The organism is Ruminococcus difficilis (assembly GCF_016680995.1).
The window spans coordinates 57672-173014 of the sequence record NZ_JAEQMG010000040.1; the positions used below are offsets into that span (position 1 = coordinate 57672).

At 40.8% G+C, this 115343-nt stretch carries 84 protein-coding genes and 1 pseudogene; 70 read left to right on the forward strand and 15 right to left on the reverse strand.

All coding sequences use genetic code 11. The annotated features are described in order from the left end of the window. Positions 1 to 336 precede the first annotated feature (336 nt). The 8 genes from JKK62_RS02775 (at position 337) to JKK62_RS17725 (ending at position 15001) form a co-directional block, all read left to right on the forward strand. Positions 337 to 3654, forward strand: a complete 3318-nt coding sequence (locus JKK62_RS02775) for a dockerin type I repeat-containing protein (RefSeq protein WP_201426883.1) — start codon at positions 337 to 339, stop codon at positions 3652 to 3654. Between the two features lie 342 nt (positions 3655 to 3996). Continuing rightward, complete coding sequence (locus tag JKK62_RS02780) at positions 3997 to 7011, forward strand: dockerin type I repeat-containing protein (RefSeq protein ID WP_201426884.1); 3015 nt, start codon at positions 3997 to 3999, stop codon at positions 7009 to 7011. Positions 7012 to 7231: 220 nt separating this feature from the next. Next, complete coding sequence (locus tag JKK62_RS02785) at positions 7232 to 8383, forward strand: nucleotidyltransferase domain-containing protein (protein WP_201426885.1); 1152 nt, start codon at positions 7232 to 7234, stop codon at positions 8381 to 8383. A gap of 14 nt (positions 8384 to 8397) precedes the next feature. Beyond that, the gene (locus JKK62_RS02790) at positions 8398 to 8940 is read left to right on the forward strand and encodes a VanZ family protein (RefSeq protein WP_201426886.1); all 543 of its coding nucleotides are present in this window, start codon (positions 8398 to 8400) and stop codon (positions 8938 to 8940) included. Continuing rightward, entirely contained in the window at positions 8940 to 10175 is a 1236-nt protein-coding gene (locus tag JKK62_RS02795) for a nucleotidyltransferase family protein (protein WP_201426887.1), read from the forward strand. The genes JKK62_RS02790 and JKK62_RS02795 overlap by 1 nt, the downstream gene beginning before the upstream one ends. Before the next feature lie 116 nt (positions 10176 to 10291). Next, positions 10292 to 11392 (forward strand): stage V sporulation protein AD, encoded by a 1101-nt coding sequence (locus JKK62_RS02800; RefSeq protein WP_201426888.1) that lies wholly within the window; start codon positions 10292 to 10294, stop codon positions 11390 to 11392. Between the two features lie 218 nt (positions 11393 to 11610). Continuing rightward, entirely contained in the window at positions 11611 to 14874 is a 3264-nt protein-coding gene (gene cas9 / locus JKK62_RS02805; RefSeq protein ID WP_201426889.1) for a type II CRISPR RNA-guided endonuclease Cas9, read from the forward strand. A 1-nt stretch (position 14875) separates the two neighbouring features. After that, complete coding sequence (locus tag JKK62_RS17725; protein ID WP_279380593.1) at positions 14876 to 15001, forward strand: hypothetical protein; 126 nt, start codon at positions 14876 to 14878, stop codon at positions 14999 to 15001. Between the two features lie 716 nt (positions 15002 to 15717). Here the strand turns inward: JKK62_RS17725 and JKK62_RS02810 are convergent. Continuing rightward, positions 15718 to 16542: a deoxyribonuclease IV gene (locus JKK62_RS02810; RefSeq protein WP_201426890.1), complete on the reverse strand. Its 825-nt coding sequence runs from the start codon at positions 16540 to 16542 to the stop codon at positions 15718 to 15720. Positions 16543 to 16857: 315 nt separating this feature from the next. Beyond that, positions 16858 to 19023, reverse strand: a complete 2166-nt coding sequence (locus tag JKK62_RS02815; protein ID WP_201426891.1) for a stage V sporulation T C-terminal domain-containing protein — start codon at positions 19021 to 19023, stop codon at positions 16858 to 16860. A 245-nt stretch (positions 19024 to 19268) separates the two neighbouring features. Between JKK62_RS02815 and JKK62_RS02820 the strand changes: the two genes are divergently transcribed. The 42 genes from JKK62_RS02820 to JKK62_RS03020 all read left to right on the forward strand — a co-directional run bounded on the left by JKK62_RS02820 (position 19269) and on the right by JKK62_RS03020 (position 62843). After that, positions 19269 to 21029, forward strand: a complete 1761-nt coding sequence (locus JKK62_RS02820; protein WP_201426892.1) for a phosphotransferase — start codon at positions 19269 to 19271, stop codon at positions 21027 to 21029. Positions 21030 to 21031: 2 nt separating this feature from the next. Beyond that, positions 21032 to 21784, forward strand: a complete 753-nt coding sequence (locus JKK62_RS02825) for an NTP transferase domain-containing protein (protein WP_201426893.1) — start codon at positions 21032 to 21034, stop codon at positions 21782 to 21784. Continuing rightward, positions 21777 to 23315 (forward strand): BCCT family transporter, encoded by a 1539-nt coding sequence (locus JKK62_RS02830; RefSeq protein WP_201426894.1) that lies wholly within the window; start codon positions 21777 to 21779, stop codon positions 23313 to 23315. The genes JKK62_RS02825 and JKK62_RS02830 overlap by 8 nt, the downstream gene beginning before the upstream one ends. A 112-nt stretch (positions 23316 to 23427) precedes the next feature. Next, entirely contained in the window at positions 23428 to 23961 is a 534-nt protein-coding gene (locus JKK62_RS02835; RefSeq protein WP_201426895.1) for a VanZ family protein, read from the forward strand. A gap of 18 nt (positions 23962 to 23979) precedes the next feature. After that, the gene (locus JKK62_RS02840; protein WP_243411741.1) at positions 23980 to 24171 is read left to right on the forward strand and encodes an acyltransferase family protein; all 192 of its coding nucleotides are present in this window, start codon (positions 23980 to 23982) and stop codon (positions 24169 to 24171) included. Continuing rightward, positions 24131 to 25024, forward strand: coding sequence for an acyltransferase family protein (locus JKK62_RS17930; protein ID WP_366502903.1), 894 nt, complete (start codon positions 24131 to 24133; stop codon positions 25022 to 25024). The genes JKK62_RS02840 and JKK62_RS17930 overlap by 41 nt, the downstream gene beginning before the upstream one ends. A 385-nt stretch (positions 25025 to 25409) precedes the next feature. Beyond that, on the forward strand, positions 25410 to 26057 hold the full coding sequence (locus JKK62_RS02845) for a sugar transferase (protein WP_366502905.1): 648 nt from the start codon (positions 25410 to 25412) through the stop codon (positions 26055 to 26057). A gap of 19 nt (positions 26058 to 26076) precedes the next feature. After that, the gene (locus JKK62_RS02850) at positions 26077 to 27015 is read left to right on the forward strand and encodes an aldo/keto reductase (RefSeq protein ID WP_243411735.1); all 939 of its coding nucleotides are present in this window, start codon (positions 26077 to 26079) and stop codon (positions 27013 to 27015) included. 21 nt (positions 27016 to 27036) lie between these two features. Then, the gene (locus JKK62_RS02855; protein ID WP_201426898.1) at positions 27037 to 27972 is read left to right on the forward strand and encodes a transketolase; all 936 of its coding nucleotides are present in this window, start codon (positions 27037 to 27039) and stop codon (positions 27970 to 27972) included. Further along, positions 27969 to 28901, forward strand: coding sequence for a transketolase family protein (locus tag JKK62_RS02860; RefSeq protein WP_201426899.1), 933 nt, complete (start codon positions 27969 to 27971; stop codon positions 28899 to 28901). Before JKK62_RS02855 ends, JKK62_RS02860 begins: the two co-directional genes overlap by 4 nt. A gap of 58 nt (positions 28902 to 28959) precedes the next feature. Beyond that, positions 28960 to 30015, forward strand: coding sequence for a glycosyltransferase (locus tag JKK62_RS02865; protein WP_201426900.1), 1056 nt, complete (start codon positions 28960 to 28962; stop codon positions 30013 to 30015). A gap of 11 nt (positions 30016 to 30026) precedes the next feature. Further along, positions 30027 to 31127 (forward strand): EpsG family protein, encoded by a 1101-nt coding sequence (locus JKK62_RS02870; RefSeq protein WP_201426901.1) that lies wholly within the window; start codon positions 30027 to 30029, stop codon positions 31125 to 31127. 41 nt (positions 31128 to 31168) lie between these two features. Next, positions 31169 to 32026, forward strand: coding sequence for a LicD family protein (locus JKK62_RS02875; RefSeq protein WP_201426902.1), 858 nt, complete (start codon positions 31169 to 31171; stop codon positions 32024 to 32026). Between the two features lie 14 nt (positions 32027 to 32040). Further along, entirely contained in the window at positions 32041 to 33021 is a 981-nt protein-coding gene (locus JKK62_RS02880; protein ID WP_201426903.1) for a polysaccharide deacetylase family protein, read from the forward strand. 16 nt (positions 33022 to 33037) lie between these two features. After that, positions 33038 to 34807: an HAD-IIIC family phosphatase gene (locus JKK62_RS02885; protein ID WP_201426904.1), complete on the forward strand. Its 1770-nt coding sequence runs from the start codon at positions 33038 to 33040 to the stop codon at positions 34805 to 34807. Then, positions 34804 to 35772 (forward strand): glycosyltransferase family 2 protein, encoded by a 969-nt coding sequence (locus tag JKK62_RS02890; protein WP_201426905.1) that lies wholly within the window; start codon positions 34804 to 34806, stop codon positions 35770 to 35772. Before JKK62_RS02885 ends, JKK62_RS02890 begins: the two co-directional genes overlap by 4 nt. Next, positions 35772 to 36656, forward strand: a complete 885-nt coding sequence (locus JKK62_RS02895) for a glycosyltransferase family 2 protein (protein WP_201426906.1) — start codon at positions 35772 to 35774, stop codon at positions 36654 to 36656. Before JKK62_RS02890 ends, JKK62_RS02895 begins: the two co-directional genes overlap by 1 nt. Before the next feature lie 19 nt (positions 36657 to 36675). Then, positions 36676 to 37599: a polysaccharide pyruvyl transferase family protein gene (locus tag JKK62_RS02900; protein WP_201426907.1), complete on the forward strand. Its 924-nt coding sequence runs from the start codon at positions 36676 to 36678 to the stop codon at positions 37597 to 37599. 7 nt (positions 37600 to 37606) lie between these two features. Next, positions 37607 to 38719, forward strand: coding sequence for a glycosyltransferase (locus JKK62_RS02905; protein WP_201426908.1), 1113 nt, complete (start codon positions 37607 to 37609; stop codon positions 38717 to 38719). A gap of 47 nt (positions 38720 to 38766) precedes the next feature. Next, on the forward strand, positions 38767 to 39309 hold the full coding sequence (locus tag JKK62_RS02910) for a DapH/DapD/GlmU-related protein (protein ID WP_201426909.1): 543 nt from the start codon (positions 38767 to 38769) through the stop codon (positions 39307 to 39309). Positions 39310 to 39325: 16 nt separating this feature from the next. Continuing rightward, complete coding sequence (locus JKK62_RS02915; RefSeq protein WP_201426910.1) at positions 39326 to 40549, forward strand: hypothetical protein; 1224 nt, start codon at positions 39326 to 39328, stop codon at positions 40547 to 40549. Then, positions 40549 to 41520, forward strand: a complete 972-nt coding sequence (locus JKK62_RS02920; RefSeq protein ID WP_201426911.1) for a glycosyltransferase — start codon at positions 40549 to 40551, stop codon at positions 41518 to 41520. Before JKK62_RS02915 ends, JKK62_RS02920 begins: the two co-directional genes overlap by 1 nt. Then, positions 41521 to 42612 carry a non-hydrolyzing UDP-N-acetylglucosamine 2-epimerase gene (gene wecB, locus JKK62_RS02925; protein WP_201426912.1) on the forward strand — a complete coding sequence of 364 codons (1092 nt, stop codon included), beginning with the start codon at positions 41521 to 41523 and terminating at the stop codon, positions 42610 to 42612. A 20-nt stretch (positions 42613 to 42632) separates the two neighbouring features. Continuing rightward, entirely contained in the window at positions 42633 to 43838 is a 1206-nt protein-coding gene (locus JKK62_RS02930) for a nucleotide sugar dehydrogenase (RefSeq protein ID WP_201426913.1), read from the forward strand. Positions 43839 to 43862: 24 nt separating this feature from the next. Next, complete coding sequence (locus JKK62_RS02935) at positions 43863 to 44783, forward strand: glycosyltransferase family 2 protein (protein WP_201426914.1); 921 nt, start codon at positions 43863 to 43865, stop codon at positions 44781 to 44783. A gap of 9 nt (positions 44784 to 44792) precedes the next feature. Next, positions 44793 to 45980 carry a polysaccharide pyruvyl transferase family protein gene (locus JKK62_RS02940; RefSeq protein ID WP_201426915.1) on the forward strand — a complete coding sequence of 396 codons (1188 nt, stop codon included), beginning with the start codon at positions 44793 to 44795 and terminating at the stop codon, positions 45978 to 45980. Between the two features lie 8 nt (positions 45981 to 45988). Continuing rightward, positions 45989 to 47512 carry an oligosaccharide flippase family protein gene (locus JKK62_RS02945; protein WP_201426916.1) on the forward strand — a complete coding sequence of 508 codons (1524 nt, stop codon included), beginning with the start codon at positions 45989 to 45991 and terminating at the stop codon, positions 47510 to 47512. A gap of 11 nt (positions 47513 to 47523) precedes the next feature. Beyond that, positions 47524 to 48819 carry a Coenzyme F420 hydrogenase/dehydrogenase, beta subunit C-terminal domain gene (locus JKK62_RS02950; protein WP_201426917.1) on the forward strand — a complete coding sequence of 432 codons (1296 nt, stop codon included), beginning with the start codon at positions 47524 to 47526 and terminating at the stop codon, positions 48817 to 48819. 22 nt (positions 48820 to 48841) lie between these two features. After that, positions 48842 to 49144: an aminotransferase class I/II-fold pyridoxal phosphate-dependent enzyme gene (locus JKK62_RS17935; protein WP_366502907.1), complete on the forward strand. Its 303-nt coding sequence runs from the start codon at positions 48842 to 48844 to the stop codon at positions 49142 to 49144. Between the two features lie 365 nt (positions 49145 to 49509). After that, complete coding sequence (locus tag JKK62_RS02960) at positions 49510 to 51099, forward strand: glycosyltransferase family 39 protein (protein ID WP_201426918.1); 1590 nt, start codon at positions 49510 to 49512, stop codon at positions 51097 to 51099. A gap of 98 nt (positions 51100 to 51197) precedes the next feature. Beyond that, a complete protein-coding gene (locus JKK62_RS02965; RefSeq protein WP_207752123.1) occupies positions 51198 to 53051 on the forward strand; it encodes a hypothetical protein in 1854 nt (617 codons plus the stop codon). Positions 53052 to 53207: 156 nt separating this feature from the next. After that, positions 53208 to 54164, forward strand: coding sequence for a glycosyltransferase (locus tag JKK62_RS02970; RefSeq protein WP_201426920.1), 957 nt, complete (start codon positions 53208 to 53210; stop codon positions 54162 to 54164). After that, complete coding sequence (locus JKK62_RS02975) at positions 54157 to 54813, forward strand: acetyltransferase (RefSeq protein ID WP_201426921.1); 657 nt, start codon at positions 54157 to 54159, stop codon at positions 54811 to 54813. The genes JKK62_RS02970 and JKK62_RS02975 overlap by 8 nt, the downstream gene beginning before the upstream one ends. Further along, the gene (locus JKK62_RS02980; RefSeq protein WP_201426922.1) at positions 54810 to 55163 is read left to right on the forward strand and encodes a transporter; all 354 of its coding nucleotides are present in this window, start codon (positions 54810 to 54812) and stop codon (positions 55161 to 55163) included. Before JKK62_RS02975 ends, JKK62_RS02980 begins: the two co-directional genes overlap by 4 nt. Next, positions 55156 to 55500: an EamA family transporter gene (locus tag JKK62_RS02985; protein WP_201426923.1), complete on the forward strand. Its 345-nt coding sequence runs from the start codon at positions 55156 to 55158 to the stop codon at positions 55498 to 55500. The genes JKK62_RS02980 and JKK62_RS02985 overlap by 8 nt, the downstream gene beginning before the upstream one ends. 10 nt (positions 55501 to 55510) lie before the next feature. Beyond that, positions 55511 to 56389 carry a glucose-1-phosphate thymidylyltransferase RfbA gene (rfbA, locus tag JKK62_RS02990; RefSeq protein WP_201426924.1) on the forward strand — a complete coding sequence of 293 codons (879 nt, stop codon included), beginning with the start codon at positions 55511 to 55513 and terminating at the stop codon, positions 56387 to 56389. After that, complete coding sequence (gene rfbB, locus JKK62_RS02995; protein ID WP_201426925.1) at positions 56386 to 57405, forward strand: dTDP-glucose 4,6-dehydratase; 1020 nt, start codon at positions 56386 to 56388, stop codon at positions 57403 to 57405. Before rfbA ends, rfbB begins: the two co-directional genes overlap by 4 nt. Next, positions 57392 to 58762 (forward strand): NDP-hexose 2,3-dehydratase family protein, encoded by a 1371-nt coding sequence (locus tag JKK62_RS03000; RefSeq protein WP_201426926.1) that lies wholly within the window; start codon positions 57392 to 57394, stop codon positions 58760 to 58762. The genes rfbB and JKK62_RS03000 overlap by 14 nt, the downstream gene beginning before the upstream one ends. Positions 58763 to 58777: 15 nt before the next feature. Beyond that, the gene (locus JKK62_RS03005; protein ID WP_201426927.1) at positions 58778 to 59794 is read left to right on the forward strand and encodes a Gfo/Idh/MocA family protein; all 1017 of its coding nucleotides are present in this window, start codon (positions 58778 to 58780) and stop codon (positions 59792 to 59794) included. Continuing rightward, positions 59791 to 60921: a dTDP-4-amino-4,6-dideoxygalactose transaminase gene (gene rffA / locus JKK62_RS03010; RefSeq protein WP_201426928.1), complete on the forward strand. Its 1131-nt coding sequence runs from the start codon at positions 59791 to 59793 to the stop codon at positions 60919 to 60921. Before JKK62_RS03005 ends, rffA begins: the two co-directional genes overlap by 4 nt. 298 nt (positions 60922 to 61219) lie before the next feature. Further along, positions 61220 to 62677 carry an anti-phage dCTP deaminase gene (locus tag JKK62_RS03015; RefSeq protein ID WP_201426929.1) on the forward strand — a complete coding sequence of 486 codons (1458 nt, stop codon included), beginning with the start codon at positions 61220 to 61222 and terminating at the stop codon, positions 62675 to 62677. Beyond that, positions 62670 to 62843 (forward strand): hypothetical protein, encoded by a 174-nt coding sequence (locus JKK62_RS03020; RefSeq protein WP_201426930.1) that lies wholly within the window; start codon positions 62670 to 62672, stop codon positions 62841 to 62843. The genes JKK62_RS03015 and JKK62_RS03020 overlap by 8 nt, the downstream gene beginning before the upstream one ends. A gap of 302 nt (positions 62844 to 63145) precedes the next feature. Here the strand turns inward: JKK62_RS03020 and JKK62_RS03025 are convergent, their stop codons facing one another. Then, positions 63146 to 63640, reverse strand: coding sequence for a helix-turn-helix domain-containing protein (locus JKK62_RS03025; protein ID WP_201426931.1), 495 nt, complete (start codon positions 63638 to 63640; stop codon positions 63146 to 63148). Positions 63641 to 64191: 551 nt separating this feature from the next. Here JKK62_RS03025 and JKK62_RS03030 point away from each other — a divergent pair. Continuing rightward, positions 64192 to 64359, forward strand: coding sequence for a hypothetical protein (locus tag JKK62_RS03030; protein ID WP_201426932.1), 168 nt, complete (start codon positions 64192 to 64194; stop codon positions 64357 to 64359). A 154-nt stretch (positions 64360 to 64513) separates the two neighbouring features. Further along, positions 64514 to 64783: a hypothetical protein gene (locus JKK62_RS03035; protein WP_201426933.1), complete on the forward strand. Its 270-nt coding sequence runs from the start codon at positions 64514 to 64516 to the stop codon at positions 64781 to 64783. Between the two features lie 436 nt (positions 64784 to 65219). On the opposite strand, the gene JKK62_RS03040 is transcribed toward JKK62_RS03035, so the two are convergent. Beyond that, a complete protein-coding gene (locus JKK62_RS03040; RefSeq protein ID WP_201426934.1) occupies positions 65220 to 67019 on the reverse strand; it encodes a leucine-rich repeat protein in 1800 nt (599 codons plus the stop codon). A gap of 919 nt (positions 67020 to 67938) precedes the next feature. On the opposite strand from JKK62_RS03040, the gene JKK62_RS03045 reads away from it, so the two are divergent. Next, positions 67939 to 68463, forward strand: a complete 525-nt coding sequence (locus tag JKK62_RS03045; protein WP_201426935.1) for a DUF4231 domain-containing protein — start codon at positions 67939 to 67941, stop codon at positions 68461 to 68463. Positions 68464 to 68510: 47 nt separating this feature from the next. Continuing rightward, complete coding sequence (locus JKK62_RS03050) at positions 68511 to 75848, forward strand: metallophosphoesterase (RefSeq protein WP_201426936.1); 7338 nt, start codon at positions 68511 to 68513, stop codon at positions 75846 to 75848. A 945-nt stretch (positions 75849 to 76793) separates the two neighbouring features. Here JKK62_RS03050 and JKK62_RS03055 read toward each other — a convergent pair. Then, the gene (locus JKK62_RS03055; RefSeq protein ID WP_201426937.1) at positions 76794 to 77162 is read right to left on the reverse strand and encodes a helix-turn-helix domain-containing protein; all 369 of its coding nucleotides are present in this window, start codon (positions 77160 to 77162) and stop codon (positions 76794 to 76796) included. A 144-nt stretch (positions 77163 to 77306) separates the two neighbouring features. Here JKK62_RS03055 and JKK62_RS03060 point away from each other — a divergent pair, with 144 nt between their 5' ends. From JKK62_RS03060 to JKK62_RS03070, 3 genes are all read left to right on the forward strand, one after another. Further along, positions 77307 to 78110: a sporulation initiation factor Spo0A C-terminal domain-containing protein gene (locus JKK62_RS03060; RefSeq protein ID WP_201426938.1), complete on the forward strand. Its 804-nt coding sequence runs from the start codon at positions 77307 to 77309 to the stop codon at positions 78108 to 78110. Positions 78111 to 78457: 347 nt separating this feature from the next. Next, positions 78458 to 79915, forward strand: coding sequence for a HAMP domain-containing histidine kinase (locus JKK62_RS03065; RefSeq protein ID WP_201426939.1), 1458 nt, complete (start codon positions 78458 to 78460; stop codon positions 79913 to 79915). Positions 79916 to 80217: 302 nt separating this feature from the next. Beyond that, positions 80218 to 82128: a DNA cytosine methyltransferase gene (locus JKK62_RS03070; RefSeq protein WP_201426940.1), complete on the forward strand. Its 1911-nt coding sequence runs from the start codon at positions 80218 to 80220 to the stop codon at positions 82126 to 82128. Between the two features lie 219 nt (positions 82129 to 82347). Here the strand turns inward: JKK62_RS03070 and JKK62_RS03075 are convergent, their stop codons facing one another. The 4 genes from JKK62_RS03075 to JKK62_RS03090 are packed head-to-tail and all read right to left on the reverse strand — an operon-like array spanning position 82348 to position 85093. Continuing rightward, positions 82348 to 83646, reverse strand: a complete 1299-nt coding sequence (locus tag JKK62_RS03075; protein ID WP_201426941.1) for an FAD-dependent oxidoreductase — start codon at positions 83644 to 83646, stop codon at positions 82348 to 82350. Next, on the reverse strand, positions 83643 to 84335 hold the full coding sequence (locus JKK62_RS03080) for a DUF421 domain-containing protein (protein WP_201426942.1): 693 nt from the start codon (positions 84333 to 84335) through the stop codon (positions 83643 to 83645). Before JKK62_RS03080 ends, JKK62_RS03075 begins: the two co-directional genes overlap by 4 nt. Continuing rightward, complete coding sequence (locus JKK62_RS03085) at positions 84335 to 84610, reverse strand: hypothetical protein (RefSeq protein WP_201426943.1); 276 nt, start codon at positions 84608 to 84610, stop codon at positions 84335 to 84337. The genes JKK62_RS03080 and JKK62_RS03085 overlap by 1 nt, the downstream gene beginning before the upstream one ends. A gap of 39 nt (positions 84611 to 84649) precedes the next feature. Then, positions 84650 to 85093 (reverse strand): superoxide dismutase family protein, encoded by a 444-nt coding sequence (locus JKK62_RS03090; protein WP_201426944.1) that lies wholly within the window; start codon positions 85091 to 85093, stop codon positions 84650 to 84652. Between the two features lie 201 nt (positions 85094 to 85294). Between JKK62_RS03090 and recQ (JKK62_RS03095) the strand changes: the two genes are divergently transcribed. From recQ (JKK62_RS03095) to JKK62_RS03110, 4 genes are all read left to right on the forward strand, one after another. Next, complete coding sequence (gene recQ, locus JKK62_RS03095) at positions 85295 to 87514, forward strand: DNA helicase RecQ (protein ID WP_243411736.1); 2220 nt, start codon at positions 85295 to 85297, stop codon at positions 87512 to 87514. 254 nt (positions 87515 to 87768) lie between these two features. Then, the gene (locus JKK62_RS03100) at positions 87769 to 89631 is read left to right on the forward strand and encodes an AAA family ATPase (RefSeq protein WP_201426945.1); all 1863 of its coding nucleotides are present in this window, start codon (positions 87769 to 87771) and stop codon (positions 89629 to 89631) included. A gap of 26 nt (positions 89632 to 89657) precedes the next feature. Further along, positions 89658 to 90119 carry an HD domain-containing protein gene (locus JKK62_RS03105; protein WP_207752124.1) on the forward strand — a complete coding sequence of 154 codons (462 nt, stop codon included), beginning with the start codon at positions 89658 to 89660 and terminating at the stop codon, positions 90117 to 90119. 2 nt (positions 90120 to 90121) lie between these two features. Further along, entirely contained in the window at positions 90122 to 92881 is a 2760-nt protein-coding gene (locus JKK62_RS03110; RefSeq protein ID WP_201426947.1) for an HD domain-containing protein, read from the forward strand. Positions 92882 to 93044: 163 nt separating this feature from the next. On the opposite strand, the gene JKK62_RS03115 is transcribed toward JKK62_RS03110, so the two are convergent. After that, a complete protein-coding gene (locus JKK62_RS03115) occupies positions 93045 to 93971 on the reverse strand; it encodes a tyrosine-type recombinase/integrase (protein WP_243411737.1) in 927 nt (308 codons plus the stop codon). Positions 93972 to 94250: 279 nt separating this feature from the next. Between JKK62_RS03115 and JKK62_RS17940 the strand changes: the two are divergent. Beyond that, positions 94251 to 94961, forward strand: a pseudogene (locus JKK62_RS17940) (2-C-methyl-D-erythritol 4-phosphate cytidylyltransferase). Then, positions 94958 to 96637 (forward strand): carbamoyltransferase family protein, encoded by a 1680-nt coding sequence (locus tag JKK62_RS03130; RefSeq protein WP_201426949.1) that lies wholly within the window; start codon positions 94958 to 94960, stop codon positions 96635 to 96637. The pseudogene JKK62_RS17940 and the gene JKK62_RS03130 overlap by 4 nt, the downstream one beginning before the upstream one ends. Here the strand turns inward: JKK62_RS03130 and JKK62_RS03135 are convergent. Then, positions 96621 to 99881 carry an ATP-binding protein gene (locus JKK62_RS03135; RefSeq protein WP_201426950.1) on the reverse strand — a complete coding sequence of 1087 codons (3261 nt, stop codon included), beginning with the start codon at positions 99879 to 99881 and terminating at the stop codon, positions 96621 to 96623. The genes JKK62_RS03130 and JKK62_RS03135 overlap by 17 nt on opposite strands. Positions 99882 to 99975: 94 nt before the next feature. On the opposite strand from JKK62_RS03135, the gene JKK62_RS03140 reads away from it, so the two are divergent. Then, positions 99976 to 101004, forward strand: coding sequence for a hypothetical protein (locus JKK62_RS03140; RefSeq protein ID WP_201426951.1), 1029 nt, complete (start codon positions 99976 to 99978; stop codon positions 101002 to 101004). 21 nt (positions 101005 to 101025) lie between these two features. Further along, a complete protein-coding gene (locus JKK62_RS03145) occupies positions 101026 to 102507 on the forward strand; it encodes a hypothetical protein (RefSeq protein WP_201426952.1) in 1482 nt (493 codons plus the stop codon). A gap of 445 nt (positions 102508 to 102952) precedes the next feature. Here the strand turns inward: JKK62_RS03145 and JKK62_RS03150 are convergent, their stop codons facing one another. Together JKK62_RS03150 and JKK62_RS03155 are read right to left on the reverse strand one after the other, a co-directional pair. Further along, the gene (locus JKK62_RS03150) at positions 102953 to 104152 is read right to left on the reverse strand and encodes a nucleotidyltransferase family protein (RefSeq protein ID WP_201426953.1); all 1200 of its coding nucleotides are present in this window, start codon (positions 104150 to 104152) and stop codon (positions 102953 to 102955) included. Further along, complete coding sequence (locus JKK62_RS03155; protein WP_201426954.1) at positions 104145 to 104483, reverse strand: VanZ family protein; 339 nt, start codon at positions 104481 to 104483, stop codon at positions 104145 to 104147. Before JKK62_RS03155 ends, JKK62_RS03150 begins: the two co-directional genes overlap by 8 nt. A 1096-nt stretch (positions 104484 to 105579) precedes the next feature. On the opposite strand from JKK62_RS03155, the gene JKK62_RS03160 reads away from it, so the two are divergent. The 5 genes from JKK62_RS03160 to JKK62_RS03180 all read left to right on the forward strand — a co-directional run bounded on the left by JKK62_RS03160 (position 105580) and on the right by JKK62_RS03180 (position 112882). Continuing rightward, positions 105580 to 107664, forward strand: coding sequence for a DUF262 domain-containing protein (locus tag JKK62_RS03160; protein WP_201426955.1), 2085 nt, complete (start codon positions 105580 to 105582; stop codon positions 107662 to 107664). A gap of 448 nt (positions 107665 to 108112) precedes the next feature. After that, positions 108113 to 109270: a hypothetical protein gene (locus tag JKK62_RS03165; protein WP_201426956.1), complete on the forward strand. Its 1158-nt coding sequence runs from the start codon at positions 108113 to 108115 to the stop codon at positions 109268 to 109270. A 325-nt stretch (positions 109271 to 109595) separates the two neighbouring features. Beyond that, a complete protein-coding gene (recQ, locus tag JKK62_RS03170; protein ID WP_243411738.1) occupies positions 109596 to 111830 on the forward strand; it encodes a DNA helicase RecQ in 2235 nt (744 codons plus the stop codon). 174 nt (positions 111831 to 112004) lie between these two features. After that, positions 112005 to 112298 carry a type II toxin-antitoxin system RelB/DinJ family antitoxin gene (locus tag JKK62_RS03175; RefSeq protein WP_201426957.1) on the forward strand — a complete coding sequence of 98 codons (294 nt, stop codon included), beginning with the start codon at positions 112005 to 112007 and terminating at the stop codon, positions 112296 to 112298. A 14-nt stretch (positions 112299 to 112312) separates the two neighbouring features. After that, positions 112313 to 112882 carry an ATPase gene (locus JKK62_RS03180; protein WP_201426958.1) on the forward strand — a complete coding sequence of 190 codons (570 nt, stop codon included), beginning with the start codon at positions 112313 to 112315 and terminating at the stop codon, positions 112880 to 112882. Positions 112883 to 113336: 454 nt separating this feature from the next. On the opposite strand, the gene JKK62_RS03185 is transcribed toward JKK62_RS03180, so the two are convergent. After that, a complete protein-coding gene (locus JKK62_RS03185) occupies positions 113337 to 114362 on the reverse strand; it encodes a hypothetical protein (RefSeq protein WP_201426959.1) in 1026 nt (341 codons plus the stop codon). A 45-nt stretch (positions 114363 to 114407) separates the two neighbouring features. Continuing rightward, positions 114408 to 115232, reverse strand: coding sequence for a DUF2971 domain-containing protein (locus JKK62_RS03190; RefSeq protein ID WP_201426960.1), 825 nt, complete (start codon positions 115230 to 115232; stop codon positions 114408 to 114410). Positions 115233 to 115343 lie beyond the last annotated feature (111 nt).

Here is a 115343-nt window from a genome sequence, read left to right on the forward strand (position 1 = left end):
CATTGATCACGCGTTTTGATCATCGAAAGCGTGAGATATAACAACAAAGCACCTGTCATAGCGGACAATGCTATCGTCCGCTCGGGAGGGTCAAGACCCTCCCCTACATGAGAAACCGGTAATTCTGTAACCCTTTTGTCATAATATACAAAACTGAGCCCAAAATCTCTATACTCAAAATCAGATAATCCGTTGAAGTTGAAAAGGATCTATGCTAAAATGATATTACTAATATCATACCCTTGAGGAGGATCGACCGAAGGATCGGATAGGCGAGCCTTTGAAAGCCGTATGATACGTACACCTGCACAAAAATCTTTTTAGGAGGAGATTAACATGTTCAAAAAAATGTTGTCACTGCTCTTGGCAGTGATGATGGTCGTTTCCTTAGCGGCGGTCGGCGTTGTGAATACCGGCGCGGCTGAGGTACCTGTCGCTTCCACAGGCGATCTGGATCCTGCAACCCTTTATTTTGACAGCTCCACAACAGGCTGGGAATTTGGCGAAAAGAGTAAGATCTCTTTCCATATCTTCGGCGGCGATTTTGGAACGGAAGAGAATTCGACCACGGGTCTCGCATGGGGCACTAAGAAGGCTCTTGGTACTGCTGTAGCCGATTCAAACGGCGTCTTTTCCTTCAAGCCCTCTGCTAAAGGACTTACGCTCAACGAGGGCGTTCAGTACAAAATCATTTTCGGTTTTTCCAAGGGCGGAACAGGAGCCATCGACGGCGGACAGACCTACGATCTGCTCTTTACTACCGACTGCCTCGGTCATATCGCGTATTGCGACGGCACCGAGTATGAAAACCCCGTAGATAGCTCCAAAAAGACACTGGCTGCTTTTTGGCAGGATATGGACGCTTCCGTGGTTGGTCCCGTTCTCCAGATCTCATCGATCGGTAACGTAGTCGGCACCTGTCCCGAGGCGGGCAAAACACCCCAATCCATCTTCAATGACTTTTTGACTGTCGTTAACAGTGAAACAGGCGTAACCGCCTATGAAAACGCTCTTCATTTTGTTGTCGAGCCCGGCACGAAGACCGAGCAGAAGCTGATCGACGATATCGGCGCCGACTTAGGTCTTGCCAAGCAGGATATTCAGGCTGCTTTTGAAGCTGCGGAGATCGAGACTACATGGGATTACGCCGCGTCTACCCTGCATGAGCATACCCCCGGTGAGCCTGTCCGTGAGAACGAGGTAGCCGCTACCTTCACCTCTGAGGGCTCCTACGACGAGGTCACATACTGCTCCGGTTGCGGCGAGGAGATCTCCCGCGAGCACAAAACCATCGAACAGCGCACTCCCGACCCCGACACGCTTTATTTTGACAGCTCCACAACAGGCTGGGAATTTGGCGAAAAGAGTAAGATCTCTTTCCATATCTTCGGCGGTGACCTCGAGAACGGTCTCGCATGGGGCACTAAGAAAGCCCTTGGTACTGCTGTATCAGGCATGGACGGCATGTTTTCCTTCAAACCCTCCGCAAAAGGCCTTACGCTCAATGAGGGCGTTCAGTATAAGATCATTTTCGGTTTTTCTAAAGCCGGAACCGGAGCGATCGACGGCGGACAGACCTACGATCTGCTCTTCACCACCGATTGCTTAGGTCATATCGCGTATTGCGACGGCACCGAGTATGAAAACCCCGTAGACAGCTCCAAAAAGACACTGGCCGCTTTTTGGCACGATATGGATGCATCCGTTGTCGGTCCTGTTAAGCAGATTTCTTCCATCGGTAACGTAGTCGGTACCTGCCTTGCGGAAGGCACCACCGATGAATCTCTTTTCACAGACTTTTTGACAGTGGTCGATAGTACCACCAACAAGACCAAATATGAAAACGCATATCAGTTTGTTGTCGAGCCCGGCACGAAGACTGAGCAGAAGATGATCGACGATATCGGCACAGACTTAGGTCTGACCAAGCAGCAGATATTTGACGCGTTCTATAACAATAATATTGAGACTGCATGGGATTATACCGTATCCACCCTGCCCGGCGACGTCACTCCTCCTCATACCCATACACCCGGCGACCCCGTGATCGAGAACGATCACGCTTCTACCTGCACCACCGCAGGCTCCTATGAAGAAGTCATCTACTGCACCGAGTGTCATGAGGAGCTCTCCCGAGAGACCAAGTATCATGAGCTGGCTGCTCATACTCCCGGCGAGGCTGTACAGGAGAACATCGTTCACGCGACCTGCAACTCGACAGGCTCCTTTGACGATGTCGTATACTGCACCGTGTGTCACGCAGAGCTTTCCCGCACTCCCAGAGTCATTCAAAAGCTCAATCATACTCCCGGAGACCCCGTGATCGAGAATGATCACGCTTCCACCTGCACCGTAAGAGGCTCTTATGACGAGGTCGTCTACTGTACCGCTTGTCAGACAGAGCTTTCCCGCGAGACCAAGTATCATGATCTGGCTCCTCATACTCCCGGCAATGCCGTGATCGAGAACGACCACGTTTCTACCTGCACCGTAAAAGGCGCTTATGACGAAGTCACCTACTGCACCGCTTGTCAGACAGAGCTTTCCCGCGAGACCAAGTACCACGATCTGGCTCCTCATACTCCCGGTACGGCAGTCCACGAGAATGAAGTAGTCACCCATGACAAGACCACCTATGACGAGGTTATTTACTGCACCGTATGTCAGGCAGAGATCAGCCGCACCCCGGTTGAGCTCCCGATCATCACTCATACCCTGACCTATGTACCCGAGGTTCCCGCTACCGAGCAGGCTGCCGGTACCAAGGCGCACTATACCTGCTCCGGCTGTACCAAGCTCTTTGCCGACGCGGCAGGTACTCAGGAGGTCACCGCGGCTTCCCTGATCATTCCGAAGCTCGACCATGTCCACACACCCGGTCAGACAGTGATCGAGAACGAAGTTGCCGCGACCTGTAAGGCGGCAGGCTCATATGACGAGGTCGTTTACTGCACCTCCTGCCACGCGGAGCTTTCCCGCACCCACAAGACCATCGCAAAGCTCGCGCATACTCCCGGCACCGCAGTGATTGAGAACGAAGTAGCCGCGACCTGCAAGGCGGCAGGCTCCTATGACGAGGTCGTATATTGCACCGTATGTCATGATGAGATCTCCCGCACCCACAAGACGATCGCTAAGCTCGCGCATACTCCCGGTACCGCGGTTCGTGAGAACGAGGTTCCCGCGACCTGCACCGCGGCAGGCTCCTATGACGAGGTCGTATACTGCACCGTATGTCATGATGAGCTCTCCCGCAGCCACAAAACCATCGCGAAGCTCGCTCATTCTCTCACGTTCAAGCCCTACCAGGCTGCGACCGAAGAGGCTGACGGCTGGAACGCTCACTATCAGTGCTCCGAGTGCGGAAAGTATTTCTCCGACGCCGAAGGCAAGAACGAGCTCACTTGGGATCAGATCGTGATTCCGAGGATCGTCATCGGCAAGCGCGGTGATATTGACGGCGACGGCAAGATCACCATTCTCGACGTCACCTGTCTCCAGCGCGTCCTCGCAGGCGTTAAGGCAAGAGATAACGTCGTTGAAAAGCTCGGCGATGTTGACGGCGACGGCTCTCTCACCGCAGTCGACACTACTCTGCTTCAGCGCTGGCTCTTAGGTCTGAATCAGGATCTTGACATCGGTGAGGATGTTTGATCACTGAAAGTATGATATCACAAAACATTTTCGCTCCCTCTGCTTCGGCGGAGGGAGCAGTTTTTATCTACTGAAATCCGAAGAAATAATAATGATTTACTTAATTAAACAGTCGTTGTAAGGGGAGTTGAAACACGCTTCAACCCTGTGGTGATTTCAACTTAAAAAGGATGAGAGCGCGGCGGCTGTCTTTTTCATTTTCACCCATTTTGTAATCATTTTGTCATAATACACAAAAGTGGGGCAAAAATCTCTATTAAAAAATAAACAATAATCGTTGAATATTTTAAAAAGATATGTTAGAATTATATTGTCTGAAAATATATCCCGAGGAGGATTAACATGAAAAAAATTATCAGCATGTTGTTGGTGCTTGCCATGATGATCACAGTGCTTACTGTCGGCATCACCACAACGACCGCCGCTGAAACGGCGACCATCACTATCTACGGCCTTGACGGCACTACCGAAGTCAAGGAAATCAACGTAGGCGAGGAGTTCACGGTTTATTCCACTCTGAACGCTTCCGCTTCCGCTCCCAACGGTATGATCGGTTCGATCCAGGGTACCCAGACCTATACGTCCGGCGTTCTTTCTCTGGTTGATGAGGTCACCGGTCAGTACGGCGAGTTCGCAGATCTCGTCAAGGTATTCCCCATCACAGGTGAGGCTACCGTTGCCAACGGCGCTCAGACGGGAAAAATCGTCTACAATGCAACTAACCCTTCCACATCCGACGCGTTCCGGTTTGATTCCGATTCCTCTCAGCTGATCGTTACCACCTATAAGGTAACCGCTGCGGGTACCGGTGAAGTCAAGAACGCTCTTCGCAACCTCGCGGTTGCCGATACCGATCTGACCAGAATCATCTTTGAGGGTCAGCTCCAGGAAGGCAAGTCCATCGCGGGCAAAGCGACCTTTACCGATCCCACACCCACTATCGACCATGCTGAGGTTCGCATCCATAATCTCGACGGTTCTGTTGAGACCCAGTCCTTCAACATCGGCGATACTTTCAATGTATACACCACCCTCGACGCTTCTTCCGTCAACGACGGTCTGATGTCTTCCGTCAACGGTACTCAGCGCTATACCACCTCTGTCCTGTCGTTAGCTGACTCCGTAGACGCGGACGGCTATCTCACCGATACCGCTAAGGTATTCCCCGTGATGGGCGACAGCGCGATCGGCACCGCGAAGGATTCCGGTACCGTTAAGTACGCGGGCTCCTCCGTAGGCGGTTTCCTGTTCAATTCTCTCAGATCTCAGCTGATTGTTACCACTTATCGCGTCACCGCTAACGGTTATGCCGATATCACCAACAAGCTGAACGTACTCGCCGCGGCGGATGAGGATATCACCCGTATCGTATTCAACGGCGAGACTCAGGCGGGCAAGACCTATTCCATGCTCGGCTCCTTCACTACCGACGGCCCGATCCCGACCCTGCCTCCCACTCAGCCCCCCACAGAGCCTTCCGACAAGCTCAAGGTCACCATCGTGAACCCCGATAACACCACTGTTGTCAAGGAGTTCAACAAGAATGATACCTTCACCGTATATACCGTTCTCAACGCAGGCACCACCATCGCCAGCGTAGACGGCACCCAGACTTATCCCACCGCATCTCTCCAGCTGACCGATCAGGTCACCGGCGAGTATCACGAGATCGTCAACACCACAGCGATGTTCCCGATCCTCGGCGACGAGGCAGTTGCGGCTGTTAACAACGGCGCTATCAAGTTCAACGCTTCCAGAGGCGCGATCGGCGGCGGCTATGCGTTCAACACCGCTACCTCTCAGCTGATCGTTACCAACTATAAGGTTCTCGCTACCGGCGAAGCTACGATCAAGACTACCCTCAAGACCCTGATCAAGGACGACGAGGCTGCGACCAAGATCGTATACAACGACCAGACTCAGCCCGGTCAGAGCTATACCATCTCCGGTACCTTTACCGATCCCGGCGCTCCCGTGATCCCGACCGAAGCTCCCACCGAGCCTCCCGTAAAGCCGACTGAGCCCCAGCCCGATAACAAGGCTACCGTTACCATCATCGGCATCGACGGCACCTCCAAGGTCAAGACCTTCAACGTCGGTGATGAGTTCACCGTATACACCACCCTCAACACCTCTTCCGCTGCTCCCACCGGCGTCGCTTCCATCGACGCGACCCAGTCCTTCACCAAGGGCATCCTGCAGTCTACCGACGAGGTTGACGATCTCTTTGTTGTCACCGACAGCGAGGCGATGTTCCCCGTTCTGGGCGCCGCGACTGTCGCGAAGATCGATCCCGAGCTCGCCACCAACAAGTTCAACGCTTCCACCCCGCAGATCGGCAAGGGCTTCAAGTTTGAGACCGACGATTCTCTGCTGGCTGTTACCCACTATAAGGTCACTGCCGCGGGTAACGCAGAGGTCAGAACCGCTCTGAATATGCTGGCAGCTTCTGACAGCAGCCTCACCCGTATCGTCAACAAGGGCGTCTTACAGCCCGGCTTCACACTCGGCGGTTACTCTTCGTTCTATGAGCCCGGCAAGCCCGAGCCTACAGAAGCTCCGACAGAAGCTCCGACAGAAGCTCCGACCACACCCGCGACCGAGCCTCAGCCCGGCCAGACTGCCAACGTTACCATCTACGGTGTCGACGGCACCTCTCAGGTCAAGACCTTTAACGTAGGCGAAAGCTTCACCGTATATACCACCCTCAATACTGCTGACGCAACCCCCGGCGGCGTTGCTTCCATCAGCGCTTCTCAGACCTTCACCAAGAGCATCCTGCAGTCTACCGACGCGGTTGACGAGCTCAAGGTTGTCGTCGATACCGAAGCAATGTTCCCGATTCTCGGAAACGCCTCTGTCGCGAAGATCGACGACGGTCTGAACAAGTTCAACGCATCTACTCCGCAGATCAACAAGGGCTTTAAGTTCGACAACGACAACGCACTGCTGGCTGTGACTCATTACACCGTCACCGCTGCCGGCGACGCTGAGGTCAGAACCACTCTGGATATGCTGGCTTCCGCTGACGCCGACCTTACCCGTATCGTTGACAACGGCGTGGTACAGCCCGGCTTCACTGTCGGCGGTATCGCATCCTTCACCGATCCCTCCGAGCCTGCTGAGACCTATCTGCTCGGCGATGCTGACAACAATGGTACTGTCGATACAAATGACGTTGTTATTATCCAGCGTTATATCGCGAAGCAGTCCGTACCCAACAGAGAGATCGTAAAGAGAAACGGCGATGTTGACAGAGACGGCGAACTCGTCATCCTCGATGCTACCAACATCCAGCGTAAGCTCGCCAGAATGTCCGTACCGTATCCGATCGGTCAGTATGTACCTGTTCAGTGATCCTACAGCCATAACGAGCTGTTGATCGAACACAGATCAATGATCATCAACTCCCCCGTCACCCGGCGGGGGAGTTTTTGCGTTCAGTCGGCATGAATACCGTGGACAGAACAGATGCACTTAACAGTATCGTACGCCATCATCGGGCGTCACTACTTGCATTTTAGGGTTCGGTGTGATACTATAATCCTGTTATCGAGTTTGTTGAAGGAGGTCGCACATGATCAATATCAATCAACAAGCGCTCCTTGAACTGCTCAAGGCGTCGCTCTTTGATACCGAACCGTCATTTCCCGAGGGAGTTGACTGGGACGCCGTACTGCAGGAGGCGAAGGATCAGACGGTCGTCGCGCTGGCGGCGCCTCACGTCCCCTCGCAGGAGTCGGGAAAATGGCAGGTTCCGGTCGCACAGAATACAGCGATCTTTTTAAATCTTCTCAATGAGCAGACAAAGCTCATTCAGCTTTGTCAGGCAGCCGATATTCCTCTGGTTATCCTCAAAGGCTTTGCCGCCGCCATGTACTATCCCGCTCCGTTGAGGCGCTCAATGGGCGACGTTGATTTTTTGGTGCCGCCTGAGTACTTTGAACAAGCGCGTGCGCTCATGGAAGAAAACGAATATGAATTTCATTCCGATCATGGTACCGATCGGGATTACAGCTACACAAAGCGCGGTGTTGTGTTGGAGCTTCACCATCGTTACAGCGACGAGAAATGGGATATCGATCCCCTGATCCTCAAGAGCTTTCCCGCTATCGGCACCCGCGAACTGTTCCATCATCAATTTCCTGTTTTGCCCGAGATGGTCAACGGGCTGATCCTGCTCGATCATGTGCGTCACCATTTACAGGGCGGGTTGGGCATCCGTCAGATCATCGACTGGATGATGTTTGTCCATGCGCATCTGAGTGACGAAAACTGGAAAAGCAGTTTTTCGGAGCTTGCGCGACAAGCAGGTCTGGAGACCCTTGCCGTCACCATGACAAGCATGTGCAAGCAGTATTTCGGGCTGCCCGATCTTATCACATGGTGTGATTCCGCCGATGAAGCGACAACGCGGGAATTGCTCGAAGCCGTACTGAATTACGGAAATTTCGGCAGTAAACTGACGGAGGAGATTCAGCCCTCGGAGTATATCACCATCAGCGCCCGCCGAATGGGACTGTTTCGCTTTTTGCAAACAAGAGGCGAAGAGAACTGGAAGAACAGCCAAAACCATCCCTTCCTGCGGCATTTTGCGTGGATGTATCAGATCTATCGCTATATTACTCGCGGAACCGCCGCGCTTTTCCGCGGTGAAAACATCGCAAAGGGAATGTCGTCGGGAACGGAAAAGTATGATCTATTAGAACGACTCGGGCTGAACCGTTAAATGAAAGACCGTGTATGATACATTCCTTTTTCCACCAAGTATATGTTTCCGATCTATCTGCTATTATGACAGCCATGCTGATCCTGCTGATCGCATGGTCGGTTTTCGGTGCGCTGTTTTATAAAAGAATGCGTCTGATCGGAACGATAGTATTAATCATAACACTTGTCGTTATTCTATACATGACCGTCATTTCGCGCGGTGAATCATCCGCCGGGCATGGTTTTATCCCTTTTTCATCCTTTCAGAGGGCGATCGAACAGCCTGAGATGTATCGCTCCATGCTGATGAATATATTCTTGTTTGAGCCGCTCGGATTAGCCTTACCCTTCGTCATCAAGGGTAGTACCGCCAAAAGGATCCTGCTGACGATCGCGATCGGTTTTATGTTTTCCGTTGCGATAGAAGCCCTACAGTATTTCTTCACCTTGGGTATGGCGGAGGCGGATGATGTTATCTGCAACACAGTGGGTACGGCGCTCGGAAGTTGTGCGTATTTATTGACTCTGTTATGGCGCAAGTTGTTTTCAAAACACAGAGGAAGGAGAAAAGCCTGATGAACAAAGTCCAGCGACTTTTATTACAAGTGATCGGAGCCGCCTTATTCGGCAGGGATTTGCCCGCGGTCGACGCGCGATATATCGAACCGCTGCTCAAAGAAGGCAAAGCGCAGGCGGTTTACTCTCTTCTCTTCAACGCTCTTGATAAACAGATCAAAAATGAGCTTAGTGCTGAAAAATATGATCAATACAGCGAAATGAATCTGATGCACGCGATAGCCTGCACCCGTAATTTTGACGAGCACGGAGAACTGCATGAGCTGATGACAGGCGGGCAGATACCATATGTCGTAATCAAGGGATTGGCTTCCGCGCGGTATTATCCCGAACCCTCCCTGCGCAATATGGGCGATGTGGATTTTTTGGTGGATCCGTCCGATATGTCAAGAGCGGGAAACGTCTTGGAACAGGCAGGCTTTGCGGTCGATCACGGCGACGAGGATGACGGCATCCATGTTGCCTATACCCGCCCTCCTATGAGCATCTGGGAAATGCACCGAAGCGTTAACGGCGTGCCTTCGGGTGAGGTCGGCAAAGCGATTCAAGCGGAGCTGGATCGGACGATTGAAACAGCTGAGGAAACAACCTGCGAAGGGATCCTCTGCCGTATGCCCGACCGCTTTCATCACGGTTTGATCATGCTGCTGCACACCGCTTCGCATATGACGAGCGAGGGCGTCGGATTGCGCCATCTGTGTGATTGGTCGGTATTTGCATCCTCGTTGAGTGACGCAGAGTTCCGCGGACTATTTGAAAAGAAGCTCAAAAACTTCGGGCTCTGGAAATTCGCGCAGGCGCTGACGCTTCTCGGGGTCAACTATTTCGGAGCGCCAAAACGCGTCTGGGCAATTGAGGCGCTCGAACGCAGGCTGATCACCGCCGAACAGCTCGAAAGTCTGATGAACGATATTCTCAGCGGCGGGAACTTCGGAACAAAGGATATGAACCGCTACCGTGAGATCAAGTACATCTCCGACCGAGGCGAGTATACCGTCAGCTCCGACGGCATCATCAAGCAAGGTTTCAAAACGATGAACAAAAAGGTCTGCGCGGATTTTCGAACGATCGAAAAGCACAAATTCCTGATGCCGATCGGCTATATTGCCGAGGGTGGAAAGTACATCGGACTTCTCTTATCCGGCAAGCGCAAAGCGTCCGGTACAAGACAAATGCTCCGGGAGGCGGCACAAAGAAAAAAGGTCTACAACAGCCTGCATTTGTTTGAAAAATGAATACAGCATATTCGAATGCTCTCGATTTCTTGGAAATCGGGAGCTTTGTTTTTTCAGCATGATATCCGCCGAAATGTCAATACTATTAAGGTATCTGTGACTAAAGGAGTATTACCATGAAAAATATCGACGGAAATCTCATTTTTGACCATGCGCCGCGTATCGCAAGCTACGCCTCGGCGGTCGGAAAAAAAGAGGGTGAGGGACCCTTGCGTGATTGGTTTGACCGAATCATCCGCGACAGCTACGCCGGCAAGGATACGTTCGAGCAGGCGGAAAGCGAGCTGATGACCACTGCCGTTCGAATCGCGCTGAACAAGGGCGATTACACGCAGGAGGATATTGACCTCGCCTGCTGCGGCGATCTGCTCAACCAGTGTGTCGCGAGCAGCTTTGCGATGCGATCCTACGCGATCCCTTACGCGGGCGTATACGGCGCGTGCTCCACGATGGCGCTGTCGATGATCCTGTCGGCAACGGCGATCGAAAGCGGCGCGGCAAGGCGAGCCGTCTGCGCGGCGTCCTCTCACTATTGCACGGCAGAGCGCCAGTACCGTTTCCCGCTCGAATACGGCTCCCAGCGCCCGCCGACAGCCCAGTGGACGGTCACCGGCTCGGGCGCCTGTGTTTTAGAGGAAAGAAGCAGAATTACCCCGAACACAAAAACAGCGGCTCACCAAACGACATTGGAGCGCCTTGATTCGGACGATTCTGCTTTCCCGAAGAGGGATAAGCGGCCGCACCCGATCTATCTTCACTCCGCCCGTCTCGGACGGATCATCGACTTCCGAATCACCGACCAGAACAACATGGGCGCCGCCATGGCGCCTGCCGCGGCGGACACCATTTACCGCTATCTCAGCGCCTCCGAGAGCGAGGTGCAGGATTATGACATGATCTTCACCGGCGACCTCGGGCGCGTTGGCTCGCGATTACTGCGTGATCTGCTCAGCGAAAAAGGCGTCGAGCTCGGCGAGCACCACAGCGACTGCGGCGTGATGATCTTTGACGAGGATCAGGACGTCCACGCCGGCGGATCGGGCTGCGGATGCTGTGCCTCGGTGCTGTGCGGCTATATCCTCGACAAAATGCGCGACGGTACCTTCCGCAATATCCTCTTCGTCCCGACAGGCGCATTACTCAGCCCCACCACCGTCATGCAAAAGCAAAGCATCCCCTCCATCGCCCACCTGATCAACATCCGAACAAACGCATAAGTGATCTGTGAATCATCTGGCAGGCGGCGATAGAAGTCAGTCAAAAATCATTGAAAAAAGTGAAAGAATCATTGACAATCCACGACAATCGGTTATAATAGAATTAAATTGTATCATACCAAGAACAATTAGGTTACTATGATAAGGTAGTATACCGCAAAGCTCTGATGCCTCATCGACGGATGAGGCATTATCTTTATCTGTTACAGGAGGACGTCATGAAGTATATCATCGGTCTGGACATGGGTATCACGTCGGTTGGCTTTTCGACAATGATGCTGGATGAACAAGATGAACCATGCAGGATCCTGCGGATGGGTTCCCGTATCTTTGAAGCAGCAGAACACCCCAAGGACGGTTCATCACTTGCGGCGCCTCGCCGAGAGAACCGCTCCATGCGCCGCAGACTTCGCAGAAAGCGCCATAGAAAAGAGCGGATCAGATCGTTGATCGTGAATAACGGCGTCATGACTGCGGAGCAGATCGACAACATTTATGACGCGAAAAATCAGTTGTCTGATATCTATCAGGTTCGAACTGAAGCGCTGGACAGACGTTTGAGCACAGAAGAATTCGTCCGATTATTGATCCATTTATCGCAGCGCAGGGGTTTCAAATCCAATCGTAAGGTCGACGCGCAGGAGAAAAAGTCCGAGGCGGGCAAGCTGCTCAACGCGGTCAGCGCCAATCATCAGCTGATGCTCGAGAAGGGTTATCGCACTGTCGGTGAGATGCTGTATCGGGATGAAAAATTCTCGGCGTATAAGCGTAACAAGGCGGATGATTATTCCAACACCTTTGCACGCTCCGAATACGAGGATGAGATCAGGGCGATCTTTCGCGCACAGCAGGAGTTGGGCAATCCCCATGCTACGGATAAACTCATGGAAGATTACCTCGCGATCTATCTCTCTCAGCGTTCGTTTGACGAAGGCCCCGGCGGTAAAAGCCCCTACGCAGGGAACCAGATCGAAAAGATGATCGGCAAATGCACCTTGGAGCCGAACGAAAAACGCGCCGCAAAAGCGTCTTATTCCTTTGAATATTTTAACTTGCTGTCAAAGGTGAACAGCATCAAGATCGTATGTGACGGTGAAAAACGCGCCTTGAATGACGCTGAGCGTCAGACCGTGATCCAACTGGCATTTTCCAAGAACGCGATCAACTATACATCGATCCGCAAAGCGCTTCACATGACGGACAGCGAGCGCTTCAACATCTCTTACAGTCAGTCGGATAAAACGGCGGATGAAATCGAGAAAAAGACGAAGTTCACTTATCTGACGGCGTTTCATACGTTCAAGAAAGCCTACGGAAACGCCTATGTCAACTGGCAGACTGAAAAGAAAAACCGCCTTGCCTATGCGCTGACAGCTTATCGTAACGACAGCTCGATCGTCGATTACTTATCGGAAAACGGCTTTGACAAGGCGGAAACAGAAATCGCGCTGACGCTTCCGACCTTTACAAAGTGGGGCAATCTTTCCGAAAAAGCCCTTAACAAGATCATCCCTTATCTGGAGCAGGGGATGCTTTATCATGACGCTTGTACTGCCGCGGGATACAATTTTAAGGCGGATGATACGGAAAAGCGAATGTATCTGCCCGCGCACGAAAAAGAAGCGCCCGAACTGGAGGATATCAAGAATCCTGTCGTGCGCCGTGCAATCTCCCAGACGATCAAGGTCGTCAACGCCCTGATCCGCGAGAGGGGAGAGAGCCCCTGCTTTGTCAACATCGAGCTGGCGCGTGAACTGAGCAAGAACAAAGCGGACAGAAACAAAATCGAAAAGAGCCAAAAGGAGAATCAGGCGAACAACGACAGGATCATGGAGCGACTGAAAAACGAATTCGGTCTGCTCAGTCCCACAGGGCAGGATCTGGTCAAGCTCAAGCTCTGGGAGGAGCAGGACGGCAAATGTCCCTATTCGCTCAAGCCCATTCGGATCGAGCGGCTGTTTGAGCCGGGATATACCGATATCGACCACATCATCCCGTATTCCCTCTGCTTTGACGATACCTATAACAACAAGGTGCTGGTCATGTCGTCTGAGAACCGCCAAAAGAGCAACCGTATTCCGATGCAGTACCTCGAGGGCAAACGACGCGACGATTTCCGCGTTTGGGTAGAAAACTCCCACCTGCGCTACAGAAAGAAGCAGAATCTCTTGAAAGAAACGCTGACCGAGGATGATCTGTCCGGCTTCAAAAAGCGCAATTTGCAGGACACCCAGTATCTATCCTCATTCATGCTGAAATATCTCAAAAAGTATTTGGCGCTTTCTCCCAACAGCACCGGTCGCAAAAACGCCATCCAAGCTGTCAAGGGTTCTGCCACCGCATATATGCGCAAGCGCTGGGGCATCCAAAAGATCCGCGAAAACGGCGACATCCATCACGCGGTGGACGCTGTCGTGATCGCGTGCGTGACGAGCGGAATGACACAAAGGATATCTCAGTACGCAAAGTATAAAGAAACCAAGTATCAGAACCCCGACACCGGCGCCTACTTTGACGTTGATAAACGCACCGGTGAGGTGATCGACCGCTTTCCGACGCCGTATCAATGGTTCAGGGACGAGCTGTTGATGCGCTGTTCCGACGATCCCTCGCGCGTCCTTCATGAAAAGCCCCTGCCGAACTACGCGACGGATGAACAGGTCGCTCCGATATTCGTGTCGCGTATGCCGAAGCATAAAGCAAAAGGCTCCGCGCATAAAGAAACCATCCGTAAGCCCTATAAGCAGGATGGTCAAAAGTACACGATATCCAAGGCGCCGCTCAACACGCTCAAGCTCAAAAACGGTGAGATCGAAAACTACTTCAACCCCGGCAGCGATACCCTGCTGTATGACGCGCTGAAGGAGCGTTTGGTCGCTTTCGGCGGCGACGCGAAGAAAGCGTTTGAAGCGCCGTTCCACAAGCCCAAGAGCGACGGTACGCCCGGACCTGTAGTCAAAAAGGTCAAGCTCATCGATAAGGCGACCATTACCGTACCGGTACAGCGGAATACCGCCGTAGCGGATAACGGCTCGATGGTGCGCGTAGATGTGTTCTATGTAGAGGGAGAGGGCTACTATCTGGTGCCGATCTATGTGGCGGATACGGTCGGCAGGATACTGCCGAACAGGGCAATCGTTGCATACAAACCGCATGATGAATGGAAAGAGATGAATGAGGACGACTTTGTCTTTTCGCTGTATCCCAATGATTTGGTGAGGATCAGATTCAGTAAGGAAATGAAGTTCTCTCTTTCGCGGAAGGACAGCACGCTTCCCGATGAAAGAGTGATGCAGGAAGGGCTGTTCTACTATCGCGGAACCAATATTTCTACAGGCGCTATTGGTATCATCAATCATGACAACACTTATGTGATCCGTGGTTTAGGCGTCAAGCGACTTCCGCTGATGGAAAAGTATCAGGTCGATGTTCTCGGTAACATATCAAAAATCGGAAAAGAAAAGAGAATGAGGTTCAAATGAGATGGGCTATTGCGTTATTTTCCTTGCGAATCCGGTGAAGCTGAGTGTAAAAAACGAGCAGCTGATCATCGGAAATCGTGTGACCGAAGAGGAGCATGACGTCTTTGAACAATTATCTATTTTTTGAAAATCATAAAATTTGATATGTGATTTGTCTGAATATTTGTACGACAAAAATCCCGATAAACGTACTGTTTATCGGGATTTTTGCGTCCCCCATCATCCCATGCGCTCCTTCGGAGTGCATGGGATGCTCAGCCATCGCCCATTGTCGCAAAGCGACAAACCGGGCGGGCATATAAATTTGTATCATAACCGGATACGGTTATGATATCATACCAAGAAAAATTAGGGAACTACAACTTAACAAGCTGATACATCAATTTGACGGTCATTATACCATACCAAGAAAAATTAGGGAACTACAACGATATATCTCGCTTCGCGGTAAAGCCTGCGAATTATACCATACCAAGAAAAATTAGGGAACTACAACTTAGTTACCATACTGAAAGAGTATAAATTATACCATACCAAGAAAAAATAGGGAACTACAACTTCTTTACCTTAACGGGCGCGGGCTTATTTATTATACCATACCAAAAAAATTAGGGAACTACAACTCCCGAAAGTATAAGGAAACCCGATTATTAATTATACCATACCAAGAAAAATTAGGGAACTACAACATGAGTAGACGGCGCCTTCGGCGTGTTTCTATTATACCATACTAAGAAAAATTAGGGAACTACAACTACTTGATAAGTAGGACATTATTACGTCATATTATACTATACCGAGAAAAAATAGGGAACTTAAACCGGATGATGGACAACATATTCATTACCATCCTTTCACCATCCCGATCTCCGCTATGTAGCCGGCGTCATCGTTGGGCGTTTCGAGGATGAACGGCTTGTTTTGCAGAGCCGGGTGAAGGGCGATCCGCTTCATCGCCTCCATGCCGATACAGCCCTGACCGAGCTTTTCATGCCGATCCTTATGCGAGCCGCAGGGATTCTTACTGTCGTTGAAGTGGACTGCGCGCAGTCTGTCTAAACCGATCACATCATCGAAGTGATGCAGTACGCCGTCGAGATCATTCGCGATGTCATACCCCGCGTCCCAGACATGGCAGGTGTCGAAGCATACGCCGACCTTATCCTTCAGCTCCACGCGGTCGATGATCGCTTTGAGTTCCTCAAAGCTCCTGCCCATCTCCGTACCCTTGCCCGCCATCGTTTCGAGCAGGACGGTCGTGCGCATTTCGGGGAAGAGGACGCTGTTGAGCGCCTGTGCGATCAGCTCGATCCCTTTCTCAGCGCCCTGACCCGTGTGCGCGCCGGGGTGAAAATTGTAGTATTGATGCGGAAAGAATTCCATCCTTTGGATATCCTGTTCGAGCATATCCAGCCCGTTGAGGCGGGTGGATTCCTTCGCGGCGCACAGGTTCATCGTGTAGCTGCCGTGAGCGACGAGCTTGCCGAAATGCTGTTCCGCGAGCAGGTTGTTCAGCGCCGACGCGTCCTCCGGGATGATATCCTTCGATCTGCCGCCGCGCGGATTGCGGGTGAAATAGGAAAAGGTGTTGCCGCCGAACTCGCACATGGTCCTGCCCATCGCCTCATAGCCGTTGGTCACACTCAGGTGACATCCGATGTATATCATAGCGTTCTCCTGTCAGGTTGATAGGACAATCATACCATAAAATCGACAAAAAGTCACCCCTCTATGTCAGACAATGTCATTAAGTTAAGAAATAGTATCTCGCTGACGCTCGATCAATTAATACAATTCCGCAGTGGCGCTAAGCCAATCACAGATAAATCTGCTCTTGGAGCGCTGTTGCATGGGAGTTGTATACCAAATCAAAAGATTTGGACAACTCCTCATCAGTCGCCAACGGGCGACAGCTCCTTTTACCAAAAGGAGCCTTTTTAATTTAATGATATTGTCAGATAGAGGGGTGAAGTGTAACGCGCGTTATTCTTCCATTTGCTTGCCGAGGAACGCGGCGGCGGATTGCGCGAGCTTGAGCTCCGTGTCGGTGGGGATCTGCACGCGATCTCCCTTGAGCATCACGACCGCGCCGGTGACGTCGCCCGCGGCGATGATGGGGTAGATGACCGCGGCGGCGTGCTCCACGCCCTCCACCGTCTGCACCTCGTCCACCGAGTTCGAGTGCGCGCTGTAACTGCGGCGATTCTCCATATAATTCTCGAGGATCGGTGTGATCCGCCGCTCCAAAAACTCCCGCTTGCTCACGCCTGCCGCGGCGATCACATGGTCACGGTCACAGATGAGCGTCGGCATCGCGCTGATGCGCGACAGCACATCCGCATACTGCGCCGCAAACTCCGACAGCTCGCCCACCGGTGAATATTTCTTAAAGATGACCTCGCCATCCGTAGCAGTGTAAATCTCCAGCGGGTCACCGTCACTGATAACATTGACATCATAAACCTTGTCCGCTCCATATCTATGAGGCTGAACGATCGTGGTCGATAAGCTATTTATGATGCCTTGCTTAAAATTTGCGGCGTCCTCATAATCCTCGGGAAGAGTGCCGCATTTCAGCAGACTGTCGATATCCGCCTTGAGTTTGACTTCCACATGATCCTCGTACACGATGATCTTGTCGATGATCAGTTGCAGATCGTTACGGTCAAGTTTCTCTTTTTTCAAGATATCGTCAAAGACCTCTAACGCGAGCTTCGCGACACGGTTGACGCGAATGATCGTATTTCTGCGATTGATAGTCAGATCGATCTGGTTTTGGATACCGGCGATCTGTTTTGCAAGCTCATCCTCAACTTCGTCATAGGTTTCTTCCAGTATTTCTTCCCGCTCGGGATGCTTCATGATATCGCGGACACGCTGACGCTTGGCGACTTTCATTTCTTCCTGTAAATCGGCGAGGACTTCCTCCAGGTTGACCTCTGCGCGGTTGGTTTCATCGATATCGGTTTGCTCTTTGCGTAGATCGGCGTTGAGCTGTTCGATCATCTCGGATGAATTGTCCCTGACCATTTTGATGTACAGTTTCAGGATCTCATCGAGCTTTTGCACGCGGATGTGATGGCTGGTACAGCCTTTCAGACCACGTCGATGATACGTTCCGCAGTGGTACGCGTCTCTCAGATCCGGACGGCTCAACGCAAACATCGGACTGCCGCAGTCGCCGCATTCCAGAAATCCCGAGTAAACATTATCGTATTTCTTTTGACCGCGATAATTATTCTTAGAGCGGCTTTCGAGCAGCTCCTTGACGTTAGCAAATTCGCGGTAGCTGATGATTTCCTGATGATGACGTTCGATGACGATATGATCGCTCACGTCGCATTTGACATCTTTTCCGTTGATTTTTTTGCGTGTATATTTGCTCGAGCGCATCGTACCGATATAGAAATCGTTTTTCAGAATTCCTTCAACAGTAGCGATCGCCCATGACGCCTTGACCTCGCGCTTGTATTCCTTGCCTTCTGCCTCTTTACGCTGGCGCTCCGACATACGCGGAGTGGGGATGCCTTCATCGGTCAGGTAGTTGGCAATCTTCTTGTAACCCCAGCCGTCCTGATACAGCTTGAAGATGGTGCGAACGATCTCGGCTTCCGTCGGCACTATTTCATATTTCTGATGATCGTTGATAATGTATCCATAAGGCGCGGCGCAGATCCACTTACCGTCCTTTTGCTTACGTTTTACAACAGCTTTTACCTTCTTCGATGTGTCGGTAACCGGGATCTCGTTGAGAAAAAAGAGTATTTGAATCTTCGTCCAGTCGTCATTGTTTGGGTAGTCGATGTTATCGCCGATGGAGATGATACGGATGCCGTTATCACGCAAGTCTTCCAACTCCATCAACCCACGGCTGTTGCGGCGGGAGAATCGCGACAGGTCCTTAACGATCAGAATATCGAGTTTATGGCTAAAGAGCAACTTTCGCATTTGCTGATAGCCCTCGCGCTGCTCAAAGGTGTAACCCGAGCGATCGCGATCCTCAAAGAGAGTCAGTGTGCTGCCCGGAAACTTTTCCTTCACAAACGCCTCGATAATCGCCTTCTGATTCTCAATAGAAGTGTTATCACAATTCAGATCCTCGTCGTCCGAGATTCGGCAGTAGCCCGCGATGTCAAATTTTTCTATCAATATAACTCACCTCTCTTGTGATTGATTACAGATAATATTGTAACACGCTAAAAGAGAAAAATCAAGACTATTTTTATAATTTGTTGATATTATTTTGCGGAGATGATCCTATTGACCAATTTTTGATATACACAGGGAACCAAGCTTTTGTTTAAGAAACATAAAATAGTATTAGGAATAAACGTATTGACAAAAATAACATAAAGAAGTATAATTGTTCACGAGTTTGAAATAAAGGTGATTTCGTGAACGCTTCTGATTTTGAGATATTGAAACAAATTATACTCTACAAAACAGGTAATCAACGCGAGCTATCTCGTATTACTGGGTATTCATTAGGTCGCATCAACAAATCCATTGCTATCCTAAAAAGCAATTGGTATCTGGATAACCATTTGAGACTAACAAAAAAAGCCGAAGAACTGGTATCAGCAACAAAACCAAGATCGGCTGTCATTCTTGCTGCAGGATATGGTTTGAGAATGATTCCGTTATGTCGAGACATTCCAAAAGCATTGTTAGAAGTTAAGGGAGCTCCCCTAATTGAACGACTTATTGAACAATTACATGACGCAGATGTTTATGATATTTCAATTGTTGTCGGCTATAAAAAAGAACAGTTTGAATACTTAATAGATAAGTACAATGTTCAATTGATTGTCAACAAAGATTATCATTCTATGAACAATCTGCACTCGTTATGTTTAGCTATAAAAAAAATAAAAAACAGTTATATTGTTCCCTGTGATATTTGGTGCGAAAATAATCCGTTCAGCAAAATAGAGTTATATCCTTGGTATATGGTAACCGACAATAATGTTCCGAAGAGTCACATTAAAGCTAATCGAAGCAATGAATTGATTAAGATTGCCGATGATGAAAACGGAAATCGAGAAATTGGAATTGCATATATCACTGAAGATAAAGCTGAAATTATCAAAGAAAACATGATAACACTCAAAAAATCAGATGTTTATCAAAATGCTTTTTGGGAAAAAGCTACGTTATCTGGTAAAAAGTTGATTCTTGATGCAAAAATAGTACCGGATAAAGCAGTCTATGAAATCAATACCTATGACGATTTGATCCATTGCGACATGGAATCGAGTAGTCTGGAATCTGAATACATCAATATTATCTGTGAATCTCTTCATGCTGAGAAAAGTGAAATCTATAACATTGAGTCGTTAAAAGCCGGTATGACGAATCGGTCATTTCTTTTTAATTGCGCTGGACATAAATATATCTTTCGTATTCCCGGTGAAGGAACTGATAAACTGATCAACCGACGTGAAGAATACGATGTTTATCAGCAAATCAAGGACAAAGGGATTTGTGATGAAGTCATATACATGAATCCCGAAAATGGCTATAAGATCACTAAATTTATTGAAGGCTCTAGAAACTGTGATGCTTATAATGAAACGGACATTAAGGCATGTATGGAATTTCTAAAAGCTTTTCATCAGTTAAAACTGACTGTTAAACATGAGTTTGATTTGTTTGGTCAGATCGAATACTATGAGGGATTACGTGGTGATCAATCTGCCTATCTTGATTACACAACTGTCAAAAATCATGTTTTTGAACTAAAAGATTTTATCGAAAATCTAAGTAAGGAGCATTGCCTTACTCACATTGACGCAGTTCCGGATAACTTTATATTTACCGGTAACGATATCCATTTGATCGATTGGGAATATGCCGCAATGCAGGATCCCCATGTTGATATCGCAATGTTTGCGATTTACTCATTGTACGATAAAGAACAGACTGATTCTTTGATTGATATCTATTTTGAAGGGAAATGCGATATTGAAACCAGAGCAAAAATATATGCTTATGTAGCTATTTGCGGATTGTTATGGTCAAACTGGTGCGAATACAAACGCAATCTCGGTGTCGAGTTCGGTGAGTATTCGCTTCGCCAATATCGTTACGCAAAGGACTATTACAAATATGCGAAAGAACTGATCAATCAGTGCTCCGATGAGGAGGTCATGTAATAATGTCAGAAACGTATAAGGTTAAACGCGCTATTATTATGGCGGCGGGCGTTGGAAAAAGGATGAATCCGTTAACGCTGACAACACCGAAGCCTTTGATCAAAGTGAACGGAGTGCCGATGATTGATACTGTAATCAAAGGGTTACATGACAATGGAATATCAGAGATTTATGTTGTCGTCGGACATTTGAAAGAACAGTTCTATGAATGGTCGAAAAAATATAAAGGTATAACTATCATTGAGAATCCTTATTATAATACCTGCAACAATATCTCGTCACTTTATGTTGCAAGAGATTATCTTGAAGACTGTATCATTATGGACGGAGATCAAATCATCTATAACTCCGATATCCTATCTCCTTCTTTCACGCATTCGGGTTATAATGCCGTTTGGTGTGAAGACCATACTGATGAATGGTTAATGAAAGTTGAAAACGAGATAGTTAAGTCTTGTTCCCGAACAGGTGGATCAAGCGGATGGCAATTATTCTCTGTTTCTCGTTGGACTGCCGCTGACGGAATTAGACTGAGAAAACAGATCGAATATGAATTTGAACACGGGAACACGCAGATCTATTGGGATGATGTTCCGATGTTCTGCTATTTCGATGAATACACTTTAGGCATACGGGCCATGCGAAAATCCGACATTATTGAAATCGATAGTTTGGAAGAATTGGCTGCAATTGATCAAAACTATCGTTATTATATAAAAACGAATAATAAAACGGAGGGTAAGACCAATGAATAACAAAACAAAGGAAAAGGGAAGAATAGACTGGCTGATTACGCTGGTTCCGTTTATCTTGATCGTAGGAGTAGCGTTACTGCTTTTTATCTTTCCTGAAGGTTCAAACGAAGTTATCAGTAAAGTAAGATTCTTCTTCGGAGATACACTCGGTAGTTATTATTTGATTATCGGATTGGGAGTTTTGCTTGTTGCTCTCTTCCTATCCTTTTCAAAGTATGGCAATATCGTTTTAGGCGGTCCAAACGAGAAACCCAAGTATAACTTCTTTACGTGGGGTTCGATGATGTTTACTTGCGGACTCGCTGCCGACATACTGTTCTATTCATTTGCCGAATGGACGATGTATGCGTCGAATCCGCATATTGCCGAAATGGGCGGAAGCATCACAGAATGGGCAGGAGTTTTCCCGCTGTTCCATTGGAGCTTTATTCCCTGGGCATTCTACCTTGTATTAGCGGTTGCCTTTGGATTTATGGTGCATTGTCGCAAAAGAAATCGTCAGAGATACTCTGAAGCCTGCCTGCCGGTAATAGGCGAGAAAAACGCTCATGGTTTACTCGGACGTATCATTGACTTGTTTGCTCTTTTCGCACTTCTTGCAGGAACAGCTACCACTTTCTCGGTTGCAACTCCTCTTATGGCAGAAATCATGGTATCGCTGTTTGGAATAACCTTAAGCCGTACAACGGTCACGATCATTATTCTGTTGATCACCTGTGCAGTATATACATATGCAGTTTTACATGGGTTTAAGGGCATTTCTTTCTTAGCTAAACTCTGTATTTACATCTTTTTCGGGTTGCAAATTGTCGTTCTGCTGATCGGCGGACAAGGTCGTTTTATTATTGAAAACGGTATTCAGTCATTGGGCAAAATGGTTCAGAATTTTGTTGGACTCAGCACGTATGCGGATCCGACAAGAACAAACAATTTCCCACAGGATTGGACGATCTACTACTGGGCATATTGGATGGTATGGTGTATTGCAGCACCATTCTTTATCGGAAACATCAGCCGTGGCAGAACAATCAAACAAACAATTCTTGGCGGATTTGTTTTCGGCGTCGGCTCCACGATCAGCTCGTTCGTTATTCTCGGCAACTACGGTTTAGGCGTCCAAACCGTAGGTACACAGGATTTCATTGCACAGTATAATGAAAGCGGAGACCTGTATGCCTTGATTATCAATATCATCAAATCAATGCCTGCCGGAACCTTTATTCTGATCATCACAATGATTTGTATGATCCTATTCTATGCAACGAGCTTCGATTCAATTGCATATACAGCGGCTTGCTATAGTTATAAGAAACTCGGCGAAGATGAAAAGCCGAATATCATGATTACCTTGTTATGGTGTGTACTGTTGATCGTTCTTCCTATCGCGCTTGTATTCTCTGAAAGTTCAATGAACAATATCCAGAGTATCAGTATTATCAGCGCATTCCCGATCGGAATCATTATGATATTGATGATATGGAGTTTCTTCAAGGACGCAAAGAAGTATATGAAAGAAAAACAGGAGAAATAATAGATTTTAGTCTATATAACGTCGCACAAGTATCTTTGTGCGACGTTATTGTTATCGTGACAAATTCTTCCGTGTATGATATAATACTTGCGAAATTTTTTGGAGGTTGCCAATGGATAGCTTTCTCGTCAGAATCTATGTAGCGAATATTTCAACTATCCTCATTGCCATACCGGTTTTGATATTAGTATGGTCGGTTATCGGTGCGGCATTTTACAAATATATGCGGATCATCGGTGCGATATTGGCTGTAATAGCGCTGGGAGCGATCCTGTATGCTACCGTTTTGTCTCGCGGTGGGAGCAGCAAAGATGTTTATCTGATTCCCTTCTCGACCTTTGAACGCGCGAAGATTCAGCCGGAGTTTTACCGATCCATGCTGATGAATGTGTTTTTGTTTGTTCCATTGGGATTATCCCTGCCGTTTGTATACAGCGGCACTACAGGAAAACGAATCCTCTTTACGGTATTGACGGGTCTGTTGTTATCTGTTACTATTGAAGCCATCCAGTATTTCGTTCACCTTGGCATGACCGAAACCGATGATGTGATATGCAATACTCTTGGTACAGCAATTGGCAGCTGCGCATATCTGTTAACACTATTATGGAGAAAGATTTTCATACGGATAAAACACTTGACATAGCAAGGAGAAAGGATGAAAATGCTTGACAGACAGAGACTGAACTACGTTGATATATGTAAAGCATTAGGAATCATACTGGTTGTATTAGGACATACATATTCTATTTCCGAAACCTTATACATAATAATCTATTCCTTTCACATGCCTTTGTTCTTTATCTTATCAGGGTTTGTCTATAATAAGGAAAAAGAATCACAGTATAGGATTTAAGCGCTTTGCATTAAATCAAGCGAAAAACTACTTAATTCCATATTATGTGTTTTATATCATTAATTTATGTATAGAGGTCTTCAGAAGAATCGTTCTAAGCAAACAAGGAGTTGACGGCGAATACTTCGTCACGAAGATTAAAGGAATAATACTCTGCTACAGCAACACTGATAATATGCCGAATTGTTCCCCAATCTGGTTTTTGTTTTGTCTATTTATTGCTATTATTGCCTTTTGGTGGATACTAAAGCTGGATTTCAGGTTTAATTGGATTCCGATAGTTATCTGTTTGATATCTAATTATTTTGTCTTGCCATATTGCGTAGATCGTACTAGTTTTCCTTTTAAATTCCCTACATTTTTAGTTGCTATCGTCTTTTTGTATGTAGGATATTGTTTAAGAAGATTGGCAGATAGGAATTTGTTTCAAAGTCCATGGTTTGTTATAGCTTCACTATTTGCTCTTGTTGCCGGATTGCTTATAGAGTTTCTTACCAAGAACGAAGTCGGCATGAATGAAAATGAATATGGAAACTATTTAGTTTTTATCATTGTTTCTGTACTGGTTTCGGTAGGAACAATAACGATTATTAGTAAGTTGACTTTTATTCATAATAACAGATTCTTCATATGGTTAGGTCGAAACACTATATACATCATTGGATTCAATTATCTTTGCCGGGATATTGCAACCGAGCTATATTACTACATACCGGTTATTAGAAAAATACAGATACATTGGATGTCAGCCTTTATTCTAACATTTGGATTATGTTTGTTGTGTATTGTAATATGTACGAAAACAAGGAAGCTATTTGTTGACTTGTTTAAACAGGGTCAACATGCTTCATAATAAGGGATGTTTGATAAGCGCGGACCATGGTAAACTTCCCGTATCTGTAGAAATAATACATACAATTACTACTTATATTATTATATGGTAATCCTTCCTCCCAAAGCAGCTTAAGTGTTGCCTTGGGAGTTTTTATTATATTTTTACATAATTTACAAGAACTACCGATATTTGCTGTATGATTGTTTTTCGTCAAAAAATTGACATTATTATTGTTTTGTAGTATTATATATAAGATAAAATGGATTACTATGAGTTATTGTGCCATTTCGATGAATAAAGCATAGAAAACGAGCCGCTTTAGGGGGTTAGGGGTCGGATCATGGAGAATAATAAACAATCAAAAACATATCCGAAACCTAAGTATGACGGATTTTATAACAAAGTGATAAAGCGGATCATCGGACTATTGATTGCAGGAATTGCCCTGCTGATATTATGGCCCTTTTATTTGATCATCGCACTGGCGATTGCAATCGAGGATGGCTTCCCAGTCATTTATCGCGCACAGCGAGGTGGCTATAAGGGCAAAACATTCCGTATCAGCAAGTTCCGCACGATGGTCAAGAATGCGGACAAGATCGGCGGAGGCACGACCGCGCTTAACGATCCTCGCATCACAAAAGTCGGTAACTTCTTAAGAAAAACAAAGTTGGATGAGATCCCTCAGATTTGGCAGGTCTTTATCGGAAAGATGAGCTTTGTCGGTCCGCGGCCCGAGCTGATGCAATATGTCAATCAGTATGAGGGCGAGGAAAAGGATATCCTCAAGGTGCGACCCGGTATCACAGACTATAGTTCTGTTGAATTCATCAATCTGGATGAGATTGTCGGGGGCGATAATGCCGACGAGATGTACGAGAAGTATGTATTGAAGAAGAAAAACGCGTTGCGCATTAAATACGCGCATACGGTATCTTTCAAGACAGATACATACATATTGTTCAAGACTGTTTTTGAAGTAATTAAAAAAGCTTTCCGTTTTGTCTTTAAAAAGCCAAGCAAGGAAACGACCGCTGCTTCTAACAACTAATGAAACATAGAGGAATTTGATGGAATACAGTAAGATTAAAAATACCGATTTAAATGTATCGAGAATATGTATGGGCGGTTGTCCGATGGGCGGCTACGGTTGGGGAGCTGTTCAGGAAGCAGAGCTGATCGATGCGGTACAAACTGCGCTCGATAACGGCATCAACTTTTTTGATACGGCTGATACCTACGGCTTAGGTCAGTCGGAGATCACACTTGGCAAAGCGCTGGGAGATCGTCGAAAGGAAGCTGTGATCGCGACAAAATTCGGCGTTCGTGTCGGAAACGGAAAAACCTTCTATGATAATAGTCCCGAATACATTGAACAGGCGCTCGACGCCAGTTTAAAAAGATTGGGCACAGATTATATCGATCTTTATCAGGTCCACTATCGTGATGGTGTTACTCCCATTTCTGTAGTAGCGGAAACATTGGAGAGAATGAAAGAAGCAGGCAAGATCCGCTATTACGGACTTTCCAATATATCTATGAAGGACTATGAAGAACTTGCTCCATATAAGGGACAGTTCGTATCCTTTCAGGATGAATACAGCTTGGCTTGCCGCAAGAACGAGAGCGATATGCTTGATCTGTCGGACAAACTGAGCATGACCCCTCTGACATGGGGGAGCCTCGGTCAGGGAATTCTGACAGGCAAATATGATAAAACCAATGTCAATTTTGATTCGAGCGACAGACGAAGCCGTGATATCTATGTGAACTTCCATGGCGAAAAGCTACTCAAGAATCTTGAAATCGTAGAGACGATGAGACCGATCGCCGCAGCACATAACAAGTCGGTAGCGGCTGTCGCAATCAGATTTATCCTCGACCATATTCCAGATTCCGTCGTCCTGTGCGGCGCAAAGCGTCCCGTACAGATACTCTCCAATGCTGAGGGTAGCGACTGGAAGCTTGGTGAAGAAGAACTTAATTTGTTAGTTAAGATATCCGAATAAAAGATTAATGGAGCAAAAAGCATGACCAGTGAACAACTTGCGTGGCTGATACGCCGGCACGGTGTTGAGATGACAGCGTTGTCGGGCGGCAGTCACATCGGCGCGATATTGTCCGTAGCGGACATTATGGGCGTCCTGTACACAGACATCTTAAAATTTGATAAGGACGATCCCGAGTGGGACGGCAGAGATCGTTTCATTCTTTCCAAAGGACATTCCGGCGCATCCGTTTATGCGGCGCTCGCCGAGAACGGATTCTTCTCTGTGGAAGAACTCAAAACGCATTATGCCGACGGCAGTCGCCTTTCCGGTCATGTATCCCACCATTTGCCCGGTGTAGACTTTTCCACCGGCTCTCTCGGACACGGCTTGTCCGTTGCGGCAGGACGCGCTCTTGCAGCAAAGCAGGATGGTAAAGAATTCCGCTCCTTCGTCGTTCTCGGCGATGGAGAGTGCAATGAGGGATCTGTATGGGAAGCCGCTGAATTTGCCAATCATTTCAAGCTCGACAATCTGGTCGCTATCGTTGACCACAACCATATGCAGAGCTTGGATTACTGTAATAACACGTTGGAAGTGAATATGGAGAAGCGCTGGAAAGGCTTCGACTGGAATGTGATCGTTGTTGACGGTCATGACCATGACGCCCTGAGAACGGCGCTGACCGATACCTCCAACCCCGAGCACAAGCCCACCGTTGTGATCGCAAATACAGTTAAAGGCAAGGGGATCTCCTTCATGCAGAACGATATTCTCTGGCATTATCGTTTCCCGCATGAGGGTTGGGAATACAACTGTGCGGTGAATGAACTGCATCAGATTATGCCCGAGGGTGTAGTCGATCCCTATACTCCCGACGGATGCCCCGAGATGGTTCCTGATCCGGACGGCTTGAAGCATACGGTTTCGGAGACCTATCATCCCACATACTACACGAGGGAGGTTGAGGAACGATGAGAGATTCTGTGATTCGTACTTTGATCGAACTCGGTCAGCAGGATAAGAGCTTGAAGCTCGTTACCGGAGACCTCGGCTTCGGTGTTTTGAAGCCGTTTTGGGAGGCTCTCCCGAACCAGTTTGTCAACGCGGGTATCGCCGAGCAGAATATGACCGGCGTTGCTGCAGGTATGGCGCTGGAAGGTAATAAGGTATTCACCTATTCGATCGGTAATTTCCCGACGCTGCGTTGTCTGGAACAGATCCGCAACGACTGCGCTTACCATAACGCCAATGTGAATGTGATTTGTGTCGGCGGTGGCTATGTTTACGGCTCGCTCGGCATGAGTCATCATGCAACTGAAGATATTGCTGTATTAAGAGCGTTGCCCGATGTCACCGTCATTTGCCCCGGTGATCCGACCGAGGCAGAATTGGCAGTCAAGAAGATCGCAAACACTCAGGGCACCTGCTATCTGCGTCTCGGCAGAGGCGGTGAAAAGCGCGTGAACCGTGTCATCAATGAGTTTGAGATCGGTAAAGCCTATAAGCTCAGAGATGCAGGAGATAAGGCGGTAAAGGTTGCCGTATTCTCAACAGGAGCGATTCTGGAAGAAACATCAATCGCTTGTGACTCATTAGAGGAACAGGGGATTGGCGTGGAGCAGTACAGCTTCCCGACAGTAAAACCGATCGATAAAGAGGTCATCAATGACTGTGCTAAGAGATTCGACCATATCTTTACGGTCGAAGAGCACAATATCGTCGGCGGCTTCGGCAGCGCTGTTGCGGAAGTCCTCTCCGAGCTCGGCACCGGTGCAAAGCTCCACAGAATCGGCATCAATGATTTTTATTGCATCGAGGTCGGTTCTCAAAAATACCTCAGAAAGCAAGTCGGCATCAACGCCGATGGCATTATCAATAAAGTAAAGGAAGTCATTAATGGCTAAGCGTATTCTCGTTACATCAACGGATTTGATGATGGTGCAGTTTCTTTTACCGCACATCATGAATCTGTCCGAAAACGGATATGAGGTGGAAATCGCCTGTTCCGTTGTCGGAGGAAGAATTGATGAGATCAGAGAAAAATTAAATGGCTATGTAAAAAAGATCCATACTGTACGGTTAGTTCGCAGTCCCGTGAATCCTATTAACTTCAAGGGTTACGGTGACGTTAAGGAGATCATCAATAACGGTCACTACGATATCATTTGGACGAATGAACCGGTTATGGGTGTGACAGTACGTTTGGCTGCTCGCAAAGTACGTAAGAACGGAACAAAAGTCATGTATATGGTGCATGGATTCCATTTTTACAAGGGCGCTCCGCTTTTGAACTGGATGGTTTATTATCCAATCGAAAAGATGATGGCAAACAAGGCCGATCTGATCACAACCATCAACCGCGAGGATTACAAGAGGGCACAGACATTCACTGTGCCGCGAGTAGAATATATTCACGGGATCGGTATCAATACCGAGCGTTTGACAAAAAGCGAAAACGCAATCGATATCCGAGAAGAGTTAGGGTTGAGCTCTGATGACTTCATTGTAATCTCTGTCGGAGAGCTGAATAAAAACAAGAATCAGAAGGTCATCATCAAAGCAATTGCTCAGTTGAATGATTCTAAGATTCATTACATCCTGTGCGGAAAAGGTGATCAGTTGGAGAACCTTCAAAGCCAGGTCAAGGAAAACGGTTTAGAAGGCAAGGTTCATTTTCTCGGCTACAGAAAAGATGTGGTCGATATTACCAGTCAGGCGGATGTTTTCGCAATGCCGTCAAAAAGAGAAGGACTTCCGGTCGCTTCTCTCGAGGCGATGTATTGCGGCCTTCCGTTGGTGAATTCCAATATCAGAGGCCTTGAGGATGTGACTGAAAACGGGAAATCGGGATATACTTGTGATCCCGATGACGTGGACGCCTTTGCTGAAGGAGTCAGGAAGTTAAAGGAAAACGATTCTTTCAGAGAAGAAGCTTCATCAAACAACCTTGAGACAGTGAAGAAGTATTGTGTTTCCGAAACAAAAAAAGAAGTTGAAAGTATTATAGCATCATTGTAAAGTGGGTAATTATGACTGGATATCTTTTTGTAATCCTATGGGTTGGATTATGTGCATTCCTTTCAAAATATGTTTTTGTAAAAAGAAAAGAATTGGTATGCGGCGTTGAAGAAGAGCGCTATTCGTGGTTAACTGCATTTATTGTTTTCCTTCCTCTGATTATAGTTGCAGGAAGCCGAGGAAGAGTGTTTGATACAACTGCTTATATTAGATGGTTTACGAAAACACTTCCAAACAGTTTCAGTGAAGCTTTTTCTATACTCGGAACAGATGAGAAAGACAAAGGTTTTTATATCTTCTCAACATTAATTAAGAGTATTTTTGGTGATGATTTTCATGTTTATTTGATGATCATTTCGGCAATACAAGGTCTAATAATACTATCTATTTACAGAAAGTATTCGATTAATTATGTGTTAAGTGTTTTCTTGTTTGTTGCATCAGTAGATTATATCGGTTGGATGTTTAACGGAACGCGCCAGTTTTTGGCTGTTACAATTGTTTTTGCAGCAACTCCTCTTATCCTAAAGAAAAAATACTTCCCTTTGCTTTGTATCATTTTGTTAGCATTCACTATGCACAGATCAGCATTGATAATGATACCGATCATTCTTATTTGTCAAGGAAAAGCATTCAATAAGCGCACTATCATCTTTATTGTTGCTATTCTATTAGCTGTAGCATTTTTGGGTTCATTTACAAATCTTTTAGATAACATATTATCGGATACAGATTATTCAGATTATTCAGATGAATCTCAATATGGTGGAAGTACAAACTTTATTAAGGCAATTGTTTTTTCAATACCGTTTATTATAGCGGTTATTGGTAGAAAAAAAATGCGAGAAGAAGACAATCCAATAATCAATTTCAGCGCCAATATGTCTATCATAACGTCCGGATTGTATGTCTTGGCAGCGGTTTTACCTGCAGGTGTATTGTTTGGCAGATTACCAATCTATGCAAGTATATACAATTATATTCTCCTTCCATGGGAGGTTGAAAAGGTCTTTTCGGAAAAAACAAAACCCATTGTATATAGCGCATTGATTATTGGTTATTTAGCATATTATTACTACCAGACAAATATTAAGGTTTCTATTCTGTTTTAACGTTGCGGACTGATAAGTATTAATCGTTTTATGGTGTATTTATGGATAATGTATTAAGAAAAGTTCAATTAACTGAGTTGGAATCATTAAAGGTTATAGATGATTTTTGCCAAAAAAACGATATAAGTTATTCTTTATATGCGGGTACATTAATAGGTGCTGCCAGACATCAAGGGTTTATCCCCTGGGATGATGATTTAGATATTTGCATGAGCAGAGACAACTATAATAAGTTTATCAAGCTGTGGGAGCAAAATCCTCCGGATGGATATATTCTGCAAAACAAAGAAAACGCACCGCTTTTTCCTTCTTCGTTCACAAAAATCAGGAAGGACCATACGACTTTTTTACATGATGAAATAGATCGTGGTAGGTTTCATACAGGTATTTTCGTGGATGTATTCCCGATTGATCGTGTGCCAAAGAATACTTTTAGCAGAATGCTGTTTTATTGGCGTTACATGCAATATCATTTGTTGACCAGAGAATATATTCCTCCGGAATCCGGCTTTATGATACGTACGATTGCTCGGATTCTTCTCAAGTTAAATAAGCCTGAAAACCGGCAACAGAAGCGCCAGATTTTATTACAACAGATTACAAAGTATAATGATGATGTTCAACTGGATAGAGTTGGTGCAGAAGTCATCTGGTCAATGAAAATAAATCTTCCGCCGGATTTGATGGATGAATACACATATTTACAATTTGAAGATAGAGAATTCATGTGTTTCAAACAGTGGGATGAGTACTTACGAAGAATCTATGGTGATTATATGCAGTTTCCGCCGAAGGAAGAGCGTAATTGGACTCACCATCCCATTATCATTGATTTTGAGCACAACCTTGAAGAAATCACCGATGATACTGAAGGTACTGTCAGATTTCAGAATCAATAAACTACATCCTTGTCGTGGAGTTATATATGAATAAACCAATCTTAATCACCTCCCTTGATTTTGAGTTGTTCTGGGGTATGCAGGATGGCTGGAAATTAGAGGAATATCAAGAGAATATTTTAGGCGGACGGAAGGCGATACCGAAGCTACTGAAGCTTTTTCAAAAGCACGGCATCCACACCACTTGGGCGACGGTCGGCTTTATGTTTGCAGACAACTACGAGGATGTACAGCAGTACTTTCCTGAGAAATCACTGTTGCCTTCTTATGATAATGAGAAGCTTTCGTCTTATCGTTGCTTTGCCGAAATAGGCAAAAATGAGGAAGAAGCTCCTTGCTTCTATGCACCGTCATTGATCCGACAGGTCAGCGAGGCCGATGGACAGGAGATCGGTACACATACGTTTTCTCACTATTATTGTCGCGAAAACGGTCAGACGATCGAGCAGTTTGAGGCTGATATAAAAGCCGCTGTTGCTATTGCGAAAGCGAAAGGCTTTCATGTTGAATCGCTTGTTTTGCCGAGAAATCAAAGTGTTCCGGAATACACGAAAGTATTGTCAGAGCTCGGAATCGAGACATATCGTGACGAGGAAAACGATTGGATCCATACCAAGGTCAAAATCAACGCAATAAAACGTATTTTACGTTTGATGGACGTTTATTTCCCGCTTACCGGTCAGGGCGGCTACCTGCCTAAAAAAGAGCATGGCGTCTGGAATCTTACCGGCTCCAGGATGTACAAGCCCTATTTTAAACCTCTCGGATTCTTGGAGGGTATGAAGGTCAGAAGAATCAAGAAGCAGATGCTCCACGCCGCCAAGAATAATCTTGTTTTCCATTTATGGTGGCATCCGCATAACATTGGCGTGCGTACCGATTACCATTTGAAGCAACTCGAAGATATATTCAGTTACTATGACGAGTTGAAAGAGAAATACGGTATGCAGAGCATGAACATGAGAGAAGCTACAGAGTATTTTTTCGAAAGATAACTAAGGAGATATTCAAATGTATCAGTTTTATTATGCGGACGCTGCGAAGGTCAAGAAACAGCCCCGCTATGATAAAAGTGTAACAAGTGAATATGAGATAACCGCGGTCAGGCCTACTATGTGGGAGGAGCATTGTTTAGAGTGTTCCGCTCCGGTATGCTTTGGCAACTGTGTGCATTTTATTCCTCGCAGCGACGGCAGATGTATGCGTTTTGAAAACGGTATTTGTGTCCAACCCAATGACAAGGGTTGTTGCGGTCAAAGTGCCCGCGTCAAGTTCCGCAAATGGGCGAACATGATGACGATCATCTACCCCGCAATGCTGGATAAAGCGGAGTATCGGGCGTTGACCGAAAAGAACCAGAAGCTCGGTAAAAAGCTGCAGGGGATCGCGGATTCCAAAATGCCGGTCAAGGTAAAATGGGAATCTATCCGGACGACAGAGTTTCTGCGAAGAAGAAAGCTCAGAGGTCTTTCGGGTGAGGATAATCATCCGGACGCGTTTATCTTCCATGGCTACAGCTTTGAAGAAAAAGCGTTCAATCTAATACTGGAAATCTATGATGACCACACTACGGTATTTAAATCGTCCTTACGGCTGGAACCGGGTGAGAATTTGATTATCCTTGATGATTCCAAGATGACAAAAGCCTGTGCCACTGCGAATTATTTAGTAAAGATCTATCCCGAAAACGATCTGGAAGCGGAAATAGACATTCTTTGGTGTGATTTTGTCAAAGGACATCGCATCGTTTCCGATACACCTGCTTCCAAGGTGAAATGTGTTGTATGGGATTTAGATAACACTGTTTGGAGCGGTACGCTGATCGAAACGGATAATCCCGATGAATTGCAGTTAAATGACGGGATCATCGATACGATAAAGGCATTGGATGAACGCGGTATCATTCAATCGATCGCCAGCAAGAACGATTATGATTTGGCATGGCCGATCGTTGAGAAGCTGGGTATCTCGGATTACTTCATCTATCCGCAGATCCATTGGAATGCAAAAAGCGGCTCTTTGGAGCAGATCGCAAAGAGCCTGAATATCGGCATAGATACCTTCGCGCTGATCGATGATTCAGCATTCGAGAGAAATCAGGTACAGTCCGCTCTTCCGCAAGTCAGAGTTTATGACGTTACGGATGTTTCGAAACTCCTCAGCAGGGCTGAATTTGATGTACTTATCACTGATGAGAGCAAGAATCGCCGTGCGATGTATAAGGCAGAAGAAAAGCGCAATCAGTTGATGCAGTCTGCAGATAACGGCGATACGATCGATTTCCTCAGGAAATGCCATTTGAGCATCGAACTGTTTGAACCTCAGACCGAGGATGAAAAGCTGCGTTGTTATGAGCTGTTGGTGCGTACTAATCAGTTGAACCTTTCCGGTAAAAAGTATACACCGGAAGAATATGAGGATGTCCTCGCAAGGGAGAATCACACCAATTTTGCTTTCTCCTGCAAGGATGACTTCGGCTCCTACGGTATCGTAGGTTTCGGCCAGTATAGAGTCGAAAATCAGCAGTTGATATTCACAGAGTTTGCAATGTCTTGCCGCGTGGCGGGAAAGTATGTAGAGAGCGCACTTTTCAGTTCTTTGTTGGAGAAAGAGAACTGCGCACAGGGATTGTTCTCTGTCAGTAAAACAAAGAAGAATATTCTGCTTCGGAATACATTGCAAAGTATTGGGTTTGAGATAGAGAATCAAGACTCGAATATGATTCAATTTAGGTTTAGCCTTGATCTTTTGAATAAAGATATTGTGGGAGTATTGTTGTGATTAAATATAGCTTTATTATTCCGGTTTATAATGTTAAAAAGTATTTAAAGCAATGCATAGATAGCATTTTATCTCAAACATATCACAATTATGAAATCATACTAGTTGATGATGGTTCTTCAGATGGAAGTGAACTGATGTGTGACGAGTATGCGCAAACTCATGAATGTGTGACTTCTGTCCATCAGAAGAATGCCGGAGCATCAGTTGCGAGAAACAACGGGATCAATTACGCAAAGGGTGAATATATACTTTTTTTGGATAGCGATGATTATTGGAGGTTAAATGACGGTTTAGAAAGAATAGATACATTAGCTAAAAACCATCCAGATATTATATATTTTACCTCAAAAACTTATAGTGAGTTTAGTGATAAATGGTCTGATGATAGATATGATTATCCTGATGAGATGAATCATCTTAGCCCAATGGAATCACTCGAATATATGGTGAAAAATGATTGCTTGAATTTTCATACAGCCAAAAGAGCATATCGCAAGCAGTTTTTGGTAGAGAACAATTTGTTTTTTAAGCCTAATATTCGTACTGAAGATGTGGAAGTTGGCTATAGAATAGTAAATTGCCTACCAACTTATCAATTTTTAAATGAAAAGATATATGTATATAGGCAGAGAGAAGGATCTGTTACTCGAACGATAGGCTATAACCATTTACGAGAATTTGCTGAGATTATTTGTGCATACGCAGAATTCAGCTATGTTAATGAACGAGTAAAAGAATTAATGCTCAGCTATACAGCCTATCAGTATGCACTTTTTTTGGCACACATCTCAGCTCGAAAAGATAAAGAATCCAAAGAGTTGTGTAAATCGATGAGGAAGTATACATATCTCTTTCACTATCGTGATTATCCACGAACAAAAAAGATTGCTCAATTATATTCTGTTTTTGGATACCACTTAACAAAGACAGCACTTCGATATTATTTAAAAATGAGGCTATAATGTGTTTATTAACTGTTTTTACACCTGCATATAACAGGGCAGATTTATTGCTTGTTGCTTATAAGGCACTTCAAAGGCAAACCTCAAAAGATTTCAGATGGTTGATTATTGATGATGGCTCTACCGACAATACCGGTGAATTAGTCGCTGAATGGATCCGGCAGGAAAAGGAGTTTTCCATCTCATATTATTATAAAGAGAACGGGGGCCTTCATACAGCGTATAATGCGGCTATTGAAAGACTCGAAACGGAATTAGCTGTATGCGTGGATTCGGATGATTACCTGCCGGACGATGCTGTGGAAAGAATTACATCGTTTTGGAAAAAGAATGGTTCTGATGAATTTGCAGGAATAGCCGGTTTGGATTATGATACAAACGGCAATAAAATCGGAGATCCATTTCCTGACCAAAAATCAATCAACCTAGTAGATTTGGCAATTGGTAAGTATCATATTCACACGGGTGATATAAAACTGGTTGTACGTTCAGATTTATATCAATCGGTCGCACCAATGGGATCTTTTGAAGGCGAAAAGTTTTTTAATCCTAATTATTTGCATATGGAAATCTCAAAGAATTATGATTTTCTTGTGTTGAACGAATGCTTGTGCGTAGTCAATTATCAGCCACAGGGAATGTCCAGTAATATGTTTCGTCAGTATTATGACAGTCCTCAGAGTTATGCCGAATTACGAAAGCAGCACTTGAGCTTTAAAGGGATCGGATTAAAGTATAAATTCAAGGAATATGTCCATTATGTTTCTTCGTGTTGTCTGGCAAAAAAAGGATGTGGGCTAAAAAACAAGAACTGGCCGTTATTTATTTGCGCATGTCCTTTTGGAGTACTGCTGAGCATAGTGATAGCAATAAAGAATAAATAATTATATAAAGGTATTAGCGATGGAGAGTATTTATATTTCAGGAAAAAAAACAAAGATAAAGAATAACAAGATTAATAGGTTCGTTTTTGGAAAGAGAATTGTGAAAAGAGATACTATGTATCTATATTTTGCTGAGAAAAATATAGTTAATTTGAATGCGTGGGTTAATCCAGAAAGAACAGTCAATAATGTTGGAGATTATTTATCGTTAGTTGTCGTTAACTATATGTGTAAGCAATTTGGCGTTTCATTGGAAGAAAGAGTGAGAAAGACACATCATCTATATTCTATAGGATCTATTCTATTAGGGTATCAGGATGCTACTATATGGGGTTCCGGCATTATTTCAGATTATAGCAGTTTAAGCAAAAAGAAACTTGTTGGGATGTTTCACAGATTAAGGCACTCTCTTGATATACGTGCAGTTAGAGGACCGGAAACATTAAGAATCCTTAAGGAAATGGGGTATGATAGGCTTATCAAGAACAAATGTTCTGGGGGGGGGCTGCCACTTGGTGACCCTGCCGTGTTGATGCCTTTAATATATCCTAAAGTTTCTATGCATAAATGGAAATACAAAGTAGTTCCTCATTATTCACGGTATAAGTCATATGATAAAGAAGATCGAATAGATACATATCAGTCTGACTGGAGAGTATTAATTGAAAGTATTTTAGAAGCAGATTTAATTATTAGCTCTTCTTTACATGGCATAATTATAGCTGAGTCATATGGAATCCCAGCAATAATGTTGAGTGATACCCCTATGGAAGATATTACAAAATATAAAGATTGGTACTATTCTACTGGCAGATATGATTTTCCTATTGCAAATAGTGTGGAAGAAGCTTTGACGATTACACCTTCAAAACTTGATCCCAAGGTGTTAAAAAAGATGCAAAATGAATTAATAGAATCCTTTCCAAGGGATTTATGGAAATGAAAAAAAGATGAAAAAAGTGTTATTTGTCATTCATGATCTAGGGCAAGGTGGAGCAGAAAAGGTCTTGGTCAACCTTGTCAATAATTTGAATCGAGAGACGTTTGATATCACTGTCTTATCATTATTTGGCGGTGGAGTCAATGAACCGTATTTAAAAAATCATATTCATTATTTCGTTTGCTATAAGCGTGCGATAAGAGGAAATTCAAAAATAATGAAGCTTTTTTCTCCACGTTTCTTATATTGCCGTTATATTAAAGAACATTATGATATCATCGTTTCATATTTGGAAGGACCTTCTGCAAGAATTGTGTCAGGATGTTCAGATTCAAATGTAAAATTGATTAATTGGATCCATTGTAAGCTTGATACCAAAGAAGAAGTGTCAGGTTCTTTTAGAAGCTTCGAGGAAGCAAAAAAGTGTTATGAAAGATTTGATAGGACTATTTGCGTATCCGAATGGGTGATGAATTACTTTAAGAAAACTTTGGATTATAAAAAGCCGATTGAGGTGCTGTATAATACCATAGAGACTGATGAAATCATTGAAAAGTCAACAGAGGAGATTACAGACTTTTCCTTTGAAGGTCCATGTATACATCTTTGCTCGGTTGGAAAGATCGCGACAGTTAAAGGGTTTGATAGACTGGCAAGGATTCATAAGCGTCTTTTGGAAAACGGTCTGAAACACAAGTTTTTGATTCTCGGCGTAGGCCCGGAACAGCCAAAGATTGAAACATATTTAAAAAAGCATCAATTGCAGGATTCGTTTGTTTTCTTAGGATACCAGACTAACCCGTATAAATATGTTGCAAAGTGTGATTTGTATGTTTGTTCTTCGCTCAGTGAAGGATTCAGCACCGCTGTAACGGAAGCACTTGTAGTAGGAACGCCTGTAGTGACTACGTTATGCTCGGGTATGCAAGAGATACTGGGAAAACATGACGAATATGGAATAGTGACTGATAATAACGAAGATTCGTTATATGAGGGAATTAAAAGATTATTGGATACTCCTGAGCTGCTAGCGCATTACAAAAAGCAAGCAGAAATCAGAGGAAAGTATTTCAGTACTGAAAATACAGTCAAAGCAGTAGAAGAGATGTTATTAAGTTTGTAGCAGAATTGTTTTTGTTTATCCGATTTTTATGAAACAGTGAGGGAATTATGAGTTTTTTGAAAGAACTACTTTATCGCTTCCGCGGTGAGTATACAACAGAAAAACAGATTTCAATGGGAATGAAGGTCGGGAAAAATTTCAACCGACTTCATGGTACAATCCTTGACCCGGGACACTGTTGGCTGATAGAGATTGGCGATGATGTTACGATGGCGCCCAGAGTTCACATTCTCTGTCATGATGCAAGTACAAAGACTTTTCTGAATTATACAAAAGTCGGACGAGTTACGATAGGGGACAGAGTATTCATTGGAGCGGAATCTGTTGTTTTACCCGGTGTTACGATCGGTAATGATGTGATTATAGGAGCAAACAGTACCGTTACACATGATATTCCCTCTAATTCTGTAGCGGTTGGTTCTCCTGCGAGAGTGATTTGCTCGTTAGATGAGTATCTGGAGAAAGAAAGCAAACGAATGAAAGACTCTCCTGTATACGATGATTCATATACTTTACGAAAAGATGTTTCTATGGAGCTTCGCATGAAGCAAAGGAAAGAACTTGATGGGAAAATAGGATATATTGATTGATTGCGGGGATAGTTCTATGAAGGTTTTAGTTATTGTTGGAGACTGCTTAACAGTCAACTCATCAGCTAATTTGTGCCATCTGGCATATATTAGCGGATTAGTCGATTGTGGGTATCAAGTAACTATTGTGAGTGCAGATAGCGATAATTATTCTCATGATAGATCTATGACTATTCCGAGCGGAACAAAGAATTACTTTTACGATGGAATAACACTATATGAGAAACTCTCAAAGAAGAAATCGGATAATGTTCCAGGTTTATCCATAGAAACAGAATCCGACATCAAAAATGATACGGTTTCTATTCGTTCAAAAGTGATTAACGCGATTAAATCAGGTATTATTTCTTTATATGGTCCTCATGGAGTTTACTCAAAAATCGTAAAAACTGCACAGCAATTCAGGTCGGATGAAGAATATGATTATGTTTTATCTATTTCCACACCTCCTTCAGGTCATCTTCTTGCACATAATTTACTGAAAGCAAAGCATATTAAGGCGAAGCAATGGATCCAAATATGGGAAGATCCGTGGTTTGGTGATGCATATGGCTTTAATGGTAAAAAAAGTATATTCCAAGAAGAAAAGAGATTGTTATCTTTTGCTGAAAAGGTGTGTTATGTGAGTCCTCTGACTATGAAAAACAGGCAGAGGTTATTTCCAGAGTCAGCGGACAAGATGTATTGGCAGCCGTTGCCATATTACTATAAAAACGACACTGATAATTGTTTTGATTTTGATACGAACCATTATGGTTATTTTGGAGATTATGGACCTTCCTCCAGAGATTTATCATCATTTTATAAAGTGGCGGTAGAATGTGAGATTCCTGTAAGCATATGCGGTAATCCTAACAATTTGTTTCCTTCTACTAAGACGGTACAGATTTATTCGAGACTACCGTTGAATGAGTTAAGACCTATTGAAGATAAGACAAATGTATTAGTTTTCCTTTGTAATCGAAAGGGTGGACAAATACCCGGTAAAATATATCAGTATTCTGCAACAAATAAAACAATTCTCTTTATACTTGACGGTACAGACGAAGAGAAGCAAGTACTAAAAGAATACTTCCAAAAATTCAATCGGTATGTATTCTGTGAAAACACTGTTGAAGATATTACCAGAGCGATCAAAGATATTGAAAGCGGAAATATCGGGGATGTCGTTAATAAACCGATTGAGGCGTTCAATCCGAAAGAAACGGTCAGAAAAATACTTGCCTGTGAGAATGGATAATGAAGTGTGAAAAATCATTGATCAGTATTATTGTTCCAATTTATAATGTTGAAGCATATCTTGATAAATGTGTTGCAAGTTTGATCCAACAGACCTATTGCCATCTGGAAATCATTCTGGTTGATGATGGTTCTCTTGATGATTGTCCGCAGATGTGTGATGATTGGGCAAAAAAGGACAGTCGGATCAAAGTGATCCATAAGCAAAACGGTGGTCTTTCCGATGCCAGAAATGCAGGCATGTCTGTTGCAACAGGAGAGTGGATCGCGTTTATCGATTCTGATGACTGGATAGAGAATGACGCTTTTGAAAAGATATATCTGAGGAGTCAGGCGGACAAAAGCGATGTTGTTTCATGCGGCGTCAAATGGGTAAAAGAGGACGATACACTAATCAATGAAGTAACTGTCAGTCAAGAAGAAGTACTTGATACTAAGTCTGCGATGAGAGAGATCATCGTTGACGGAAAACTGAAACAGCACGTATGGAATAAACTGTATAAGCGTAGCCTGATAGCTGATATACCTTTTGAAAAAGGAAAGTATCACGAGGATGTTTTTTGGTCATATCAGGTGTTCGGCAGAGCGAAAAAGGTTTCGCTTATGACGGAGTCTTTCTATCATTATATACAGCGTTCTGACAGCATAATGGGAGAGAGTTATTCTCCGAAGCGTTTAGACGCACTGGATGCGATGTATCAACGATGTGAATATGTAAAAGAAATCATTCCCAACTTGTATGGAGAAGCATCACTTGGTTACATCAATAGCTGTATGTATCATCTTCAATGTGCGTTGTTAGCAAAACAACCATCGAATGTTTTACAAAATATTGTAGATAGAATTCCTTACTGTAATAAAAAAACGGTTATTAGTTCTGCAAGTAAAAAGCAAAGAATTTGGTTAAATCTTTTTTTCCGTTTTCCGGTCATGACTGCACAACTGCGAAACAAACTAAAAGTTGGTATATAAATGAAAAAAGTCTTAGTAGTATTTGGTACGCGCCCCGAGGCGATCAAAATGTGTCCTCTGGTCAACGAACTGAAAACAAGAGAAAATATTATTACAAAGGTCTGTGTGACGGGTCAGCATCGTCAGATGCTCGATCAGGTTCTCGAGATTTTCAAAGTAGTGCCTGACTATGACCTTTCCATCATGAAGGACAAGCAGACACTCTTTGACATCACGACCAATATTTTGAATGGAATCAGAGAAATACTGGAAGCCGAAAAGCCGGATGTTGTTTTGGTTCACGGTGATACCTCCACTACTTTTGTAACAGCGCTTGCCTGTTTCTATTTGCAAATCCCGGTCGGTCATATTGAGGCGGGACTCCGTACATACAATATCTACTCGCCTTATCCGGAAGAATTCAACCGCGAAGCGGTAGGAATTATCTCGCAGTACAACTTTGCTCCTACTGAGGTGTCAAAGCAGAATCTGTTGAGAGAAGGAAAGAAACCCGAAACGGTATTCGTTACTGGCAATACGGTAATAGACGCTCTGAAAACAACCGTCAGGGATGACTATCATCATCCGGAATTGGATTGGGCAGATAATAGCAGACTGATTTTGTTGACCGCGCACCGCAGAGAGAATCTCGGAGCGCCTATGCATAGCATGTTCCGCGCCATTCGACGAATCGTCGATGAAACGCCCGATGTCAAGGTGATCTATCCGATTCATATGAATCCGGTAGTTCGTCAGGCAGCTGATGAGGAGCTCGGAAACGACGATCGAATCCGTATTATAGAGCCTCTGGATGTGTTGGATTTCCATAACTTTATGGCAAGAAGCTACTTAATCTTGACCGACAGCGGCGGGATTCAAGAAGAAGCTCCTTCTCTCGGAAAGCCAGTGCTCGTAATGCGTGATACTACCGAGCGTCCCGAAGGTATTGAGGCAGGCACACTGAAACTTGTCGGAACAAGTGAAGAAGTGATTTACAGAGAGTTCAAGCGACTCCTAGATGATAAAGAAGAATATGAAAAAATGAGCAAAGCCTCGAACCCATACGGAGATGGCTTTGCTTGCAAGAGAATTGCGGATACATTACAGCAATAAATAGATAGGATTGATAGCAAATGAAAATTGCAGTTGCCGGGACAGGATATGTCGGTTTGTCAAATGCGATCCTGTTAGCACAGCATCATACGGTGTGTGCAATTGATATAGTCAAAGAAAAGGTCGATTTGATAAACGATCGAAAGTCTCCGATTATTGATAAGGAAATCGAAGAGTATTTGGCTGAACGTACATTAAACCTTGAGGCTACGACGGATGCTGAATACGCGTATAAAGATGCCGATTATATCATTATTGCCACACCTACAAATTATGATTCACAGACGAATTATTTTGATACTTCATCAGTTGAGTCTGTCATTCATCAAGCTGGACAAATCAACCCCGACGCCGTAATTATCATTAAGTCCACGGTGCCTGTAGGATATTCGGAACAAATCAGAAAGAAGCATCCTGATCAAAAAATCCTCTTCAGTCCAGAATTTTTGCGAGAGGGCAGGGCATTGTTTGATAATTTATATCCGTCAAGAATCATTGTCGGCGCTTCTGACGATCTGACTGCGGAGGCAAAGCTATTTGCAGAACTATTAAAAGAGGGTGCCGTAAAGGAAGGCGTTTCGGTATTGATAACAAATACTACTGAGGCGGAAGCTGTCAAGTTGTTTGCAAATACATATTTGGCATTACGTGTCAGCTTTTTTAATGAACTGGATACATACGCAGAGCTCCATGGACTCAACTCGAAACAGATTATTCAGGGCGTATGCTTAGATCCTCGCATAGGTGATTTTTATAATAACCCTTCCTTTGGATACGGCGGTTATTGTTTGCCTAAGGATACCAAACAATTACTTGCAAACTACAAAGATGTTCCGGAGAACTTGATTGAAGCAATCGTTGAATCCAACAGAACAAGAAAGGATTTTATTGCGGAACGCGTTTTGACAAAAGCGGGATATGATTTCAACGCCAGTAAAAACCAGAAAGTTGTCGTGGGGATATACAGGCTTACTATGAAATCAAACTCTGATAATTTCCGCCAGTCCTCTATTCAGGGCGTGATGAAAAGACTTAAATCTTATGGAGCCGAGATCATCATTTATGAACCGACACTTCATGAGAGCTTGTTCTTCAATAATCGAGTAATAACTTCATTAGATGAGTTTATCAATATGAGTGATGTTATTATAGCGAATCGCTATTCCGAGGAACTGGATTCATGTGTTGATAAAGTATACACAAGAGACATTTTTAAGAGAGATTAATATAAATACAGGAAGTTAGCTTATATGGCATATCAGTATAAAATTACTTTGTTTACCCCTACCTATAATAGAGCGTACATCATTAATCGTTTATATGAATCGATCCGGCGTCAAACCTTCAGAGACTTTGAATGGATAGTATATGACGATGGTTCTACAGATAATACCGAAGAATTAGTACAACAGTGGATCAATGATAAGAACGATTTTCCTATCCGTTTTTATAAAGGAAAAAACGGAGGTAAATGTCGTGCAACCAATCGTGCGCTCGAAGTTGCTGATGGGGAGATATTTTTTACGATTGACTCTGATGACTTTTTGACAGACGACGCATGCGAAAAGATCAATGGTTGGATGGAATCTATTCGTGGATTAAAGGACTATTGCGGTATTGTTGCAAACAGAGGTCAGACTCCGACAGAGACCCGCAATACAACATGGCGTGATGATCCGAACTGCCCATGGTATCAAAAACCGTATCGGGACGCAACGTTTCTCGAGCGTTATCCCGAGGCAACAGAATACCCAATCGACGGTGAAAGAGCAGAGGTATTCTGGACAGACATATTCAAACAGTATCCTTATCCGGAATTTGAAGGGGAAAACTTTATTACACCATGTATTCCTTGGAATCGCATGGCGCATGACGGATACAAGATTCGCGTGTTTGAGGATATTATATGGATTTGGGAGTATCTAGAGGATGGATTAACAATCAAAGGTGCGTTTAATCGGTTTTACAATAATCCACAAGGCTATTTTTTATCACATATAGAAAAGGCTGAATTCCTCAAGTATCCTCTAAAAAAGAGGATTAAAATGTATTATAATTTTTATTGTGATTTTCATGATAAATTAACCCTAAAACAGATTGCGGAATATTCAAATACCCCTATATTGTATTACCAAGTATTCAAATTGTATTATTCAGTAAGACACAGATAAGGTGATTGCGTGCGAAATATTATTATTACCGGGGGAGAGCTTTTTAACAAAGGAGCTCAGGCAATGGTATTCATTACAGTAGATGAGTTAAAGAAAAGGTACCCGGATCATAAAATATACTTGCTCTCTGAACTGGATCTAAGACGTCCGAAAGAGGAAAGAGATATTTACACTTTTGATTTTACAGGGTGGTATCCAGTCAAATATGCACGAGCGCAGAGTAATTACTTTTTACGGCAAATGTGTAAATTACGAAATACACGAGAGTATAATGAAGCTTATGAATTGTACAGCAACTGTGATTTGATGGTTGATATAAGCGGTTTTGCTTTAGGATCAAATTGGAGTTATGAAACATGTACATTGTATCTGGATCACTTAGAGTTTGCCAAGGAGTTTGATATTCCGGTATACATAATGCCACAGTCATTTGGACCGTTCAACTTCAAAGGAGAAAATGCTAAAGAGTTGGATGAACGTATTCGGCGTTTGATGCCAACGGCCAAAATAGTTTGTGCAAGAGAACAGGAAGGACTTGATCTTTTAGCTAACCATTATCATCTTAACAATGTCATTCAGAAAGTCGATTTGGTATTGAATAATAAAAGCATCGATTTATGTCACATCTACAAAAATGAATCTGAAAGAAACCAATTTTCGATTCTGGAAAAATCAATCGGAATTATACCTAATAGTATGATTGAAACGGTTTGTGAAAAAAGCAAAATCTTTAAACTATACGAGACAATTATTCAGTTTTTGATTAATGAGGGCTATTTTGTTTATATAGTAGGTCATGCTGAAAGTGATCTTGAATTGTGTAATGATATCAAAAATATATTCGATAACGATAGAGTAGTTTTGATAGATAAAGATTTAAGTTGCTTAGAGTTTAATGATTTAGTTTCAAAGTTTAAATTCGTTATTGCATCAAGATTCCATTCTATTGTTCATGCGTATAAGAATTGTGTTCCATGTATTGCCTTAGGTTGGGCGCAAAAGTATCAGAGTTTATTGAGCCTTTTTCATCAAGAAAAGTATGCTTTTGATTTTAGCAAAGGTTTTTCGACCGAAATAATAATAAAAAGGTTACAACTACTTGAAAATGACTTAGTTAATGAGGTAATAACGATTTCTGAATCCTTAAAAGAGATTCAGTTGGATAATGTTTTTGATGTTTTACCCGAAAAGTTATAGAGGAATTTATGAAAATAGCACGCACAAAAAATACTGTTCGTAATATTGTATTTGGAACTATTTTACGAATCGTAAATATTGTTTTACCGTTCGTTTCCAGAACTGTTATACTATATGTCCTTGGTACTCAGTACTTGGGACTAAGTAGTTTGTTTAGCTCAATTTTGAGTTTTTTAAGTTTGGCAGAGCTTGGTGTAGGCGGAGCAATGGTGTATACAATGTATAAGCCTATTGCTGAAAATGACACTGATACTATCAGAGCGCTTCTGAATCTTTATAAAAAGATTTACCGTATCATTGGTACTGTGATTCTGGTGCTTGGATTATGTCTATTACCTTTTTTGACCAAAATCATTCATGGAGATATTCCCGAAGATACAAATATATACATATTATATATGATATACTTAATTAATGCTGTATTAAGTTATTGGCTTTTTGCCTATAAAAATGCATTGATGCAGGCGTATCAAAGAACTGATCTTGACAGTAAAATAGCGCTATTTATTACACCTGTTTCTTATATTGTGATGTTGGGTTGTTTGTTCCTTACTCGCAATTACTATTTTTATATTATTTGGTTGCCGATCTTTACAATATTAACTAATATCCTAAGATGCGTAGTTGTCAATAAACAGTTTCCCGGATTGGAGCCAAAAGGAGATGTTAGTAAAGAGCTCAAGAAGTCTATCACTAAAAAAGTTACTGCTTTGATTGGCACAAAACTCAATACTGTGGTGCTGAACGCAGCAGATAACATAGTAATGTCCGCTTTCTTGGGGTTAACAGTGATTGCTATTTATGGCAATTATTATTACATTATGAGTTCAATCATCGGTTTTCTTGGAATTTGTTATTCCGCAATGACGGCAGGTTTAGGCAATAGCTTGCAGACTGAAACTCTTGATAAGAATTATAAAGATTTTGAAAAGTTTTCATTTATCAATTCGTGGTTAGTAGGATGGTGCACAGTTTGTTTGGTGTGCTTATATCAACCATTTATGCGTATTTGGGTGCAGGATGAAGAGCTAATGTTCCCATTTGTACTGGTACTTGAGTTTGCGTTGTACTTTTATGTCTATCAAATTCGAAAGATTCCCATTACATATAAGGATGCCGGGGGCATTTGGTGGGAGGATAGATTTCGTCCATATGTTTGTATGATTGTAAACATTGTGTTGAATATTTGGTTAGTGCAGGTGATTGGAGTTTCGGGCATTATTCTTTCTACTGTTTTTTCATTATTTATATCTATCCCTTGGGAAAACTACACAATATTTAAATTCATTTTCCATTGCAGCAGCAAAAAGTATTATTTCAAGATGACAATATTCTTTATTACGATGGCTGTAGGAGGATTCATTACATATTGGCTCTGTAGTTTATTCAGCAACGGAATACCACAACTGTTTGCTAGAATGGGAATATGCTTAGTCGTACCAAACGTAGTATTCATATTGTTTAACTTCAAAAGAGAAGAGTTCAAAGGAACTATTATTTTAGCGAAAAGTATTCTGAAAAGAGAAATGTAAAAGAGGTTTTTATGGACAAGAACAATGTTAATATAACAAAGAAAACAGGATTATGTTGTTCTTGCGGCATATGTAAAAATGTTTGTCCGAAGAAGTGTATCAATTATATAAGGGAAAAGGGAATGTATGTTCCTGTAATTGATAATGACAGTTGTATTCATTGCGGAATTTGCACAGAGGTTTGTCCAGCAATTCATGAAACATATGAGCATAATGAGCCTAAACAAGCTGTGATAGGCGAAGTGTTGGGATCATATAATGCATGGAGTAAAGATCCTGAAATAAGACATGTATCAGCTTCCGGCGGATGCATATCGACCATTGTATCAGAGTTGCTTAATAAGAGAGTTTATGATGTAGCCTTTATGGTAAATGCATATTCATATGAGAAACAATTGACAACTGTACCAATTATTGATGTAACGGATATTAAAAACAGCACTCTGCCTAAATCCAGATATCTTCCTGTTTCCCACGAAAACGCTGTATCGTATATGATCGAGAATAGGGAGAAACGAGTGATTCTAATTGGGACTTCTTGTGCTTTGAGGGGGCTCAGAAAGGTTATATCCCGGTTTCGACTAAACTTAGAGAATTATCTTTTTCTTGGTTTATTCTGTGATAAAGTATTTAATTATAATGTATATGATTATTTGACAGATCACTATTCAGAAAATAAAACATTATCATCGCTTCACTTTAAGAACAAGGAAAGTGGTGGATGGCCCGGAAATATGAAATTATTCTTTAGCGATGGTTCCTACGATTATTTAGATAAAAGTATTCGCACCGAGTTGAAAGACTATTTTATGCCGGAGAGATGTCTTTATTGTATTGATAAGTTGAATGTTTCAGCGGATATTGCATTTGGTGACAATTATACGGATCAAAACTCATCTAAACTAGGAAGCAACTCGGTAATAATTAGGACAAATCAAGGAAAACAAGCGTGGGATTTATGGTTATTAGTTTTGGAGTATGAACCGGTAAGTCTTGACAAAATAATAAAAGCACAGTATCTGGATGGGAGATTATTAAATCAATACTACAGTTATATTAAAACTGTGGAGATAGAAAAGAAACAACATCTAAGAATTAACAATCAAGATGATCTTTCCTATGAACTGTCTCCCAAGGATTATCTGTATTCTTATTTTGAATTAAAAAAGGTCATTGATATTGGAGCAAATTATTGTGATAATCCCCAAAAAGCTGTAAAAAAGATTACAGATAATATGAAAAAAAGGGGGAGAATCCTTAGAAGGCTAAAAAGGTATTATTATACTATTTTTCGAAACTATACATAATACTAAATGAGGAGTATAACTTATGATTCCGTTTAATGCCCCCCTTTTGTTGGGCAACGAGGAGAGAATCATTAAACAAGAAATTGAAAACCATAAAATATGCTGTGATGGTGAGTTTACGAAAAAATGTAATCAAAAGATCGAAGAGATGACGGATACAAAAAAAGCGTTGATCACAACATCCGGTACATTTGCGTTAGAAATGGCAGCTATTCTCTGTGATATCCAACCTAGTGATGAGGTAATTATGCAGTCATACACATTTGTATTGACTGCAAACGCTTTTGTGCTTCGAGGTGCGAAGATCGTATTTATAATTATCTGACCGGATACGATGAAGCGCTGATTGAAGACGCAATTACCAATAAAACTAAAGCGATTATTACCCGATATTCCAGAAGGTTGTATATATTATGCTCATGTGTTTTATATCAAAGTAAAAGATATTGAAGAACAAACAGAATTGATAAACTATCTGAAGGATAATGGAATCAGCATCTTATTCCCTATATCCTATTGCATCCTTCTCCTGCAGGAAAGAAGTTAGGACGTTCACATGACAAGGATAGATATACGATTAAGGAAAGTGAACGGTTGCTCAGATTGCCAATGTATTATGGGTTGAGGGATGAGGGTATTCATTTGATAGTGTCAACAATCACGAATTTTTACCGTTGAGAGAGGTATTCGATGAAAAAAATAGGTAATTTTGTTGTTAGAACAATAGATTATGTTTTTGTTGCTTGGCTAACAATTATTCTTTTAGCGTCGGTAGTTTGTTTCTCTGAGACGATAAGTACAGGTGTTATCAAGTATATTTTGATAGCAATCATACTAATTGGAATAACGTTATTTGTAATGTTTGGAGAACGTATCTTCAATAAGCTCCGTAGTCTTTTGAGGAAGATAAGCAGTATTTCAGTAGGGAAAATGGCATTATTCTTATTTTTGTTTGTCGTTATCTCAAAAATATTCTTTGTGTTTTTGTTTAATAATGATGCGGACAAGACTATTGACATGCGATTATATAAGTCGTTTGCAACGCAAATCGCAAATAACGGGATCATTACTGAGAACACAGTTCCTGCCTCAATGTATAAATACCAAGTCATTTATGGACTGTTTTTATCTCCTGTTGTTAAGATATTCGGAAACGACTCGAGAGCGCTAACTGCTTATTTATCGATCCTTTTTGCAATAGCTGTAGTATTGTTGTTTGATATTATCAGAGTTTATACAGGAAAGACTAAGGCATTTGTAGGACTCCTTTTGTTTAATATTCTTCCGGTGGGATTGTTTGAAACACAGCTTTTGATTCATGAGACTCCTTTATTATTCTTTTATATCCTATCGTTTTGGCTGTTATTGAAATCTTTAAACCATAACTATCATATAGTACTTAGGCTCATAACTTTGTTGCTTTCTGCGATACTAATTGCATTTGGCAACAAAATAAACCAAGGCGGAACAGTTGTAATAATATCTTATTGCATTTTTGCGCTTGCGCTATTTTGCAAAGATAGAATAACCGCAAAGAGAGTTATATGGTTTTTAACAACAGTTTGTTGCTATGCGCTATGCTTTGTAGTGATTTCCGGTATATGTACGTCATATGTAAACAGTGTTGTCAAGCCTTCAGAAACGGATAGTGTTTTGATTGAACATTCAACTGAGAATAGATTAACACTCGGGTGGGGGCTGTATTTAGGAACAAATATAGAGCATGCCGGACACTGGAACAAAGAAGACCATGAGACATATCAAAAGTATACCGAGTTTGATAATCAAGAGGACGCCTTAGATTATCAAAAAGAAATAATTAATGAACGCGTTCAGGTTTTTGTTGACAAACCATGGATTATACCGGGTCATCTGTTTAGAAAAATAAAAGGTTTATGGGGCGGATTGTTCCTACCTTTTGCATACGAAGAAGGTAATTCGATTAACTCCTTTGTGCTACATGGATTACACGGATTGATTTATAAAGCGATTTGCGCGATTGGATATTTATCATTTATCCTATTATGTACAGTAATCCTTTTCTCACATAAAAGGCATAAGAATTGTGATATTAATTCATTCTATTCTCCGATCTCGCAATTCAAGATGATGATTATTGGATTAACTTCTGTGTTGTTTTTATTTGAAGTAATGCCAAAGTATGTCAGCCATATGCAAATTGTCATGTTTACAATAGGAATTATCTGTGTTGATGGCTTTATAGATAATTCAAAAAGAATTCATGATCGTGTTTTGCGTAAGAAGATAGAAAAAGAATGATGTTTGATAAGCATCAAATCAATGAATCCTTTTTAGCCAACTGGAAAACGCAGCAACGTTATTGATGAAAACAAATTTTATTAATTAAGGAAGAGTTTATGACGATTTCATCCTCCCACCGACAGACAATGATAGACAAGCTTGCTAAGAAAGCATTAGTAATTGCTATCGTTTTTGCTGTATTAACTATTCTATTATGTATAGTGATAAATAACTTTCAATTCTATTATTCTACAAACGATGATTATACTATAAGTTCTATTCTGGCAAAAGGTGAAAACGGATCCCTCTATATCAATTATCTGTTTACTTCTTTTCTATGTGTTATTTATCGCTTTATCCCATCAGTTAATTGGTTTGTAGTAATTCAGATTGTACTTAATACTTTTGGGTTAATTTGCATTAATTATGTGATGATAAAAAGATTTAATAGATTACTAGCAATTGGATTTATCTTAAGTTATTCTATCCTGTTTATCAATCAGGCTGTTTCTATCATTCAGTGGACTCAGACTGCGACGATACAAATCACAGCAGGATTCTTACTGTTGTTTTATGCATTACTTTGGAATCGTAAAGGTTCTTGGTCTGCTTTGCAGATGGTAACAAGCGCTGCATTGGTATTGCTCGGGACATTGGTTCGTTTTTCTTCCTTATACCCAGTGTTGATAATCTTTGTTGCCAGCCTAATCCTATGGAGATTTGTTACCATATTAAAGGGCAATAAAAAGAATTATAAAGATATTATTAGAAAAGCATGCAAAGATGTACTGATAATAGTCTTGATTTGTTGTATATGTTTTTTGTCCAATGTACTTTCTAATTCTTTGGCGTTTAGTGATAAAGAATGGCAGGATTATAGAAAGTATAATCATGCTCGAAGCAACGTGGTGGATTATTATCACGCTCCTTATGAAGGGAATGAAGAATTCTATAACTCAATAGGAATCTATTCTGAAAACGATTTAAAAGTAGGTGTTTTTTCAACAGATAATACATTTTTCAGTACAAGCAAATTAAATAGCATTAGTGAGTATTCTAAGTCTGCTGGATATGGCAATAGATTCATCATAACCGAATTTTTATCCAAGCTATCCGGAATTCGAATCTATTTCATGCTGGGCTTATGTGTGGTATTGGTAGGATTAGCAATAGTACTACTTAAATTCAGAAATAAGATTAAACCGATTTTTCCAATATTACTGATAGCATTATTCATAGCGTATTTTATTGTTTTCAAATTCGATTATACTTTTATTCTAGCTCTACCTATATTGACATATATTTTGGTTACTGGATTTGTTTGCAACAGATATCATTTTATCTGTCTAAGCGTTCTTTCTGTTTTGTGTTTATCATTAATAGTTGTGATGAACTTTATTAGACTAAATTTCAGAGTTGCATTTAACATTTTCTTTCCGACGATAATTCTACTATATTGCTTCTTTGATATTGAGAATATTAGAAATAATCTGAACAAAGATAATGCAATAAAACGTTTTGGAGCAATAGGATTTGCAATCGTTTTAGTAGTAAACTTTTATACTTGTGCTGTTATATCTGGTGCTGAACAAAATAGGATTAACGAGCATACTGATGTTTCAGAATACATTAGTAGTAACGAAGGAACACTTTTTGTTAGCGAAAAGGTGGAGATTTGCCCTAAATATAATACTCCACTTATTTCTCCATACCCCAGACATGACAATTTGATTTCGTTCGGGTGGAAAGTTGGTTCTCCCGAATACCAGTCTATTCTTAAGCAATATAATGCAGTTAATCTGTTTCAAGCTATGGTTGACAATCCAAGAATAAAAATTATAATTAAAGACACAGAGAAGACGGTATATGAGAATTATTTTAATTCACATTATAATGATAAAGTTGTTTTTATAAAGGAAGAAGATTTTAATGGGGTATCTGTATTTGCTGTATGTACTAGAGAAGAATAAACCTTTGAAAGTTTAGTTTGATTGAAAAAGTGTGTCTTTCTTGTTTTGTGTCTTTGTATACTTGTAGTATTTCCTCCGCCATTAATAACAGAATTATTTGAATTTGCGGTAAGGAAGTGGCGCGATAAATTGGTATTATTACTAACGAAATAGCTGGTGATAGAATTGGATATGATTTCATTTGTAATCCCTTGTTATGGATCAGAAAAAACAATTGAATATGTTATCGATGAAATCATAAGCGTAGTCTCAATGAAGACGAATTATGATTATGAGGTCATTACTGTAAATGATTCTTCACCGGATAAAGTATTATCCGTTTTGAAAGACATAGCAGAAAAGAATCACAAAGTTAAAGTAATTGATCTTGCAAAAAACTTTGGCAAGCATTCTGCGTTAATGGCGGGTTTTTCGGTTGCTAAAGGTGATTACATTGTTTGTTTGGATGATGACGGACAATGCCCGATGGATCGATTGTGGGATTTGATGGAACCACTAATCAATGATGAAGCTGATTATTCTATGGCTGATTATCCTGAAAAGAAACAATCAGGCTTTAAAAACTTTGGGAGTTCAGTAAATTCATTAATGTCCCGTGTTTTGTTAAAGAAACCAAAGGAGATCCATTTTTCGAATTTTTGCGCTATGAAACGCTATATCATAGATGAAATTCTAAAATATGAGAATCCATATCCTTATCTGGAAGGGCTTGTATTAAGAACAACAAACAGGATTAAAACTGTTCAAATGGAAGAAAGAGATCGATTTGCAGGGAAAGGTAATTTTGGTTTTATCAAATCGCTTTCTTTATGGATCAATGGATTTACGGCATTTTCTGTTGTACCACTTAGAGCGTCTTCGTTGTTAGGCGTGCTTTGTGCTATTATAGGTTTTATATATGGATTGATTGTAGTTATACGAAAGATATCATTGCCTGATATTAGCGTTGGATGGAGTTCAACTATAGCAATAATTTTGTTTATGGGTGGCGTCATCATGTTAATCTTAGGTTTAATAGGTGAATATATTGGACGAATCTATATAAGCCTTAATAATTCACCGCAGTATGTAATAAGAAGTTCGATAAATCTTGATGAGGATAAAGATGAATAATGTTATCTTTGGCGCCGGACAGAGAGCACGAGAAATTAGATTCTTACTTCAGAATGAACAAAGTATATCAACAGATTGTTTTGTTATTGATAAGGAGTATATTATCACAAAGCAACTGGATTCTTGCCCTGTTATATCGACAGAAGATTTCCTTGCTTCTTTTAGTCCTGAGGATACCCAGTTGTACTTGGGAGTAGGTATGCCAAAAATGAATAGAATCAGAGAAAGATTATATTCATTGTTTAAAGAGAATGGATTTAGTTTTCAGAGTTTTATCAGTAAATATGCAAATGTTTACTGTGATAATATCGGAGAAGGGACAACTGTATTTGCCGGAGTGAATATCGGTCCCAGAGTAAAAATAGGACTATGTAATCATTTTGAAATGGGTGTTACCATCAGCCATGATTGTCAGATCGGGAATTTCAACTTTTTTGCACCGGGATGCACACTATGTGGAGATATTCAAATTGGGCAAGGAAATTTCTTGGGTGCTAATTGTACGTTACGTAATTCTATCCATATTTCCGATTATGTTTTAGTTGGCGCCGGTGCATATGTGGACAGAGACGTGGCATCTGCTAAAGTCATTGTTCCTTCACGTAGTGTAGAGCTTATTGATAAAGATAGTGAGTTTTTTATGAGATGAACAGTAAGACAAATGTAGCAAAGTATTTGTTATATCTACATATCCTTTTAGCTGTATATTCCCTCAGTGGCGTATGCTCCAAGATGGCTGCTCAAAATGAATTCCTTTCATTTTGGTGGCTGTTCTGGTATGCGCTGGTGATCCTCAATCTCGGCGTTTACGCTATTGTTTGGCAGCAGATCATAAAGCATTTGCCGCTGAATACTGCCTATGCCAATAAAGCGGTGACGATCGCCTGGGGAATTCTTTGGGGAGCGTTGTTCTTCCACGAGACCATTAAGTGGAACATGATAGTCGGAGCGCTGATCGTGATTATCGGTGTGATAGTGGTGGTGAGAGCAGATGAATGAGAAGATTTTGTTTTCACTGATATTTGTATTCGGCGTATTTATCTCGTCGGTATCGCAAATTATCCTCAAAAAGGCGGCTCAAAAGGAATATCCGAATAAGATCAGAGAATATCTGAATGCCAGAGTCATCTTTGCATACATCATTTTCTTCGGCGCGACACTTTGCTCGATTTGGGCTTATACAGTTATTCCTCTATCCTTGGGACCGATCCTGGAGTCCGCGGGATACATCTTTGTAGCGGTCCTCAGTTGGCTGTTTCTCAAAGAAAAGATCACCAAGAAAAAGATGCTGGGGCTTTCCATCATCATTATCGGTATCATAATTTATTCGTTGTAATGAGGTTTTTATGAAAGGTATCATTCTTGCCGGAGGGCGTGGAACAAGATTATATCCAATGACAGTAGCGGTATCAAAGCAACTGCTGCCGGTATACGACAAGCCGATGATCTATTATCCGCTGTCGATGCTGCTGCTCGCCGGGATAAACGAAATACTGATTATTTCAACGCCCGATGATACACCGCTGTATGAGCGATTACTCGGCGACGGTTCGAGGATCGGCGTATCGATTACATACAAGGTGCAGGACTCGCCTCGTGGGCTTGCTGATGCATTCATTCTCGGTGCGGATTTCATTGGCGACGACAGCGTATGCCTGATTCTCGGCGACAATATCTTCTACGGTCAGAATATGACGCTTACCTTGCAGAATGCTATCCGCGATCTCGACGGAGCAACGGTTTTCGGATACCTCGTCAAGAATCCGAAGGAATTCGGCGTCGTCGAATTCGACGAGAATCACAATGTCATTTCCATCGAAGAAAAGCCCGAGAAGCCAAAGTCAAACTTTGTTGTTCCCGGACTGTATTTCTATGATAATCAGGTCGTTGAGATCGCGAAGAACGTCAAACCTTCAGTGCGCGGAGAGATCGAGATTACCTCGGTCAACAACGCATATCTTGAGAAGGGTAAGTTGAAGGTCAGCTTGCTCGGACGCGGTATCGCATGGCTTGATACCGGTACGCCGCAGGGCTTGTTGAATGCTGCCGAATATGTAGAAGCGGTGCAGTCCAGACAGGGCTACTATGTTTCCTGCATTGAAGAGATCGCATGGCGTCGTGGCTTTATCACCGCAGAGCAATTATTGAAGCTCGGTAAGGAATTGCAAACCACCGACTACGGGAAATACATCATTTCGTTAGCCGAGGAGGTTATGAATCAATGACAATTATCGTGACAGGCGGCGCCGGTTTTATCGGCTCCAACTTCATTTTCCATATGCTGAAAGAGCATCCGGATTATCGCATTATTTGTTTAGACAAACTGACTTATGCAGGTAATTTGAGTACACTGAAATCTGTGATGGACAATCCGAATTTCAGATTTGTGAAAGCAGATATCTGCGACAGAGAAGCGGTTTACAAGCTCTTTGAAGAAGAGTATCCTGATATGGTGGTGAACTTCGCTGCAGAAAGCCATGTCGATCGCTCGATCGAGAATCCTGAGATCTTTTTACAGACCAATATTCTTGGTACACAGGTATTGATGGACGCATGCCGCAGATACGGTATTCAGCGTTACCATCAGGTGAGTACCGATGAGGTCTACGGTGATTTGCCGCTTGACAGACCTGATCTCTTCTTCACCGAAGAAACACCGATCCATACCAGCAGTCCCTACAGCTCGTCAAAGGCGGGCGCGGATTTATTGGTGCTCGCGTACCACCGTACTTATGGATTGCCTGTGACTGTGAGTCGTTGCTCTAACAATTACGGACCTTATCACTTCCCTGAGAAGTTGATTCCGTTGATGATCGCGAACGCTCTTGCGGATAAGCCTTTGCCCGTTTACGGCAAGGGCGAAAATGTTCGCGATTGGCTCTATGTTGAGGATCATTGCAAAGCGATCGATCTGATTATTCATAATGGCAGAGTCGGCGAGGTCTACAACGTTGGCGGTCATAATGAAATGGCAAATATCGATATTGTGAAGTTGATTTGTAAAGAGCTCGGTAAACCAGAGAGTTTGATCACATATGTTACCGATCGCAAGGGTCATGATCTGCGCTATGCAATCGATCCGACGAAGATCCATAACGAACTCGGATGGCTACCGGAAACAAAGTTTGAGGATGGCATCAAAAAGACGATCCAGTGGTATCTCGATAACAAAGACTGGTGGCAGGAGATCATCAGCGGTGAGTATCAGAATTATTATGAGAAGATGTATGGGAATAGATAACTTGATTCTCCAATCATGGAATAAGAATGTAGTTAGTATTCATGATACTGATGATTTACTTGATTGGGTAAATGACAGAAACAAAAATACTATAGTTAATATTAGAAAAACTGACATAAATAAAAGTACAGTTTGGTTTTATGATAATAATAGTGGATTGATTAGAAACCAAAATAATAGTTTCTTTCAAATCACAGGAATTCGAATAACTGATAACGATACCAGTATAGCAGAGCAGCCCATTATCCTTCAGACGGAAATCGGCTATCTTGGTATTATTTGCAAGGTTATTAATGGCGTTTTGCATTTTTTGATGCAATCTAAAATAGAGCCGGGAAACATTAACTGTGTACAGATTTCACCGACTATTCAAGCGACAAAAAGCAACTTTACACAAAAACACGGCGGGGCAAAGCCAAAGTACTTAGAGTATTTTCTAAATGCCAATAAATACAAGATTCTATTTGATCAGATTCAATCGGAACAGTCCTCCAGATTTCTTGGAAAACGCAATAGGAATATTATTATTCTGGTGAACGAGGATGTGCCTGAGTCAGCTACACATAAGTGGATGACATTGTATCAAATCAAGCAGCTTATGAAGATACCGAATTTGGTTAATATGGATACGCGTACTGTTCTTTCCAGTCTTCCGATTATCATTGGTGATGGAAAAGATGTTGAACAATTTTTTGAAGATAAAGATTTGTTTCGTTCCATGTTTAATTCTAATGACTACGAGTTGCCTGATTTATATCATTACATCAATGATTATAAGATGTTTCATGAACAGAAACATGAGCTGGTACCTTTGTACAGCTTGAATAATTGGGATTATAATCAAGATAAAGAATTCATCTGTAAACAACCCTATAGCTTTAGATTGATTCACTGCGATATCGAAATTGAAGGTAGAGAGGTGCGTCATTGGGATCAACCGTTGTTTGAAGCGATGGGGCGAGCCATGTTTGGGTTGCTTACGTGCATAGATAATAGTGTAAGGAAATATCTGGTTAAAGCTAAACCGGAAATCGGTGCATTCGATAGGATTGAATTTGGTCCTTCTGTACAGAGAGAGGCAGTATCCGATGATCCAATAGATCCGGTATATTCATTGTTCAAAGAAAAATTGGCTATGAACGATGGCGTTTTGTTTAATAACGTTCTTTCTGAAGAGGGAGGACGTTTCTATCATGAAGAAAATGATAATATAATAATTCAAATAAACAAGGATGAATTGAGAGAATTACCGGATGGATATTTTTGGGTAACTTACAGAACTCTCAATTCATTAATTCAGATTAATAACACAGTAAATATACAATTAAGAAATCTCATATCTCTGTTAGAAATATGAAGAGGAGATGAAAGTTTGAGTAAGATTCGCATTGGTGTAATCTGTCCTTCTGAGATTGCATTTAGACGCTTTATGCCCGCTCTCAATGAAGTTGAGGAATTTGAGTTTTCCGGCGTTGCGATTGCAGCCGCTAATGAGTGGAATGGCGAATACAGTGATTCTATTCTTGAATCTGAATTGATGAAAGCGCAAGGATTCATTGAGAATTATGGCGGAAAAATCTTTATGAGTTATTCTTCTTTAATTGAAGATGAAAGTATTGATGCGGTTTATCTACCGTTACCTCCGGCATTACATTATCGGTGGGGTATGAAGGCTTTAGAGAACAACAAGCACCTGTTCATTGAAAAACCTTCGACTACTTCCGCTGAAGATACTGAGTCTTTAATATCTCTTGCTGAGAGTAAAGATTTAGCAATTCATGAAAACTATATGTTTGTATATCACAAACAAATCACTGAGATTATGAGAATAATTGAATCAGGTGAAATCGGTGATGTCAGACTATATAGAATTGCTTTTGGATTTCCTCGAAGATCAATTAATGATTTTAGGTATAATAAAGAACTTGGTGGCGGTACATTACTAGATAACGGTGGCTATACTGTAAAACTTGCATCAATTCTATTAGGCGAGACAGCACGAATTGTTTGTTCTAATCTGAATTACATAGAAGATTTTAAGGTTGACATCTTTGGTACAGCAACAATGATAAATGATTCGGGGTTAACAGCTCAGCTTTCATTTGGTATGGATAACTGCTATAAATGTGATCTGGAAGTTTGGGGCAGTAAAGGGAATTTGTTTACAAACCGGATTTTTACTGCACCTGCAGGATTCACCCCCAAATTGGTCAAAAAAGTCAATAATGATCCGGATATTTTGCTTAATCTTCCCGAAGACTCATCTTTTGAAAAATCTATCCGAGAGTTTTTGCAATGTATTTCATTGAAAGATAAGAGAGTATCTGCGTATAAAAGCATTTTAAAACAAGCAAGACTAATAGATAATATAAGGGAGATTAATCAATGATTCCGTTTAACAAAGCTTCAATTACAAAACTCGAAGAGGAATATTTAATAGATGCATTACATCATAGTAAACTTTCTGGCGATGGCAAATATACGATGAAAGTATATGAGATGTTGAAGCAACGCTTTGACTTCGATAATGTATTATTGACAACTTCCGGTACAACTGCTCTGGAAATGTCTGCATTACTTATTGATCTTCAGCCGGACGATGAGGTTATAGTCCCTTCGTTTACTTTTTCGTCTACTGTAAATGCGTTTTTGTTAAGGAGAGCAAGACCGATTTTTTGTGATATTAGGCAAGATACGTTAAATATGGATGAATCACTGATCGAAGGATTAATCACACCTAAAACGAAGGCCATTTACTGTGTCGATTATGCAGGTGTGCCATGTGAAATGGACACAATTAATCGTATTGCGGAAAAATATGGCTTGTTTGTTATAGAGGATGCAGCTCAGTCTATCGGTTCAAAGTATAAGGGTAGATTTGCAGGTTCATTGGCGGAGTTTGGATGCTTCTCTTTTCATGAAACGAAAAACTATGTTATGGGTGAGGGTGGTGCTATCGTACTTAACAATGATAAGTATTTAGATCGTGCTGAAATCATTCGAGAAAAGGGAACGAATCGTCGCCAGGTTTTAAAGGGATGGGTAGACAAATATACATGGCATGATATCGGATCATCTTTTTTGCCCTCTGATTTGTTAGCGGCTGTTCTGACTGCTCAATTAGAGCGCTTTGATGAAATAATGGAGAAGCGTTTATTAATCTGGAATACATATCACGAGGGATTGAAGGAATTAGATGAAGAAGGGTACTTGCGAAGAACTGTTGTTCCTGATACCGTTCAACACAATGGTCATATGTACAATATCCTCTTGCCTTCGGATAAAGTGAGAACAGGTTTGGTTGATAGTCTTAAGAGTGAAGGTATTATGGCGTACATATGTTATGTTCCGCTTCATTCAGCACCTATGGGTCAGAAGTTGGGGTATCATCCAGAGAATTGTCCAATAACGGAGGACTATGGTTCCAGAGTTCTTAGACTGCCATTATTTGCGGATATGACTAAGGAGGATGCTCTTTTTGTAATTGATAGAATTACCAGGATATTAAAGAGATAATAGTTTAAATCGAGAATTAGTATTATTGTTTTATTATATAGTACAATGGCTCTATGAATATGCTTTAGACAGTTTAAGGGATATGATGGGCGTTAAGGTTCTTAAACAGAGCTTTAATGAAAAGACTCTTTTTAGATAAATGCTCTGAATTCTAGATATAATCATTGCATTTCATAATGGACTATGATAATATAGCTATATAAACATTATAATCAGTTAACTAGAATAGAGATTTCAATTATAGGTGTTATAATGTGTAATAAACAAGATCGAGATTCAAAAAAAGGTAATTAGTAATATGGTTGGTTCTGAAATTGTTCTTGGATTAATAACTACTGTTGGAACTGATACTGAAAATGTTATCAGGTATATGAAGGAACATCTGAATAAATTTTTATATAATGTTGAAGTGATTAATGTATCATCTGAAATCCTATCGACATTCTCCGAAGGGAACGGTGAACTAAACTTCACTACAGAGTATGACCGTATTAAATACTTTATGGATTTAGGCAATGACGTAAGGGAAAGAACTAATGATGCAAGTATCATTATGAAAGGTGTAGTAGCTTATATCCTTAGCCAAAGGGATTCTGTTGATAATCCCTCACCAAGAGAGCGAACAGCATATATTATTAAGTCAATTAAACATCCTGACGAAGCAGATTATCTGAAACAAGTGTATGGTGATGGCTTCCATTTGATTGGTATCACAAGCAATATTTGTAATAGAAAAAACTATTTGACGAATGTTAAGAATATGGAATCGTCTCAAGCACTTGAATTAATGACGAGAGATTCAGATGAAATCAACGACTTAGGTCAGCATACTCAGGATGCATTTCAAAACTCTGATTACTTTATTAATGTGGGAGCAAATACAAATGACATTCAAAATTCTGTTTTTCGATTAATTGATTTGCTTTTTGGCAATCCTTTTATTACACCGACATTTGAAGAATATGCAATGTTTATGGCTTATGCTGCTTCAATGAGATCTGCTGATTTATCTCGACAAATTGGAGCCGTGATAACCAGAGATAATGAAATATTATCTTCTGGAGTAAATGATTGTCCCCGATATAAAGGAGGATTATACTGGCAGATACATGATCAAAATTGTTATTATGATGAAAAAAATGGGCGTGATTATATGCTTGGATTTGATTCGAACAAAAAAGAACAGAATGAGATTATAGATAAGATACTTTTGAATTTGGGTGTTGAAAATACACCAGACAATAAAAAAAGAATAAAAAGATCCGGAATAGGAGCATTAACAGAATACGGAAGGGTAGTTCACGCTGAAATGGAGGCTATCCTTTCATGTGCTAGAAATAGCATTTCTAGTAAAGATGCCACAATGTATGCCACTACTTTTCCTTGCCACAACTGCGCAAAGCATATTATTGCGGCAGGAATAAAAAAGGTAGTATATATTGAGCCTTACCCTAAAAGCAAGGCTATAAAATTTTATAAGCGTGAAATATCGACCGAATTAGAAGATGTAGGGGAAAAAGTTGTTTTTATCCCCTTTTCCGGAGTAGGACCTCGTAGATACATTGATTTATTTGCTATGACTTCAAGCAAATGGGGTCAAAAGATTAGAAAAGATGAAGATGGTAATAAAGTTGAGTGGGACAGAACCAAAGCAAAAATCCGGAATCCAATGAATCCATTGTCATATCTTGATTATGAAAAAGTTGCCTATTTATCATATTATGATGAGATTAAAGGAGAGGATAATAATGGCTAGTCGCTCTAGAATAAATATGAATGAAACACACACAATAATTATTGAAAAAAGAGTTACAAAAGATAGTTATGAAAAAATAACTAATAGTACAAAAAGTTGGCCGCAATGGAAAAAAAATATATGTAATAATGAACTTATTATTTCTGTTAGATCTAAAAAGATTTAAATTTTCAAAAATAAAAACGGAACTGTTATATATTTGAATAATATTATATGTAATAATGCTTTTTAACTGTATGGTGGAAGTAAACGGAGATATAAAAGCTATGCTCACATTAATGCAAGTGCCAAATGAGACAGATAGACATCCGCCACAGACATCGGTTTGGCACTGTTGCAGAAGGAGATTATTTAGTAATAATCTATTCTGTTAAGGAAGCATGATGAGAGGCACGATTCACAAATTATAATATCGAATGAAATTAGACCCAGTCTCAGGGAGTTTGCTCTCTGAGGCTGGGTCACTTTTTAATATGCAGTTAGCAGTGATTCTACGCTGTATGATTCAAAATCCTGAAATAAATGATTCAGTGTTTCATTGATAGTCTCTATGTTTGTGTTCCAGTTCTTAACCATATCCTTGAACTTGAGATAGTCGATGATAAAATCATAGATTGGCGTTCCGGAGATGAGATGATCCTCGGCCAAATTCAAGAAAGATTCATCAGTGATCGTATCGATCACTCTGGTTGTAAAGAGTAAATAGTCTTTTGTAGACGAAGCTGACGTTTCCGTTGCATTTTCTTCACTTAATCCGCAAAGCCAGTCTAATGAGACATTCAATGCGGAAGCAAGAGCATAAGCAGAGGATAGATTTGGCTTTTTTGTTGATGATTCATAACCGCTGATGCTGAGAGGAGATACTCCTGATTGTTCAGACAGTCCTTTTTGTGATAGTTCGGCTTTGATTCTGGCGGCTTTGAGTCTTTCTGAAAAGACAGCAGACGAAAATTCTGATTTCATTTTTCTCCCTTTTCCTTTCTCAAATAGTATGTCCCGGTATTCGACATAGTGCTGGTGATACCGGTAAACTATTTCCTATGGTGGTTGTAAGAATTGTTGCTTTGAAATTATAAAAAAATATATTATTTTCAGTACTACTCTATAGAGAAGTAAAGTACTACTCTATAGAGTAGTATATATATTATAATATTTATAAATAGCAATGTCAATAATAATTATCTAAATAATAAAAGTTCTGAAATTGTTATAAAATAATATAAAAGTTGTTGACAAACATATGATTGTTATGATAGTATAATAGAAAAGAAAACGCCGCGTAGGGTACGGCAATACCTTACGCGGCTTGAACTGAAAACCTGGACGGAATTACAGCTCATGGGATAATTATACATGATTCTCCTTAAGCTGTAAAGGTGTTTTTGCAGTTTAAGGAGAATTTTTTTGAAAAAATGTAAGCTTTACAAGACGCTTACATCTATTCTAATCATGGAAAAACACGGTCGCTATGGATCTTAACAGCGGCTAAATAAAATGAATATAGGAGGATAACTATGTTTAGAAAATATGATCAAATTGATAGGGCTCAAATCAGTCCTCAGGATATTGAGAAAATGACTCGCTTTATAAAGAAAACCTATGAGGATGGCACCTGTGAAAAAGTTGCGCGCATAATCGAGAAGAGAATGCGTATCACCTCTGATACATTTTTTGAGGATTAGGCGATTCTGAAAAGGATGAGACAAAGATTATTGCAGAGTCTGTTTATTCAGATATCGATAAACATATTGATAAGTTATTTCTGCAATGCTATTTTATAATGTTTACCATCTAATTTCATGCCAACACTATTGATAGAAACGGGAGGTAGGCTGTATGAAATGTGAAATAATGATTGAGAAGAAGCTTGTCTGTATTTGGCTCAACCGGAATGAGTCTGCTGCGCCTGAGGTGCCGGCGTTGCTCAAGCCGATATACCAAAAGTATAAAGCTATTAATTATACGGTAGTCGTATTTCGATCAGGAAGTCAGAATTTGCTTAAGTTATCAAGTGAGCTGTTAAGGTACAACCGTCGTCTGTTTGCAGAAAGAGAAGAAGAAAGCGCCGGGAAAAAAGACCCTACTCGGGAGAATCAATCGGGATAGGCATTAATGGTAATACGGAGAACCGGAGAATTGCATAAAGCTCAATAAATCTTTTTTGAGCTTTACTCAAAGATCATTGTTTGTATCAAAGAGCAATTAATTATTTCTTATTCCATTGCTATTGGTCGATAGAAAACGGCTTGAACAGTGAGCTTTTACCGTGTCTCAAAAATCCCCCCTCTTAAAAAGTGACGTATCAACATGTTTTCAATATCCCTGATAGACCGTCAAAAAGATCATCCTTTCATGCGACCCATTTCCCTTCAATATAGAGAATAAAGGGATCGTAACGCTATTGCCGGACAGCCTTAATACAAGCAGATTCAGTCCGGTGTGCTAATGCTTGATTTATCGGCGAATAATAAATGACAATACGCCTCCTATGAGTAAGAGCTTATTTCTTACATAGGAGGCGTATCTTTTCGTTTTATGTTTTTTATATCGGTTCTCCGATTTTGCAGTTGACGTTGATATTGCTCAGCCATTTTTGGATGAGCGTTGCGTCCATGATCGTGATCTCTGAATCGCGGTTCACATCGGCAAAATCGGCACTGACGGTGCAGGGTGTATTGATTCCTGCCTCGTGGCGCAGAATGTACGTTGAGTCCGCAACGGTGACATCTTCGCTGCGGTCTACATCACCGAGCAAAGTCTTGATCTCGACAAAGGTCATTCCGTTTTCTTTAGCGTATGTTTCAGCGGCAGTACCCTTGAAGCCGCGTACAATGAACTTCTCGTTATCGGTATCACCGTAGATGTCCTGATTGACATAGTACGCAAACGCGTATTCGCCGATCGAGGTAACGGACGCGGGGATAGTGATTTCCTTGAGCGTTCCGCAGTAGATGAACGCGCCTTCACCGATGGAGGTAACGGTATCGGGAATAACGATACGCTTGACTCTTTTGGTTCGCTCAAGACAGTAGTCGATACAGAAATTGTCGCCGATCGATACGACCGGTTGATCGTTGATCTCACTCGGGATCTCAAAGGTATCCGTCAGATTGTCGGGGACGTCGTCGTATTGATAGACCTCAACACCCTCATTCCTGTTGCGGATCGAAAACAGAGAATCTCTCTTTTCAATAGAATAGTAGCGCGGCGCATCCATATTGTAGCCGGCTTCCACCTGGTAGTAGTCCGTGCCGTCATAGACCATCGCGTTGGCGTGGCCGTAGCCTGCGCCGGAATCCTTATTACCGTTTCTCCACCAGCTTTGCAGACCGATCATCTGCGCCATTTGTACGATCGTGGAGGTAGAAGCCCAGCAGTCGCCGCCTCCCGTAACGACCATACCGACGGCGTTGCTATAGCGGTAATCGTATTCTCTGTTTGCGACAAACCGCGCGATCGCGTCGATCTTCTCATAGGTCGTCATGGATGATGTGATGTTTTGATCGAGATACTCGCGCATCACATTCTCGGTATACTTTTTTGCATAATTAACGGCGTTGATATGATACAGCTCAGTCTTTCCGCCCGAGGATACAGTGACATATCCGCCGTTTTCCGAGACCGTCTCTTCGATCTGATCCGGTTCTCTGCCTTGAATAGGGGAGGAGTAGCCGACGTTCCCGTAATAGTACCAGGTCCTTTTGGCAAGTGTCGCTACGCCGTTTTCAACGGTCACATCCCACGGATCGAGTGAACGGATCTGCGGATTGGTCATGCCGCTCGTCGGGAAACGATAACTCTGAGGATAATCGGAAGGAAGGGAAATATAACTGCTGTAGTCGCTGTTCAGATAATACAGATCGACATTCTTCGCGTATACATCGGCATAATCCACAACGTTGACACGGATATAATAGGTACGATTCTTGGCGGCGACTTTGATCTCTCCTCCCGCAAAACTGTATTCAGAAGTAATGTCGGTAGGAGTCTTATCCTCCAAAGGCTCCGGATAGGAGTTGTAGCCGTACCAGTAGGTATAGGTGACGGCGGGGGTGATCAAGCCGCTCTCAGATACCGAGACGCCCTTCGGATCCAGCGATGTAAAGGTTGGATCAACAAGACCGTCGGTGTTGATCTGATAGCTCTGCGGATACGAATCCGGAATCGACATGTAGGATGTCGCCCAAACCTCGATCGCATACAGAGTGACATACTCTGTTGTCGCGGATGTGGGTGCCGGGTCAACTTCTGCCGCATGACCCGGCATCGCAAATGACAGGATGAGGGTCAGGATCAAAATGATCGAAACGGAAAACGATAATGGTTTGGTTTTTGCTTTCATCTAATTCTCCTTTTCTTGATCTGTATGTTCACGGACAAAAAGCAGTACGGGAATATGCAGACTATTTAGTATAAATATATCATATACTTATTCTCTGTAAATTGCAAGACTGAGATAATCACGGGAGGAAGAGAGCCTATGATTGCCTTTTGTGTAAGGCATATATTCATCCATACTGCTGATTTAATTATTCATACAGGTTGATACTATACTCCTATAGGAGTATATAGTAAAGTCATATGAAAAACTATTCCTCTGGGAATAGCTTGAGAAAAGAGGGTACAGGATGATACGATGCAATTATTATGGTACAAAGGACATTATCAAAAAGCCTTAATTTGATTATGGAAGACAAGATTACGATTATGATCGCGGCTGCTTCTACTGAACCGATTCCATCAACATGGTGCGGGCTGAGTATGTAATTAAGCTGGCAAAGGCGCTGTATTGTGAGCCTGAGGAGTTACTGGAGAGGGTAAGTAGTATAAAGAAGTCATCGTTGTATTTTCCCAGGTGTAGTATGTATGCAATCGCTCCGCAATATCTTTTTGGTGTTACGGAGTAAAGCATCTGTTTAAGGTTACTAAAGAAAAGAGAAATTCAGGGCTAAAAGTGAAACTCTTAAACAGTAACCTCACCACACTATTTGTTAAAAAGAGGCAGTCGTGCTTTATTGGGCGCGGCTGCTGTTTTTTGACAGTATGCTCTTGGCAATGAATCCTTTCTAATCTTCGAAATAAATGAGCTGAACTGCTTGTCATAATTAATAATGATGGATTTACAAAACAGTTTAAGTTTTTCTGTGTATTATGTACAGAGAACACGTGTATATTTCTACATTACAATAGTAGAAATATGTGGAACGCCGTCGAAATTGATGGTAAAATAGAATATATATTTATACAAAGAAGGAAGAATTATGTGCAAAATATCTGAAATAATTAATTTGAATAATCGCCTACATACTTCAAGCGGACATACGATAGATGATCCTTATTTGGAACAACGCTTTAAACAATCGGTTGAGTGGTACATACGAAAAGCTAAACAGGTGAAGTTTATTTACTTTCTTTTAAGTATTATCGGGATAGTTGTTCCTGCAACAATTCCGATAATTAATAGTGTATTATGTTATAGCGAAAAAACAAGATTGATCGTAAATTGTCTGTCTTTTGTTACATCTGTATCAGCGGCATTATTATCATTAATAAAAGCCAAGGAGAAGTGGCTCCATTTTAGATGTGTTGCTGAGCTACTGCAGTCTGAATTGAGTCTTTACGCAGAAGGTGTCGGACGCTATCGTGATAAATCAAAACGCAATCGATATTTTGCTGAAAGAATAGAAAAAATAATGGCCAACGAAAACAAACGTTGGTTGGATATTGTTAACGATAATTCAAATAAAAAAGCAGAAAGAAAAAAACGGTATAGAGTAAAACCGTGATTATAAATAAGTAAAAGAGATCCTTTGATTTGTAGGAGGAAATAATAATGGAACCTATTAACAAGAATACATTTCATGAATGGATTGAGTGTAAAAACCGAGTCCAAAATCGCTTGATGGAGAATCAATATAAACAAGGCGAAATCATTGAATTTCAAGTTATCATTAAAGAAGATAATATAGAGAATTTGATTTATTTTTTCCCGATTGCTGATATGGCAAGAATGTTTAGGTTCAAAACGAAACTTGTCATTACTGTTAAGGGTGGTAAAAATAAAGATCAATTGACTTCAAAGATCAAACAGTTTTTGTTTTTACAGCAGATTTTCAGAGAGAGTTTATCAATCGTCGTAAACGGAAAAGATACTACATCGCAAACACGATATGGACGTTTACAGCCGATTATTGCTGTTACAAATAGTGAAAGTCAGTTCCAATACAAAAAGATCGGTGTTAAAAATATCAATGATGAGGATATATGCTTTCTTTTAGATTTGATGATCACAACATCTATCCGGAAAAACAATCTTACAACTGATGAGTTGGAACGCCTTCTAAAAATAACAAATAGTCATCCGGAACTGTATACAAAAAATTTTATCTATGATAATCAAGATAAAATGGATACTTTACACAGTAAGGATATGCGCTGGGGAAGTCTGTTCTTTATCGGACCGGACGATGATATGAATATCGTTTATTCCAAAATGATTTACTCAAATTTAGCGAGTATAATCGATATCTTGAAAAAGAATAAAAACGGTTCAGGTGTAGCGAAGGAAATTATCTCCTATTTTATGAAAGAAACGGATACATTACCTTTAATAACAAAGTATGTCTGTTCGTTGATTATCCGCTACCTAGTTGAGTCTGAGGTTTTACAGAACAATATCGCCAACCTTGATGATGAAGATATAGATGAAGATAAAGATGAAGACAATTATAATGACTCAGGTGATGAAATCGATGAGGATTTAAAATTTTACAAATCGCTTTTTGATATCTCTTTAAATCATGCCGAAGCTGTTTCTGATGGCTTGAGACAAATCATTGAGAACGCCTGCCTTTATTCGCAAAGCAAATCTGCATATTTCTATTTGAGAATACACAGAACAGAAATTGAGGCTTCTTCCAATACAAAAACAAGATTTGAAATAGTGCAGAACAACGTAAACACTTTGCTTTCCCTTCATGAGGAATACAAAGGTTATAAACTAAAGTCAGAGAATAAGTTTTATCTTGAGATATGCTTCGTTGATAATGCCTTTGGTCGTAATGGAACAAAAGGTATGAAGGAGCATTTTGAGGCTACAAGAAGCAATGTTACTGTAAACGGACTCAAGGATATTTTTCGTTATGAACCGCACAGCAAAAGTGACCTGCTTATCCATTATGGCCTGAGAATATTCGAACGGACTGTTCGCATGAATCATGGCGCGTTCATAGTGAGAACACCTTCAGGAGAAGAGGGAATAAAAGGCTATACATACCGATCACTTGTTAATCAAATAGACAAGAATACGAAAGATTATAAAACTGAGATATCAAAAAACACCAGAGATAGAGAGTATTATTCCGGAACAATATATAAAGCGATTATTCCGATTTCTGATAATTTAGGACAAGATACCGCAATCGTAACACAGGAACCGATTGAGTTATTTGAAACACGGTACATCCGTGAGAAGTTTATCCCTTATTTAATTAATATTGAGTTGACAGAGGAAGATAAACAGAGTCATCCGAAAAACTCTTTGGTTAATTTGCTCTGTATACAATTGAAAAAGCTTCTTAAACCAATAGCAAATCAGATAAACCGGATTATTTGCATTCGTCCTGTCGGGTTTACTGTTATTGATATGGAACTGATTGCAAAAGCTATAGTAAACTATCAATTAGAAGACAAAGATAGCACTTACCGCATAGCACTGATTCTCAATGAAAAGAATCAAATTATCGAGTTTACTAGGATGTATGCTGCTTTTTGTGATATCAGCGGAGAAAACTATCAGCGATTTCGTCTTAAAGATTCCCAGATTGCTATGTGTAAGCTTGATGATTCCTCACAAATTCCGTGTGTTTGTTATGTACTGTGCGGTAATGACTTGGTGTCGGCGCAGCGTAGCGTTAGAAATTATCTCTATTTCAATTCTGAAACAACTATGGAATTTTTGCCCGTCATCAGGTATCTTACTGGTTTTTATGATGAGCGAAAAACAACAAATATAAAGCCTATAGAGACAGACGCTACACCGATTTTTCCGTTTGATCTATATCTTGATATCGATAATTCTGAAGAATATCATAATGACAGGATAAACCCTATCGAAGAAAAAATATGGTTTTTTCAATATATCAACCATAATTTGCTCAGTGATATGCAAACAACGCCTAATGGATGTTGTCTAAGCAATGTACATGTGAGCATTGGATCTAAAATCCACGTTGATAAATACTATAATGCAGATTTTTTGTTTAATAATTATGCCAATGTGTATAGATTTGCATACTTAGTAGCACGTGATATACTGGATGACTATCTTTCGCTTGAAAAACAGAGCGGATTATTAATTGAACGAAAGACTATTGTCATGGTTGCTTACGGTGAGTATTCGCTGATACTGATTCAGAAGATATGCAATATATTGAAAAAAGAGTGTTCAACAATAGAACAGGTTGATTATATACTTTTTCCTTCATATATTCGGGAAGAGGAACAACGAGAATGGCTGGCGCAAGGAAGTGAGATTCGTCAGTTTTTACACCGACACCATATAAGAGACAATGATCTCGAAAAATATATCTTTTATCCTGTTATACCTCTTTCTACCACTTTATCCACTGTCCAAAGAATTCAGGATTTTATTATTCGTATCTGTAAAAGTGAAAACTTAAAAACTCCCCCTGTTTTCGGATTGAATTCTTCATTGGTAGTAGTAGGCAAAAAAGAAGAGAATAAGAGGATCAGCGAATTTTACTGGGATGAATTTGATGAAGATAAGAAAACAATTCAAATTAAATCGATTAATCCTGTTGTCGAGTCCTGGCATGATAGAAGGGTAAAGTATATATTTAATCCTGAAGGAAAGTGGTATAAGGCTTCTCAGACAGAAATCGGCGCTTTAGATTCCAGCCGATGCGGATGCGAAATATGTAATCAAGATGATAAAAGCAACGGCAATAGAAAGAGTTTGATAGGGGTTGATAAAACTTCTACCTTGCCTAATGTGATTTTTGATAGCCTGAATCACAAGAAAAAGCTGTTTGATCTTGAATGCATTACGACGACTTATCCCCCAAAATCAACAAAGCAGGAAAGGAGAAAGGAAGCAGAAAGAATTAATAAGAAACGAATTGATAAAGTATACGGAAAGCTTCGATATTCTCATATCTCATGTGAAAAGAACCATTTTCAGTACGATCTTGATTATGAACGATATTGCAGGGAAAAAGATAATCTCGACAGTATTATTAATTGGTTGAAAACAGTCGTAAGACCGTCTGTCAATAATGATGCGTTCAATATCATTGTATCGCCGCTGAATGCGTCTAACTCCGCTTTTTTAAAGGCTGTGATCGAAAATGCATTTGATAATAACAGTAGGATAATCAATATAAAAATCAATTCTTCTTTCAGAGATGAGATTCGCTCAAAATATGAGCATATCACCAACGAGTATCAAAGTCTGTACCAAAATATCAGCGGAGCAAAGGTAAACGTATACTTTGTGGATAACTGTATCGTCGAGGGTACAACTTTCTATCGCAGTCGTCAATTTGTGTATATGCTTTTGTCCGGATTTGGTATGGATATGAGATGTGTTTCATTATATGAAGGCATTATATTACTGTCTAACAGAAGCTCTTATGAAACGATCCAAAACCTTCTTCCGGATAAGATTGATCAACATTTTTATTACTACATGCGGTTGAATGTACCCTCCTTTAACACAAAAAACAGCATTTGTCCAGCGTGTCAGTTGACAAATCAGTACCATCTGATGTGGAAGCGCTCAACTACACCCATGATTGCAAACGAATATCGGCGGCTAAAAGAAAAGCACTCTCCGAAAACCGTGATCGAATATGATAAATGGCTCAACGAAACAATTGATGTTTCTGATATACCGGATTGGTTTATGTCGTGGCTGTATTATTCTGTAGAGTTTGTACCCGGTGTTGGTTTCAGATATGTTGATATTAACGGTTGCGTACATGAACTGTTTGGTCCGGAAGGGTGTCTAGCTGCTTTATCGGAGAAAAATATTAAAGGTGTTTTGCGTTTTGGAAAATCAGCTTTTACAGAATTGTTGTCTGAATGTGATGATCAAAGGAAAATAGCGATTTTTATAGATATAAAAAACGTTTATCGCTGCATTATAAAGCCCGGAAGAGATTTTGCTCGGATGATATGTACACATAATATCTTTAAGATTTATGAGACCGTTCATTCAAATGCTGTGAGCAGAGAGAATAATCCTTTAGAGTATGAGAGGAGTTTGAGAGAGGGAATATTGTCTCACATAAAAGAAGTATTTCATAGCATAGAGATCAAAGCGAAAGAAAACGGCGTTAAACCAAAAGGTGTTCTATGGCTGAAATTCGAGTGGCTGATCTCTTATATCAAAATTTTGTCCAGGAAGCAGCCGGCTCAGTATTATCAGCTTCGAAATGCAGTTTATATTATTCTATCGGAGCTACTTGACGGAATGCTTAAGATGGATGAGAACAACGAATTGAGTTTCATTCTCGATCTATGTAATCCGAGTGAGAACATCGACAGTAACAATAGTTTTATGCCGGATCTGAAATTTACATTTTTTCTGACAGTTGTTCGAATGCTTGCCGCCTTGTATTCTTCTTATATCATCAATAATTTACCAGAAATCTTTACGTTTTACGACAGGTGTTTTGACCAATATAAAGCTTCGAAGCAGTATAAGAATTTTTATGGTAATAGCAGTGCTGATTATATTCATTATACAAAGTTGGTTTCATTCCCTGTCGAAGAACAGTTCGGATTTGATATTGCTAAACTGATAAAATGGTCTTCCGTTTACGGTGTGGATGACAGTAAGTGTCATATGGTAGAGCGAGTTTTGAAAAAGTATATCATCTTACCGAATCAAGATGTAAGTAAATGGATGAGCGCTTTAAAGCTTGCTTTTTTGGAGAATACACAGGTGATTTACAGAGGTTTCAAAAAACTGAGGAACTTGTGGTATGAAATGCTATCAAAAGATAAGTTTGACCTGGTTTTCAGTGAGTTTCATGAAATGCTCAATAAACTGAAGGATAGTAATGGACTTAGGAATGAAGCAAGTTCATTACTCCCTCTGGCAGACTTCATGGGCTTTCAGGAAAGAATTAACGGAGGAGAACTGATAAAGTTATGCTACAAGCTTACCAGCATGCTGATGTTGTTTTATCGTTTGTGTGAACTTGAGTCGAAAAAGAAGCCTATTACCAATCCATATGATTATGTGCATCTATGTAATTATATGCGCAATATTACAGCTTGTTGTATGTGCAAGATAATAGGTGTCAAGGAGCACCATATTACAACGATAGCCTCGTCCGATGAGTTTGCGGATTATCTGACAGACGGAGATTTGTCTGACGAAGCGATAGATACGATTGTCACGAAATATAAGAACCTTATACATGGTGATTCTCAGACAATGATTGATAAAGCTGTGACAGGGTTTATATCAGAAAACGGCAGTAAGCTGTTTTTAATACCTGTATTAATTGAAGACAGCCGAAAAGCGGTGAACTTCGACCCCGATTATTACTTAATTATGTACAAGGGAACAAGCTTTAAAGAAACCATGGACATAGAGCCTCTTTCCTATGACGATTTGTGGAATATCAGAAATGTTTTGTTCCTGAGAAATCGTCTTGAGATTGTGTTAACACGTGATATGTCATATCTTCGTGACATGGTATCCAGTTATGGCTATATTGAGCCATTGAACGATGATAATAAACCTCGAATCCTCCATATTTCTGATTTGCATATCAAAGCAGAAGAAAAAGACCTGACTGAAAGAAGCAGGAAAATAGATGATGATGTAAAAAAGGCGATTGACGAATGGACTTTGCAGCTGGATAATAATAAACCCGATCTTCTGTTGATTACAGGTGATGTTATCACAGGTGATTATAAAGCGTCAGTTTTGAAGAAATCTTATGAAAAAGCCGAACATACAATAAAACACATTGTCAGAAAGATATGGAGTGAAAAATCAGAGTACGGTGAAGATTATATCCGCAGTGACTGGAAAAAACGTATTCTTATATCGACCGGTAATCATGATTATGCGTCAATGAACGAGTTGGAAGCACATAATCTTTTGCGTATTACAACTTCGGGTACACCCGGCGCTTTAGGAGATACGATGATAAAGTATTCGTACTTTGTTAATTTTATCCATAGTTTGCTGGGCGCTGAGATTGATGAGATTGTCAGGTATGATGTCAATCAGATTGTTAACTATGAAAAGCTCAAGTTAAGTGTTGTTAATTTGAATACTAACAGTGATGTGAATCCTTTGAGAACAAACAAAGTCAAGGTGAATGCTGAAGAGGTTAGCAAGATGAGGTCGCATACCAGTATGGAATCCAATCTGGTTTATATGATGCATCACACACCGATGTATGATATTAACTATTTGAGCGATGTTTATTATCTTCACTATTCCATCGAGAACAAGGTGTTTGAAGAAATACTCAATGCAGAATGTAAGTTTGAACCCGGTGAGGACAATCATCCGAATGGAGTGTGGCTAAAGTTGATCCACAGCCTTGCACATGATTTTAAGATGGATATGTTCGGTCTGACTGCGGAAGAACAAAAACAACTTCTCAAAAGAATTCTATCTATTATTGAGAAAGAGCGTAAAGATGAATATATTGAAAAAAGACTTGAAGATTTTCTATATTATATTAACTGCAAGGATCCGATTTCGGACGATAAGTGCAGGCATATAAAGTACTATCTCAGGGAGCGGGAATATGCAACAGAACAAGATACGAATCAATACATAGAGTTTGCAGCAAAGCATTTTAGTTCTCTGGGCAGGTCGGAATACAAGTTTACAATTCTGGGCGGTCATACTCATGAGTCGGCTGTTATCGATTTTACTCCTGACAATAATATGTCAGAGTGTTTGGGTATTTTTGAAGCAGGAAGATTTTTAGAGCGGGATGAAAATAACAATATTACACTCAATTATTATCTCTTGTCCCTGGAAAATTCTGTTGACAGTGATTCTGCTTCTGTGACAATAAGCCAATCTCCCAAAAAACCAAAGGTGAAAAATTTGCATCAATGTAATACCTTGAAAAGGATCATTCACTTTTCTGAAGATGGTAAATGTTAATAAGTCTACGAACGAAAGAATAAGATTGGAATAAAACGGATTAATGCCCATAATTGGCGATGTTTCCAGATGGCGAATATTACCGAAACCCTCCAATTCGCCAACCACATGGAGCGGTTACAGCGTAATAATATCCGTGATTAAGCCGAAGAAAAGAATTGAATGCATAAGAAAGCCCACTATCAGAATGAATCTCTGACAGTGGGCTTGCCTTATTGGATCAGCTATATCGGAAAGAATATAGGATACAGCTTTTACTGCTTTTGATAAAAAAGGCAGATTACTTCTCCACCTTAAAGGTAGTTTATTTTTTTATGAGATTTGAATTCTTCTGCCGGTATCTGTTCTAGATATTCCTTCACCAAGAAGATTGATTTCCCGGAATAAAGTAGCTTTTCTTCCGGATCCTCTATCTCGATCGAGATGGAGTTGCTGCCGTGGCACATAAGGAATACCGACGCAATAATGTCGGTTGCTTCTCTTTCAAAAAAGTATTGGTTTTCACATGCAGTATACAGAATTACGAAATGATATCGTTTTGATGCTTGCGGTCAATCTCGTAAAGGGTTAGAACTGCACGTATGGAATGGAACACCGAATATACAATCTGATGGCAGAGCTTCTGTGTCTTTTCCGATTATATAATAGAACTGTGTCTTCGCGGAGTACTAAACGCAAATACCAGTCTGATGTTTTGAGCTGGATTTCTATTTCTCATCTTGCATATTTGATCCCATCTATAACGGCATTCTGATAGAATAGCAGAAACACGGGATACCTTTCAGTATGTTCCGCGCGCTTAACAATGATTGAAGCTTTGGTACCACAACTGCCTGTCGCTCGGAATTCTGTTCATGGATAAAATCTTTGCTGTTTCTTTATCAACTGAAGTCGGTTCAAATTTACCTATATGAGTATAACTCATACAGCAATCATGAAGTTGTTTCAATAGATGTAAGTATTTTTTACATAATTAAAGATAACATTCCATTCTTTTGTCGTTAGTTTTCGTGTCATCGCATATCTGAGCAAGTCTCGTATGACAGGATTCTGATATACATATTCAGTGATATCTCTTGGTAACTCCGGAGGATCTTTGCTTTCAGCGGCGAGATCGTACAGCTTATTCCGATCTTTTTCGCTTAATTCCAAGGAGTCGGCGATTTCTGTCAACAGATCAAAGGATGGCGCAGATCTCTTTCCGTTCTCTAAACTTGACAGATAACCCGGTGAAATCTTCCAATTCTTAGCCGCAACCTTAGCCTTCAGATTCGATTTTTCCCTCTTGTCTTTTAAGTAATCACCAAATTTCATATAATTTCTCTCCTTAGCATTTTCGCTTTATACGCTGTTACCAGTTTATCTTCAACTGGTTTGCAAACAAATTTGAAAAAATTGTTGAAAAATGTTGGAAAATATTGGAAAGTGTTATATAATAGCGATCAAGGAGGGAGTGTAATGGCTAAAAGGATCAATTTGTTGGTCGTTGAAGATGATAACGATATTTGTTTGGAGTATGAAGCATACTGCAAAAGTTTGGATGATGTATTCCTGATTGGTACTTCGGGCGATTCGAATGAAGCGCTGAGTATTACAAAGGAGTTCCTTCCCAATGCTGTCGTGCTTGACTTAGAGCTGTTCTATGGCAAGGGAAGCGGCTTTGATTATTTGATGAAGCTGGATCAGCTCCATTTACAAATACTCCCGTATATTTTGGTTGTAACCAACAATCTCAGCAAAGTGACGCATGCGGTATGCCGCAATATGGGCGCTGATTTTATCATGCTGAAATCGCAGCCCGATTACAGTATTCCGACTGTTGTGAATATGCTCCGCAGCGTGATTAACAGCATCCCCGATATGAAACCGGCTCAAAAGACCTGCAGTCCCGCTATCAAAAAGCGTATAGAGGATGATTATAATAAACGGCTGGTACAGCGGATCACCACCGAGCTTGATATTATCGGCATCAGCGCTCGATACAAAGGTAGAAATTATCTGCGCGACGCAATCGAGATGATCTGCCACAAGGAACAGACCTATATTTGTAATGAAGTGGCGAAGAAGTATTCCAAATCCTCCGCGAGCGTCGAACGCGCAATGCAGAATGCAATCGACCGCGCATGGAAAACGACAGACATCACAACCTTGGAGGAGCAATACAAGGCGCATGTCGATCCCAAGAAGGGCGTACCGACGCTTACGGCGTTTATTTACTATTACGCTGATAAAGTGAAAAATGCTATGGAAAATGCCGTCTGAGTTCAGACGGCATTTTGTGAATCAATCAAGTATTGATAATGCCCGTTGCTACGTTGTAGCAGCGGGCGTTTGATATCTATAACAGAGTTATTAAAACACGAACAAAAACCAACACTATCCAACAATGTATTCTAATGTAGGATTCACGGCAACCTTGCTATCTTTGTATTGAAAAATTCAATACAAAGGAGGGATATCCGTGAGCTGGTGGGATTACATCAGAAGACTGTTTGGTTATCGAGGCTTCTAGCAATAAATAAAGGGGTTGATATATTAACCCCTTTATTTTTATGTGAAAGTATGGTACTGTATTATTATACTAACATAATAATACAGAGAGGTTGAAAATGACAAACTCAATTGATTTTTTGATAAATTCTTTTATTGTCTTTTCTTTTCACTACATATCATCGGGATATTTAGTGCTGAAATCACAGGGTGTAAAGCTTATTTTAAAATCTAGAGTATTGTTTTACGTCTTAGGTTTTGTTCTTGCGGCTGTTTTGTCATTTGTTAATCTATACAATATCTATATCGCTCAAGTTATGCTGTACTTTGGAACAGCAATAGCATTAATGTTGGTTGTCCATAAAGCAGATATGAAAATGCTAATGCTTTGTATTATTATGGTAAGCCTTTCACATGTTTTCAATTTCTTTTCGTCAATTATATTTGGAACATTGTTTTGGATTTTTTCTATATCTTATTCAGAGATACTTGTGAATTTAATAATTAGTGCATTTGAATTGGTGCTTTCTATTTTATTAATGTCAATTAAACGCTTCAGAAAGGGATTAAATCTAATTGAAAAGGATAATTATCTTGGATTAGGATTATCGCTTTCAGGGATAGTTTTTATAATAACAGGGGTTGACAATTCAGAAAAAAGACTCTCTGACGTATCTTTTGTTGCATTAATGATGGGTATTGTTATTTCTGGTGTTGGGCTCTATCTCTGGATGCGCCGTAGTCTTACCGCCCGTTATCGTGAACATTTACAATCTCAATCTGAGGAGCATTTTAAAGAACAACTTGAGGAACGCGATAAGGAAATTGAAAAACAGAGGCAATCCAATGAATTTCTGGCGAAGATCGTTCACCGTGATAATCATTTGATGAACTCCTTGAACACGGCTATCGATGCCTGTCAAAACGCTGACGATAATGCTGAGAAAAGTGATCTGTTCCATGAGATACAGACAATGATCAAAGAGCGCGGTGAGTTGATCGACAGAGAACAGCGCGACACAAAATTGCTTCCGTCGACCGGCAGTCTTTTGATCGACAGCACGATCAACGATCTGTTTATTAAGGCCGCAGCACATGGGATCGATTTCGATATGGCGGCTTCTGCGCCGGTGAGTGAGATCATCGGCAAGTATATCTCCCAAACTGATTTACAGACGCTGCTCAGCGATCATATCAAGGATGCGGTGATTGCTGTTGAAGCAAAGGGAGAGGGGAGTGGTAAGATTCTCCTCGATCTTTCAATGCAAAACGATAACTACTGTATCACGATCTATGACAACGGTGTGGCTTTCGAGATCGATACGCTGTCTAAGCTCGGTATGGAACGCGTCACCACCCATGCGGAGTCCGGAGGCAGCGGTATCGGTTTTATGACGACCTTTGAAACACTCAAAAAAGCATACGCGAGCCTGATTATCACCGAGTTTGACAGTACAATGCCGTTCACCAAATCAGTCGCGTTTCGCTTCGACGGCGAGAGCAGCTTTATCATTCAGTCGCACCGTTCAGAAGAACTCAAAGAAAAGCTCACCCGTGATGATGTTGTGATACTCTGATGGGGGTTAATAGAATATCCGTGTATTTGAAAGGCGTAGTCTCTGATACGAGACTGCGCCTTCTGTTTTCATAATAAATATATTCACACAATTCTTTGTATCCCTCACGCGAATCATGCTATTGATCATAATACGGGATAAGGACTAATAAGCAGGGTTGTTCTATAATAAGAGTATGGCAGACTAAGAAATGAATCTTTTCTTTCTCGGTTGCCATATTTTATGTTTCGTGATAGAATTCAATTGTAAACTATTTCAAAGACGGTAAAAGAACTTTATAAAGCAAGTTTTAGGAGACTACTATGAACACAGCTGTTGTGATCAATGCGGGCTTAGGCTCATTAACCATGGGAATAGAAAAAGCCGGCTATCAAGTGATAGCGGCTTATGAAACTGACCCAAAAGCACGATCAGTTCATGAGAGGAACATCAATGCGCCGATCTTTGATCGAATCCCTACAAGAGAGGAGTATGGCGCTTGGGAAGAACCGGATCTTTTGGCGGCTCGGATACATATTAAACAGCCATCGGGAAACGCGCTCCGGTCGGAGCGCCCGATTCAGCAAGAAATGCAGATGTTGGATATAATTGATGGTTGTCGTCCGCGTGCCATTCTGTTTTTTGTGAACCCGGCAGGAGGCAAAACGCTGCTTCCGGGATTCCTGGATAGAATCAATCGTATTGGATACCGCCTGTCATATCGTTTGATAGATGTAGGAGAAGCGTTAGGACTTCCGATCAGAGAACGTACGCTCTGCATAATAGGAGCACGAAATGATAATCATGCCCCATTGCGTTTCCCTGATTTTGATATGTCAAAACAGCATTACTATCCTGAGGACTTTTTAGAAATTGATCATCCTATTGATTCGTGGTATTACGAGATTAATCCACACCATATTTCATATGATGCTTTAGAAAGCGGCCCGTATTTTTGTTGGAGCAACGGAGAGTACAGACCGACAGATATCATAAAATGGAATACGTTGAGGATTCCTCTTGTTAGAGATCATAACAGACCGAGAAGGATCACCCATCGCGAAATAGCCAATATAAAAGCGTTTCCCGAGTATTACAACTTTTTTGATGTGAGAAACAGATCATGGCTGTATAAAGCTTTGATGTATTCGGAGAATATTACTATCGTTAAACAGATCGCCAAAGGATTGGTATATAACAGACCTGTTAGTAGAGGGCGTTTATTTGAAAATTTGTTTTATCGTTATTTGAAGTCTCTTTTACTAAGTCATCCGACTAATGATATGGAGGTGAAAAGAGAGCTTCCGACTAGTGATTATAGAATAGATTTTCGGGTGAAAACACCACAGCAGTTACTACTTCTCGAGTTGAAACTCTATACCGGTCGCACCGTCAATCCTTCAAGGATTCAAGATGCCTGTAAGCAACTCTCTGATTTAAAGGCAGAGGGAACCATCATTCTGACCGTCGCAAATGAAGTGTCGGACAAAATGAAAGCGCAGTGCTTAGATGCTTACGGAATACATATTTGGGATGTAGGCAACTTGCTTTGGCTATTCGAGGATTATCCCGAGATTAAAACTGAGTTTATCTCCTTTTTGGATTATTCCATCGATAGTATCGAGACTAAAGCTCCTGCTGTCGGTATTGTGTGGGATAATTCGGCAAAACCGGAGGTTGAGCCTGATGCGGAGCATGACACGGATTGGGCACAGAAGCTGTCCGGAATCAAACCGGGAACGGAGCATTTCAGAGCTTACGAGGATGCGTGTGTTGAAATACTGAAATATGTACTCGGCGACTACTTAACACTATGGAAAACACAGGAACGATCCAATGATGGTCTGTATCGCTTTGACTTGTGTTGCAGAATCAAAGCCGGAATCAATCAGGACTTTTTTGATACCATCAAGAAATACTTCAACACCAAATATATCGTCTTTGAATTCAAAAACACGAGAGAGAAGATAGGGCAAAAGGAAATATATACTACAGAAAAATATCTTTACGAAAAAGCCTTGCGCAAAGTAGCTGTCATTATTTCCAGAGAAGGAGCTGACAAGCATGCGATGAAAGCGGTAAAAGGAAGTCTTCGCGAAACAGGAAAATTGATTCTATGCTTGTCTGATGAGCAGCTGTTGGAAATGATAGAGAGTAAATATAAGGGAGAACAAGAACCGGCGGATCAATTAGGCGATATGCTTGATGATTTGTTGATTCATCTCGAAAAGTAAGAGTAAGATTATCTGATTGATAATAGTGACACCTCCGCATTAAGATGTGCGGAGGTGAAGTCAAATGTGACATCAAATCAAGCTAAACTGATGCATTGAATGCAGAGTAAATTGCTATTGCTTAAGTAATAGCTTGAAATAAATCCTTTCCTTTTTAGCTTCTCTATCAACTTGTAATTATAATCAGAAACATAAAGATATTTTTTGTGTCTCCGATCTTTATGATGGTAAATCTCCATTCGCGGGATTATCAAGCACCTTACCGTGCTTATCAAAGCGCGAACCGTGACAGGGGCAGTCCCATGACCGTTCAGCGCTGTTCCATTTCAGCGCACAGCCGAGGTGCGGACAGCGTTTCTTTGAGATGGTCAACAGATTTTTCGTTGCCTCAAAACCGTTGACCAGTACCTGCGGTTTGAGGATATTCCTTGACGGGTCAAACACATCGGCACAGTCGTTTTGTTTGCCGAGGATCTTATCCGTGAGTATCATCGCCGCAGCCATTGCGCCGGTCATACCCCACTTGTTGAAGCCGCTGGCGACATAGAGATGATGGGTGCGCTTTGAGTATTGACCGATATAAGGGATGTCGTCAAGGCTCATGCAGTCCTGCGCCGCCCAGTGGTATTGTTCTGCCGAATGAGGATATACCTTTTGGGCAAACTCACGCAGCTCATTCCAGTTGCCGCCCTTATGACCCGTGCGGTGACCTCCGCCGCCGAGCAGGAGAAGATCGCCGTGGTTGCGAAAGGATAAGCCTGTCCGACATTCGTCAACATACATCCCTTCGACATCCTGTGCGTTATCGAGTGCAATGACATAGGAACGGTGTTGATACAGCTTGAGGAAATAACTGCCGTGCGTGTTGATGAAGGGGAAATGTGTGGTTACGATCACGTGGTTCGCGTTGATTGTACCTTGATCGGTGATCGCCAGATTGCCAATCATCTCGCGGACGAAGGTGTGTTCATAAATGTTCAGCCCATCAGCTATCGGAGCGATAAACTTCAGCGGATGGAACTGTGCCTGATTCGGGAACTTTACCGCCCCCGCCGTTTGCATAGGGATATTCAGTCTTTCGCAAAACTTAGCCGCATAGCCAATTTTTTGCAGAGCGTTCATCTCGTCAATGAGCTTTCTGCGATCGGTGACGCTGTACACATAGTTGTCCTTGATCTCATAATCGCAGTCAATCGTTCGGCATAGGGCGGCATACTTTTCAAACGCTCTTTTATTTGCGGTCAAGTATTGCTGAGCCGCATGTGTGCCATAGCTTTTTAGAATTTGATGGTAGATCAGACCGTGCTGATAAGTGATCTTCGCGGTGGTGTTCTGCGTTGTACCCGAGCAGATCGTGTTCTTTTCAACGAGCACATACTTCACGCCTGCTTGGTGCAGAAAATACGCGGAGAGTATCCCCGCGATCCCGCCGCCGATGATCAGTACGTCGGTGTGGATATCTTTCTTTAATTGTGGGAAGTGTAGGAGCTGCACCGTATCTTGCCATATGGATTTCATGTTGACCTTCCGTTCTTCTTTGGGAAAAGAGTAAGCTGGTTTTCGTCGTAGCAAATGCCGAGGAAGATTTCCTTTGCGCTTTTATAGCCCTGCTTTTTCAGCTCCTTTTGGAGCCAATCATCATTCAGACCTTTTCGTTTGAGATTATCTTCCATCACTCTGCCGTCCATGATGATCTCCGTACCGATGTGCTCCGGCTTGGGGTTCAGCTCCATATCCTCGGGGTTCAGAGGACGTTTGGTGCTGATCGGCAGGATTGACAGCTTGCCGTTATATTCAAAGACTGCGGCTTGGATATCGTTGAGATTGAAATACCCCTCCTGACGGCATAGGAGTAGAAATTCGCTCAGCTCGAGCTTTGCTTTTTTCATGTTCTCGCGATACAGCTTGCCGTCGTCCATGATGATCGTCGGCGTACCGTTGATGAATTTCCGGCTTCTCGCGAACCTGCGCGTGATGATGCTCAAAGCGACGGTGATCAAACCAAACACCAGCATCGAGATCGTCGGCTTCCACCACGGCTTGTCCAGCGTGGTCGCCAACTCCGCAGCGATCGAGCCGATGGTGATGCCCGTGATGTAGTCGAAGAACTCCAACTGCGCGACCTGTTTATGTCCGATGACCTTCGCGATCAGGAACAGGATCACTGCCGAGAACAGCGACGCGAGAACGACTTGCAGAACTTCCATCACAAGTCCTGCAAGTCTGCGTCGGGGATATCGTTTTCAAGATTATCCTGAGCGAGGTCGGTGTCGATCTCCTTATAAGCCTTGGAGATCGGCTTTTCTTGCGTGTGGGGTGTCGTGTGATACACCTTCTGAGCAGGAGCTTCTGTCCCTGCAATGATGGGGTTGACGCGCTCTTTACCGTGCTTTGCCTTTCCCTGAATTTCGGGAACAGCCGCCTGCTCGTTGCGCGGCTTGGTATGCGTCCGATTCGGTCGCTTCATTCCTTGTTTTGCCATGGTTTCACCTCACTGTTATTGTGGGTGAAAATCTGATGATTATACCGCGCGGATCACGCCGCAGGCGATTTTCTCTCCCGCATCACCTGACGGCTGTGTACGAAAGTCGTCAGTATCGCTGTGTATGATGACGGTTCTGCCTATGATGTCACATATTCTAAATCGGTCAGTCTTGACCTGCATATACGCGCTCCCTTTGCAGGATAACAGCGGCGGCAGATCGCCCGCATGGGACGGATGCGGTTGGTTCTTCGGATTGTAATGACCTTTCGTTTTCGAAAAACCATTCCCTTCACAGCTTTTGCCCTCATGGATGTGAAAGCCGTAGAAGTCGGATTCGCTTTTCGGTAATCCCGAGATTTTTGCGGTAACGAGAACGCCGTCTTTCACCCGACGGAATAATACTTCTCCCCGAATCCTCGCATACTCGTCATCGCCCTTGATGATCGCCTTTGCGGAAGATATTCTATTACACTGATTCATCAAAACACCTCCGCATAATGCTATGCGGAGGTGTTGTTCTATGCGACAACATACAATGATAACTTGAAACATTGTTTGGAGAATAGTATGATATTTAAATCTTTTTTATACACAGAAATGGATCAACTTGACAAACAGATGTTCGCTATGATAATATGATTTTATCAAACATATTATCGAGGGCGGTTGGAGGCGACGGCAATGCGTAGTGCTTTAGTTGATGAAATGAATCATGCGAAAAAAGCTGATACAAAAGACAAATATGCCGTGCTGGAGCGGTTCTTTGGATACAGCTCGTTTCGTCGCGGACAGGAAGAGGTCGTTGACAGCTTACTATCGGGACGAGATGCGCTCGCCATCATGCCGACAGGTGCGGGCAAGTCGCTTTGCTATCAGGTGCCTGCGTTGTTGTTGGACGGCGTTGCGCTGGTTGTTTCTCCGCTGATCTCACTGATGAAGGATCAGGTCAATGCACTGACCGCGCAGGGTGTGAGAGCGGCTTATCTAAACAGCTCCCTGAATGACGCGCAGTTCGACAAGGCGCTCCATAACATGGCGAACGAGATGTACAAGATCGTTTATGTCGCGCCCGAACGCTTGAAATCATCGCGCTTTATTCGTGCGGCAAAAAGCATCCGTATCCCGCTGGTTGCTGTCGATGAAGCGCACTGCGTATCCCAGTGGGGACAGGATTTTCGCCCGAGCTATCTGAACATCGCGGAGTTTATCGCCGAACTGCCCGAGCGTCCGACGATAGGTGCATTTACCGCAACGGCAACCGCTGAGGTCAAACAAGATATCGTCCGCATCCTCGGATTGCATGATCCCCTTCAAGTGACAACAGGCTTTGATAGACCGAATCTCTTTTTCTCCGTCCTGCGTCCGAGCAGTAAGCCGCAGACCTTGGAAAAGCTGGTCAAGGAACGCAGCGGCAAAACAGGAATCATCTATTGCTCCACCCGAAAGAGGGTAGAGGAGGTCTGTTCTTCGCTTTGTGCAAAAGGTTATTCCGCTACGCGATATCACGCGGGACTGAGCGATGAAGAACGCCGCAAGAATCAGGACGACTTCGTCTACGACCGCAAGCAGATCATGGTCGCGACCAACGCCTTTGGTATGGGAATTGACAAGTCCGATGTGCGCTATGTCATCCATTATAATATGCCTAAGAATCTGGAGAGCTACTATCAGGAGGCGGGGCGTGCCGGTCGCGACGGCGAGGATTCCGACTGCATATTGATGTTCGGACAGCAAGATATCGAGACGGCACGATTTTTTATCGAAAATACAGAACCGAATCCGGAGCTCAGCGACGAGCAAAACGACGCTTTCAAGAAAAAGGAAGAAGAGCGTTTAAGTTTCATGATTGCTTATTGCAAGACGAAAGGCTGTCTGCGCGCGTATATGCTACGCTATTTCGGCGATACTGCTGATGATCGCTGTAAGAAATGTTCCAACTGCCTGACGAACTTCAAGACGGTCGATGTGACGGTTGACGCGCAAAAGATCCTGTCCTGTATCGTCAGAACCGGTCAGCGTTTCGGGGCACAGACAATCTGCGATGTGCTCAGAGGCAAAGAATCCCAGTGGGTGAAGAGTTTCCACCTGACTGAGCAATCGACCTTTGCGTTGCTGAAAGGTGTACGTCAAAAGAAAATCAAAAGCCTGATCGACGAGTTGGAAGCACAGGGCTATATTGTATACGTCGGTGTAGGCAAACCGATTTTGAAGGTCACAGACGCGGGCTGGCTGGTGCTCAAGGGAAAGGCGCAGGTGCAGGCGAGAGAAGCGCTGACGATTCAGACAACCATTAAAACCGAGGCGGTTTCCGAAACTAACGCTGAGCTTTTCGAAGTCCTCAGAGTATTTCGGGCAAAGATTGCCCGAAAACGCGGTGTCCCTGCTTTTGTGATCTTTTCCGACGCGGCTCTGCGCGATATGTGCGAGAAACTGCCGACAACGGATGAAGAATTCCTGGCCGTCAATGGTGTCGGCGAGACAAAGCTCAAGCAATACGGTGCTGTTTTTATCCCGGTAATTAGACGCTATCTTCCCACAAAAAGAGGTAAGCTGTCGTTCTATATTGCTGAGGAGCAGTTGAGCCATTTCGAGTATTCGGATACACCGATCCCGATCTCCGAGATCACAAGGCGCATCAATGATCTGACAGAGGACGATAGTCGAAAGAAGCTCAGAGCAACGGATATCACAGACTGGCTATTATCGATCAATGTTCTGAAGATTAAGGAGTTGAACGGCAAGCCCTTCAAGCTCCCGACCTATGACGGCACAAAGCTGGGCTTATCGGTGGAGCGAAGAGAGAAAGATGACGGCGAGCGCTACTATATCACTCTCTACAACCGCAAAGCACAGGAGTTTGTGATCGATAATTTGAATAGTGTTATTGGATTATCACAATAGACCCTATGTAATATAATCTATCATGGCAAAAAAACAGCGACTGAAGTAGCTTTTCAGTCGCTGTTTTTATGGTATCGTTTATTGCGATTAACCGGTTTAGAATAAAATAACAGTAGAATCATTCAGAAAATACATATACTATTCCGAGTATTGGGTATATTATTCCGAAAAATTTAAATATTATTCTGAAAAACGCTTGTATTATTCTGAATGATGGGGTATAGTATACTTAATATAAGCTCGGAGGATTCTTTATGAAAGAAATGATGACAGTAAAGCAAGCTTCAGAGGAATGGGGGATTTTTGACAGCAGAATTACAAAACTGTGCCGTGAAGGAAAAATACCCGGAGCTGTCAAAAAAGGAAAATCATGGGAGATACCAAAAGGAACGCCACGACCTGAGGATCACAGATTCAAAAAACAACCGAAAAATGAAACAAATCATTTGAAGAAGCTGCCTTTGCCGATTGGAATCTCTGAGTATCGTGTTGCGTCTACAGAGTATTACTATATTGACAAAACAATGATGATCAAGGATTTTTTGGATGAGCGCCCGATGGTTTCGTTGTTTACACGTCCTCGACGGTTTGGAAAAACTTTAAATATGGACATGCTCAAAACTTTTTTTGAAAAGTGTGATGAGGACACCTCTATCTATTTTCAGGACAGGGAAATTTGGCGATACGGAGAGTATTATCAGGGATATCAAGGCAAATATCCTGTTATCTTCGTATCATTCAAAGATATCAAGTTTGAATCGTGGGAACAGACATTTGAGATGCTAAAAACTGTTATCGGGAATGAGTTTGAACGCCATTCCGAACTGGCTGATTCTGCAAAATGCGGTGAGATGGATAAGAAATGCTATCGCGATATTGTCGAACGACAAGCGGATATCATTTCTTTGTCCGGTGCGTTCGCCGTTTTGTCGAGAATGCTTTATCAGCATCACGGGGAAAAAGCGGTCATCATTATTGATGAGTATGATGTTCCGATACAGCAGGGACACTCCAAAGGCTTTTATGATAAAGTTGTTGATTTTATGAGAAACCTTTTTTCCGGAGGGTTAAAAGATAATCCCGCTTTAGCATATGGCTTTTTGACCGGTATTCTTCGTGTTGCTAAGGAGAGTATTTTTAGCGGATTAAATAATCTAAAGATATATTCGATACTCGATTCAAAATACAGCACATATTTTGGCTTTACAAAAGAAGATGTCCGTGTGCTTACAAAGTATTATAATGTTGAAGATAAGTATGATGAAATATGTGAATGGTATGACGGGTTCCGTTTTGGCGATACTGATATATTCAATCCATGGTCAGTTATCAATTATTTTACCGATAATTGTTTGCCGCGCACTTATTGGCTTTCCACCGGAAGCAACAGTATTATAGGGGAAATGTTAGAGGCGGCAGATGAGGATATTTTTGAAAACTTAAGAGCTTTGTTGAACGGGGACAGCTTTTTAACATATGTGGATACCTCCGTTATTTACCCTGAGATAAAAAGAAATCCTTCAACTATCTATAGCTTTTTACTGGTAGCAGGGTATTTGAAAACGGATCATGTCGGTTTATCAACTGACGGCGATTACATGTGTACGGTTTCTTTACCCAATAAAGAGATTCGTTTTGTATATAATAAAGAAATACTGCGAAAATACGACAATGTAATTGCTCCGTCTTCGGCGATTTCCATTCAACAGGCGATTTATGCTAACGATTCAGCAGACTTACAAAGACAATTACGCAAGCTGCTTTTGCAGTCTGCAAGCTACTTTGACACGGTCGGAGAAGTATTCTTTCAAGGGCTATTTCTCGGTTTGTGTGCTTTATTCGATGATCAGTATTATGTTTCTTCCAATAGGGAATCGGGAGAGGGTAGATTTGATATACAGTTGATGCCGAAACACAATTCTCAACCCGGAATCTTGATTGAGTTAAAAGCAGGAAAGAAGTACACTGCCGATCAGTTAAATGATCTGGCACAAGCGGCGCTCTACCAAATCAATGAACTTAAATATGATACGGAAATGAAGACACATGGGGTCACGGCAATCTATAAATACGGCGTTGCATTCAGCGGCAAGAATGTAGCGGTTTGTATCGAATAAAAAAACATTAAAAACGAGGGGGACAGATGATGGATTTATTACAAGATTTACCTAAATCGAAACTGCTTGAAGCTTTGCAAAATCGCACATCGGATTTTGAGAGAAAAAGCTTCAAAGATCTATGTTGCGCAATTTATGAATTCCGCAGGAAGGTTTCACTGGAACTCAAACAGATTAATGTGCTCTTTCCTGAATATACGCCACATGATGAGGACTATCACATAGCAAATCTGTTTCGAATTTCGGATATTCTGTTGGAGAATACCTATGAGCGATTAAACACTACAGAGTTGTTGCTGTTGGTAGCGGCGATGTATGGTCATGATTGGGGAATGGCCGTCAGTAAGTCGGAACGCTATTATATTGCAACCAAGAAAAAACAAGAATCTGCCCCGGAAATCATTCTGCTTGATGATGAGTTTGATCGGTTTGAGGATTTATCTCAAAGCATAAACCAAAGATTGTATTTGGCTCTGATGATGAAATAGAGTTGGAGATTTGGCAGGAATACATTCGTCAAACGCATGCGCTGCGCAGCGGAAAAAGAATCAGAGATTATTTTTGGAACTTGGATTCTTCTGTAGCGTCGGCGCTTGACAAAATATGTGTGGGTCATTGGCTTGATATTGCCGATATCTCCGAAGCGAAAAGTTATTATAAAGATGATTCCGTCAATGGCGAAACAGTAAACGTTAAAGCGTTGACAATTTATATCAGACTGATTGATTTATTTGATTTGGCACAGGACAGAACTCCATATGTCTTGTGGAAATATGTCAATCCCCAAAACAAGTATTCAAAGATGGAATGGAAAAAGCATCGAGCTTTAAATCCGATTACCTGTCCGGATTATGACAGCGGCAGGGTGCTCCGAATCAGCGGGAGCACAGACGATCATGAAGTATATGCCGCTTTGATGGATTATAAAAAACTATGTGAAAGATACTTTAAGGAAAGCATTGACTTTTTATTGAATATGAGCGATCCCAGATGTGAGTTTGATGTACATCTGCTGGATTGGAGAATCGAACCGAGAAATTTTAAGCCTATTGATATCGGATTCTCTTTAGATAAGCAGCAAATATTTAATGTGTTGAGCGATGAAATATACAATTCGCATCCCTATGTTTATGTTCGAGAGCTAATCCAGAATAGCTTGGATGCTGTTGCGTTAAGAAAAGAAATATTGGATCGCAAGAAGGTTGGCGGAGATAATATAGGTCATATTTATCTGGAATTCAATCAGGATTCTAATAGCGATTATATCTTAATATGCCGAGATGACGGTATCGGAATGAACGAGTATGTTCTCAAAAACTATTTCTCTGTATTGGGCAAAAGCTATTATGAGAGTAATGATTTTAAGAATAAGGGATTAAAAATGCATTCGATCTCTAAGTTCGGCATTGGTATTTTAAGCTGCTTTTCTGTAGCGGATCAAATGGAGATCATTACAAAAAGAGAACCATATATGGAAGAGGGTTCGAAGGGACTGCGCGTTATTATCAATGACATACAAAGAACTTTTAGGGTTGAGGAACTCCCTGATTATAAAAGCACTGTCGGTACGGAAATCAAACTGCACATCAGTGCCGCACAATTATATGCTCAGTTAAAGAAAAACGATATTGATATCTCGAAGTACAGTATCACAGATTATCTGCAAATGCTTTTACAATATATTGATTATCCAGTATTTGTTAATGAACAAGGCAAACATACCGTATTGCTTTCACCGGAATATGATAAAGATAAACTGCAAAAGGTTTTTCCTGAATATGAGGATTACAAGATTGTTCTACTTGAGGAAAGATTCCCGGTTGAGCAGATTGTGAATGAATATGATATCGATACTTTCAATAAGTACTATAAAATTGTACGAGTTGATCTACAAGATGATCTGGGTATTGAGAATATTCGTGGCTGTATGTTCTTTGCAGTATTAAAGGACAATAATACAGAGGTAAGGAATAATACCGCCGGTTGGCCGGCGTCCGTTGTTGACATCAATGTCAAAGAAAGGGTGAGGTGGATACAATCTCATTTTTGGGACGAGGATTTTTGGCGAGCAAAGAGAAACAACAGAATAATTGATGTGTACAATAAAGGGATTCTCTTAGAAAAAGGTTCAGAAGGAATTGATAGAATAGTATATAATTTTCGAAGCAACTTATATCCTTCTCCATATATTATGGTAAACTATCCTGATACCATCAATAGTATTTCGGTGTCTAGGTTTTCAATGATCAGTGAAAAGAATATACTGAAAAAGATGTTAAATAAACTGGGTGAATATGTTGCGAATAAGTATTTTTCAGAGCTTCCGGATGATGATAACTATTTATACTGGAGAAGTCTTACTTATCTATTAACACAGTTTCATCTTTCTCCCCAAAATATACCTTTAGAAGAATTCAAGGATCTTTATTTTCCTTTTATAGATGAGAAGGGGACTTTGATTTATGAAAAAACTACTGAAAAAAGCGAGATCAGATTATTACCAATCTCTCAAGGATCAGTTGCTACACACTATAATTCAACAGGAGAAATCAAATTGGAGTCCAAGTGGAAATATGGAAAATGTCTATTAACAGATAGGAGTAGCAGATTTTGTGAATCTATTCAGGATTATATTTCTAATATTATTATTGAGCTGTTGGAAGAATCGCATTATATGAGTAAGATAGACTTTTATAATGACGCGGAATCAAAAGAGCCTGTTTATCAGATCATTTATTCTATCGGAGATCATAAAAACCTGGTTCAGAGAATTTGCGAAATACTCTCTGATTTCGATGTGTCAATTGATGAAGACTGGTCTGAGCTGAAGAAGGCATTGAGAATACTTACTCATTCTACAAAAATCCTCTCTTTCACCGAGGAATACTCAAAGCTTTTTGCATTTGGAAAACGATTTTATAATGTTAATAATCCTAAAGTGCAAATGTTGATAAAGTATCACTGGTTTTTTGAGTATTACTCAAAGAATCTAAAGGTAGATCAATCGATAATCGATGCAAAAAAAGATGCATTCTATCAATTGCCTTTGATTACCACTTCATATAAAGACGCAAAAGTGACTTGGTCATTTGCTGAACTTAACAAGGCGTTAAGTGAGGTGCATTCTTGGATAAAAACAGTATTTCCGGAACTTAGCGGAAATGAAGTAGTGTTGTCAAAAGAAGATTTTATGGCAAATAGTATACGGATAGTGTCCGATGATTCTTTCAAGTATCTTGAGCAAATGTGATATCTTTTATTTAAACCATTTAGGTATAAAAACACAGCTTCGGCGTTATAAAGATAACGCCGAAGCTGTGTTTTAGGATAAGTTATGGTTTTATGATTTCTTTAATAATACTTATTATCCAGTGATTAATATACAAGCAGAATTCAGTTTTCAAATAAAGGGATTATTGGATTTCCATTTTATTTCTGGGATGTTTTGTGGCAAGTATTATTTTTTGTTTGCTTATACTTGTATGGGTGTATATTTGTGTCGTGGTTATAGAACTGTGACCAAGCATTTGCTGGATATATCGGATATCCACACCTTCCTCAAGCAAAAGTGTAGCAAATGAATGACGAAACATATGGGGAGTAATATGCTGAGTTATTCTGGCTTTCTTAGCATAGTTACTAATCATATATCTCACAGATTGTTCTGAAAGGGGATTGTTTCGCCGGTTGACAAAGAAAAATCTATTATTATCATTCTGTGTTTTGTCTATGTAAAGATCTAATAATTGTTGAACTTTAGAATTACAAATCTGAATAAGCCGTTCTTTTGAACCTTTTCCATTTATCCTTATGATGTAGTCGTTACGATCAATCTGATCCAAATTCAGTGAACAAAGCTCAGAAATCCTCATTCCTGTTACGAACAACAATTCCAAAATCAATGCATTTCTTAAAGCAATCTTTTGACTGTAGACAGTAGTAGCAAGCTTGATTTGTTCATAGGCATAACATATGATTGCTTTAATACTATTTAGAGGAATTGTTTTTGGTAGTATAAAAGGCTCTTTATATTTGATTTGAATTTTATGAAAAGGATTATTCTCTATGATATCCTCTAACTCAAGATAATGAAAAAAAGCTTTGAGTGATGCTATCTTTCTTTTTACACTCTTAGGTTTATAGTGGTCGTGTAGTTCTTCGATGTAACTCTCTATTGCTTGTTTACCACGCCACTCCATATCATTCTTTTCAATGTAATTCTTATACTGCCGAAGATCAATACGGTAAGACTTAATTGTTTTGCTGTTAAGATTCTTTCTATTATGACAAAAGCATATATAATCATCTATCATTTGATTGTTATTTTCGAAAGGTTCCATATCAAATCTCCTAAATAATGAATTTAAGATAATTATGCAATGAAACTGGGATTTAGTCTACACCAAGCTGAGTAATTATTTATAGATTGTCGAAGTTTACAAATGAGTATATGATTTTTAGTATACTTTAAATAAATCAATGTTCCAAAGTTTTGCAATATCATGCATTTATCGACGCATTTTTATAGAGTATAATGTTGTTATAGGAATATATAGATTAAATGAGGGATAATATTCAGTTATCTAATATAGAGGTTTGATATGGTATATGGCATAATTATGGCAGGCGGAAAAGGATTAAGGATGAATTCAAACATTCCAAAGCAGTATATGATTCTTGATGATAAGCCGATACTAGTTCATACAGTTGAAGCATTCTTATGCTCTAACTTGTTCAATATAGTATACATAGTCATTGGAAATGTGTGGAAAGAATATACCAACGAATTATTACTAAAGTACTTTTCCAAACCTCAGCTTGATAAAATAAAGCTTTATCCTTGTGAACCCTTAAGTAGAACGTATTCGTTGTCTCAAGCTATAAACAATATAGTCAATTAATTAGAAACATCAAATGAGGATATAGCTATTGTTCATGACGCTGATCGACCTTTTGTTACTAATGAAGTTCTGATTGATTGTATTGATAAAGCCGAACGAAACAAAGTGGCATTAGCTGTGATTCCTTCTGAAGAAACTATGTATATAATAGATAACAAAGGTTTTTTAGCGGACAGTATTGGAAAGGATATAATCAGAACTGGTCAAAGTCCATTTGGTAGCAAGTTAACTATAATGCATTGCATACTAAACTCATTTTCAAAAGAAGAACTTATAAAGCCAATGACAATATCTCAATTATATATAAAAAGGAAAATACCAATTAGTATCTCTAATGGTTCGAAAAAGATTTTTAAATTCACAACGAAAGACGATTTATTATATGCAGAATATATTAAAAAGTCTTCAGGACTAGGGGGCAAAATATGAAACTATCATTAGGAATACATATAGGTCATGACAGAGGCGCATGTCTTATAAAAGACGGAAAAGTTATTGCTGCATTATCGCAGGAAAGAATAGATCGTATTAAACACTCTCAATCCTTAAATATTCCATTTGAAACAATTGACGCTTTGTTAGAATACTGCCATTTAACCATAGCAGATATTTCTTGCGTTGGATTATCTGCAGTAGCTATCGAAAATGACGATATATACAACACGTATAAAAACAAGTTCTTTAGTTATTACAAATGCGAGTATAAACCTTTTTTTCTTGTGCATCATCATGATGCACATGCTTATTCAACATACTATTCATCAGGATTTGATGAAAGTATGATATTTGTTTTTGACGGTGGTGGAGATTTTACCGAATCAATGCAAGAATCAGAAACAATATATTTAGCCAGTCATAATAATATTTCATGCATTGATAGACGACTTCAAAATCTAGCGGTTCGTCATATGAAAGATCCTATCAATCACCTTATTCCATTTATGCCAAAATATGTTCAGAATCTCGAAATGAGTTTGGCGAGGAAGTACTCTCAAATAACTCATTTGCTGGGCTTTGGGTTTGGGCAAGAAGGAAAAACAATGGGATTAGCTTCCTATGGAAAACCTATAGTAGATTTAAGCAACGCAGATTATAAAACGCTTGGTTTTTCATTGACATATAAAGATATTATTAAAGATTTGTTTGTTATGCAGCAACGAAGCGGCAAGGATTTTCAAGACTTTCTATATTCAGAAAGGGAAAATATCGCTGCTACCGTACAAGCACTTATCGAAAAGGCTGTTATCTCTTTGATTCAAAACTATACACAAAGATACGGAATAAAAAACGTCTGCCTTGCCGGTGGATTATTTCTGAACTGCTTGACAAATCACAAAATCATTGAAAAGTGTAATCTAAGCGATGTTTTTATCCTGCCGGCTTCGGGTGATGACGGACAAGCTCTCGGCAGCGCATACTATGCTTATACAAAAATGTATGGAACAAACACCGAATTTGAAATCGAACTGCCGTACTTAGGGTTATCATATGATGATAGCTACATTGAAAAAGAAATTAAAGAGAAAAGACTTAAATATAGAAAACATGAGGATGGCGAACTAATTAAGAAAATAGCAGGATACATCTATGATAGTAAAATAATAGCATTTCACAGAGGAAGATCTGAAATCGGACCAAGAGCACTTTGCCATAGAAGTATTCTGGCAAATCCAACTAACAAGAATATGAAGGATATTCTTAATTATCGTGTGAAACACAGAGAGCCTTTTCGCCCCTTTGCTCCTACAGTTGTAGACGAAGAACAATACAACTACTTTGACTTAAAGCATTCGTCTGAGTATATGCTGTTAGCTACAACTGTAAAAGATGAATATCGATCGGATTTAACTGCTATTACACACGTAGATAATACAGCTAGAATCCAAAGTGTTGCAAAGGATAAAGAGCCATTCTTGCACGCGTTACTAATGGAAATAAAAGCTAAAACTGGATATCCTATTGTTCTCAATACTTCATTTAATGTTGCAGGGGAACCCATCGTGGAATCCCCTTTGGATGCATTAAACACCTTTTTAAAAACAGATATCGATATTCTTGTTTTAGGTAATTTTATAATAGAAAAAGAAACTATGTTAGAGCAATGAAATAACCTGTTTCATTATCTTTTAAAAAATCATTTTGATAGGCGTTAGAGAAAAAGAATTTACTGCTTTTTGCTTTTTTGTAGAATTCCAATATTTGCCTATCGCCAACTTCTTTGGGGATAAGTTTATTATACTCTGACATATTATCTTTTCCATAGTACTGTATTTTAGTAATTTTCTCAATAAAAACACGTTCCGAGTTGTGCCTGCTCCAGAAAAAGCCAATATTGCAAATTGCCAAGATATTACTATAACATATGTTTTTGTATCCTAAGTATAATAAACCTTGTTGTTGTAATATAGCGTATACAGTTTCAAAATACTTTCTCGTTTCATCAACAGGAATTTGCTGTTTAGCTGATATAATAGCAAGCAAATTATATAGTTGCCACATATAACTGGGAATTCCAAATTTAATGCTATAATCTATAGCTGCAATTGCTTTCTCTTTCGCTTGGTTTATATCTTCTGAGTCACCTCTTTTTAAGAAAATAGCTGATAACAACATTAAACTCTGTATTATTGCTCTGTTAAAGCCGCTATTCAAGGCATATTGGTTAAGCAAGACTACATCATTTATTATTTCATCAAAAGATGGGAACATGTTGTATGAGAAATCCAGAATGGCATGATAAATACTATTATTTAATTTTATTCGTGGAGATGGATAGTTTTCTATTATTTTATCTACATTAATTAAAGCATTTTTGCACTTCTGATAGTCATTTAAATAGAATAACTTTGAACGTGTTCTATAAGAAATCGCAAGATTAGTATAGAGTTTAGAATCATTGGCTATAGCGATGGACATATTGTTATAGTTTTCAGCTATATCATGGCAATTAAACTTAATATATATAGCAGAAAGCCTATCTACAACATCAAAGAGTGTTTTGTTATCCAGATTATTATTCGATTTAAACCATATAGACTGTAACTCATGTAAAACAAGACTGCCATCAGTATTTTTGCCGGAGTTTAATAATGCATGAGCTTTTTGAGACATAATTGATGAAATGAATTTTATATCATCCTTAAGCGCTTTGGATTTAGCTGCTAATTTAAGACAATAATCGCATTCCTCAGCAGCATTATATGGTATCATATAATGAAGTGTAATATAAATTCTTATATTTAATATTGACTTAATTTCTTCTATATATTTACTATCCTTTTTAAATACCTCATATGCATCGTATAGAAAGTCATATATGGTAATGTCAATATTTATATTTGATAAGCCTTGATATCCTTTTATTAATTCAATTAACGGTTGGAATTTTATTTTTGCATCTGATACCTGTTTATTCCAAAGATAAAGTCTGCCAATAAAGAAATCTGAAAGATCACAGTCTGAGTAATTCAATTTGGATATTATTATGGATGCTATTTTTTTCTTTATTCTATTATTATTATTAATCTGTTGTTTAATATATAGAAGCAGACTTTCATGTACATATTTATAGGAACCATTTTCAAAGATAATGAATCCGTTGTTTTCCAGGTACGGAATTATTTCAAATTGCTCGTCAAAGAGTTTTAATGCCGTATCCTTATTTATTTCACCTTCATATACAGATAGAATATATAAGAATTCAAGATAATTGTTAGCGTTATTACTATTCTTTGTTAAGTGATTTATCCTGCACTTATAAATCTGTTCTATTCCTTGGGGAATATACTTTTTCGAACTAAATGATGAAACATCTTCTATTGCTACAGTATTCTTATTCCTAATATATACCAGTTCTTCGCCTATAAGATATTCAACATATTGAATTATATAGAGAGGATTATTCATGCTCTTTTCGAGCAAAACACTTAATGCACTATCCGGTATATTATTGATAATACTTATTATTAATTTTCTTGTATCTTCTTGTTTTAATGGTCTAACTTTATGAAAACAATCATCAGATAGATTATTCTCTGTCCAGTTAACGAAATGCAAATAATCTATATTTCCAAATCCATAATCTGTCCTTCCCGAAATTATAATGTAAACACTCTTTTTATGTACAGCAAGTTTTTTGATTTCAACGATCAAATTCTTTTGAGCATAATGAAAATCATCTATTATGATAAGATTTTTTATGTAAGTATCTTTACTGTTTATTATTTCATTTGACAGCGAATCAATTGTTGTACCGGATTCTTCATTATTGTTGCTTTTACTTCTTAGAAACCTAATAATCTTTTCGATAGTAGTTTTATTATCTTTTTTCAGAGAACACTTAAAGATATTAAAACTTGTTCCTTTAATATCTTTTATAATCTCACTTATTATTCTTGTCTTTCCAACCCCGGAATCACCCCAAACGCAGTAAAGCTTATTTTCAGAATTAGAATTAATCCTTTTCTTTATAATTTCTTTAATATACTCGTGTTGTTCTCCAATAAAGGGAGGCTCAAAATACTCATTTAGTTTAGTACCATCAACAAGAATAAAACTCTCATTTTCGTTTCTTGTAATTCTAAACGCTAATGTATCCAGTCCGCCTCTAAATTCACTCGTGACACAAATCATTCTCGAATAGCTTTTCTTTGGATCAATTATAAACTGGATGCCATCATCATCAATCATCCAATTTATGTCTGAAACTAAGTCTAAACTGCAACTCTGAACGGAGGATCCATAATTTCTGAATAAGAAATAGATTTCATATCTATTTTCAATATCATCTCCAACTGAAATAATCTGATATTCTCCGTAGAAATCATCATTTTCGGTTTCGTATAAAGGTATATTATTAAACAGGCTATCATGCTTGTTTTTTAAGGCTTTTGCCAATAAATACTGATCAATTAAGATAAACTCTATATTATCTCCCAGCTCTTCTTTTACAAGATGATAAGTGTACGGAAGTATTTCAGAATTTGTTACTAAAATAAAATAGTCTATTTTCTTACGCTTATTTTTAACCGCGCTGGGAATAATCTTTTCAAATCTTAAATTTGGATAATTCGTGCTTTTACATTCAATGTGTATTGTAATGGAATCCTTTCCACGTTTGTGCAGAGAGATTCCCAAAAGCGATTTGATGTTCACAGGAGATGAAATTACAATATCTTTTCCGCCGTCATTACTTCTTGGTGTTTGTTCTATTCTCAGTCCTGAATCAAAGTAAATACTTAGTTCGTTAGTGATAATAGTATAAATGCTGTCTTCAAAAGCGTTTCCTAAACTATCTCCCAAATCCCACGGTAAATTATGTTGATTACCTATCAGATGCTTTTTTCCCATTGATTATCACCTTTATTAGATAACTGAATATTATCCTTTATTAATCGGAAAACATATAGTTGATATAAATAATAAATAGAAAGCGAGTGTTTAAATGCAAATACTTAATAATTCAATTAGAATAATTGATTACGAAAATGAAAGAGTATATACCAGAGAAACACCGGACGCATTTAATGAATACATTTCGGAGTTAATATCTCATATAAACAGTAATAATAACGTGCGAGCATATAAGACAATCTCTAATTCCACTGAGGTTATTTCATGTGTTCTTGAGATATTGGAAGATAAAGACAACTCGGAACTATTTGCAATAAAGAACGACATAATTGCAGATAGATTGCTTAGAAAAGAAAAAGAAGCCCAAAGCCATGTTGGTAGAATGAATATTAATGTTCGTAAAGGTAGTTTGATTCAAGCGCTTCTTTTTGATCAAGAAAACCAGACCGATCAGTATTTAATTGCAAAAGTTGAACACAGTGAGTTTGTTGATGACTCTGATTACAGTTTTAAAACTGGATTCTCTAAAGATAAAAAGACAATTTGGAAATCGTGTTTGATAGATTTGTTCAATCCGGAAGCAGAAACATTTGATGTAAAAATATACTCAGATACGAAAGCAAAATACTGGAGTATAGATTTTTTAGAGTTAGTTGAACTGATTAATGACGAGACAAATACAGTAAATGCTTTTAAGGCTGTTGAGGGATTTCTAAACCGTAATATTAAGCGTTCTTCAAAGCAAGACTATACTGTGATAAGAAATGCCTTTATTTCATATATGAAAAGAAATGAGCATATTGACTACAGAACTATGGTGGATACAGTTTTGGAGAATTATGTTCCTTATGATCTTGACAAAGAACGATTAGATGATTACAGAAACAAGTTGTATGATCTGCCAAACAAAAAAGGTTTTGATCACCAGTTTAATTCTATTCCGACTGCAATCAATGCTAGGATCGGCAAAGTATATAAAGTTACAAGCGGAATTGAAGTTAAGATTACCGATTCGATTCCGGATTTAAAGGGAACTATAAAAGCCTTTCAAGCAGAAAACGGAGTCCGTTATTTGAAGATTAAAGTTACAAATGACGATACATATGATAGTTTTAAATAGCTTTTGTTAAGGAGAGCTTTCATGTTTGATATACAATCGTTTATCGAAGCCGTCTTTCAATCAAATATAACCAATTTTTCAGAACGCGTCTCAACTTGCCAAATAGAGATTACGGTTTCAAAAAGCCATCTTCCTGTATACAATGATTTAATTAATTGTATCAATGCAATTAGTTTTAAAAATAAGGTTCAAATTGATATCACGAATCCAGATGAAGAAGTACTGTTTCTGTCGGATAGTGATAAAAAAAGTGAGTGTGAATATAACGACTATCTCTCACATGCAGAGGAAGATGATGATTTTGACGTTTTAATCAGTATTGAAAAAGTAATAGTCGATAACCGATTTGTTGTATACAATTATAAGGCTTTTACCGAGGATATATTAGATAACTCTATATTTGAGATAATGGCTGTTTTCAGCAATTTTCTACAGGAACGGGATTCTCTTATTGTTTATGTTTTGGATGAGAGTATTTTTTGGAGCACAAAAACAGTAATGTTTACAAGTAATTCCGACTCTTGTTTTGCAGAATCTATTAATAGAGCAAGTCGGATTGAAACATGCTCACTTTCTTCTTTTTTTCAGAGTACGGGTAATTTTAAACTTCTTCCGGACGATTTTGATATTATTAATAATACTAAGAACAATCCTTATAAAACAGTTTTTAACAGGCTCAGAACGATTTTATCCATTTGCTATATTGCATCATCGTCAACTATTGATAATACTCACGTTAAATGTATAATTAACGGACAAAGAAGTATTACTTTTGAGAGGCGTCTGGAAGACGTAAACAATAGCAAAACACTGTACGATATATACATTTGGATTTTTACAGATGGCAACATTGTAGACAAAGCTGTTATTGCTAGAAATATTATTAGTCTACATTGTAAATACTGTAGTATTCTCGATATTGATTCATCGGTTTTCATCTCAATTATTTCAAGTTACAGGCTTTATCTTAAAGAAAATGTCTCACAATACTTGGAGGCAAAGACAAAGGTTTCGGAGTTTATCAGTACGATCGGGAGCAAAATGACAGAGAGCGCGTATGAATTATTGAATGATTTCAAGAAGAATATAATTGCAATATTTAGCTTTTTTCTAACTGTTATCCTGGTGAACGTGGTTTCGGAACACCCTTTGGAAAACTTGCTTACAAGAGAAATCACTGTAATTATGGAGTTGATTCTCTTAGGATCACTTGCATACTATTTTATTTCGCTGATTCAATCTATATCAAGGGTCAAAGGAATACAAAAGAGCTATTATTCTTTACGTAGCAACTATGTAGGGGTATTTCTACCTGAAGAAATAGATGATATTTTTAACAAGGATAATGTGTTTTCGGAAAACCAAGAAGTAGTAAAAAAGAATCTAATTCTATTCTCGGCAATTTGGATTGGTTTTGTTATTATTGCATTTATCACAATTGAAATGACTAGTTCGGATCCGGTATTTAGACCATATATAAATAGATTGTTTGCCGAATGTTAGATAGCTTATTCAGAACAAAACACAAGCAACCACCTATGATAGATTGAATGTGCTATCATAGATGGTTGTTTTATCGTATGTGTTATATGATGAGATAGATTCTTTGAGCGAAAGCAACAGCTCCCGATACAAAAAAATATGCTGGAGGTAACGCGTGCTCCCTTCCTTACTGTGCTGACAAAACGATCAAAACCACATTCATCTTGATACTTCTTCATCAGTTGCGTGTTGTGAAGCAGCTCCTCAGATGAGCGCTGAATTCTTTCGGTGGTGTGATAAATGGTGTCCATGTTCAATTCCTCCTTTTCGGATATTTACAGCACAAGTGGTTTTGTTCGATGTTTTTTCGAGGCGTTTTACGAAGAAAATCCCCTCGGTTGAACCAAGGGGATAACAACGAGTTTTGGGAAATGATCACCAAAACGTTTTGTGTGTTCGGCGTTCGTTATTCAAACAAATGCAGGCTATTGTACAGCTTTTTTCTTTCCGAGGCTTCCTGAAGCATTTTCTTTGTGCCGGAGGACTTGCGCTGACCTGTCAAGAGTAACCCAATATACTTGCCGCCCTCGGCGATATAGCCGATAGGCAAGAGAAAGCGATGCTTATCGATTGTTTTATAATCTGCATACACCTTGCTTGTCATAGCCTTGAAACCTTGGTGTAAGAGGCTGCTTTTTCCAACTGTGCGTTCATCACGGTCGGAGATATACTTGATCTCGCGGTAGCGGTTCATATCCTTGAAGCCAAAGTTGCCGCCGCTGAGAATATCGTTCATCAGCCCTTCGATCTGTTCGGGAGTGATCTTCCTGCTCTCAAGTGAATCGATTGCCCACACGCGTTTAGGCGCACCGAGATACTGTATGCCGAGCAAAGCTAATATCTGGGCAAAACGCCACAATCCGAATTCCTTCAGCTTCTTTTCAAAAACCTTTCGAAACTCTATGTCGCTCAATGCGGAGACAAATACCACCCAGTCGCAAAGGTGGCGCAGACCGACGCCTTCGCTGGTCAGGTGAGAGGCGATATGCAGCAGCATGATCAGTCCATGGTGGAAGATGTCCGGCACAAGGCAGGTCACGCCGTCGACAGCTGCTTCCTTGGCTGTGGCAATTATAGAATCTATTTCTTTTTGTATCTTTTTGCCGACGTCATTGTTAGGGATACCGTTGATACTCCAATGCAGCTCCCAGATGCTCATCGGCGGGCGGGTATAGGCAATGTGGATGCCGTCATCCTCTTCACCGTGATCGACAGCAAAGCCAATACTTTCTAAGAGCTTTCCCGTGTCAGTAACTTTATCCTTCAAAACGAGGAAGTCAACATCGCCCATTGAGCGAAGTGACGGCTCAGGATAGTACATAGCGGAAGCTAAACCCTTTATTGCAACATACGACGTTTGGTTTTTTAACATCAACTCGTGGAGTTCTCCATGTTCAGAGAAATTCTGCGTTCCGGCAAGAACATAGCGGAAGAAATCATCGCTGCATTTTGCGTAATGCTCAGCGGAGAACAGGAGCGGAAAAACAGTCTGAGCATTACTTTCTTTAATCAGCGGTAAAAGAGAGTCTTTTTTTATTGTAGGGATATTGCTGCCGAACAATGCCGCGCCTATGATTTGTAACAGCTGATTCTGAATCTCATTCATCAGATTTTACTTCTTTCCTCAGTTTAAGTGTCATTTTTCGCCATAAAAGCGATAACAGATAAGAACAACTTCCGAAGGCGGTACCGACGGTGTTGCAGATCACGTCGTCGGCTTCCGACTGCCCCAGCGAGAAGAAGTATTGCAGCGCTTCAATCATTGCTGACAAAGCGAAACCAATCAAGATCGCTAACAGGATCCGCTTCACTGTGCTGCCTTTGAACACGAATGGCAATGTAAGTCCCAACGGAAAAATAAGAATGTGTTCATCAGCATTGTGCGGTATAATTCCGGTTGCACCTGCGTTTTTTGAAACGATGAGAACGGGATCCAATCACACGCTCTTGTTCCTGATGTTCGGGAAAAGATGGTCAAGTAAAGAATCACTGCGATGATACAGATCGCTAAAACTGAACTAATAATCCGCATTCGTTGATAAAAAAGAGCACCGAAAACCGACCATGCGATCATAATGATCGGCATAGCAATAAGAATTGTTGATAAATCAGAGATGTAAACGGTGTGAAATAGTGAACCTATCATGAGTTAACAATCCTAAATCATTTTACATATGCAGTATAGCATATTTGTTACTGAGTTTTAACAAACTAGCTAAAGACAAAAAGCAAGATGAAGCTTAAGCAATAAGGCGCTATCTTTATCACTGTATGATTAAGCTGAATGAAAATGAGAATAAATCTGATCTCATGTGCGAATTCCGGTATGATAATAAAGATATAATCAGGAGAGAGCAAGTAAGTATGTACAAGTTTATACTTACTAAAAAATGTTATATCAATTGTCAAGTGGTATAACCCGCTGCGGATATACATCGTCAGAAGGTATTTTTGCTTTTTTACTACCCTCCTCGTCAACCTGCACTATGTAAGCCTCAATCTTTTGTTAATGTTAAACAAGGAAATGGTAATTTTTTGCCACTGTGTCAATGTTATCAGTGACTGGTTATTAAGCTGGGTAATTATGGATGGTAAAAACAGGTATTTCAAAACGTCAAATTATGCGTTGATATCCAAAGAATGGGATGGGGGACTGTTCCGAGCTAAAAAGTTCTGACGGCGGTATGGAACTTGGCAGCCTGAGCGGTATCCAATACTACCTAAGCAATACGGCGAAAACGATCCGTACTATTACGTCGGCTCAAAGATCACGGCAAAGGATAAGGAAAGCCGCGCCTGCCCGAGTAGCAAGTGCGAGCCGAAAGCGAATTGCCTTCTCCTGATCTGCTGTTTTTCATGAAAGTAGTCGATTTCGTCCGCAACAGTCAGTACGCTGTCATCCCATTCACGATCAAATACCTGCGGGAGTGTTTTATGCAGTGCTGATTCTCGTCATATTATTGCAAAGGCTGTCATTATTATGTATAATGAAATCAAATAGTTCCAAAGAATCAGCAGAGGCGGGTGGAATAGATGCAAATTGTACAGGGAAGAATCATGAATGATTTTATCGAGCCGAATAAGCACCAGTATACGGTTCCGGTATATCAGCGCAACTATGAGTGGTCACGTGAGCAATGCGAGAATCTGTTCCATGATATCGTACAGGCATATAAAAGTGATAAGACCCACTTCTGCGGTTCGGTCGTATATTCGCAGTTTTATGAAGTAAATGGAATATATTATCATATCATCATAGATGGTCAACAGCGCCTGACGACGATTTATATTCTTTTGAAAGCACTGCTTGATCTCTCCGATACCGATTCAAAAAGGGAGAAGATGATCGAGGCGCTCTTCAATCAGGATAAGTACGACGCTTATTCCATCGATCGCCAGAGTAAGCTAAAGCTCAAGCCGATCAAGTCGGATAATAATCAGCTGATGCTGTTGATGGAAGATCGCTATGACGAGATGGATAAGACGGGTGAGATATGGGAAAATTATCAGATTTTCTGTGAACTGATCCGCAATACCCTTGAAGAAGATGATTTAGATGTAAAAGATATCTACCGCGGAATGGAGAAACTGATTTGCGCAAAGATCAAGCTTGATTCTGACGATAATGCGCAGGAGATATTCGAGCGCATCAACTCCACCGGAGTACCGCTGAGCCTTGCGGATAAGATCAGGAATTTCGTACTGATGACCGATGTTGAGCAGGAGCGCCTCTATACCGATTACTGGCTCGAAATCGAGCGGTTAGTCAGTAAGGATCAGCTGACGACATTCTTCCTGAATTATCTCAATATCAAGACAGAGGGATTTGCCAAAGAGAGCGAAGCTTATGATCTTTTCAAGACAGTATACCATGATAATCTTTACACGAATGAGAGTATGCTCAGCGAGCTGCTCCACTATGCAGGTTATTTCCATACGTTCTTATATGGCGATAACCCTAAGTACAGTGTGCGTGTCAATGAACTGCTCAAAAGCCTGCAGAAATTGAAGCAGACGACAGTATTTCTCTTTCTGTTCCGCGTGTTTGACGACTACGATCAGGGTGTGATCAATACTACTGAGCTTGAGAAGGTACTTGCGTTTCTTCTGAACTACAGCATCCGCAGGCTGATTTGTGAGATAGGCTCTAACTCCCTGCGCGGTCTGTATAAAACACTGTATTCCCGCGTTTTCGGTAAAGCGAGCAATAAAGAGCATTACTATGATTCTATAATTTCATTCTTCCTGCAGTTGACCTCAAAGGATGCTATGCCCGATGATATGACCTTTCTCATGGCGCTGAAAGAGAAGAATCTCTATCGTAAGAATGCGCTTTGCCGCTTCTTGCTTGTAATGATCGAAAATCGCGGCAAGGAACAGTTGATTACCGACAACCTGACGATCGAACATATCTTGCCGCAGAACAAAAACCTTTCCACATCATGGCAAAATATGTTGGGTGAAAACTGGGAATCGGATCGCGACCGTCTCCTTCACACGCTTGGCAATCTAACTCTCACAGGATACAACAGCGAGTTGGGTGATAAACCGTTTGAGGAGAAGAAGGATCTACTCTCCGAGGTGAACACAAAGGTAGTCGAACTCTTTAAAGACGTCAAGACCTGCGAGTGTTGGAATGCAGAGGCAATTGAAAGACGAGCTGATCGGCTTGCCGGTGTCATTATAAAGCTATTTCCCTTGGTATTGCCCGAAAACCATATTTCATTTGCAGACCCGCGGTATCATGAATATACTTGTGAAGATCCGCAGGAAGCTACTAATAAAAAACCGCAGTATTATATTTTACAGGGTGAGCGTGTGAACGCAACGAACTTCGCACAGATGCTGCGATCCGTGATCCTGCGGTTGTATGCCATGGATCCGAGCCCGATCGAACAAATGGCACGCTTTGATGAGCAGCTTCTGCCATGGTCACAGAACATTTTGTTCTCCTACGATCCTACAAAGGTTTCCGGGAAATATATCAATATCGACGGTACAACGATTCTCGTAAGTCAGGGTTTCTCTGCGTCAAATATCGTACAGATTATCCGTGCATTGCTTGAAAAATATGATATCGGCCAAGATGACTTTGTCTATTCAGCCCGTCCCTCATAATCTCCGGCCTGACGATCGGAGTGATCCAAAATAATATCGAGGATCATTCGCGGTGAAAAGCGATTCAAAGTATCATGTAGAGCAACAGGAAAAGTATAGATCTATATCTTAATGCTTTTCAAAAGATTGCACGCATACAGTCTTTATACTATTGAAAGATGTATGCGTGCATTTTCATTCAATCGTTTATGATAACAGATATCCATTCGTAGTATTATTGCGCAGGAATATTATTATATCAGAGATAAACTTGTGAATTCAATAGAAGACACCTTTGACGAAGGTGAAACGATTCATCAAAGGGATACTAAAAGACCTCACAATAATTGATTTGATTTTTTTGAGTACGCATAAATTCGAAGGAATCATCTTTACAAATTTGATCAAATAGTGGTATAATAACTAAGAATTAAAAAGAGTCATCTATAGGATAAGGAAGTGAATAAAGATGAATCGTCGTTCGATCAAGGACTGGAGCAGAATATATATCATGCATAAAGACAGGCGTGTTGCGACGATCCACAAGAACGGACGATGCACTATCTATTTCCCTTCTTTCATGCCCTATAATCTGTATTTGGAAAAAGGAGACGACCTTGATACCAGATTAAGCAATCTCAGCAACTTTTATTACTGGTGCTCGAGCCGTTTGTTGACGCTTGATCGCAAATATGCAAAAGAGATCATGAACAGCATCGGCGCTATGCAGGCTGTTACGGATAAAGACAGAGCCATGATCTCGATCTCCTACCATTGTCTGAGCTTGACGGACGTATTCTGGGTCAAAATGAATCGTGAAGAATTGGAATACTCGCAAATCAGTCTGTATCGTCATTCGCTGAGCAACGCTTTCGCAGATGTCAGCCTGAGGGGGATTTCACTCACGGTTCAGAATGCCAAGTCGATCTCCGATCAGGATGTCGCCGGCGATATCGGAACACAAGGAGTGGCGCCGAAAGCATGGATACGCCGCGAGGATGGCTTTTATCTTTTCAAAGACGGCGATGAGCGTGATGTCAAGGCTGAGCTTTTAGCGTCAAAAATCGTTGATTGTTTTGATATCGATCATGTGTCATATTCAAAAGATTGCTTTTCCGGATGTGAAGTTTCAAAGTGTAAGATCATTACGTCGGAGGAATACGGCATTGTTCCGTTCGAGTATGTATCTGTATACTGCGAAAACCACGATAAGGATCCGCTAGAGTTTGTCCTGAAGCATGACAGCTATCAATTCTACATGATGAATATTATCGATTACCTGATTGGCAATACCGACAGGCATTGGGGCAACTGGGGTTTCTTGGTGAACAACGCTAATAATAAACTTGTCAGATTGCACCCTCTGATGGACTATAATAAAGCGTTTTTGTCTTACGATACAATTGAGGGAGTCAGGTGCCTGCCGCGAGGTGAGGACTACACGCAAAAGCAGGCTGCGTTGGAGGCAGTCGGCAAAATCGGGTTGAATCAGATCGCCGAGGTCAGACCGGAGTGGTTTGAGAACGACGCAGAATGTAGGATGTTCTTTACACGTTTGTTCATTTTGAAGGATGCGTCAGGAATCAGTTATCCCACCGTTGATGAAGTCGTATCTTCATCGAGGTGAGTGTGGCGTTATTTGACCCAAATAGAAGAAAACCGATGTCGGGAAGAAAACTCCGACATCGGTTTTTTCTATCTTATTAAGGTGTCAGGGGGAATTATTATCAGTATATTTTTTTAAATATGACAGTATCATGTGATTTAAATCGGTTAATCATCCATTGTACTTTACAAATTTACCTAAAACAGATTTTTGTAAAGTTGGTAAATATACAGTTTGCAAGAATAAGCTTACCATGTTTGTACCAAACAATATTGACAAACAGATGTTCGGTGTGATAGTATAATAGCATCAAACATATTATCGAAATTGGACGGAGGCGACGGCAATGCGTAGTGCTTTAGTTGATGAAATGAATCATGCGAAAAAAGCTGATACAAAAGACAAATATGCTGTGCTGGAGCGGTACTTCGGTTATCGTTCGTTTCGTCGCGGGCAGGAAGATGTCGTTGATAGTCTGCTGTCCGGACGAGATGCCCTCGCTATCATGCCGACGGGTGCGGGCAAGTCGCTTTGTTATCAGGTGTCCGCGTTGTTGTTGGACGGCGTTGCGCTGGTTGTTTCTCCGCTGATTTCGCTGATGAAGGATCAGGTCAACGCCTTGACTGCGCAGGGAGTGAAAGCGGCTTATCTAAACAGCTCCCTGAATGACGCGCAGTTCGACAAGGCGCTCCGTAACATGGCGAACGGTATGTACAAGATTGTCTATGTTGCGCCTGAGCGCTTGAAATCATCGCGCTTTATCCGTGCGGCGACAAGCATCCGTATTTCGCTGATCGCGGTCGACGAAGCACACTGTGTATCACAGTGGGGACAGGATTTTCGTCCAAGCTATCTGAATATCGCGGAATTCATTGCCGAATTGCCGCAGCACCCGACGATCGGCGCTTTTACCGCAACGGCAACAACGGAAGTCAAACAGGATATCGTTCGCATTTTAGGATTGCGCGATCCACTGGAAGTGACCACCGGCTTTGATCGTCCCAATCTGTTTTTCTCGGTGATACGAACATCGCAGAAATCGAAGCAGCTTTTGTATCTGCTGTTTTCCCGAATGAACAACTCAGGGATCATCTATTGCTCGACACGTAAGACCGTGGAGAAGGTCTGCGCTTTGCTGTACGATAAGGGCTTTTCCGCCACGCGTTATCATGCGGGTCTGAGCGATGAAGAACGCCGCAAGAATCAGGATGATTTTGTCTATGACCGCAAGCGCATCATGGTTGCAACCAATGCCTTCGGTATGGGTATCGACAAGTCAGATGTGCGCTTTGTCATCCACTATAACATGCCGAAGAATCTGGAGAGCTATTATCAGGAGGCGGGTCGTGCCGGTCGCGACGGCGAGGACTCCGATTGTATTTTGCTGTTTGGGCATCAGGATATTCAAACCGCATGGTATTTCATTGATCATATGGAGCCGAATCCGGAGCTCAGCGATGAGCAGAATGAAGCCTTCAGGAAGAAGGAGATCGAGCGGCTCGGTCATATGATCGCGTATTGCAAAACGCGCGAATGTCTCAGGGCGCATATGCTGCGTTATTTCGGTGACAGTGCCGATGATCGCTGTGACAAGTGCTCCAATTGTCGGTCGAAGATGAAGACCTTTGACGCTACAATAGAATCGCAGAAGATCCTGTCCTGTATCGTGAAAACAGGTCAGCGCTTTGGTGCGCGAGTTATCTCGGATACGCTGAGAGGAAAGATCAATGATCGTGTGCGAACGCTCGGATTTGATCGACTTTCCACCTTCGGCATCATGGAGAACGAGAAGAAAAAGTATATCAATGAGATGATCGATGAGCTGGAGCGCATGGATTATGTGCGCTATGTCGGCGCGGGATATCCGATCATCAAGGTGACGGATGCCGGATGGCGCGTGCTCAGGGGAGAGGAAAAGGTGATGATGATCCAAACCGACCTGCTCCGAACTTCTGCTGTAATCCAAAAGTCAAAGGAAGAAGAAACCGCGTTTGAAGCGAACAACAGAGAGTTGTTCAACGCGCTGAGAAAAACGCGCGCCGAAATCGCCGCGAAGAGAGGCGTGCCGGCATATGTGATCTTTTCCGATTCAGCTCTGCGCGATATGTGCGCAAAAATGCCGACAACCGATGAAGAATTCCTGACAGTCAACGGCGTCGGCGAAACAAAGCTCAAGCAATACGGCGCTTCCTTTATCCCGGTGGTCAAGCGCTATCTCCCCACAAAAAGAGGCAAATTACCGTTCTATATTTCTGAGGAGCAGTTGAGCCGTTTTGAGTATTCGGATACGCCGATCCCGGTTTCCGAAATCACAAGACGGATCAATGGTTTGGCGGACGATGAGCGACGAAAGAAGCTCAGAGCAACGGATATCACAGACTGGCTGCTGTCGATCAATGTTCTGAAGATCGAGGAATTGAACGGCAAACCCTTCAAGCTCCCAACCTATGACGGCACAAAGCTGGGCTTATCGGTGGAGCGAAGAGAAAAAGATGACGGTGAGCGCTACTATATCACCCTCTACAACCGCAAGGCGCAGGAGTTTGTGATCGATAATTTGAGTGGTGTCATTGCTTCTTGATGACCATAGAACCCTATAGGGATGCTTTACTGGGTTGAAAATCCATACGGAATCTTTTGTGATGCGTTTAATACCATGTCATACAATATATGTTAAATGTATGACATATATTGACTTTTTGCGAATATCGGTATATAATAATAGCGAAACAAAAGATTGAAAGGAGTTGTTTGTATGGCTGTTATTTCTGTTCGTTATAATGATTCTTCTAAAGCGAAAGCTGAGGCGATCGCAGAGTCGATAGGTATTTCATTGAGTGGTGCTATTAACATTTTTTTGAACCGTTTTATTGCGGATAGGGGGTTTCCGTTTGATGTGACAGCTCCGCGGGAGGATAATGCTCTATTCAAGGATAAAGACGTCAACGCAATGTTTTTGCAGGCGATCAAAGAGAGCTCCGATGCTCCTATTGTTCCGAGATCTGCATATTTGGATGAATCCGGTAACCTTCGATATACAGACGAATAACGGAGGGCCGCTGAATGCCAAATCTGCTTGTCTTTGCCGGGCCGAATGGTTCCGGTAAAAGCACCATTACTTCAAAAATCGGAACAGTCGGAGAATACGTTAACGCAGATGTGATTAAAACGGCAACGAAGTGTTCCGATATGGATGCGGCGCTGATTGCCGAAAGAACGCGAGAGTATCTTTTGGATTGTGAAAAGGACTTTACCTTTGAAACGGTATTATCTACCGAAAGAAACTTGAAACTAATGATTCGCGCCAAAGAGAAGGGTTATTATATCACCTGCTTCTACGTTCTGACTGTTGATCCGCAAATAAATGTACAAAGGGTCAAGAAACGCGTGCTGGGTGGGGGACATTCTGTGCCGGAGAATAAAATCAAAGACCGTTGGCATAAGGCTTTGAAGCTCCTTCCGTCGCTGTTATCTGTATGTGATGAACTCTATATTTTTGATAACTCCGCCGAAAGAGAAGATGCCTCATCCTGCTTGATCGTGAAGCTTGTTGACGGGAAAGCGGAGATTTATTCCAATCAATACTGGAGTGAAGAAAGAATCCTTCAGCTGTTGAAAGGCGGTTCTTCGTAATTTCTTCGTCAAATGGTAGATGTCAGTGCCCAGTAGCTTTTTCAGAATATCAAATGGCTCAAACATAATCAAAATGTGAAACCACCTATGATAGATCGAGTGTTCTATCATAGGTGGTTGTTTTATTGTATGTGTTTTATGATAAGTCTGATATAATTAGCAGGCTGTTATATCAGCAGGGTCAATAGCTTCTCAGAGATAGAAGACATCATTTCGTTTAATGAGCTGTTGGAGCTCGTCTATGCGATAGGAATTGATGATAAAGGCGCTTTCACCGTCGAAGCGGAAGGATACGGTTTTTGAGAACGGGGCTCGATGTTCGAACTCGGTGATAAATCTGCCTCGCGTATGCTTTTTTGAGTGTATTAAAGGTCGTCATAAAACCGATGCCGCTGCCGCCGGAACACACGTGAGTAGTGACGCGTTCCATGCCGAGCTTCAACAGGGTAAACTACTAACGGATTATCGTATTGATATATTCCATCAAATTGTATTCAATATGGTTTTTCCAATCGCAGATATATCCGTCTATTTTTCGAAAACGACTACCGTTAGGTATCTCTCCTATTATATACTTTCTTCTTAAAATATTATAAAGGCATACGATAGCACATATTTGGTTTTGGATTTGTGTTAGTAAACACCAATGTGCATCTTCGGGAAAACGGATCGGAAAGTCAGAATTCTGACATATGTGTTCGTTGATCCAGTTGTTATTATTTGGTTCTCCGCTAACAATCCAATTCCTGAATATGTCAAAGTCATGACTGCTTACAAAATCCGCGCCGTATAATTTACACAATACGTTAAATGCAATTTTTGCATAAGCGCGATCTGTAGCTTTGCTTTCCAGTATTCTATCATTTAGACTTGGCTGAAGAATACTGTGAGAAACACCCCCCACGGAATCTTTTGATTTTAACAAAGCATCTATTTTGTCGTGGATGCTTTCTTTATCAGGACATACAACATACCATTTCTTATCATAGAATCCAATTAGGATAGTATCATCCGAATAGTTATCCGGCGTGATGTTCACAAATCTGGGGCTTTTATTGAATTCCGAAAGCATATTAAGAAACTTATGAAATGATTCCGTTAATTCCTTTTCGGAAGTGTATTCGTCACTAAAGGAAAAAGAATTAGCCGATATACTGATATGAGGTATATGATATACTTTTCCCATACTCATAAATCCAAGGCTTAGTTTATTACTGATGTCGTCATTATCAGAGAAGTACAGTATTCTTACAGTTCCGGATGGCAAGGTAGAACCTCGTTTTCCGGGTCCGGAAAAGCCTCTGCAAAGAGATACTGTAGAAGCATGAATCATTTCATCTTCCAGTTTGCAGAAAATAGAATTAGCTTGATCTGAAACGCATCCCTTTTCTAAAGTGTGAATTCCACCGATGGCTGCAGGAAAAATGTGTTCTCTACCGTTGTATGTAAGGTTATCTCGATTTCTTAAATAAATACACATATCATTATCGTATATGGATCTGCTGATCTATATCCTTCATTTCGTTTATAACATTCCTGAAAGACAGCTTTCCTTTAATTCAGCTGTCGGATTATACTTTTCAATTAAATCTTGAACGATTACTCTGCTGCCTGCACCGATCCGAGGGCTTAATGTAACTTGCATATCGGCAAAGGCTTTGTCGTCTATTATCATATCGTAATAAGAAAACGGTTGTTTTTCCGCACCAAACAACAATCTGTTTGCAAACATCTGAAAATCTGTATTGATTTTATCCGGCGATTGCATTAGATTTAGCGGATAGATATTAAGAATATATCGCCATTCCTTTTGAAATTGCCAATGCAGATTTTTATATTTCCCCAATTTACCAAAATTGATGGAGAATTGGTTTCCGTTTTCAAGAAGCAATTTGGGATATAACTTCTCTTTTTCGTCAGTATACTCTACTTTACATAAAAGATCTTTTGTGATAGCCTGTATGGAAATGAACCCTTTTGAGAAGATCTCTGCAAGCGGAATAATAGTCTGTATGGAATTGCCCTTTGATGCGTCTGTGATATGTAAGCCTTTAGCTTTAGCTAAATCTTCCGCTGTGTTGTTATACAGCCTAAAAGGATTCTTAGATAGACGAATTCTAACTCCCTTGTCTAATGAGGCGTACATATTCCACATCGGAATGCTTTCTGATTCATCATCAGTCCAGGAACTGACGTAAACAAATTGACCGGCATTTTTTAAATCGTATGTTTCCTGCTCTTGAAGATCATCCATTTTATCAAGAGAATTAAATCGGATGGATCGATTCTTTAGGATTAGCGCCAGTGTTTCTACACTGGTATAATGGTACAAGTATTCATTGTTCTCCATTCTGTTCCCCCAAGAAAGATTTGACGTGTTCCGTATCTATAATAAATTGTTTTGTTAAGCATCAAGCAGAGCTATTGTTAATCTCGCTTTCTGCAGTTTTTTTCTTCAGCC

Coding starts and splice junctions, on each gene's coding strand:
- JKK62_RS02775 (WP_201426883.1), top strand. CDS start 337: ATGTTCAAAAAAATGTTGTCACTGCTCTTGGCAGTGATGATGGTCGTT.
- JKK62_RS02780 (WP_201426884.1), top strand. CDS start 3,997: ATGAAAAAAATTATCAGCATGTTGTTGGTGCTTGCCATGATGATCACA.
- JKK62_RS02785 (WP_201426885.1), top strand. CDS start 7,232: ATGATCAATATCAATCAACAAGCGCTCCTTGAACTGCTCAAGGCGTCG.
- JKK62_RS02790 (WP_201426886.1), top strand. CDS start 8,398: ATGATACATTCCTTTTTCCACCAAGTATATGTTTCCGATCTATCTGCT.
- JKK62_RS02795 (WP_201426887.1), top strand. CDS start 8,940: ATGAACAAAGTCCAGCGACTTTTATTACAAGTGATCGGAGCCGCCTTA.
- JKK62_RS02800 (WP_201426888.1), top strand. CDS start 10,292: ATGAAAAATATCGACGGAAATCTCATTTTTGACCATGCGCCGCGTATC.
- cas9 (WP_201426889.1), top strand. CDS start 11,611: ATGAAGTATATCATCGGTCTGGACATGGGTATCACGTCGGTTGGCTTT.
- JKK62_RS17725 (WP_279380593.1), top strand. CDS start 14,876: ATGGGCTATTGCGTTATTTTCCTTGCGAATCCGGTGAAGCTGAGTGTA.
- JKK62_RS02810 (WP_201426890.1), bottom strand. CDS start 16,542: ATGATATACATCGGATGTCACCTGAGTGTGACCAACGGCTATGAGGCG.
- JKK62_RS02825 (WP_201426893.1), top strand. CDS start 21,032: ATGTCAGAAACGTATAAGGTTAAACGCGCTATTATTATGGCGGCGGGC.
- JKK62_RS02830 (WP_201426894.1), top strand. CDS start 21,777: ATGAATAACAAAACAAAGGAAAAGGGAAGAATAGACTGGCTGATTACG.
- JKK62_RS02835 (WP_201426895.1), top strand. CDS start 23,428: ATGGATAGCTTTCTCGTCAGAATCTATGTAGCGAATATTTCAACTATC.
- JKK62_RS02840 (WP_243411741.1), top strand. CDS start 23,980: ATGCTTGACAGACAGAGACTGAACTACGTTGATATATGTAAAGCATTA.
- JKK62_RS02850 (WP_243411735.1), top strand. CDS start 26,077: ATGGAATACAGTAAGATTAAAAATACCGATTTAAATGTATCGAGAATA.
- JKK62_RS02855 (WP_201426898.1), top strand. CDS start 27,037: ATGACCAGTGAACAACTTGCGTGGCTGATACGCCGGCACGGTGTTGAG.
- JKK62_RS02860 (WP_201426899.1), top strand. CDS start 27,969: ATGAGAGATTCTGTGATTCGTACTTTGATCGAACTCGGTCAGCAGGAT.
- JKK62_RS02865 (WP_201426900.1), top strand. CDS start 28,960: ATGAATCTGTCCGAAAACGGATATGAGGTGGAAATCGCCTGTTCCGTT.
- JKK62_RS02870 (WP_201426901.1), top strand. CDS start 30,027: ATGACTGGATATCTTTTTGTAATCCTATGGGTTGGATTATGTGCATTC.
- JKK62_RS02875 (WP_201426902.1), top strand. CDS start 31,169: ATGGATAATGTATTAAGAAAAGTTCAATTAACTGAGTTGGAATCATTA.
- JKK62_RS02885 (WP_201426904.1), top strand. CDS start 33,038: ATGTATCAGTTTTATTATGCGGACGCTGCGAAGGTCAAGAAACAGCCC.
- JKK62_RS02895 (WP_201426906.1), top strand. CDS start 35,772: ATGTGTTTATTAACTGTTTTTACACCTGCATATAACAGGGCAGATTTA.
- JKK62_RS02900 (WP_201426907.1), top strand. CDS start 36,676: ATGGAGAGTATTTATATTTCAGGAAAAAAAACAAAGATAAAGAATAAC.
- JKK62_RS02905 (WP_201426908.1), top strand. CDS start 37,607: ATGAAAAAAGTGTTATTTGTCATTCATGATCTAGGGCAAGGTGGAGCA.
- JKK62_RS02910 (WP_201426909.1), top strand. CDS start 38,767: ATGAGTTTTTTGAAAGAACTACTTTATCGCTTCCGCGGTGAGTATACA.
- JKK62_RS02915 (WP_201426910.1), top strand. CDS start 39,326: ATGAAGGTTTTAGTTATTGTTGGAGACTGCTTAACAGTCAACTCATCA.
- JKK62_RS02920 (WP_201426911.1), top strand. CDS start 40,549: ATGAAGTGTGAAAAATCATTGATCAGTATTATTGTTCCAATTTATAAT.
- wecB (WP_201426912.1), top strand. CDS start 41,521: ATGAAAAAAGTCTTAGTAGTATTTGGTACGCGCCCCGAGGCGATCAAA.
- JKK62_RS02930 (WP_201426913.1), top strand. CDS start 42,633: ATGAAAATTGCAGTTGCCGGGACAGGATATGTCGGTTTGTCAAATGCG.
- JKK62_RS02935 (WP_201426914.1), top strand. CDS start 43,863: ATGGCATATCAGTATAAAATTACTTTGTTTACCCCTACCTATAATAGA.
- JKK62_RS02945 (WP_201426916.1), top strand. CDS start 45,989: ATGAAAATAGCACGCACAAAAAATACTGTTCGTAATATTGTATTTGGA.
- JKK62_RS02950 (WP_201426917.1), top strand. CDS start 47,524: ATGGACAAGAACAATGTTAATATAACAAAGAAAACAGGATTATGTTGT.
- JKK62_RS17935 (WP_366502907.1), top strand. CDS start 48,842: ATGATTCCGTTTAATGCCCCCCTTTTGTTGGGCAACGAGGAGAGAATC.
- JKK62_RS02960 (WP_201426918.1), top strand. CDS start 49,510: ATGAAAAAAATAGGTAATTTTGTTGTTAGAACAATAGATTATGTTTTT.
- JKK62_RS02965 (WP_207752123.1), top strand. CDS start 51,198: ATGACGATTTCATCCTCCCACCGACAGACAATGATAGACAAGCTTGCT.
- JKK62_RS02975 (WP_201426921.1), top strand. CDS start 54,157: ATGAATAATGTTATCTTTGGCGCCGGACAGAGAGCACGAGAAATTAGA.
- JKK62_RS02980 (WP_201426922.1), top strand. CDS start 54,810: ATGAACAGTAAGACAAATGTAGCAAAGTATTTGTTATATCTACATATC.
- JKK62_RS02985 (WP_201426923.1), top strand. CDS start 55,156: ATGAATGAGAAGATTTTGTTTTCACTGATATTTGTATTCGGCGTATTT.
- rfbA (WP_201426924.1), top strand. CDS start 55,511: ATGAAAGGTATCATTCTTGCCGGAGGGCGTGGAACAAGATTATATCCA.
- rfbB (WP_201426925.1), top strand. CDS start 56,386: ATGACAATTATCGTGACAGGCGGCGCCGGTTTTATCGGCTCCAACTTC.
- JKK62_RS03000 (WP_201426926.1), top strand. CDS start 57,392: ATGGGAATAGATAACTTGATTCTCCAATCATGGAATAAGAATGTAGTT.
- rffA (WP_201426928.1), top strand. CDS start 59,791: ATGATTCCGTTTAACAAAGCTTCAATTACAAAACTCGAAGAGGAATAT.
- JKK62_RS03015 (WP_201426929.1), top strand. CDS start 61,220: ATGGTTGGTTCTGAAATTGTTCTTGGATTAATAACTACTGTTGGAACT.
- JKK62_RS03020 (WP_201426930.1), top strand. CDS start 62,670: ATGGCTAGTCGCTCTAGAATAAATATGAATGAAACACACACAATAATT.
- JKK62_RS03025 (WP_201426931.1), bottom strand. CDS start 63,640: ATGAAATCAGAATTTTCGTCTGCTGTCTTTTCAGAAAGACTCAAAGCC.
- JKK62_RS03030 (WP_201426932.1), top strand. CDS start 64,192: ATGTTTAGAAAATATGATCAAATTGATAGGGCTCAAATCAGTCCTCAG.
- JKK62_RS03035 (WP_201426933.1), top strand. CDS start 64,514: ATGAAATGTGAAATAATGATTGAGAAGAAGCTTGTCTGTATTTGGCTC.
- JKK62_RS03040 (WP_201426934.1), bottom strand. CDS start 67,019: ATGAAAGCAAAAACCAAACCATTATCGTTTTCCGTTTCGATCATTTTG.
- JKK62_RS03045 (WP_201426935.1), top strand. CDS start 67,939: ATGTGCAAAATATCTGAAATAATTAATTTGAATAATCGCCTACATACT.
- JKK62_RS03050 (WP_201426936.1), top strand. CDS start 68,511: ATGGAACCTATTAACAAGAATACATTTCATGAATGGATTGAGTGTAAA.
- JKK62_RS03055 (WP_201426937.1), bottom strand. CDS start 77,162: ATGAAATTTGGTGATTACTTAAAAGACAAGAGGGAAAAATCGAATCTG.
- JKK62_RS03060 (WP_201426938.1), top strand. CDS start 77,307: ATGGCTAAAAGGATCAATTTGTTGGTCGTTGAAGATGATAACGATATT.
- JKK62_RS03065 (WP_201426939.1), top strand. CDS start 78,458: ATGACAAACTCAATTGATTTTTTGATAAATTCTTTTATTGTCTTTTCT.
- JKK62_RS03070 (WP_201426940.1), top strand. CDS start 80,218: ATGAACACAGCTGTTGTGATCAATGCGGGCTTAGGCTCATTAACCATG.
- JKK62_RS03075 (WP_201426941.1), bottom strand. CDS start 83,646: ATGAAATCCATATGGCAAGATACGGTGCAGCTCCTACACTTCCCACAA.
- JKK62_RS03080 (WP_201426942.1), bottom strand. CDS start 84,335: ATGGAAGTTCTGCAAGTCGTTCTCGCGTCGCTGTTCTCGGCAGTGATC.
- JKK62_RS03085 (WP_201426943.1), bottom strand. CDS start 84,610: ATGGCAAAACAAGGAATGAAGCGACCGAATCGGACGCATACCAAGCCG.
- JKK62_RS03090 (WP_201426944.1), bottom strand. CDS start 85,093: ATGAATCAGTGTAATAGAATATCTTCCGCAAAGGCGATCATCAAGGGC.
- recQ (WP_243411736.1), top strand. CDS start 85,295: ATGCGTAGTGCTTTAGTTGATGAAATGAATCATGCGAAAAAAGCTGAT.
- JKK62_RS03100 (WP_201426945.1), top strand. CDS start 87,769: ATGAAAGAAATGATGACAGTAAAGCAAGCTTCAGAGGAATGGGGGATT.
- JKK62_RS03105 (WP_207752124.1), top strand. CDS start 89,658: ATGATGGATTTATTACAAGATTTACCTAAATCGAAACTGCTTGAAGCT.
- JKK62_RS03115 (WP_243411737.1), bottom strand. CDS start 93,971: ATGGAACCTTTCGAAAATAACAATCAAATGATAGATGATTATATATGC.
- JKK62_RS03130 (WP_201426949.1), top strand. CDS start 94,958: ATGAAACTATCATTAGGAATACATATAGGTCATGACAGAGGCGCATGT.
- JKK62_RS03135 (WP_201426950.1), bottom strand. CDS start 99,881: ATGGGAAAAAAGCATCTGATAGGTAATCAACATAATTTACCGTGGGAT.
- JKK62_RS03140 (WP_201426951.1), top strand. CDS start 99,976: ATGCAAATACTTAATAATTCAATTAGAATAATTGATTACGAAAATGAA.
- JKK62_RS03145 (WP_201426952.1), top strand. CDS start 101,026: ATGTTTGATATACAATCGTTTATCGAAGCCGTCTTTCAATCAAATATA.
- JKK62_RS03150 (WP_201426953.1), bottom strand. CDS start 104,152: ATGAATGAGATTCAGAATCAGCTGTTACAAATCATAGGCGCGGCATTG.
- JKK62_RS03160 (WP_201426955.1), top strand. CDS start 105,580: ATGCAAATTGTACAGGGAAGAATCATGAATGATTTTATCGAGCCGAAT.
- JKK62_RS03165 (WP_201426956.1), top strand. CDS start 108,113: ATGAATCGTCGTTCGATCAAGGACTGGAGCAGAATATATATCATGCAT.
- recQ (WP_243411738.1), top strand. CDS start 109,596: ATGCGTAGTGCTTTAGTTGATGAAATGAATCATGCGAAAAAAGCTGAT.
- JKK62_RS03175 (WP_201426957.1), top strand. CDS start 112,005: ATGGCTGTTATTTCTGTTCGTTATAATGATTCTTCTAAAGCGAAAGCT.
- JKK62_RS03180 (WP_201426958.1), top strand. CDS start 112,313: ATGCCAAATCTGCTTGTCTTTGCCGGGCCGAATGGTTCCGGTAAAAGC.
- JKK62_RS03185 (WP_201426959.1), bottom strand. CDS start 114,362: ATGTGTATTTATTTAAGAAATCGAGATAACCTTACATACAACGGTAGA.
- JKK62_RS03190 (WP_201426960.1), bottom strand. CDS start 115,232: ATGGAGAACAATGAATACTTGTACCATTATACCAGTGTAGAAACACTG.